Source organism: Verrucosispora sp. WMMA2044 (assembly GCF_027497155.1).
GTDB lineage: Bacteria > Actinomycetota > Actinomycetes > Mycobacteriales > Micromonosporaceae > Micromonospora > Micromonospora palythoicola.
Window position 1 is genome coordinate 685,062 of record NZ_CP114913.1, and the last position, 115,040, is coordinate 800,101.

A 115,040-nucleotide genomic window follows, 5' to 3' on the forward strand; every position below is an offset into this window, starting at 1 on the left:
GTCGGTGGGAGGCGGACGTCGACCACCGCCACCTCGGGCCGGTGGGTGACCAGGGCGGGTAGCAGGGCCGGGCCGTTGTCGACGGACGCGACGACGTCGAAGTCGAAGGCCTGCAGGATCCGGGTCAGTCCGTCGCGAAGGAGTGCGTGGTCCTCGGCGATGACAGCGCGCACGGCAGCTCCATGGTGACGACGGTGGGCCCGCCGGGCGGGCTCGACAGCGTCATCGTGCCATCGAAGGCGGCGAGGCGACGCTCGATACCGCGCAGGCCGGTGCCGGCGGCGCAGTCGGCACCGCCGGCACCGTCGTCGGTCACCACCATCGTCAGCCGCCCCTCGGCGTGGCGCAGCGACACCCACGCGTGCCGCGCGCGACTATGCCGGACCACGTTCGTCAGCGTCTCGGCCAGGGCGAAGTACGCCGCCGACTCGACCGGAGTGTCGAGCCGACCGGGAAGCTCGGCGTCGACCGTGATCGGCACGGGCAGGCTGAGCGCCAGCGCCCGCACCGCACCCTCCAGACCACGCTCCGCCAGTACGGGTGGGTGGATGCCGCGTACCAGGTGCCGCAGCTCGACAAGCGCCGTGCCGCTCGACTCGCGCGCCTCGGCGAGCAGCTCGTGCGCCGCGGCCGGATCCCGGTCGATCAGTTCGTCGGCGAGACCGATCATCATGCCCAGCGAGACGAGTCGGGCCTGGACGCCGTCGTGCAGGTCGCGTTCGATTCGGCGCAGCTCGGCGGCCTGAGCGTCCACCGTGTCGGCGCGGGTCACGGTCAGCTGGGTGACCCGCAGCCGGAGTTCGGCGGCCCTGGTCGGCGCGAGGAGGAGCCGGTCGAAGAAGGCGTCGACGCGCCGCAACCACGGCGCCGACCACAGGCCGACGGCCAGGATCGCCGCACCCTGCGGAACGCAGAGCAGCGCCTCGCCCAAGCTGTCGACCGACCAGACGGTGCCGTAGCCGTACCAGTCTTTGCCGAGCCAGATCCACACCGGCGTGAGCGTCAGCCCCGCCAGCCCGTACAACGGCACGGCCAGCGTGATCGCGCCGAGGATGATCCCGACGAGGGCGCCCGGCACCAGCCAGGCCAGATCCCGCCAGGTGGCCGGGTCGGTGACGACCCAGCGGAAGCGGCGCCACCCGCCGGGCACGCTCCGCTCCGGAGGCGGCTGGTACGGGCGCGCCACCGGCACGCCAGCCCGGGCGGCGAGCCGCCGCTCAAGATCGGTGCGTCTCCTGACCAACCTCGTCGTCCAGGGCACCAGCGCCATGCCGAGGAAGGGCACCGGCACCAGCACCAACGCGACAACCGACAGGACGAGCAGCGGGACGTTCGTGAGCGACAGACCGATCGCGGCCAACCCGGCACCCACCGACCGCAGCCCCCGGCGGACCCACGGGGCCATCCGTTCACCAGCTCCGGCCACGTCCACAGGTCACATTCTGCCCACGGCGGCCGCCGTTCGTCGGTGGTGCCAGCACCCCCACGACAGCGGGAGACAGCGCTCCTGACGGCGCGGACCGTGGATGGTTCGGTGGAGTCATGACGACCACGACGACCGGCAGCGACTTCGCCGCGCTCGCCCGCCGGATCACCGCAGCGGGACTGATGCGGCGCCGGCCCGCCTACTACCTCGTCCGCCTGGGCGCCGTCGCGCTCATGTACGTCGGCGGTTGGACGGCGTTCCTCGTCATCGGCTCCTCCTGGTGGCAGATGGTCACGGCGGTCTTCCTCGCCGTCACGTTCGCCCAGGTGGCCCTCGTGGCACACGACCTGGCACACCGTCAGGTCTTCCGCACCAGGCGACCCAGCGAACTCGCCGGGCTGCTCGCCGGGAACCTCGGCGTCGGCATGAGCTACGGCTGGTGGATGGACAAGCACACCCGCCACCACAACAACCCCAACCACGACGACCTCGACCCGGACGTGGCCCCCGAGGTGCTCGTCTGGGCCGCCGAGACGGCGGTCGGCCGGCGGGGCCTGAAAGGCTTCATCACCCGACACCAGGCCGCGCTGTTCTTCCCGCTGCTGACGTTGCTCGCGGTCAGCCTCAAGGTGTCAAGCGTCAAGGCCCTGCGCGACGGCACGGTGCGGCGCCGAGGCGTGGAGAGCGCCCTGCTGGTGCTGCACGCCGTCGGCTACCTCGCGACGCTGCTGGTGGTCCTCACGCCACTCCAGGCTGTCGCCTTCCTGCTGCTGCACCAGGCACTGTTCGGTGTCTACCTGGGCCTGACGTTTGCCCCCAACCACAAGGGCATGCCGCACCCGACCGGCACCGAGGACTTCCTGCGCAAGCAGGTTTTGACCTCCCGCAACGTGCGCGGCAGCTGGCTCACCGACGTGGCGCTCGGCGGCCTGAACTACCAGATCGAACACCACCTGTTCCCCGGCATGCCCACCCCCAACCTGCGCAGGGCCCAGCCCATCGTGCAGGCGTACTGCGCCGAGATCGGCGTCGCCTATGAACAGACCGTTCTCATCGACTCCTACCGTCAGGCCCTACGACACCTGCACGAGGTCGGTGCCCCCGCCCGCGCGGAACATGCGGCCCGCTGAGTACCGGCGGTGCGTGGGCATCGTGTCACCGACCTTGGTCGCAGCGCCGGCTCGGCTCCCGGTGACGGTGCCGGCTCTGCCGATGGTGTCGTCGCGGCTCTGCCGTAGTGGTCGTTGCGGCGCTGCCGTCGGTGTCGTTGCCGGAGGCTGTCACTCCGCCAGGTAGCCGGTGGCGGGGTCGATCTCGGCGAGGAACTCGCGGATCGCCGTCTCCATCTCGGCCAGGCTCATCACCGAGCCGTCGGACCGGGACAGCCCGAAACCGTACTCGTGCGGCCCGCTGAGCCAGCCGAAGTCGTACGTGCCGGGTGCGTCCGCCCGGGCCGACACCCGGAAGACCTGCCCGTCGACGGTCAGCAGGATCGGATCACCCTGCTCCTGGTCGGGCCGCAGCCACTCGGGCTGCAAACCCGGCTCCGGTTCGCCGGACATGGCCACTCCAGACGCTCGTGGACGGTGGGGATCAGCGACCGCGCGCCAACTGTTCGACCTGGGCGAAGCTGACCACGCGGTCACACTCATCATCGGTCAGCTTGTTTATCAGGGCCTTGCCGGCCTGCGCCTGCCTGGTGGTGGGCAGCGCACCGGCAACCAGGTCCGGCAGCATCAGCTCGTAGCCCACCCGGGCCCGGGCCGAATAACGATGACGGGTACGCGTCACCGCGCTCGCCACCCGCAGGGCGTGCTCGTTGCCGGGCGGAACGTGCCGACGGTCCACCTCCCGGGCACCGAAGCGCATCCGGTGATGGAACTCGCACGTCTCGCACGCGGCCGGCCCCTGGGCCAGCCGTGATCCGCACGCCGGACAGCTCAACAGGTCGAGCGCGCCGTCGACGGTCCGCCAGTCGTACGCCGCCGGATCATCGGCCACCAGCCAGGCCAACTCGACCGCCTCGGCGGAATCGGGTTCGACCTCAAGATCGAAGAGGAGACCTTCCCACGCCCGACGGATCTCCGCCTCGATCTCCGCGACCACGCGAGCCAGCAGCGCGCTACGCCAGACGCGGGAGTCTCCGGTCGGCCGGTCGCCAGTCACGGTGGCATTCGTGGCAGCACCACGCGCACGGGGGTGCCCATATTTCTCTGATCGCGGGACAGCGGCAGTACGCCGCGTCTGCCACGCTGACGGCTGATTGGTCCTTGCTGTTCCGGCTTGGTCGGACAGGCGCAACAGGGGGACAGGACATGGCGGAGCATTCGGCCCCACCACGGTCGGTGCCGGCCAAGTCGCGCCTGGCGAATCCACACCGCCTCGCGGTGGGGCAGATGGTCGTGGATGGCTCGTCGGCAGGCGATGACAGGCATGCTGTGGGAATGGCCGGCCTGTTCCTCGGCCCCAGGCCAGGCGAGGGTCGGAACTCCGAGCCCACTCGCCCCGCCCGGTACGATCGCGGGCTTGCACTCACTGCGGGGGGCTCATGAGATTCGCGTGCGGCCGCCCCCGGCAGTTCCGATGCTTGAGAGTAGGTCTCGTCAATGGCATGCCGAATCGGTGAAATCGTGCTCAAATGCCGCGACCCCGAGGTGCTGGCGCGGTTCTGGTGCGAAGTCCTCGACTTCGTCGAGCTCGATCGTGAGGAGGAGGTCTACATCGAGATAGGCCCGCGCGAAGGGTTCGGCGGCCCGCAGCCGACGATCTTCCTCATCCGCGACGACGAGCCGAAGAATGGGCATGCCCGGCTGCACATCGATGTGAACCCCACGGACCGCGATCAGGACGCCGAGCTCGAACGCCTCCTGGTCGCCGGGGCCGTACCCGTCGACATGGGTCAGCCCGCGGATGCGTCCTGGCACGTCCTCGCCGATCCGGAAGGCAACGAGTTCTGCCTGCTCAAGCGCCGCCTCGACCCACTCTGACGTCCCATCGCTCCGAAGTTGCCGATGCTGTGCAGGCGCGCCGGGAAGGCAAGCGGTAGCCATGAATATGGCCCAGGTCGGTACCGTGTCTGACCTGGGCCACTCGTGGAGCGGGCGACGGGAATCGAACCCGCACCGTCAGTTTGGAAGACTGAAGCTCTGCCATTGAGCTACGCCCGCGTACACCCGGAGGACCGGGTGCGCCCGACAGCCTACCCAATACCCACGGCGGCCGCGCGGCCGTATCCCCGCGCCGCCGGCCTTGATCGACGCAACATGCGGGATGTTGCGGTGTCACGAGGCCGGGAAACCGCAACATCCCGCAAACTGCGCCCAGCCGCCCAGCCGCCCAGCCGCCCAGCCGCCCAGCCGCCCAGCCGCCCAGCCGCCCAGCCGCCCAGCCGCCCAGCCGCCCAGCCGCCCAGCCGCCCAGCCGCCCAGCCGCCCTGAGCGCGGTGTCTGATTTGTCCTCATTCGGCGCGTTGGGTGACGCCCCGGCATCCGGTTGTCGGAGGGACGGCATAGACTGCTCGTCGCCACGGGGTGTGGCGCAGCTTGGTAGCGCACTCGCTTTGGGAGCGAGGGGCCGTGGGTTCAAATCCCGCCACCCCGACTGCCGTAAGCACCAGACGGCGGCACCTGGACGACCGGCGGGCCGGGGCAGGCCCGCCGCCGGCCCCGGGCGCTGCTGGTCCGGCGTGCCGGCTCGCCTACACTCGATGGGCCGAAAGTGCGCCCAGAATCAACCGAGATCCGTCAAGGAGTACGCCTGTGAAGAGCACCGTCGAGACTCTGAGCCCGACGCGCGTGCGGCTCGCCATCGAGGTGCCGTTCGTCGAGCTCGAGCCGAGCCTCAAGAAGGCGTACCGGGAGATCGGCCAGCAGATCCAGATCCCCGGCTTCCGCAAGGGGAAGGTGCCGCCGGCGATCATCGACCAGCGGGTCGGTCGGGGCGCCGTGCTCAACGAGGCGGTGCAGGAGGCGATCCCGCAGAACATCCTCGCCGCGGTCCGTGAGCACGACCTGAAGACTCTTGGCCGTCCCGAGGTCGACATCACCGAGTTCAACGACGGTGACTCGCTCAACTTCACCGCCGAGGTGGACGTCCGGCCGGAGATCACCGTGCCCGACCTGGCCTCGATCGAGGTCACCGTCGACGAGTTGCAGGTCGACGACAGCGAGATCGACGAGCAGGTGAACGGCCTGCGTGAGCGGTTCGCCACCCTGAAGACCGTCGAGCGTGCCGCGGCCGAGGGCGACTACGTCCAGATCGACCTGCGGGCCACCGTCGACGGCGAGGAGGTGCCCGGCGGCTCGGCCAGCAACATCTCGCACGAGGTGGGCAGCAAGCAGCTCCTGCCGGGCCTGGACGAGGCGGTCGTGGGCCTCTCCGCCGGCGAGGACACCACCTTCACCACCCAGCTCGTGGGCGGCGACTTCGCCGGTCGTGAGGCCGAGGTGCTGGTGACCGTGCGGACGGTCAAGGAGAAGGAGCTGCCGGAGCTGAACGACGAGTTCGCCCAGCTCGCCAGCGAGTTCGACACCATCGAGGAGCTGCGGGCGGATCTGCGCGAGCGGGTCACCCGGGGTAAGCGGGTCGAGCAGATCTACGCCGCCCGCGACAAGGCCCTGGAGCAGCTCGTCGAGGCCGCCGCCGTGCCGGCGCCGGAAGGCGTGATCCGCGACGAGGTGGAGAGCCGCAAGGAGGCGATGGCCGACCAGCTGGAGCGCATCGGCGCCTCGATGGAGGACTACCTCGCCGCCGAGGAGAAGACCGAGGAGCAGATCGACGCCGAGCTGACCGACGCCGCCACCCAGGGCGTCAAGGTCCAGCTGCTGCTGGACACCCTCGCCGACGCCGAGGACGTGCAGGTCTCCGACGACGAGTTCGGTCACGAGATCGTCCACCGGGCCCAGCGTGCCGGCATGGCCCCCCAGCAGTACTACGACCAGCTCGTCCGCTCCGGCACCGCCGGCGCGGTCTACGGCGACGTCCGGCGGGGCAAGGCGCTGGCCTCGGTGATGGAGCGCATCACGATCAAGGACTCGGCCGGCAACGTGGTGACCATGGACGCGCTGCGTGAGGCGAGCGAGCAGGAGCACTCGCACGAGCACTGATCGCCGGGTCGGGCCACCGTCCGCCGGTCGCGGTGGGTGGTGGCCCGATCCCTTTTCCGGGTACGCCTTCGGCTTGCTGCGCTGAGAGCGAACAGTGCCCGGACCGGGAGTCCGGCGACCGGCCAAGCGGTTAGTGTCGGACACGACGGTACGGAGAGCGAAGGGCTGCCATGACCGACATGCACATCCCAGCGAAGCCGCTACGGGCGATCGAGGCCCGCGGCGGTGACACCATTGGCAACCTCGACGACTCGGTCTACAACCGGTTGCTCAAGGAGCGGATCGTCTTCCTGGGCAGCGAGGTGACCGACCAGGTCGCCAACCGCATCTGCGCGCAGCTGCTGCTGCTCGCCGCGGAGGACCCGGACCGCGACATCAACCTCTGGATCAACTCGCCCGGTGGCTCGGTCTACTCCGGCATGGCCATCTACGACACGATGCAGTTCATCGACAACGATGTGTCGACCGTGGCGATGGGCATGGCCGCGTCCATGGGCCAGCTGCTGCTCTGTGCGGGCACGAAGGGCAAGCGTTACGCCCTCCCGCACGCCCGGATCATGATGCACCAGCCCTCTGGTGGGATGGGCGGCACCGCCGCCGACATCGCCATCCAGGCCGAGCAGATGCTGTACACCAAGCGGATGTTCCAGGAGCGCGTCGCCTTCCACACCGGTCAGCAGCCGGCGCAGATCGAGGCGGACTCGGACCGGGACCGCTGGTTCACCGCCCAGGAGGCCGTCGACTACGGCTTCATCGACAAGGTGATCACGGGAGCCGCCCAGGTTCCCGAGGGCGCCGGGACCCTGAGCTGATCGAGGAGCAGACGATGACCGACCTGAGCCTGCCGCCCCAGTTCGCGGCCGTGCACAACCGCTATGTTCTGCCGTCGTTCGTCGAGCGCACGTCGTACGGGGTCAAGGAGTCCAACCCGTACAACAAGCTCTTCGAGGACCGCATCATCTTCCTCGGCGTCCAGGTGGACGACGCGTCGGCCAACGACGTGATGGCCCAGCTGCTCACCCTGGAGGGGACGGATCCCGACCGGGACATCATCATGTACATCAACTCGCCGGGTGGCTCGTTCACCGCGATGACGGCGATCTACGACACCATGCAGTACGTCCGGCCGGACATCTCGACGGTCTGCCTCGGCCAGGCCGCCTCGGCCGCCGCGGTACTGCTCTCGGCCGGCACTCCGGGCAAGCGGATGGCCCTGCCGAACTCGCGCATCATCATCCACCAGCCGGCCACCGAGGGCGGCTACGGGCAGGGATCGGACATCGAGATCCAGGCCAAGGAGATTCTGCGGATGCGCACGCAGCTGGAGGAGATGCTCTCCAAGCACTGCAACCGCCCGGTCGACCTGGTCCGCAAGGACATCGACCGCGACAAGATCATGACGGCCGAGGAGGCCCGCGAGTACGGGCTGGTCGACACGATCCTCACCAGTCGTAAGAAGGGTCTGCTGGCCGCGAACGCGGCCAGCTGACCCGCACTGGGGCAGAGGTCGGCCGGGCTCGTTGCCGGCCGACCTCTGACACACCCGTTTTGGGGGTCGGAGAAACCTCCGCCAGCGGGTAACGTCGGGTCCGTACCGCTTCGCCGGGCGACCGACGGGGCGGGAGTAAGACGGGCGGAGCGTCAGCGTCCGCAGGTCGTGGCCGGAGCTCCGGCCGATGAGTGCAGGGAGAACGTAGGTGGCACGGATCGGTGACGGCGGCGACCTACTGAAATGCTCCTTCTGCGGGAAGTCGCAGAAGCAGGTCAAGAAGCTCATCGCGGGCCCCGGGGTCTACATCTGCGACGAGTGCATCGATCTCTGCAACGAGATCATCGAAGAGGAGTTGGCCGAGTCCGGCGAGGTGAAGTGGGAAGAGCTTCCCAAGCCGATGGAGATCTGCCAGTTCCTCGACAACTACGTCGTGGGGCAGGAGCAGGCCAAGAAGGCGCTCGCTGTCGCGGTCTACAACCACTACAAGCGGATCCAGGCCGAGGCGGCTGGCGCTCCGGGCTCCGGCACCGACGGGGTGGAGCTGGCCAAGTCGAACATCCTGCTGCTGGGTCCGACCGGTTGTGGCAAGACCCACCTGGCACAGACCCTGGCCCGGATGTTGAACGTGCCCTTCGCGATCGCCGACGCCACCGCCCTCACCGAGGCCGGCTACGTCGGCGAGGACGTGGAGAACATCCTCCTCAAGCTGATCCAGGCGGCGGACTACGACATCAAGCGGGCCGAGACCGGCATCATCTACATCGACGAGGTCGACAAGATCGCCCGCAAGTCGGAGAACCCGTCGATCACCCGGGACGTCTCCGGTGAGGGTGTCCAGCAGGCGCTGTTGAAGATGCTCGAGGGTACCGTCGCGAACGTGCCCCCACAGGGCGGTCGCAAGCACCCCCACCAGGAGTTCATCCAGATCGACACCACGAACGTGCTGTTCATCTGCGGTGGGGCCTTCGCCGGCCTGGATCAGATCATCGAGGCCCGGACGGGGCACGGAGGCACCGGCTTCGGCGCCCGGCTCCGCGCGGTCTCCGACCGGTCCACCGACGACATCTTCGGCCAGGTGATGCCGGAGGACATGCTCAAGTTCGGGTTGATCCCCGAGTTCATCGGCCGGCTGCCGGTGATCACGAGTGTCCGGAGCCTGGACCGCACCGCGCTGGTGCGGATCCTCACCGAGCCGCGCAACGCCCTGGTCCGGCAGTACCAGCGCCTGTTCGAGTTGGACGGCGTCGAGCTGGAGTTCGAGCGGCCGGCCCTCGAAGCAATCGCCGACCAGGCCATGCTGCGGGGCACCGGTGCCCGCGGGCTGCGCGCCATCATGGAAGAGGTCCTGCTCTCCGTGATGTACGAGGTGCCCAGCAACCCTGACGCCGCCCGGGTGCTCATCACCCGAGAGGCGGTACTGGAGAACGTCAACCCGACGATTGTCCCGCGCGAGTTCACGGGTCGCCGCGCCCGTCGCGAGCGCGAGGAGAAGTCCGCCTGATCCCGGCTGGCGCCACGACCGCAGGCTGTGCCCGGCCGCCCGCTCACCCGTACGCTGGCAGCCATGCGCGTCGCCGTCTGCCAGCTCAACTCCCGGCATGACCGAGAGGCGAATCTCGCCGCCGCGGAAAGCCTGATCGACCGTGCGGCCGAGGCCGGCGCGGACCTGGTGCTGCTGCCGGAGTACGTCGACTATCTCGGCCCCGGTGCCGGAATGCCGGCGCCGGAGTCCGTGGACGGCCGGGTGGGCAGCTTCTTCGCCGCCGCCGCGCGTCGGCGTGGGGTCTGGCTGATCGCCGGCTCCTTCCACGAGGCCGGCCCCGAGCCGGACCGTACCTGGAACACCACCCTGGTCTTCGACCGCTCCGGCACGCTCGCCGCGGCCTACCGCAAGATCCACTTGTACGACGTGGAGATACCTGGTCGTGTCTCCTACCGGGAGTCCGCGACGGTGGCCCCCGGGGACGAGCCGGTCGTGGTCGATGTCGAGGGGCTGCGGGTGGGTCTGTCCATCTGCTATGACCTGCGCTTCCCGGAGCTCTACCGACAACTGGCCACCGTCGGCGGGGCCCAACTGCTGGTGGTGCCGGCGGCCTTCATGATGCACACCGGCAGGGACCACTGGGAGGTGCTGCTGCGGGCCCGCGCGATCGAGAACCAGTGCTTCGTCGCGGCGGCCGGGCAGACCGGCGATCACGAGCCCGGCCGCACCTGCTACGGGCGGAGCATGGTGGTCGATCCGTGGGGGACGGTGTTGTCCCAGGTGCCCGACGGACCCGGGCTCGCGGTGACCGACATAGATCTGGAATGCCTTGACCGGATCCGTGCCGAGTTGCCGAGTCTGGCGAACCGTCGGCTCTGACGCCCTACCCCTGGAGCAACACACCGACGAGTGCGAAGCCGGCGATGGCGGCGGCGGTGATCAGGAGAGCGGTACTCATCCGGGACGGGCCGCGTCGGGCCAGGCGACCGATCGAGACGAGGACCGCGAAGAGTACGAACGCCCCGATGAGCAGCTGCCATATCGGTAACAGGAGGCCGAGCAGCGCGTCCTCGGCGAGGACCGGGCTCACGGGCCGGGACACGTCATCCATGCCAGACACTCTGGCACGTTGGAACCCGTAGTGGTCGTCGGCGCGAAGACACTCAGCGAGAACTTCGTCCCGTACTTGGCCAGCTCTCGGTCACCGTGCCGCAGGTCGGGCCGACCGCAGAGCACCTACGACCAGCGACACGCGTCGGACCGAACAGTGCATCGACGGAGGCTGATTTGCCTTCTACGGGGCGTCCGCGTAACTTTCTCTCTGCACGCGGGAGGCCGGGGCAAACCGGCCGAGAACGGGCGCCAGCTACGCAACGATCATGTCGATGTGAGGCTGAGACCGGGCGGTGCGGGGCGACTCTGCGAGATGGAGTTGCGATCGCGAAGCCGGCCGGGTAGTGTTCTGAGGCCGGCAGGAGCCGGGCGGGTCATCTTCGATGATCGGCCGGTCTGCGGTTCTCCACGACAGCTGTTACCGCCGGAAGGCGAGCGGTGGCGTGGGTCTGAGCTTAGTTCCGGAAACCTGATCTTTCAGGTTGACCTGGAAGCGCGGCTCGGATAGTTTGGAGCGGTTGCCCCAAACGCGGTTTCATCGGATGGAGCCGAGTTTGGTGTGTGGTTGTTCTTTGAGAACTCAACAGGGTGCTTGATAAGCCAGTGCCAAATGGTTTTATGTTCCGGGCTGGCCAGTTTTTCTGGTTGGTTCGGGTTCCTTTGGCAACAATTTTGTTTGTTGCTGGGATGGATTGTTCAACAGGTTTTTGTTGGAGAGTTTGATCCTGGCTCAGGACGAACGCTGGCGGCGTGCTTAACACATGCAAGTCGAGCGGAAAGGCCCTTCGGGGTACTCGAGCGGCGAACGGGTGAGTAACACGTGAGCAACCTGCCCTAGGCTTTGGGATAACCCCGGGAAACCGGGGCTAATACCGAATATTCACTTGCGGACGCATGTTTGTGGGTGGAAAGTTTTTCGGCTTGGGATGGGCTCGCGGCCTATCAGCTTGTTGGTGGGGTGATGGCCTACCAAGGCGACGACGGGTAGCCGGCCTGAGAGGGCGACCGGCCACACTGGGACTGAGACACGGCCCAGACTCCTACGGGAGGCAGCAGTGGGGAATATTGCACAATGGGCGGAAGCCTGATGCAGCGACGCCGCGTGAGGGATGACGGCCTTCGGGTTGTAAACCTCTTTCAGCAGGGACGAAGCGCGAGTGACGGTACCTGCAGAAGAAGCGCCGGCCAACTACGTGCCAGCAGCCGCGGTAAGACGTAGGGCGCGAGCGTTGTCCGGATTTATTGGGCGTAAAGAGCTCGTAGGCGGCTTGTCGCGTCGACTGTGAAAACCCGTGGCTCAACTGCGGGCCTGCAGTCGATACGGGCAGGCTAGAGTTCGGTAGGGGAGACTGGAATTCCTGGTGTAGCGGTGAAATGCGCAGATATCAGGAGGAACACCGGTGGCGAAGGCGGGTCTCTGGGCCGATACTGACGCTGAGGAGCGAAAGCGTGGGGAGCGAACAGGATTAGATACCCTGGTAGTCCACGCTGTAAACGTTGGGCGCTAGGTGTGGGGGGCCTCTCCGGTTCTCTGTGCCGCAGCTAACGCATTAAGCGCCCCGCCTGGGGAGTACGGCCGCAAGGCTAAAACTCAAAGGAATTGACGGGGGCCCGCACAAGCGGCGGAGCATGCGGATTAATTCGATGCAACGCGAAGAACCTTACCTGGGTTTGACATCGCCGGAAATCTCACAGAGATGTGGGGTCCTTCGGGGCCGGTGACAGGTGGTGCATGGCTGTCGTCAGCTCGTGTCGTGAGATGTTGGGTTAAGTCCCGCAACGAGCGCAACCCTCGTCCCATGTTGCCAGCAATTCGGTTGGGGACTCATGGGAGACTGCCGGGGTCAACTCGGAGGAAGGTGGGGATGACGTCAAGTCATCATGCCCCTTATGTCCAGGGCTTCACGCATGCTACAATGGCCGGTACAATGGGCTGCGATACCGTGAGGTGGAGCGAATCCCAAAAAGCCGGTCTCAGTTCGGATCGGGGTCTGCAACTCGACCCCGTGAAGTCGGAGTCGCTAGTAATCGCAGATCAGCAACGCTGCGGTGAATACGTTCCCGGGCCTTGTACACACCGCCCGTCACGTCACGAAAGTCGGCAACACCCGAAGCCGGTGGCCCAACCCTTGTGGAGGGAGCCGTCGAAGGTGGGGCTGGCGATTGGGACGAAGTCGTAACAAGGTAGCCGTACCGGAAGGTGCGGCTGGATCACCTCCTTTCTAAGGAGCACCATCCCGCGAAGGCGGGTATGGAGCCCGCACTGTCCGAGTGTGATGGTGGGGTGCTCGTTGGCGGAGACACTGGCGAGTCTTGTCCTGGCAACGGCCGGAGTTTTCTTAGTACAGCCACTGTGGTGGTGGGAACGGGGTTCCGGTGCGGCTGGGAGGGATGTAGGGCACCCTGTTGGGTCCTGAAGGAACAACCGATGGTGGTTGGTCTTTCGGAGCCTTGTGGCGAGCGGGAGCTTGTCGAGGCGCCAGGCATGGCCTGGTTTCTCATACCGCCGGCGGTGGCCGGGCTGGTGGGAGACGGTGGGTTGTGGGTTGGTTGTTTGTTGAGAATTGCACAGTGGACGCGAGCATCTTTGTGGTCAAGTTGTCAAGGGCGAACGGTGGATGCCTTGGCACCAGGAGCCGATGAAGGACGTGGGAGGCCGCGATAGGCCTGGGGGAGCTGTCAACCGAGCTGTGATCCCAGGGTGTCCGAATGGGGTAACCCGGCATCAGTCATGTGATGTCACCTGCACCTGAACTCATAGGGTGTGTGGAGGGAACGCGGGGAAGTGAAACATCTCAGTACCCGTAGGAAGAGAAAACAATAGTGATTCCGTGAGTAGTGGCGAGCGAAAGCGGATTGAGGCTAAACCGGTTGCGTGTGATACCTGTCAGGGGTTGCGTGGTCGGGGTTGTGGGACCTCATGTGGTGGGCTGACAACCACCAAAGGAGTTATAAAGCCAGTTGTTAGCTGAATGGTCTGGAAAGGCTGACCGTAGACGGTGATAGTCCGGTAGGTTAAAGCAGCTGGTCTTCTGTGGGTGTTCCCGAGTAGCGGCGGACTCCTGAAATCTGCCGTGAATCTGCCAGGACCACCTGGTAAGCCTAAATACTTCCTGGTGACCGATAGCGGACGAGTACCGTGAGGGAATGGTGAAAAGTACCCCGGGAGGGGAGTGAAATAGTACCTGAAACCGTTCGCCTACAATCCGTCGGAGCCTTGCGGGGTGACGGCGTGCCTTTTGAAGAATGAGCCTGCGAGTTAGTGGCATGTGGCGAGGTTAACCCGTGTGGGGGAGCCGTAGCGAAAGCGAGTCTGAAGAGGGCGTTTGAGTCGCATGTTCTAGACCCGAAGCGGAGTGATCTAGCCATGGGCAGGCTGAAGCGCGGGTAAGACCGTGTGGAGGGCCGAACCCACCAACGTTGAAAAGTTGGGGGATGACCTGTGGTTAGGGGTGAAAGGCCAATCAAACTCCGTGATAGCTGGTTCTCCCCGAAATGCATTTAGGTGCAGCGTCGTGTGTTTCTTGCCGGAGGTAGAGCACTGGATGGTCTAGGGGGCCTACAAGCTTACCGAAATCAGCCAAACTCCGAATGCCGGTAAGTGAGAGCGCGGCAGTGAGACTGCGGGGGATAAGCTTCGTAGTCGAGAGGGAAACAGCCCAGATCACCAGCTAAGGCCCCTAAGCGTGTGCTAAGTGGAAAAGGATGTGGGGTCGCATAGACAACCAGGAGGTTGGCTTAGAAGCAGCCACCCTTTAAAGAGTGCGTAATAGCTCACTGGTCAAGTGGTTCCGCGCCGACAATGTAGCGGGGCTCAAGCACACCGCCGAAGCTGTGGCACTCACACTATGACTTCGCATCACTCTTCGGGGTGGTGTGCAGGTGTGTGGGTGGGTAGGGGAGCGTCGTGCCGGGGGTGAAGCAGCAGGGTGACCTAGTTGTGGACGCGGCACGAGTGAGAATGCAGGCATGAGTAGCGAAAGAAGGGTGAGAAACCCTTCCGCCGGATGACCAAGGGTTCCAGGGCCAGGTTAATCCGCCCTGGGTGAGTCGGGACCTAAGGCGAGGCCGAGAGGCGTAGTCGATGGACAACGGGTTGATATTCCCGTACCCGCGAAGGAGCGTCCCTGACGAACCTCGTTGTGCTAACCACCCAAACCATCCAAGACCTTCGGGTTGAGGGTGGGGAGCGTGGGAACCTGGCGGGTAGTAGTCAAGCGATGGGGTGACGCAGGAAGGTAGCTGAGCCCGGCCGGTGGTTGTGCCGGGGTAAGCGTGTAGGCCGACGTGTAGGCAAATCCGCACGTCATGAGGCTGAGACGTGATGCCGAGCCGATTCAGGTGAAGTCAGTGATCCTATGCTGCCGAGAAAAGCCTCTAGCGAGTTTCGAGCGGCCCGTACCCCAAACCGACACAGGTGGTCAGGTAGAGAATACCGAGGCGATCGGGCGAACTGTGGTTAAGGAACTCGGCAAATTGCCCCCGTAACTTAGGGAGAAGGGGGGCCGGAGACGTGAAGCCCCGCGCGGGTGGAGCGTTGTATGGCCGCAGAGAGCAGGGGGAAGCGACTGTTTACTAAAAACACAGGTCCATGCGAAGAAGTAATTCGATGTATATGGACTGACGCCTGCCCGGTGCTGGAACGTTAAGGGGACCTGTTAGCTCTTCGGGGCGAAGCGGAGAACTTAAGCGCCAGTAAACGGCGGTGGTAACTATAACCATCCTAAGGTAGCGAAATTCCTTGTCGGGTAAGTTCCGACCTGCACGAATGGCGTAACGACTTCCCCACTGTCTCAACCACAGGCCCGGCGAAATTGCAGTACGAGTAAAGATGCTCGTTACGCGCGGCAGGACGGAAAGACCCCGGGACCTTTACTATAGCTTGACATTGGTATTTGAGTCGGCTTGTGTAGGATAGGTGGGAGCCGGTGAAGCTCATACGCCAGTATGGGTGGAGGCAATCTTGAAATACCACTCTGGTTGATTCGGGTATCTAACTTCGGACCGTTATCCGGTTCAGGGACAGTGTCTGGTGGGTAGTTTAACTGGGGCGGTTGCCTCCTAAAGGGTAACGGAGGCGCCCAAAGGTTCCCTCAGCCTGGTTGGCAATCAGGTGTTGAGTGCAAGTGCACAAGGGAGCTTGACTGTGAGACTGACGGGTCGAGCAGGGACGAAAGTCGGGACTAGTGATCCGGCACTTGCGTGTGGAAGCGGTGTCGCTCAACGGATAAAAGGTACCCCGGGGATAACAGGCTGATCTTCCCCAAGAGTCCATATCGACGGGATGGTTTGGCACCTCGATGTCGGCTCGTCGCATCCTGGGGCTGTAGCAGGTCCCAAGGGTTGGGCTGTTCGCCCATTAAAGCGGTACGCGAGCTGGGTTTAGAACGTCGTGAGACAGTTCGGTCCCTATCCGCCGTGCGCGTAGGATACTTGAGAAGGGCTGTCCCTAGTACGAGAGGACCGGGACGGACGAACCTCTGGTGTGCCAGTTGTCCCGCCAGGGGCACGGCTGGTTAGCTACGTTCGGAAGGGATAACCGCTGAAAGCATCTAAGCGGGAAGCCTGCTTCAAGATGAGGTATCCCACCACCTTCGGGTGGGTAAGGCCCCCAGCTAGACGACTGGGTTGATAGGCCGGAAATGTAAGCCCGGTAACGGGTTCAGTTGACCGGTACTAATAGGCCGAGGACTTGACTACAACGATCGCTCGCGTCCACTGTGTAACTCACAACAAACAAACAACACACCCCTGACACGATGGTGTCGGCGAACGGTGTTGTTTGACATGTTGATAAGGTTACGGCGGTCATGGCGGAGGGGAAACGCCCGGTCTCATTCCGAACCCGGAAGCTAAGCCCTCCAGCGCCGATGGTACTGCACCCGGGAGGGTGTGGGAGAGTAGGACACCGCCGGACATTCTTCCCGTTCAGGGCCACCCACAGGGTGGCCCTGAACGCATTTCAGCAGTTATTGCGGTGCCCGTCACGGCCCCGCGACGGATCGGCTCGCGACGGATCGGCTTCTGCGCTGGCCGACCGGCAGCGCCGCAACTCAATAGACGAGATCAGTCGCGGCTCTGCATGCTCTCCCGGAGCTGCCGGAGCAGGCCGGCGGATTCGTCGATCGAACGGCCGGGGAACATGGCCAACACCACGCTGCCGTGGTCGGCCCAGCCGCAGACCGCGAAATCGCCACCCTCGCCGCCGGTGCTGCCGCACTTCATCACGCCGCCCAGCCGACCCGGTGACACGCCGCGGAGCCCGGTCACGGCCGCGGTCTCGTCGGCCATCAGCTCGAACAGACTCTCCAGATCCCGCTCGGGCTGCCACAGCAGGGTCGTCCCCCCGAAGATCAGTACCGATCGCCGCGCGTCTGCCGGATCCTGGTAGACCGCACCGAAGCTGCTGTCCAGCTCGATGTCGGCGGCCAGCCCACTGCGCAGATAGTCGGCGGTGCTGGCGGCCCGGTCGCTGCTGTCCAGCCGAAGACCGGAGACCTGCTCGGGCAGGGCGAGCCGGGCGTCCTTCTGCTGAACGATCCGCCAGCCCCAGGAGCCGAGCGCACCGACACCGACCAGCGCGACGATCGCGAGCACCACCACCACGGCCAAGCGCCGCCGCCGGGACCGTACGTCGGGCCGGTCGGCGCCGGCCGGCGGCTCGCGGTCGCTCAGCTCGATCGGCTCGTCGGTCAAGTCGACCGGCGAATCGCCCTCGTCGAGTTGGCGGGCGCTGAGATGTGCGTCGGACATAGCCGACACCGTACGCGAACGACAGGTGGCGCACGTCGGGTCCGTCGAAGCGCTCCGTAGACTTTCAGGGTGACCGAGAGACTGGATGCCCGACGCCCCGACGCCCCGACCCTCGCCGGCCAGTACCAGCCGGGTGAGGTAGAGCAGCGACGGTACGAGCAGTGGGTAGCCGACGGTCGATTCCGGGCCTCCGCGGACAGTGACCGGGAGCCCTTCACCATCGTGATCCCGCCGCCGAACGTCACCGGTTCGCTGCACATGGGTCACGCGCTGGACCACACGGTGCAGGACGCCCTGGTGCGGCGCAAGCGGATGCAGGGCTACGAGGCGCTCTGGCTGCCGGGCATGGACCATGCCGGCATCGCCACCCAGAACGTGGTCGAGCGGCAGCTCGCCGCGCAGGGGCTCTCCCGCCACGACCTGGGTCGGGAGAAGTTCGTCGAGCGGGTGTGGGAGTGGAAGGCCTCCTCCGGCGGCGCGATCCTCGGCCAGATGCGCCGGCTCGGTGACTCGGTCGACTGGGACCGGGAACGCTTCACCATGGACGAGGGCCTGTCCCGCGCCGTCCAGACCATGTTCAAGAAGCTGTACGACGACGGCCTGATCTACCGGGCGAACCGGATCATCAACTGGTGCCCGCGCTGCCTGACCGCCCTGTCCGACATCGAGGTCGAGCACACCGACGACGACGGCGAGCTGGTGTCGATCCGCTACAGCGACGAGGTGGTGGTGGCCACCACCCGGGCGGAGACGATGCTGGGCGACACGGCGGTCGCCGTGCACCCGGACGACGAACGGTACCGCCACCTGATCGGCACCGAGGTCGAGCTGCCGTTGACCGGGCGGCGCATCCCGATCGTGGGCGACGCGCATGTCGACCCGTCGTTCGGCACCGGCATGGTGAAGGTGACCCCGGCGCACGACCCGAACGACTTCGAGATCGGGCAGCGGCACGACCTGCCCACCCTGACGATCATGGACGAGCGGGGGGTGATCACCGCGCCCGGTCCGTTCGAAGGGCTGGACCGGTTCGAGGCCCGCCCGGCGATCGTCGCCGCCCTGCGCGCCGAGGGACGCGTCGTGGCCGAGAAGCGGCCGTACGTGCACGCCGTCGGCCACTGCTCCCGGTGCCGCACCACCGTCGAGCCCCGGCTGTCGTTGCAGTGGTTCGTCAACACCTCGCCGCTGGCCAAGGCGGCCGGCGACGCGGTACGCGACGGTCGGGTGCGCATCGAGCCGGCGGAGCTGGCCAAGCGCTACTTCGCCTGGGTCGACAACATGCACGACTGGTGCATCTCCCGGCAGCTCTGGTGGGGCCACCGGATCCCGGTCTGGTACGGCCCAGCCGGCGAGGTGGTCTGCGTCGGGCCCGATGAAGAACCGCCTGCCGGCGAGGGTTGGCACCAGGACGAGGACGTGCTGGACACCTGGTTCTCCAGCGGCCTCTGGCCGTTCTCCACGCTGGGCTGGCCGGAGCAGACCCCGGAGCTGGCGAAGTTCTATCCGACGAGTGTGCTGGTCACCGGGTACGACATCCTGTTCTTCTGGGTTGCCCGGATGATGATGTTCGGCCTGTACGCGATGGACGGCCGGCAGCCGTTCGACGTGATCGCCCTGCACGGGATGGTCCGCGACGAGCACGGCAAGAAGATGTCCAAGTCGTTCGGCAACGTGGTCGACCCGCTGGACTGGATCGACCGGTACGGCGCCGACGCCACCCGGTTCACCCTGGCCCGGGGCGCCAACCCCGGCGGTGACGTGCCGGTCAGCGAGGAGTGGTGCCAGGGCTCGCGCAACTTCTGCAACAAACTCTGGAACGCCACCCGGTTCGCGTTGATCAACGGTGCCCACACCAACGGTCCGATGCCGGCCGCCGACACGTTGTCGACGATCGACAGGTGGATCCTGTCCCGGCTGGCCCACGTCACCGCCGAGGTCGACGAGCAGTTCGAGGCGTACGAGTTCGCCAAGGTCTGTGACCTGCTGTACCACTTCGCCTGGGACGACGTCTGCGACTGGTACGTGGAGCTGAGCAAGCCGGTGCTGGCCGGTGGCGGCGAACCGGCCGAGGTCAGCCGCCGTGTCCTCGGCCACGTGCTGGACCAACTGCTGCGGCTGCTGCACCCGGTGATCCCGTTCGTCACGGAGGAGCTGTGGACGGCACTCACCGGCGGCGGGACGGTGCTGACGGCGGCCTGGCCCACGGCCGACCGGGCACTTGTCGACGACGCGGCCGAGACGGAGGTGGCCACCCTTCAGCGGGTGGTGACCGAGGTCCGCCGGTTCCGCTCCGACCAGGGCCTGCGGCCGACCCAGCGGGTCGCGGCCCGACTGGACGGGCTGTCCGGTGCCGGTGTTTCGGCGCACGAGCCGCTGATCCGGTCGCTGGCCCGGCTGGACCCGGCCGGCGACGATTTCCAGGCCAGTGCGACGCTGGCCATGCCGGGCGAGGTCAGTGTCGCGTTGGACACCCGGGGCTCGATCGACGTCGCCGCCGAGCGGGCCCGGTTGACCAAGGACCGCGCGGCGGCGGAGAAGGAGGCGGGCCAGGCCCGGGCGAAGCTGGGCAACCCGGCGTTCGTCGGCAAGGCCCCCGAGCACGTCGTTTCCAAGATCCGCGAACGGTTGGCGGTCGCCGAGGCGGACCTGGCCCGCATCGACGCCGCCCTGGAGGCGCTTCCCTCGTGACCGACCGCACCGATGGCACCGATGGCACCGATCGCCTCCGTGACGAGCGGGGTGGCGCAGCAGCCGGCGAACGAACCGACCGCGCCCGTACCGGCGATCGGGCGGGCGGCGACCGGGGCGAACGGGCCAGCCGGGCCGACCGGGCCGCCTTCGCGCAGGTGGAGGCCGAACTGGCCGGGCGCGGCTTCACCCGGATGGTCTTCGAGCTGGACCGCATCACGTCCCTGCTGGACCTGCTGGGCAGCCCGCAGCGGGCCTACCCGTCGATCCACCTGACCGGGACCAACGGCAAGACCTCCACGGCCCGGATGATCGACTCGCTGCTGCGGGCCTTCGGGCTGCACACCGGGCGGTACACCAGCCCGCATCTGGAGACGGTGCGGGAGCGGATCAGCCTCGACGGCGAACCGGTGGACGAGGCTCGGTTCACCGCCGTGTACCAGGAGGTGAAGCCGCTCGCCGAACTGGTCGACGACCGTTCGGCCGAGCCGCTGACCTACTTCGACATGACCACGGCGCTGGCCTTCGCCACCTTCGCCGACGCCCCGGTGGACGTGGCCGTGGTCGAGGTGGGTCTCGGTGGGGCCGAGGACGCCACGAACGTCATCCAGGCGGGGGTGTGCGTCCTGACCCCGGTCGGGCTCGACCACACCGAGTGGCTCGGTGACACGCTCCAGGACATCGCGGTGGCCAAGGCCGGCATCATCCACCCGGGTGCCACGGTGATCTGCGCCGCCCAGGACGAGGAGGCCGCCCGGCCGATCCTGCAACGCTGCGCGGAGGTGGGCGCGACCGTGGCCCGGGAGGGCTCGGAGTTCGGCGTACTGCGCCGGGCTGTCGCCGTCGGCGGCCAGGTGCTCACCCTGCAAGGGCTGGGCGGGGTGTACGAGGAGGTCTTCGTCCCGCTGCACGGCGCCCACCAGGCGCAGAACGCGGCGGTGGCGCTGGCGGCCGTCGAGGCGTTCCTCGGTGCGGGCGCCCGCCGGCAGCTCGACGTGGAGGCGGTGCGGGAAGGCTTCGCCGCCGCCAGCTCCCCGGGACGGTTGGAGCGGGTGCGTTCCGCGCCGACGATCCTGCTCGACGGGGCACACAACCCGCAGGGCATGGCGGCCACGGTCACCGCGTTGCAGGAGGAGTTCGCGTTCAGCAAGCTGGTCGCCGTCGTGGGTACCCTCGCCGACAAGGACGCCGCCAGCATGTTGGAGCTGCTGGAGCCGGTGGTCGACCAACTGGTGGTGACGCGGAACAGTTCACCCCGGGCGCTGCCGGCCAAGGAGCTGGCGGCGCTGGCCGCGGAGGTGTTCGGCCCGGACCGGGTCGAGGTGGCCGAGGAGATGCCGGACGCCATCGAGGCGGCGGTTGCGCTGGCCGAGGAGGACGTGCCGGGCGAGCTGGCCGGCGTCGGGGTGCTCATCACCGGCTCCGTGGTGACCGTGGCCGACGCCCGACGGCTGCTGAAGCGATGACCGGCGACGGCGACGGCCAGCCCCGCCGATCGGGCCTGCGCAATCCGCAGCGGGCGGTACGCGGGCTCGGGGCGGCTGCGCTCGCCCTGGAGGCGTTGGTGCTGCTGCTGGCGATCCAGCCGATCCGGGCGGTCGGTGCTGATCTCGGTGGCGCGGCGATCGCGGTGGTCGTGACGCTGGCCGTGGTCGCCGCCGGGCTCGCCGGCATGATGCGCCGCCCGTGGGCCTGGCACGCCGGCACCGTGTTGCAGGGGCTGTTGCTGCTGTCCGGCCTGCTGCACTGGTCGCTGTTCGTGCTGGGCGTGATGTTCGCGCTGGTGTGGGCGTACGCGCTGCACGTGCGTCGGGTGATCCTGGGCTGAGGGCGACCGCGACGGGCGCGTCAGGTCAACGACGGCCCGGGGCCTCGGTCACGCCTCGGCGAGTTCCCGCCACTGGGTCAGCGCGATGCCGTGCCCGTCGGGATCGCGGAACGCCGCCGCCCACACCTCCAGCTTGCTGCCACGGTTGACCACCCGGGGCGGATAGGTGAACCGCACGCCGGACTCGCGCAGCCGCTGGTACGCCGACTGGATGTCGTCCACGTCCAGGTTGACGTGGACCAGCCGGCGACTGATCGGCTGGGCCCCGGTCACCTCGCGGAGCACCAGGCGGGTCGTCCCCGAGGAGAGCACCGCGTTGGCGGCACCCCGGTCGACCTCGGTGAACCCGAGCCGGTCCCGGTAGAACTCCAGGGAGCGGGACAACTCTGTCACCAGCAGGGTGATGCCCACCCCGCTGATCGGGGCCGCCAGGTCGGCGGCGTCCGGGTCGAAGCCGAAGATCGCCTCGTCCAGTTCCTCCGCGTCGACCGCGCCCGTCCGATCGGCAGCCGGCTGCGGCTGGTCGTCGACCGCCGGGCGGTCGCCTGCCGGCGGGCGATCGGCGGTGACCACCGGCCCCGGCTCCGGGTCGTCGAGCGGCAGGTCGAGCGGGTCGAGCGGATCCATCGGGTCGGTCAGGCCGGCGGCCGGGCCGGTCGACGGCTGCGTGACTCGCCCCGAGGCCACCGGATCGGCCACCTGGTCAGCAGGTTCGTCCCCGGCGGAGGTCGCCGAGGTGGTGAGTCGTTCCTCGGTCGGTCGTGGCTCGGTGAACCGTTCCTCGGCCGGTGTCCGTGGGGCGGGCGTGGCTCGGCGGGGCAGCCGATGCTCGTCGGAGCGTTCCACCACGGTCCCCTCCAGCACGACCGGCCGGCCCGGGCGCTGGCGTACCCGCACCGTCTCGTGGTGCTCCACGTGCTCGACGGTTTCGACGACGGCGTCGTGCGGCCGGCTGTCCGACGGACCGCCGAGTGGACCGTCAGGTGCCTCGCCCGAAGGTTCGTGGAAGTCCTCCTCCGGCATCCGGCCGGCCCAGGGCGGCGCCTCCTGCCCGATCAGCACCTCGTCCGGCGGCACCGTGGCGAACTCGGGGGGCAGGTCGGCGGTGCTGCCGGCCTCGGTGTGGGTGAGCACCTCGTCCCAGAGCACCCGGACGTGTCGCGGGTCGTCCAACGCCACCCGGATCGGCAGGGTCTGCCCCAGCGACGGCCACTTCGACACCGGAACCCGCGGCTCGATGATCTTCTTCGAGCGGGGTGGCAGCCCGGGAGCGTCGATCACCAGCTGGAGTTCGCAGCGACCGAACGCGTACTGGGTCGGTGGCTCGGAGGCGCTGTGCACGTGGCCGGCGCCGACGACCCAGGTGCGACCGCCGCCGCGCACGGTGGCCAGCGCGATCGCCAGGGCGAGCAGGGCGACACCGAGCGCGACGATCGCCCAGCTGGTCATGCCCAGGCCGAAGAGGATGACGAAGGTGGCCACGGTGCCGAGCACCGCGGCGATCAACTTGCGTACCGGTGCGATGGGTCGGTTGCCGCCACCATTCGCCACAGTGGACCTCCCGGGGGTCAGGGCCAGGCTAGGCCGGATCGGGGGCCGGGGGAAGGCCGGCCACCGCGCCGGCGCCGGGACCGGGTCGCTAGGCTGACCGTACCCAGCCTGACCGGCTTCCGCTCTGAGGAGGAACCCAGCGTGTCCAGCAGCAGCCCGGACGACCGCACGCTCGTCCTGATCAAGCCCGACGCGGTGCGCCGAGGACTGGTGGGCGAGATCATCTCCCGGTTCGAGCGCAAGGGGCTGCGGATCGACGCGATGGTGTCCCGGACGATGGACGCCGCGCTGGCCGACGAGCACTACGCCGAGCACGTCGACAAGGCGTTCTACCCGCCGCTGAAGGCGTTCATGACCGGTGGTCCGCTCGTCGCGCTGGTGCTCTCCGGCGACCAGGTCATCGAGGTGGTACGTGGCCTGATCGGGGCCACCGACGGGCGCAGGGCCGCCGCCGGCACCATCCGCGGTGACCTGTCCCTGTCCAACCGGGAGAACCTGGTGCACGCCTCCGACTCGGCCGACAGCGCCAAGCGCGAGCTGGCGCTCTGGTTCCCCGAGCTGGGCTGAGCCAGCAGGTCGGCTCAGGCCGCCCAGGGCAGCTTGTCCGGGTTGGCCACCAGGAAGATGTCGGTGATCCGGCCGGCGGCCGTGCCGAGGGTGACCGCGTACGCGACACCGGCCGCGGTGGTCACCACGGCGGCCGGCTGGCCGTTGAGCTCCGTGCGCCGCACCGCGAGCGGCCAGCCCTTCGCCCGGATGCCCAGCAGGAACCGGACCACCCGGTCGGCACCGGTGATCGGGTTTCGGGCGGCCCGTACCCGACCGCCGCCGTCGCTCCACGCGGTCGCGTCCGAGGCGACCAGGTCGGTGAGCGCGGCCAGGTCACCCTCGGTGGCGGCGGCGATGAACGCCTCCAGCAGCCGTTCCTGCTCGGCCCGGTCGGCGGTGAACCGGCGCTTGTCGCGCCCGATCCGCAGGCTCGCCCGGTGGTGCAACTGACGGCAGTCCTCGGCGGAGCGGTCCAGCAGCTCGGCGATCTCCGCGTAGGGCAGCTCGAAGGCGGTGTGCAGCACGTAGACGGCGCGCTCCGGCGGGGTGAGCCGTTCCAGCAGGTGCAGCAGCGCGGTGGAGAGCGAGTCGCGCAGTTCGGCACGCTCCAGCGGCCCGAACGGCGACGGCGCGGTCGGCACCGGCTCCGGCAACCACGACCCGACGTACGTCTCGCGGGCGGCCTGTCGGGCCCGTAGCCGGTCCATCGACAGGTGGGTCACCACCCGGGACAGGTAGCGACGCGGCTCGCTCACCTCGGCGCGGTCGACCCGTAACCAGCGCAGGTACGCCTCCTGGAGGACGTCCTCGGCGTCGTGGCGGCTACCCAGCAACCGGTAGGCCAGCCCGAGCAGCATCGGCCGGTGCGCGTCGAGCGCACCGGCCGCCTGCGCCGCGTCGACCGGACTCACACGTCCGTCGGCAACTCGTTGCGGAAGGTCACCGCGATCCGGTTCCACACGTTGATTGTGGCAATGGCCAGAACCAGGTCGGCGAGGGCCTTCTCCGACCAGACCTTCGACGCGGCGTCCCAGACGTCGTCGGGTACGCCGTGCTCGCCCAGCTTCGTGACCGCGTCGGTCAACGCGAGCGCGGCGCGTTCCCGCTCGTCGAAGAAGGGCGCCTCCCGCCAGGCGGCCACCGCGAACAGTCGCCGGCTCGACTCGCCGGCGCCGAGCGCCTCCCGGCTGTGCATGTCGACGCAGTACGTGCAGCCGTTCAGCATCGACGCGCGCAGTTTCACCAGTTCCAGCACGGTGTGCTCGACGTTGGCCCGGACGTACTTCTCCAGCCCCAGCACGGCGCCGAACGCCTCCGGCGCCACCTCGGCCACGTTGATCCGCTGCATTGACAACCTCCCGATGATTCGGTCCGACACCCCCTCGACGGATCGCCGGCCTTCCCGCGTGACCACTAGCCCATGTGACCCCGCTCATGCCCCCGTCCCCGCCGGCACCCCGGGACGATCATGAAGTTGTTGTCGCGACACGCCGAGGCGGGCCGACAACAACTTCATGATCGGCGGGAGGGGTGGGGGGGTTATTGGGGCGAGGGGTGGGAGGCGGGGTGGGTATCATGGGCGGGCAGGGCGATGATCCGGCTATCACCGGGGAGCTTCCGGAAGAACGGCCGGGTGACCGGCTCAGTAGAACCGGGCGGGTCCGGCCCGTCACAGCCGGCCAACGAGCGGGCGGTCGATCCTGACCGTCAAGCGGGGTGGTACCGCGGGCTTGGCCCGGCGCGCCGGTGACGGCGTACCCGGCAAGGCTCGTCCTCGCAGACCCACGACAGTGAGCGTCAGCGAGGAGAGCGACCGGCGATGGCCTATCCGTTGCACCACCCGACCGCCGGCGGCGTACCGGCGAGCCCGGACCTGCCCGCGGTCGAGCGCCGGGTCCTGGAGCACTGGACGGCCGACAAGACCTTCGAGGCGTCCGTGGACGCCCGCCCGGCCGGCGACGAGGGGAAGAACGAGTACGTCTTCTACGATGGCCCGCCGTTCGCCAACGGCCTGCCCCACTACGGGCACCTGTTCACCGGGTACGTCAAGGACGTGGTGCCGCGTTACCAGACCATGCGTGGAAGGCGGGTGGAGCGGCGCTTCGGCTGGGACTGCCACGGCCTGCCCGCCGAGGTGGTCGCCGAGAAGCAGCTCGGCATCACCAGCAAGGCGGAGATCCTCGATCTCGGCGTGGCCCGCTTCAACGACGCGTGCCGTTCCTCGGTGCTGGAGTTCACCCAGGACTGGGAACGCTACGTCACCCGCCAGGCCCGATGGGTCGACTTCACCAACGACTACAAGACCCTCGACCTGGACTACATGGAAAGCGTCATGTGGGCCTTCAAGACCCTGCACGACAAGGGGCTGGTCTACGAGGGTTTCCGGGTGCTGGCGTACTGCTGGCGGTGCGAGACGCCACTGTCGAACACCGAGACCCGGATGGACGACGTCTACCGCGACCGGCACGACCCGACGCTGTCGGTGTGGTTCGAACTGACCCCCGACGACTCGGCACCGGAACTGCTCCGGGGGCCGGTGCGGCTGGGTGTCTGGACCACCACCCCGTGGACGCTGCCGTCGAACCTGGCCCTCGCCGTCGGTCCGGACATCGAGTACGCGGTGCTGGAGCGCGACGGCGTCCGTCACCTGGTGGGCGCGGCTCGACTCGGCGCGTACGCCAAGGAACTCGACGGGTACCAGCAGGTCGGCACGGTGCGCGGCGCGGACCTGGTCGGTCGCCGGTATACCCCGCTGTTCGACTTCCTGGTCGCCCACGCCGGTGACAACGCGTACCAGGTGCTCGGCGCGGACTTCGTGACCACCGAGGACGGCACCGGGATCGTGCACCTGGCCCCCGCGTTCGGCGAGGACGACCAGAACGTGTGCAACGCGGCCGGCATCCCGACCATCGTCACGGTGGACGATCACACCCGATTCACCTCGCTGGTCCCGCCCTTCGAGGGTGAGCAGGTCTTCGACGTCAACAAGCCGGTGATCCGTCAGCTCAAGGAGCGGGGGGTGGTGCTCAAGCAGGACACCTACACCCACTCGTACCCGCACTGCTGGCGCTGCGACACCCCGCTCGTCTACAAGGCGGTGTCCTCGTGGTTCGTCGCGGTGACCACGTTCAAGGACCGGATGGTCGAGCTGAACCAGCAGATCAACTGGACGCCGGGGCACATCAAGGACGGCTCGTTCGGCAAGTGGCTGGCCAACGCCCGGGACTGGTCGATCAGCCGCAACCGGTTCTGGGGCTCGCCGATCCCGGTGTGGAAGTCCGACGACCCGAACCACCCCCGGGTCGACGTGTACGGGTCGCTGGCCGAGATCGAGCGCGACTTCGGCGTACGGCTGACGGACCTGCACCGGCCGGCGGTGGACGATCTGGTTCGCCCCAACCCGGACGACCCGACCGGGCGTTCGATGATGCGGCGGGTGCCGGAGGTGCTGGACTGCTGGTTCGAGTCCGGCTCGATGCCGTTCGCCCAGGTGCACTACCCGTTCGAGAACGCCGACTGGTTCGAGCACCACTACCCGGGTGACTTCATCGTGGAGTACATCGGGCAGACCCGGGGCTGGTTCTACACCATGCACGTGCTGGCCACCGCGCTGTTCGACCGGCCGGCGTTCCGTAACTGCATCAGCCACGGCATCCTGCTCGGCTCCGACGGGCGCAAGATGTCCAAGAGCCTGCGCAACTATCCGGACGTCTACCACGTCTTCGACTCGTACGGCTCGGACGCCATGCGCTGGATGCTGATGTCCTCACCGGTGCTGCGGGGCGGGGACATGCCGGTCACCGAGTCGAGCGTGCGTGACGCCGTGCGGCAGGTGCTGCTGCCGTTGTGGAACGTCTGGTACTTCTTCTCGCTCTACGCCAACGCCGACTCGTACCAGGCGAGGCGGAGGACCGACTCGACGCACCTGCTCGACCGGTACGTGCTGGCGAAGACGAACGAACTGGTGTCGACGGTCGGCGCGCAGATGGACGCGTACGACATCTCGGGGGCCTGCGCCACCGTCCGGTCCTACCTGGACGCGCTGACCAACTGGTACGTGCGTCGTTCCCGGGACCGGTTCTGGGCGGGCGACGCGGATGCCTTCGACACGCTGTGGACCGTGCTGGAGACGCTCTGCCGGGTGGTGGCGCCGCTGGCGCCGCTTACCGCCGAGGAGATCTGGCGGGGGCTGACCGGCGAGCGGTCGGTGCACCTGACCGACTGGCCGGTGGCCGAGGAGTTCCCGGCCGACCACGAGCTGGTCGCCGCGATGGACGCGGTGCGGGCGGTGGCCTCCGCGACGCTGTCGCTGCGCAAGACCAAGGGGCTGCGGGTACGGCTGCCGCTGGCGAAGCTCACCGTGGCCAGCCCGGCGGCCGGGCAGCTGCGGCCCTTCGCCGACCTGGTCGCCGACGAGGTCAACGTGAAGGAGGTCGACGTCACCGACGAGGTGTCGGCGTACTGCCAGCAGGTGTTGACGGTGGTGCCGCGGGCGCTCGGGCCCCGGGTCGGCAAGCAGGTGCAGCAGGTGATCAAGGCGGTCAAGGCGGGGGAGTGGGAGCTGGTCGACGGTGCCCCGGTGGCCGCCGGCGTCACCCTGGCCGAGGGCGAGTACGAGCTGCGCCTGGTCGCCGCCGACGCCGAGCACTCGGCGCCGCTGCCCGGCGGTGAGGGGGTGGTGGTGCTGGACACCACGGTCACCGCCGAACTCGCCGCCGAGGGGCTGGCCCGGGACTTCGTTCGGGTGGTGCAGCAGGCGCGCCGGGACGCCGACCTCGACGTGTCCGACCGGATCGTGGTGACGGCGTCGGGTTCCGACGAGGTCCGGGCGGCGGTGGCCGGGTACCGCGACTTCGTGGTCCGGGAGGTGTTGGCCGACAGCGTCGACTTCGCCGAGGGGATCGACGGCTTCGCCGGTGAGGTCGGCGAGGGCGTGCCCGTGACCGTGGTGGTCCGTCGGGTCTGAGTTGCCCGAAGGGGGCCCTTCCGGCCGGGAGGGGCCCCCGCACCCAGCCAGCGGACGGGCCCGACCTCACGCATGCCGTCGTGCGGCGGTCCGCTACGGTGACACCGCCTCTTACCTCACTCGATCCGCCGGAGGACCAGTGCCGCTGCTCTACACCATCGGCAAGCTCACCGTGGGGCCGGCGATGCGGCTGGCGTTCCGTCCGACGGTGGAGGGGCTGGAGCACATCCCGGACCAGGGCGGCGCGATCTTCGCCGGCAACCACCTGTCGGTGGCCGACGAGCTGTTCCTCGGCACGGTGGTGCCCCGGCACCTGGCGTTCTGGGCCAAGTCCGAGTACTTCACCGGCACCGGCGTCAAGGGCCGCTTCTCCAAGTTCGTCCTCACCGGTCTCGGCGCGATCCCGGTGGAGCGGGCCGGCGGCCGGGCCGCGCTTGCCGCGTTCGACGCCGCCATCCCGGCACTCAAGGGCGGTGACCTGGTGGTCGTGTACCCGGAGGGCACCCGTTCGCCGGACGGGCGACTGTACCGGGGACGTACCGGGGCGGTCCGGCTCGCCATCGCGGCCGGCGTGCCGATCATCCCGGTGGGCATGATCGGCACCGAGAAGGTACAGCCGATCGGTGCCCGGGTGCCGCGTCCCTTCACCGGGAAGATCACCATCAGGTTCGGCAAGCCGCTCGACTTCACCGGCCGGCCGGACGACCGGCTGTCGCTGCGACAGTTGACCGACGAGATGATGGGTGAGATCCAGAAGCTCACCGGCCAGGAGTACGTGCCTCGCTACGCCCCGCCGCGGGCCCACCCGCCGGTCAGCGGAGAGACCGACGCCGGCTGAGCCGACGGCGCCCGAGCCGCGTCCCGCCCGTTGACGCATGGCTGGGGCGGGTGGCCGGCGGCCCCGGTCAACCGTCGGTGGTGACGATCTGGTCCCGTAGGGTGCCCAGCAGCCGGGAGCTGTCGTCCACGGAGAGCCCGGTGAAGACACCCGTGGTGATGCTGCCGTGGTCGACCGAGGTGCACACCACCGCGCCGACCCCGTCGGTGCGGCCCACGGCGCAGCGCTCGTGACGGCCCCGGACACCGGTCTCCATGATCTGCTTCTCGCCGAGGGCGTACTGGTCTTTGAGGCGCTCGATCTCGGCATCGGCGTCCGCCGACGGGGTGAACCGGAAACCGGTGCCGCCGAAGACGGTCACCCGCTTGCCGTTGCTGGTGTGGTAGATCCCGGCGAAGGTGTCCTCGGCGAGCCAGTGTGACTGGCGCATCTGGGTCTCCAACTGCCGCGCGTCGCGGGTGCTGCGCGGGTCCTCGCGCAGCCGCAGGTCGGCCACCTGCTGGGGCAACGCGGCCTTGGCCGGGTACTGGCTGGCCATCGGCATGCCGTAGTAGGCCGGACAGCCGCAGCAGCAGGCCAGGGTCAGCAGCAGCAGCCAGGGCCAGCGGCGACGCTTGCGGACCGGCACCGGGACGTACCCCGCGGGCGGCTGCCAGCCGGGCGGCGGCGCCACAGGTGCGGCCTTCCGCTTGCCCCGCCGACCACGCGGCGGTGGTGACGCCGGTGGGCCGGCCGGGCCGGGCGGGTAGGGGCCGGGTGGTTGTGGCCGCTGCTGCGGCCCGACCCCGGGCAGGGGCTGGTGCTGCGGCGCGGGCTGGTGCTGCGGCGCGGGCGGGGGCGGCGGAATCGGCGAGACCGGTGCCGGGGGGCCGGAGTACGGCCGGGTCGGCGGTGGGCTCGGGTAGGACAGCGTCGGCGGCAGGGCGGGAAAATCGGTGGAGGGGAGATCCCAGCCGCTCGTGTCGACGCCGGCCCACGGATCGACAGGCGTCTGGTGCTCCGGCTGCGGCACCGGGGGTGCCGGCGGTGGGGTGGGTTCGGCCGACTCGCCCCAGCCCGGTCGGCGCGGTGTCGCCGGCGGTACCGGTGCCGAGCCGCTCCAGCGCGGTGTCGCCGTCTCGGGCGCGGACTCGGGCAGCACGCGGGTGCCCTGCGGGCCGACAGGCGGTGCCGGCGGGACGGCGGGCGGCCTGTCGTCCGGCTCGGCGTCGGCGGGTGGGTCAACCCGGGTGGGTGCCGCCACGTCGGCGGGCGGGCCCGCCTCGGTGGGTGCGACGTCGGCGGGCCCGGTGTCGGCCTGCTTGGTCTCGTCCGAGACGGCCGACCGACCGTCGCCCGCTGCGGGGTCGTTGGGCAGTTCGTGGGTGACCGCCGGCTCCCCGTCCCGGTGTTGATCCGGACGGCTCCCGTCGACCGGCCGGTCGGCTCCCGGCTGCGGCTCCGGCATCGCGGCAATCTCCTCTCGCGCCGGTCCGAGGTTAGTACCGGTGTGCCACCGGGACCGACCCGGGATGAGGGGACGGCAGATCCGAGCGGGTGCGCCGGCAGGTGTCGTTCGCCAACGGTGCTCGGATGGCTACCCTTAGTCTCGGTCTATGTCCGAATCGCAGGCGAAGCCCGGTACGTCACCGGTGAGCGATATCGGCCGGATGACTGGCTTCAGCGACGGGGTCTTCGCCATCGTGATCACCCTGCTGGTGATCGAACTCCAGGTTCCCGACCATGCGCCGGGAGAACTGCTCCACGCCCTGTTCGAACAGGCTGCTGCGTACCTGGCCTTCCTGCTCTCCTTCGGGTACGTCGGCGTGCTCTGGCTCAACCACCACACCCTGTTGCGCCTCATCCGCGGAACCACACTCGGCCTCAACTGGATCAACCTGTGGCTGTTGCTCGGCGTGGTGATCATCCCGTTCCCGGCCTCGGTGCTCGCCGAGGCCTTCGCCCACGCCGGCACCGACCGCGACCGCCGGGTCGCCGTGCTGTTCTATGCCCTCGTCGCCGCCGCGATGTCCGCACCCTGGCTCGCCTTCTTCGCCTACCTCCGTCGGCACCCGATGTTGCTCGGTGATGGGATCGGTCGGGCCTTCGTGTCCAGCCAGCGGATCCGGCCGGTGGTCGGCATGGCGCTCTATCTCATCGGTGGGGCGCTGGGCTGGTTCGTCAGCCCGGTCATCGGATTGGTCGGCATCGGCGTCATGATCTTCTTCCACGCGGTGACGAGCGAGGGTGTCCGGCGGGGGCGGTCACGTCTGCGTACGACAACCTGACCGGTTGCGCTCGCCCCGTCGGCGCGGCTGGCGGTGGAGCACCGCGTACCCTTGGGCATCATGAGCGTCCCGTCCACCACTTCGCGTCCCGTGGCGGCCAACTCCGTGTGGCCCCGCCTGGAGCCGCTGCTGCCCCAGGTGACCAAGCCCATCCAGTACGTCGGCGGCGAGCTGGGCGCGGTGGTCAAGGAGTGGGAGGCAGCGACCGTACGGTGGGCGCTGATGTACCCGGACGCGTACGAGGTGGGACTGCCCAACCAGGGTGTGCAGATCCTCTACGAGGTGCTCAACGAGCTGCCGGACACCCTCGCCGAGCGCACGTACGCGGTCTGGCCGGACCTGGAGAAGCTGATGCGCGCCCACGGCGTGCCGCAGTTCACCGTCGACGCCCACCGCCCGGTCCGCGACTTCGACCTGTTCGGCGTGTCGTTCGCCACCGAGCTGGGCTACACCAACCTGCTCGCCGCGATCGACCTGGCCGGCATCCCGCTGCTCGCCGCCGACCGCACCGACGCCGACCCGGTGATCGTGGCCGGCGGGCACGCCGCGTTCAACCCCGAGCCCATCGCCGACTTCGTCGACGCCGCCGTGCTCGGCGACGGCGAGGAGGCGGTCCTGGAGATCACCGGGATCGTCCGGGAGTGGAAGGCCGAGGGCTGTCCGGGCGGCCGGGACGAGTTGCTGCTGCGGCTGGCCCGCACCGAGAGCGTCTACGTGCCGCGCTTCTACGACGTGGACTACCTGCCGGACGGCCGGATCCAGCGGGTCGTGCCGAACCGGGCGGACGTGCCGTTCCGGGTGCACAAGCGCACCACGATGGACCTGGACGCCTGGCCATACCCGAAGAAGCCGCTCGTACCGTTGGCCGAGACGGTGCACGAGCGGTACGCGGTGGAGATCTTCCGGGGCTGCACCCGGGGTTGCCGGTTCTGTCAGGCCGGCATGATCACCCGTCCGGTGCGGGAACGCTCGATCACCACGGTCGGGCAGATGGTGCAGCAGGGGCTGGAGTTCTCCGGCTTCCACGAGGTGGGGCTGTTGTCGCTGTCGTCGGCCGACCACTCCGAGATCGGTGACATGTGCTCCGGCCTGGCCGAGCAGTACCAGGGCACCAATGTCTCGCTCTCGTTGCCGTCGACCCGGGTGGACGCCTTCAACATCGAGCTGGCCCAGGAGCTGTCCCGCAACGGCCGGCGGACCGGCCTGACCTTCGCCCCGGAGGGCGGGTCGGAGCGGATCCGCAAGGTGATCAACAAGATGGTGTCCAAGGACGACCTGATCCGTACGGTGGTCACCGCGTACACCAACGGTTGGCGTCAGGTGAAGCTCTACTTCATGTGCGGTCTGCCCACCGAGACGGACGCCGACGTCCTGGAGATCGCCGACATGGCGCACGAGGTGATCCGGGCCGGGCGCGCCGCCACCGGCTCCAAGGACATCCGGTGCACCGTCTCCATCGGCGGGTTCGTGCCCAAGCCGCACACCCCGTTCCAGTGGGCGGCCATGCAGCGACCCGAGGTCATCGATCACCGGCTCCGGCTGCTCAAGCAGGCCATCAACGCCGACCGTTCGCTCGGGCGGGCCATCGGGTACCGCTACCACGACGGTGAGCCGTCGCTGATCGAGGGCCTGCTGTCCCGGGGTGACCGTCGGGTCGGCGCGGTGATCCGTCGGGTCTGGGAGAACGGCGGACGGTTCGACGGCTGGAGCGAACACTTCTCGTACCAGCGCTGGGTCGACGCGGCGGCCGAGGTGCTGCCCGGTTTCGGGGTGGACCTCGACTGGTACACCACCCGGGAGCGCGACGAACTGGAGGTCCTGCCCTGGGACCACCTGGACTCGGGCCTGGACAAGGACTGGCTCTGGCAGGACTGGCAGGACGCGCTCGGCGAGTACGAGCAGGACGACTGCCGGTGGACGCCCTGCTTCGACTGCGGCGTCTGTCCGGCGATGGACACCGAGATCCAGATCGGCCCGACCGGCCGGAAGCTGCTTCCGTTGACCCCGGTCAACGGCTTGAAGCTGTCCGCCGGCGCCCAGCAGTAGTCCGGCGCACGGGTGGGGCCCGACACCGAGGAGCACGACGATCAGTAGGAAACCACAGCCCGAGGGCGGCCAGGCACCGGTCGTCCAGCGCGTCCGGATCCGGTACGCCAAGCGTGGCCCGCTGCGGTTCACCTCGCACCGGGACTTCGCCCGCGCCTTCGAGCGGGCACTGCGCCGGGCCGGCGTACCGGTCGCCTTCTCCCAGGGCTTCACCCCGCACCCGAAGATCTCGTACGCCAGCGCGGCACCGACCGGGGTGGCCAGCGAGGCGGAGTACCTGGAGATCGGCCTGCGTGAGCAGGTCGATCCTGAGCAGCTGCGGATGGCGCTGGACGCGGCGCTCTCGCCCGGCCTCGACGTGCTCGACGCCGTGGTGGCCAGCGGTGCGAGCCTGCCCGACCGGATCGAGGCGTCCCGCTGGCGGATCGAGCTACCGCAGGTGGATCCCGACGTGCTGGCCAAGGCCGTGGCCGTCTTCACCGCCGCCGACGAGGTGCTTGTCGAGCGGATGACCAAGCAGGGGCGGCGCACCTTCGACGCCCGCGCCGCAGTCGTCGACATCGATGTGATCGCCGCTTCGGCGACGCCTTCCGGGGACCCGGTCGTACCGTGTGCGATACTCGAACTGGTCGTGCGGCAGGTCACCCCGTCCGTGCGGCCCGATGACGTCCTTTCCGGCTTCCGCGTGGTGGCCGGCCTGGAGCCGCCGGTGGCCCCGAAGGTGATCCGGCTGGCTCAGGGCACGCTGACCGCGCAGGGCGCGATCGTGGACCCGCTCGACGCGGACCGCGACGGGGCAACCATCGGCGGGCGCTGACCGACGGTCGGCGTCCAGGCAGGCAGACTTCGCCGGCGCGCACTCCGTGCGCCCGGGGAAACACCTTTTGCGGCAACCCTGCGTGGCAGCGCTCACCCGCGCCCGGGGAAGCCAGAACTGGAGAACGTCCATGCTCGAGAACGAGCCCGAGGGCAGCGAACGGGCCGGCATCAACCCGGCCGACCAGACCGCCGAGGACAGCACCGCGGAGGTGACCGCCGCAACCCCGCCGCCGGACGCGACCGAGCCCGAACCGGTCGCCGACCCGCCGGAGGAGATCGCCGGTGCCGTGAGTGGCACCGCCGACCTGGGTGGCGTCGCCGACCTGGCTGGTGCGCCGAACGCCGAGCCGGCCCCTCGGCGCCGGACGACCCGCCGCCGGGCCACCTCGGTCAGCCGGCCCGAGCAGACCGACGCGCCGGTGGAGGCGACCGGAGCCGCGGCGGTGGGCAGCGGCGAAGCACCCCAGGCCGAGGTCTTCGCCCCGGTCTCCGGTGACCTCGACCCGGCCGCGAAGACGCCGCGCCGCCGACGCAAGGCGACCACCGGGCAGAAGTCCGTGGAGGAGCCGTTGGCCGCGGCCGAGGCGGAGGCCGCCGACAGTGACGTGGTGCCGCCGGTCAAGGTGACCCGTACCCGGCGTCGGAAGTCCACGACCGAGCCCGCCGAGGCCGTGACCGAGCCGCCCGCCCAGGCCGAGCCGACACAGCCGCCCGCCGACGCCGATCTCGCGCCGGCGGCCGGCACCGACTTCGGCTCCGCCGCGTTGCCCACCGAGGGGGCCGCCGATCCGGCACAGCCGGCCGAGACCACCGAACCGGTGGCTGCCGTCGAACCTGACGCCGCTGCCCAGACGACAGCGCCGGCCGAGCCGGAGGGCCGGTCCCGCCGTCGCAAGGCTGCCCTCACCGCGCCGACGGTGCTGTTCATGGCACCGGAAGAGGTGATCGCCGCCCGCGCTGCCGCCGCCCAGCCTGCCGAGGAGGAAGCCGCCGAGGAGCCGGCCGAGCCGTCGCGGCGGCGTCGCCGGGGCCGGCGGGAGGCCGAGCCGACGGTGGTGACCGAGCCCGAGGAGGAACCCGCCGCCGAGGCCGAGGAGGTCTCCGAGGAGGAGGACGACGAGGAGACCGCGAGCGGCCGGCGTCGCCGCCGACGCGGTCGCCGGGGCCGGGGCCGAGGCAAGGGTGGCGCCGAGGACGGCGAGGACGCCGAGGACGCCGAGGAGGGCGCGGCCGAGGAGACCGTCCAGGCCGAGACGGACGAGTCCGAGGAGGGCGACGAGGCCGAGGGCGACGGGATGACCCGTCGACGCCGTCGGCGGCGTCGGCGGGGGGCCGGCGACACCGACGGCGCCGACGACGACGGTGTGCCCACCGTGGTGAAGATCAGGGAGCCGCGCCGGACGGTCGACGAGGTGCAGGGTGTCTCCGGCTCGACCCGGTTGGAGGCCAAGCGGCAGCGCCGTCGGGACGGCCGAGAGCAGCGCCGGACCCGCCCGCCGATCCTCAGCGAGTCGGAGTTCCTGGCCCGCCGCGAGGCGGTCGACCGGGTCATGGCGGTGCGCCAGCGCGGCGACCGGACCCAGATCGCCGTGCTCGAGGACGGCGTCCTGGTCGAGCACTACGTCACCCGCAGTTCCGCCGGGACCATGGCCGGCAACGTCTACCTCGGCAAGGTGCAGAACGTGCTGCCGAGCATGGAGGCGGCGTTCGTCGACATCGGCCGAGGACGCAACGCGGTCCTGTACGCCGGCGAGGTCAACTGGGACTCCACCGGCCTGGAGGGGAGAGCCCGTTCGATCGAGCAGGCCCTCAGGTCCGGTGACTCGGTGCTGGTGCAGGTCACCAAGGATCCGATCGGGCACAAGGGGGCCCGGTTGACCAGCCACGTCGCGCTCTCCGGCCGGCACCTGGTCTACGTACCCGGTGGCAACGCCTCCGGGATCAGCCGCAAGCTGCCGGACACCGAGCGTAAGCGACTGCGTGACGTGCTGAAGAAGCTCGTGCCCGACGGTGCCGGTGTGATCGTCCGGACCGCGGCCGAGGGCGCCAGCGAGGATGAGTTGGCCCGGGACGTCAAGCGCCTCCAGGCGCAGTGGGAGGACATCCAGGCGAAGGCCGCCGAGGGCGGTGCGCCGGTGCTCCTCTACCAGGAGCCCGACCTCGTGATCCGGGTGGTCCGCGACCTGTTCAACGAGGACTTCCGCGAGCTGGTCATGGAGGGCGACGAGGCGTACGACATGGTCGAGTCGTACCTGTCGCACGTGTCGCCGGACCTGGTCGCGCGGTTGCGGCGGCACGTCGGCACCACGGACGTGTTCGCCGAGTACCGCATCGACGAGCAGATCCTCAAGGGCCTCGACCGCAAGGTCTTCCTGCCCTCCGGTGGCCACCTGGTGATCGACCGGACCGAGGCGATGACCGTGGTCGACGTGAACACCGGCAAGTACACAGGTGCCGGGGGCAACCTGGAGGAGACGGTCACCCGCAACAACCTGGAGGCGGCCGAGGAGATCGTCCGGCAGCTGCGGCTGCGGGACATCGGCGGAATCGTGGTGATCGACTTCATCGACATGGTGCTGGAGTCGAACCGGGAACTCGTGCTGCGTCGGCTGACCGAGTGCCTGGGCCGCGACCGTACCAAGCACCAGGTCACCGAGATCACGTCACTCGGTCTGGTGCAGATGACCCGTAAGCGGATCGGCGCCGGGCTGCTGGAGGCGTTCAGCGAGACCTGCGAGTGCTGCAAGGGCCGGGGCCTGGTCATCCACACCGAACCGGTGCCGGAGAAGACGCGCTCCGGCGGCGGGGACAAGGTCAAGGCGGTCGCCTCGGCGGGTGCCCCGGCGGCCGAGCAGACGACTGGTTCGTCCCGGCGCCGAGCGCGCAAGGGCGCCGCCTCGGCGGAGCGGACCGTGGTGGAGGTCACCGAGACCGACACGACGAGCACCGCCGACGCCGACTACCACGACACCATGGGTTACGACCTGTCGCGTTACGAGACGGAGACTCCGGCCGCGGTGGACGTCGCCGACAGCCAGCAGGGTGAGTCGGCACGGCTCGCCGCCCCGGACGACCCGGACGCGCTCGGCGAGAACGACGAGGACGACGGTGGCGAGAGTGGCACCGGCCGGCGTCGTTCCCGTCGTGGCGGCGCGCGTCGCCGTACCCGGCCCTGACGGTGGCCGGTAGGGCCAGCTTCGCCCGGTGACGGGCGCCTGACGGTCAACGAGCCCCGCCCGGTGGTGATGTCCGCCGGGTGGGGCCGTCGGCGTATCGTCGATGGGCGGCCGCCCGGCCGGTCCGGGCCTGGCTGGCCCGTCGGGTGCCCCGGGCGCCGGGCGGGTCGACCCGGCCGCCGAAGGAGGAGTCGATGCGCCGACCGCTCGCCGTCACCGTGGCCGCCGCCGCGCTGCTCGTCGGCACGGCCTGCTCGGCCGAGCGCGGCGACCCGGCCGAACCGACCGCCCCGACCTCGACTCGCGTCGAGGTCACCGCCGGCCCGGCGACGCCCACCCCGGAGCAGCCGGTGGCGACCCCCGGTCCGGGGGCGGCGGGCGGGAACGCCCCGGAGGTCTGCGCCGCCGCGCAACAGGCGAGCGGTGCGGCGGGCAAGAAGTACGTCGAGCACCTCGCCGCGATGGTCACGGCCACCGGCGCGGGTGACACCGCCGACGCGCAGGCCGCCGGCCGGCGGGCCGAGGCGGCCCTGTCCGACTGGGAGAAGGCGCTCAGAGCGCAGGCGACCCGCGCCGACGACCGGCAGCTCAAGGACCTGCTGACGGAGCTGTCGACCGAGGTCGGCCGGCTCGGCACCGACATCGAGGCGCTCGAGGGCGCTTCGCTCGACCGGTTGCAGCAGCGCCTCGACCAGCTCTGCGCCCGCTGACCGGCCCGGCCCGGTTTGGGTCCCGGCCCGAGGATGGCGTACGCTAGCCTGCGGCGCACTTTGGTGTGCCGAGTTCCCGCGTGCCCGCGCCGCCGTGCTTCTGCTGCCCGGCGAGCCGCCGTGGGGACGACCAGTCAGCAGCCTCAACGACAGGGAGTCCGCCTCCGATGTACGCGATCGTCAAGACCGGCGGCAAGCAGTACAAGGTCGCCGAGGGCGACGTGATCGAGGTCGAGAAGCTCACCGGTGCCCCCGGTGACGCGGTGAAGCTCGCCGCGGTGCTCCTCGTCGACGGTGACGACCTGGTGACCGACGCGGCGAAGCTCGCTCAGGTCGAGGTGTCCGGCGAGATCGCCGCGCACACCAAGGGCCCGAAGATCCGGATCCACAAGTTCAAGAACAAGACCGGCTACCACAAGCGCCAGGGTCACCGTCAGCCGCTGACCCAGGTCAAGGTGACCGGCATCTCCAGCGGGAAGTAGGTCGTCCTCCAATGGCTCACAAAAAGGGTGCGTCCAGCTCGCGTAACGGTCGTGACTCCGCGGCCCAGCGACTCGGCGTGAAGCGCTTCGGTGGTCAGGTCGTCAGCGCGGGTGAGATCCTCATCCGTCAGCGTGGCACCAAGTTCCACCCCGGTGACCTGGTCGGCCGCGGCGGAGACGACACGCTCTTCGCGCTGGCCGCCGGTGCGGTCCAGTTCGGCACCCGGCGCGGTCGCAAGACCGTGAGCATCGTGCCGCAGCAGTAGCTGTCCGGCGTAAGCGGGCCGTGGACCTGATGTCCCGGCCCGCTTCGCCTTTTCTCGCGCGGGGCCGGGCCCCGCTGGAAGGATGACGTCGTGACGACGTTCGTTGACCGGGTCGTCCTGCATCTGCAGGCCGGCGACGGCGGGCACGGCTGTGTCTCGATCCACCGGGAGAAGTTCAAGCCGTTCGGCGGCCCGGACGGAGGCAACGGCGGGCACGGCGGCAGCGTCTCCCTGGTGGTCGACCCGCAGGTGCACACGCTGCTGGACTTTCATTTCCGACCGCACGTCAAGGCGGAGAACGGCCGGGGCGGCGCGGGCTCGAACCGGGACGGCGGCAACGGTGCCGACCTGGTGCTCAAGGTGCCCGACGGCACGGTCGTGCAGACCAGCGACGGCACCGTGCTGGCCGACATGGTCGGCGCCGGCACCACCTTCGAGGTGGCCCGGGGCGGTCGGGGTGGCCGGGGCAACGCCTCGCTGGCCAACGCGCGCCGTAAGGCGCCCGGCTTCGCCGAGCTGGGTGAGCCGGGCGAGCAACTTGACGTGGTGCTGGAGCTGAAGAGCGTCGCCGACGTCGGGCTGGTGGGTTTCCCGTCGGCCGGGAAGTCGTCGCTCATCTCGGTCATCTCCGCCGCCAAACCCAAGATCGCCGACTACCCGTTCACCACGCTGGTGCCGAACCTGGGCGTCGTCCGGCTCGACAACCACACCTTCACCGTCGCCGACGTGCCCGGGCTGATCCCGGGCGCGGCCACCGGCAAGGGGTTGGGGCTGGAGTTCCTCCGGCACGTCGAGCGCTGTGCGGTCCTGGTGCACGTCATCGACACCGCCACCCTGGAGCCGGGGCGGGACCCGCTGGCCGACATCGACACCATCGAGGCGGAGTTGGCCGAGTACGGCGGGTTGGCCGACCGGCCCCGGCTGGTCGCGCTGAACAAGGTCGACGTGCCGGACGGCCGCGACCTCGCCGAGATCGTCCGACCCGACCTGGAAGCGCGTGGTCTGCGGGTCTTCGAGGTCTCCGCGGCCACCCGCGAGGGGCTCAAGGAACTCATGTACGCGATGGCGGAACTGGTCGAACAGTCGCGGGCGGCGGCACCACCGGCCGAGCCGACGCGGATCGTGATCCGACCGAAGGCGGTCGACGACGCAGGCTTCACCATCGAGGCCGAGGACGACGGCTCGTACACCGTGCGCGGTGTCCGTCCGCAGCGCTGGGTGCGCCAGACGAACTTCGACAACGACGAGGCGGTCGGCTACCTCGCCGACCGGCTGGCCCGACTCGGCGTCGAGGAGCAGTTGGCCAAGGCGGGCGCCCAACCCGGTGACCTGGTCCGGATCGGCGACCGGGAGTTCGACTGGCAACCCACCCTCTACGCCGGTGCCGAGTTCGTCCCGGGTGCCCGGGGCCGTGACGTCCGGCTGGAGGAGAAGCCGACCCGGGCCAATGCGGCCGAACGGCTGGCGGCCCGCAAGGCACGCCGGCAGCGACCGGCCGACGAGGTCGAGCCGGCACCCGCCGACGGGAATGACGCCGAATAGCTCGATGCGCTCCGAAATGGGGACGACTGCTGGAAACCTTCGCGAAATTTCGTCGCCCTAGCGTGGCCTGATGCTTATCGAGTCCCGCCCGCTGACGGATCCGGAGGTCGCCGCACTCGCTACGGCCGGGCAGCGCGAGCTGGGTGAGGCCGCCGGGCGCGACGTCGGGACGCGCGGGGACACCTGCTGGTTGACGGTCGTGATCGCCGGCCGTGCGGTGGCGTGCGGCGGGATGCGGGTGTGCGACGACGACACCGGTGAGCTGGAGCAGTTGTACGTGCGTCCGGCCTACCGACGCCGGGGCATCGCCCGCCAGCTGGTCGCCGCGCTGGAGGAGCTGGCGTACCAGCGGGGATACTCGATGGTGCGGGTGGAGGCCGGTCCGCACCATCCGGCGGCGGCGCTCTTCCGGGCCTGCGGTTACGAGCCGATCTCCGCTGCCGGTGCGCCCAGTGGCGGCGCGCCGTATCGGGAGTGCTTCGCCAAACGGCTCCCCGTGCCGGCCTGAGCCCGAGGCTCCCGGCCGGGTCCGAGGTGGCGGCGGCCTCGGCGTCGCGGCGTCAGGGACGGTCGAACGGGCGGTCGAGACGGCTGCCGCTGCCGCCGGCCCGCGCCGACAGCAGCAGCCCGAGCAGGAGCATCCCGAGGCCGAGCCCCAGGTGCAGCCAGTTGTCCGCGTCGTTGAGCGGGACGAAGTTCGCTGCGCTCTCCTCACCGACGGCCAGCCCGTAGATCCACAACCCGAGGTAGAGCGCACCGCCGGCGACGAGGTAGAGCCGGGCACCGGCCACGCCGCGGGCCAGCACCAGCCCGGCCACGGCGAAGCCGAGGTGCAACAGGTTGTGCAGGACCGAGACCTGGAAGAGACCGAGGAGCCGGGCACCGGAGTGGTGCCCCGCGAAGGTCATGTCGCCGTAATCGGTGGTGATACCGGGCACGAACCCGAGCACCCCGAGCAGCAGGAACACTCCCGCCACGACCAGGGCGGCGAGCTGTACCCGGGTACGTGAGGTGCGGCCACCCGCTGACCGACGCGCCATCGATGTCACCTCCGTGGATCCGCGAGAGCCCCGCAACGGTCTGGCAGGTCGACGCGACACTCCGTGAGGTGACGTGGTCCCGCCGATCCTTCATCTTGTTGCCCGCGCCGGGCGATCCGCAGGGAAATGCCCGATCGAGCATGGGTGGCCGATCGCAGGGTAGGTCAATCAGTGGCAGCGGCGACATCGGCCGCTGCAACCCCCAATACCCGCGACGATCCCGCAGCGGAAGGGACATCATGACCTACGATCTGTCATCGACCCCCAGGACCCACGAGCCCGATTCGCCGAACGGCGGCGGCGTCCGCGAGCAGGCCCACCAGATGGGCGCGGAGGCTGCGCACGCCGGTGGAGCGGTGGCCGAGACCGCCCGCGAACAGGGTCGCGAGGTTGGCCGGGAGGCCGCCCGCCAGGCCCGGGACCTGTACGGCGAGGCCCGGACGCAGCTCGCCGGCCAGGCTGGTGAGCAGCAGCGGCGCGCGGCCGGCGGGCTGCGCTCGCTGGCCGACGAGATGCGCTCGATGGCCGACAACGGTGGCCAGGCCGGCCCGGTGAGCGAACTCGCCCGTCAGGCCTCCGACCGGGTGCACGGTGTGGCCGGTTGGCTGGAGCAGCGCGAGCCCGGCGACCTGCTCACCGAGGTACGCGACTACGCGCGCCGCAACCCCGGCACCTTTCTGGTCGGTGCGGCCCTGCTCGGTGCGGTGGCCGGCCGGCTGACCCGCAACCTCTCCGCGAGCGGCGACGACCGCCCCGCCAACTCCGCCATGGAAGACCCGTACGGCGATCCCGACCGGACGGTGGCCTTGCCGACGCAGGCCCCGCCGGTCGGCTCGACGGGTGCGCCCGGTGGAGGAAACCGCGACCCTCGCACCCAGCCCGTCGACCTGCGGCCGATCGAGGAGGGGTACTCCGGCACGGGCACGCCGCTGCCCCCGGTGGAGCGGACCGATCCGCTGCCGGGCGTGCCGTCGAGCGGGACCACCCGGCCGTGAGGACCCGAGTCATCCGAAGGGAGGCGACGGAATGACGACGCCGACACAGAGTTCCGCAGCGGATGCCCGCAACCATCACCCGCCTTCGGCGGAGGAGGTCCGGGGTAGCTCCATCGGGGAGCTGATGCGCCAGGTCACCAGCGACCTGTCGACGCTGATGCGGCAGGAGGTGGAGCTGGCGAAGGCCGAGATCCGTCAGGAGGGGAAGAAGGCGGGCAAGGCCGCCGGCCTGTTCGGCGGTGCCGGCTTCGGCGCGTACATGGTCGCCCTGTTCCTCTCCCTCGCCCTCTGGGGCGGCCTGTCCAACGTGATGGACGCCGGTTGGGCAGGGCTGATCGTGGCCGTCCTATGGGCGGCGATCGCGGCGCTTCTCTACACGATGGGCCGACGGAACGCGGAGCGCATCCGCGGGCTCAAGCAGACCAACGACAGCGTGCAGCGCATCCCCGACGCGCTCAAGCCACACCCGGAGGGAGTGACCCGATGAGCACCGACCCCGTCCAGATCCGCCGGGAGATCGAAACCACCCGCGACAACCTGAGTTCCGATGTGGACGCCCTGGCGTACAAGGTCAGCCCGGGCCGCATCGTCGAAGATCGTAAGCAGCGGGTCCGTACCACGCTGCGGAATGTGAGGGACAGCGTAATGGGAACCGCATCCGATCTGGGCCATCAGACCAGCCATGGCGCCCACGCGGCCGGCGATCGTGCCGCCGCGACGGCCTCCGCGGTGGGCGACGCGGCGCACTCGGCCGCCTCGGCGGTCGGCGACGCGGCACACCGCGCCCCGCAGGTCATCAGGCGCAGGTCCGAGGGGAACCCGCTGGCCGCCGGCCTCATCGCCTTCGGCGTCGGCATGCTCGTCTCCTCCCTCGTTCCGCCCACCCAGCGTGAGCAGCAGCTGGCCACCCAGGCCCGGGAGAAGGCCGGTGAGCACGGCTCGGCGGTGACCGACAAGCTCAGCCGGGTGGCGAGCGAGATGAAGCAGGAGCTGCGTGAGCCGGCGCAGCAGGCCGCCGAGTCGGTCAAGGCCACCGCGCAGGACGCCGCACAGACGGTGACCGATGACACCCGGTCCGCAGCCCAGGATCTGAAGGGGCAGGCGCGGCACTCCCGGGACCAGGTGCGTCCCTGACCGGTCGACGAACCCAGCCGCTGCTGGCGGCAGTCCGTCCTACGCGTAGGCCGTGAGATGGGCGAGGGCTCCTCCTCGGGCGATCCGAGCGGAGGAGCCCTTGCCTTTTGCCCCGTTTCACGGTCTGCGTGCCGGGTAGCGGCCACTACGGCGGCCGGGCGCCGGACGTCCGGGCGGAGGAGGCGTGATGAGAAGCAACGCGACGAGACTGGCTCTGGTGGGCGCCGCGACCGTGACCGCGGTCGGCGTCGGCCGGGCGGTGACCCGCCGACGGCGTCGGCACCAGCCCCAGCGGGAGGATGGCTGGTACGTGGTCCGGCGTGCGGTCACGGTCGACCGGCCGGTAGCGGCGGTGATCAGCTTCTGGACCGAGCGGGAGCGGCTCGACCGGGCCCTGGCGGAGTGGGCGACCCTGGAGCAGATCGACGGGAACCGCTGGCGGTGCGTGTCGCGTGATCCCGACACCGGCGCCACCGAGTGGCGCGCCGAGATCACCGTCACCGGTCCCGGCCGGCTGCGCTGGCAGGTCACCGGCGGGCCGGAGCAACAGGGCACGGTCGAACTGGTGCCCGCACCACAGGGCCGGGGTACGGAGATCCGCGCGGAGCTGAGATACCGCTCCGGCCCACTGCGCCGCGCCCTGGGGCTGGCGGCCGGTGACGAGCCGGACCTACGGCTGCGCGACACGCTGCGCCGGGTCAAGTCCCTGATCGAGTGCGGTCAGCTCATCGACACCCGGCGGGACCCGTCCGGACGGAGTCCGGCACAGGAACGACGCACCGATGAGATTCGGCAGCGGTTGACGACGGGAGGACGGGCGTGAAGGCGCTGTGCTGGGAGGGGGTCGGCAAGCTCAAGGTACGCGACGTGCCGGAGCCGCGGGTGCGCGCCGCCGGCGACATCATCGTCCGGGTCCGCGCCAGCAGCGTCTGCGGTTCCGACCTGCATCTGATCAACGGCTTCATCCCGGCGATGCGGGAGGGTGACATCCTGGGCCACGAGTTCACCGGCGAGGTGGTCGAGGTCGGGCCCGGGGTACGGCGGTTGGCCGTCGGCGACCGGGTGGTGGTCGGCTCGGTGGTGGCCTGCGGCGGCTGCTGGTACTGCCGGACCGAGCAGTACTCGCTGTGCGACAACTCGAACCCGCAGCCGGTCTTCGCGGAGAAGCTGTGGGGGCACTCGCCGGCCGGCATCGTCGGCTACTCACACGCCGCCGGGGGCTACTCCGGCAGCCACGCCGAGTACGTACGGGTGCCGTTCGGCGACGTCGGGGCGTTCAAGGTGCCCGACGGGGTACCCGACGACGCGGTGGTCTTCGCCTCCGACGCCATGCCCACCGGCTGGATGGCGGCCGACTTCTGCGGCCTGACCGGCGGTGAGGTGGTCGCGGTGTGGGGTGCCGGTGGAGTGGGGCAGATGGCCGCCCGGGCGGCGCAGCTGCTCGGCGCGGAGCGGGTCATCATGGTCGACCGGCTGCCGGAGCGGCTGGCCGTGGCCGCCGACCGGCTGGGAGTGGAGACGGTCAACTACGCCGACACCGACGTGCTCGAGGCGCTGCGCGAGATGACCGCCGGTCGCGGACCGGACGCCTGTATCGACGCGGTCGGCATGGAGTCCCACGACGTCGGCCCGGGGTACGCGTACGACAAGGCGAAGCAGACCGCCCGCTTGCAGACCGACCGGCCGACGTGCGTCCGGCAGGCCATCATGGCGGCCCGCAAGGGTGGCACGGTCAGCATCGTTGGTATCTACGCCGGCCTGGTGGACAAGTTTCCGCTGGGCGCGGCGATGAACAAGGCCCTGGTGCTGCGGATGGGGCAGATGCACGCCCAGCGCTACATCCCGATGCTGCTCGACCGACTCGCCGCCGGCGAGATCGACCCCGGCTACCTGGCCACCCACCCGCTACCGCTGGACCAGGGTGCGCGCGGCTACGAGATCTTCGAGAAGAAGGAGGACGGCTGCCTGCGTACGGTGCTGCATCCGGCCTGATCAAGGCCGCGCCGTCGGCCTGGCCCGGCGGCGCGGCGCCAGGCCGGCGGCGCCCGGACGGGCCGGCTCAGCCGGTGCGCCGTACGGCGGTGACCACGAACCCGCTGGCCGGCAGCGCCGGCATCCGGCTCAGATCCACCGCAAGGTCCTGCGGCGGTACGTCGTAGCGGATGACCTCGGTCAGCAGCGTGACCGCCCGCTTCATCAGCTCGATCGTGATCCACTCTCCGGCGCAGCGGTGTCCGGCGACATGGTCTCCGCCGCCCTGCGGTACCAGCGTGAACGGGTCACCCGGCCAACCGGCGAAGCGCTCCGGCCGGAACCGCTCCGGCTCCGGCCACACCTCGGGATGATGATCGGTGCCGTAGAGATCCAGCAGCACCCGTCGGCCCTGCGGGAAGTGGTAGCCCTGCCAGTCGAAGTCCCGCCGGACCCGGGCCGCGGCCACCGGGAAGAACGGGTAGTAGCGGCGCACCTCCTGCACGAACTGCCCGGCCTCGGCGTCGTCGTCGCGTACCCGTTGCCGCCAGGCGGGATGGTCGTGCAGGGCCAGCGCGGCGAAGACCACGAACCGGGCCACCGCGACGGTCGGGCGGAGCACGTTGAGCAACTCCACCGCCGCGATGCGGCGGGGCAACCGGCGTCCCTCGCCGTCGCGGTGCTCCGCGATCACGCGCAGGGCAGTGCCCTCGGGCGGCGACAGCTTCCCGTGGCGTACCTGTTCGACGAGGTCAGCACCCCAGTGCTCACTGCGGTAGCGGCCCAGCCGACCGCGCCAGTGCCGGGGACCGATCGCCGCGGCACTGTCAATCATGGCTTGGAGGTCGGCGGTCCGCCGGTCCAACTCGCCGCCGCTCAGCGGCACCCCCGCCCAGGCGCACACCGCCCGGGTCAGCATCGACGCGACCTCGGTGTGCAGGGTCACCGTGCCGGACAGTTCCCAGGCGGGCAACCGGGCCTGCCACTCGTCGGCGAAGAGCTGCCCGAGTCGCCGGACCGCGGCCGGGCTCATGAGTGACATGAACATTGCCTTGCGGTCGTGGTGGGCGTCGCCGTCGAGCCCCTGGACGCCGCCTCGGCCGGTGAGCGTCCGCTGACCGCGAGCCGGCATGGCACCCTCGCGCATGAACCGGTCGGCGTCGTAGAAGAGTTCGGTGGCGGCCCGGCCGCGTAGGCAGATCGTCGGTTCCAGCAGCAGCCGGGTCTGGAATATGTCGGTGCCGTACCGGTCGCACCGCTGCCCGACGAACCGGTAGCCGGCCCGCAGGAAGGCCAGGGTGCTGTCCGGAGCGCGGTCCGTCGGAATGGTCGCCATCGGATTCCCTGTTGCCGGGGCGCGGCCGTCGCCGACCGGCCGTCCAATCGTCGCAGAGTGCGTACCTACCCAGGTCACGGGCGATGAACCGCGCAGCCGGGCGGCGGTGTCGACGGGCCGGTCGCTGGCCCCTCCCAGGGCCGGGAAATCCTGGTTTGCTGAGTTCGGCGTCGTCGTCGACCTGGCCGGTGGTCAACCGGCCGCCGGGCCGACCGGTCGACGCGTCGTCGGCCAGGCGGTTCGGCGTGCCACGGGGAGGACGGATGCGGGACAACCGTGCGGCGTACTGGCGTCGGTGGAAGGCCGGGAGGTTCGGCGGGGATCGGCCGCCGCTGGTGGCGCCGCCGCCCCGGCCCCCACGTCCCGACCGTCATTTCACCGTGCATCTCGGCTTCACCGCCGCCGACCTCGTCACCGCGCGCGAGGTGGCGGTCGGGTACGCCGAGGCGCTGAGCGTGCTCCGGCCCGAGCTGGCGATCGGTGCCTCCGCGCTGTCGCCGGCCGACGCCTGGCAGCGTGCCGAGCGGCTGTTCTGCGGGGCCCTCGGGCCGGACGCCGAACGGTGTGTCGATGTCGCCGGCCACGCCGGTTTCCATCACGCGCCCGGCCCCGGTGGCCTCGGTTGGGGCGATGGTGACCGTGGATAGCGCGGGGTCCAGGAACACCGGGCCGGACGAACATCCCTGGACCCCGCCCGCGCGCTCAGTCCAGGTCGAACTCGCCGTCCTGGGCGCCCGCGACGAAGGCGTCCCACTCGGCCTGGGTGAACACCAGCACCGGGCCGTCCGGCTCGGCGGAGTTGCGCATGCCGATCAGATCGTCGACGAAGGCGACCTCCACCGCGGCCTCCGAGGTGTCGCCCTCGGCCCGCTGCCAGACCGCCCGGGAGAGGTCGAAGTCACCCTTGGGGTGCGCTGTCATGGTCCCGTCCTCCAGTACCAGGGGAAATGGGGAAGCCGGTTCGTTCCCTCATCGGGCAGGATAAGCGGATGCCGAGCCTGAGCCGTGCAGAGGCGACCGCGCGTGGCGCGTCGATCACCGTCGAGTCCTACCAGGTGGACCTCGACCTGACCGGGGGCGGTGAGCGGTTCCGGTCCCACGTCACGATCAGGTTCCGGGCCACCGGCACCGACACGTTCGTCGAGGTCAAGCCGGCGCACCTGCGCGCCGTACGCCTCAACGACACCGACCTCGATCCCGCGACACTTGACGACAACCGGCTGCCGCTGACCGGCCTGGCGGCGCGGAACACGCTGGTCGTCGAGGCCGAGATGGCGTACACCAACACCGGCGAGGGAATGCACCGCTTCGTCGACCCCGCCGACGGCGAGACCTACCTCTACGTGATGTCGTTCCTGGACGACGTGCAGCGGGTCTTCGCCGCCTTCGACCAGCCGGACCTGAAGGCACCGGTCACGCTGTCGGTGACCGCGCCGGAGCACTGGACGGTGGCGGCCAACGCCGAACTGGCGGCCAACCCCGAGCCGGGTCGTTGGGAGTTCGCCCCCACCCTGCCGATCGCCACGTACTTCTTCACCCTGATCGCCGGTCCCTGGCACGTCCGCCGGGACACCCACGACGGAATTCCGCTCGGTGTGTACTGCCGGCGCTCACTCGCCGAGCATCTCGACGCCGACGCGGCGGAGATCCTCACCGTCACGAAGCAGTGTCTCGACCGGTTTCATCAGCTGTTCGACGAGCGCTATCCGTTCGGCAAGTACGACCAGGCGTTCGTGCCCGAGTTCAACGCGGGTGCCATGGAGAATCCGGGCCTGGTCACCTTCCGCGACGACTACGTGTTCCGCTCGGCGGTCACCGACAGCCAGCGCGAGCTGCGGGCCACCACGATCGCCCACGAGATGGCGCACATGTGGTTCGGTGACCTGGTCACCATGCGTTGGTGGGACGACCTGTGGTTGAACGAGTCGTTCGCGGAATACCTGGGCACCCGGGTCACGGCCGAGGCGACCCGGTTCGACCGGGCGTGGACGACGTTCGCGCTGCGCCGCAAGGCGTGGGGGTACGCCGCCGACCAGCGCCCCTCCACCCATCCGGTGGCACCCGAGCGGGTGATCGACGCCGCGGAGGGTCTGCTCAACTTCGACGGCATCTCGTACGCCAAGGGGGCCAGCGTGCTGCGGCAGCTGGTGGCGTGGCTCGGTGACGAGGCGTTCCTGGCCGGCCTCAACGACCACTTCGCCCGGCACCGCTTCGGCAACGCCACCCTCGCCGACCTGCTCGAGAGCCTGGCCGCCAGCAGCGGCCGGGAGCTGACCGACTGGGCGGAAGCCTGGCTGCGGACCGCGCAGGTGAACACGCTGCGGGCCGAGGTGGCGGTGGACGCCGACGGTCGGTACGACGAGGTCGTGATCGCGCAGACCGCGCCGCCGACGCATCCGGTGCTGCGCCCGCACCGCATCGGCGTGGGCCGGTACGCCGTGGACGGCACCGCCGAGCGGATCGAGGTCGACCTCGATCCGAAGACCGACGACGGTCGGACCCGGCTCGACGGGTTGGTCGGGGAACCGGCGGCGGCCGTTCTGCTGCCCAACGACGGCGACCTGACCTTCGCCAAGATCCGCCTCGACGCCGCCTCGGCCGACGCGGTGCCACTGCTGCTGCCCCGTCTGGCCGACCCGTTGGCCCGCGCCCTGCTCTGGGGTGAGGCGGTGGACGCCGCGACCGACGGGGAACGGCCGGTCGCCGGACTTGTCGATCTGATCGTCGCGGCGTTGCCCACCGAGACGGAAGTGATCATCGTCGAGGACGTGCTGGCGATGAGTCGCTCGCTCGTCGACCGCTATCTCGATCCGCTGGCGCGACAGTCCGCCCTGGCCCGCGTCGCCGAATCCTGCCGGCGGTTGCTGGACGACGCCGCGCCGGGGGAGTCGTTGCAACTGGCGGCCGCTCGGGGGCTGATCGCCGCGAGCACCGACGCGGAGTTGCTCTCCGGTTGGCTCGCCGGCCGGGCCGTACCCGCCGGGCTGGCCGTCGACGCCGAGCTGCGGTGGACGCTGCTGGGCCGGTTGGTGGTCCTCGGTGCCGCCGGTGCGGCCGAGATCGCGGCCGAGGCGGCGGCCGACCCGAGCGCCACCGGTGCCGAGCGGGCCGCCAGGTGCCGGGCCGCCCTGCCCGAACCCGGTGCCAAGCAGGCCGCGTGGGAAATCATCGTGTCGAACACGGAGTTGTCGAATCGGCTGGTCGAGGCGACGGCGGAGGGCTTCTGGCAGCCCGAGCAGCTGGAGCTGACAAGCGCCTACGTCGGCAGCTACTTCGCCGACATGCCGGCCGCCGCGCGGCTGCGTACGCCCTGGGTGGCCGACGAGGTTGCCAAGCTGGCCTTCCCCCGCCACGCGGTGTCCCAGCCGACCCGGGAGGCGGCGGCGGCGCTGCTGGCCCGCGACGACCTCACGCCGGGGCTGCGTCGGGTGGTCACCGACGCCGACGACGACCTGCGTCGCGCCCTGGTGGCGCGCACGGCGGTGGCCGCCACGACCGCGTGACCCCAGGAGCCGGGCCGGGCCGTAGAGCGCCGGCCCGGCCCGGCTCCGCTCGGGCACGCCCTAGGATCATGGGGTGGAGGAAGACATCCGGCGGATCGGGATCATGGGCGGGACGTTCGATCCGATCCATCACGGGCACCTCGTGGCCGCGAGCGAGGTGGCGGACCGGTTCGGCCTCGACGAAGTGATCTTCGTGCCCACCGGGCAGCCGTGGCAGAAGGCCGACGTGCCGGTCAGCTCGGCCGAGGACCGCTACCTGATGACCGTGATCGCCACCGCGTCCAACCCCCGGTTCCAGGTCAGCCGGGTCGACATCGACCGGGGCGGGCCCACCTACACCGTCGACACCCTGCGTGACCTGCGCTCCCAGTACGGGACCAAGGCGCAGCTGTTCTTCATCACCGGCGCGGACGCCCTGGAGCGCATCCTGAGCTGGAAGAACCTCGACGAGATCTTCGAGCTGGCCCACTTCATCGGGGTCACCCGGCCGGGCTTCCAACTGACCGCCGCGCACCTGCCCGCCGACACGGTCAGTCTGGTGCAGGTCCCGGCCATGGCCATCTCCTCCACCGACTGCCGGGCGCGGGTCGCCCGGGGCGAACCAGTGTGGTATCTGGTGCCCGACGGTGTGGTGCAGTACATCGCGAAACGACGCCTGTACCGGTAGTGGTTTGACCGTTTCGTGCCTCTTTCCGGCTGAAACTGGTGAGTCGGGAATCCGGGCCGTGTGAGAGGCTGGAGGCATCGCACGGTTGATCGAAGGAGAACGGTGACAGTTTCCGAACGCGCTCACCAGCTGGCGATCGTCGCCGCCCAAGCCGCGGCCGACAAGAAGGCGCAGGACATCGTCATCATCGACGTGGGTGACCAACTCGCCATCACCGACGCGTTCCTGCTCGCCGCCGCCCCGAACGAACGCCAGGTGCTGGCCATCGTCGACGCCATCGAGGAAGCCCTGCTCGACCTGCCGGAGAAGGCGAAGCCGGTGCGGCGGGAGGGCGAACGCGGCGGCCGTTGGGTGCTGCTCGACTACGTCGACGTCGTGGTGCACGTGCAGCACACCGAGGAACGCGAGTTCTACGCCCTCGACCGGCTCTGGAAGGACTGCCCGACCATCCCGTTCGTGGACCGGGACCTCGCCAGCGCGGAGGCCGGCGCCGGATCGGGCGAGTGACCAGGCTGATCATCTGGCGGCACGGCAACACCGACTGGAACGCCGCCAGCAGGGTCCAGGGACAGACCGACGTACCGCTGAACGATCGCGGTCGGGAACAGGCGCGCACGGCGGCCCCGCTGCTGGCCGCGCTGCGTCCGGACGCCTTGGTCGCCAGCGACCTGAGTCGCGCCGCGGAGACCGCCGCCGCGCTGTCCGCGCTGACCGGCCTGCCGGTACGCTCCGACGCCCGACTGCGGGAGCGGCACTTCGGCCGCTGGCAGGGACTGTTGCTGACCGAGGTGGCGGAGCGGTTCCCGGCGGAGTACACCCGCTGGCGGGCCGGGGACCCCGACCCGGGGGCGGACGTCGAACCACTGGACGAGCTGGGCAAACGCATCGGCACCGCGTTGCAGGAGGCCGCCGACCAACTGCCTGGGGGCACCGTGGTGATCGCCACCCACGGCGGCGCCGCCCGCCAGGGCTGCGGCCAGCTGCTCGGCTGGGAGCACGCCGTGCTGCGTACCGTCGGCTCCCTGCGCAACTGCCACTGGACGGAGCTGCGCCACGACGTCGAGCGTGGCTGGCACCTGCGCGCCCACAACGTCGGCCCGATGGACGTGCCCGCCCCGGGGACCGGCACCGGCGCGGCGGCCGTCCCGGTCTCCGCCGAACCGATCTGAGCGGACGCGGTCAGGCCGTCGCCCAGCTTGATCCGCTACGGTGCCCGCATGCCAGTCGCGGTCGTCACCGACTCCACCGCTTACCTGCCACCCGAGCTGGTGCGGGAGCACCGGCTGACCGTGGTGCCGCTGACCGTGGTGTTGGCCGGCGTCGAAGGGCTGGAGGGCGTCGAGACCCTTCCGGCTGACGCCACCCGGGCGCTTCGCGCTCGGCGGGTGTCGGTGAGCACGTCACGGCCGTCGCCGGAGCAGTTCGGGCGGATCTACCGCGAACTGCTCGACGCCGGGGCGGAGGGCGTCGTCTCGGTGCACCTGTCGGCCGGGCTCTCCGGCACGGTCGAGGCCGCCGAACTGGCCGCCGCCGACCTGGGCGACCGGGTCAGCGTGGTCGACAGCCGCTCCTGCGGGATGGGTCTCGGCTTCCCGGCGATCGCCGCGGCCCGGGCCGCCGCGCGCGGCGCCGACCTGGCCGGCGTACGCGCCGCGGCAGACTCCGCGATCGGCCGCACCAGCATCCACTTCTACGTCGACACGCTGGAGTTCCTCCGTCGTGGCGGACGGATCAACGCGGCCGAGGCGTTGCTCGGCACCGCACTGTCGGTCAAGCCCATCCTGCACATGCCCGAGGGACGCATCGTGCTGCGGGACAAGGTCCGCACCGCCAGTCGGGGCATGGCGCGGCTGGTGGACCTCGCCGTCGAGGCGGCCGGCGACGGGCCGGTGGACCTGGCCGTACACCACCTCGACGCGCCGCAGCGGGCCGAGCAGCTCGTCGACACGCTCACCGCCCGGCTCGGTGACCGGCTGCGCGACAGCTACGTCTCCGAGGCCGGTGCCGCCGTCGCGGTGCATGTCGGTCCCGGTCTCGCCTGCGTGGTGATCCATCGTGTGTCGGACCTTCCTGGACGTCAGGGGCACTGACCGCCAAGCCGTCGAGCGGGCCTCCGGCGCTCGTCGCCGGCGGGCGAATCGGCGCGGCCCGGTGACGGCGACCCGCTTCGCCGCCGGTGGCTTCGGTGGGCGAGGATCGACCGTGGGCCCGGGTTGGGGAGGTGGGACGGATGTCCTGTGTGGTGACCGGTGGGGGGCGCGGGGTCGGGCGGGGCATCGTGGAGAGCCTGCTCGCCCACGGCTGGACGGTCGTTGTGTGCGACCGCGATCCGGGGCACTGTCCTGGGTGGAGGGGCACGCACGGGCCGACCGCCTCGCGGCGGTGGTCGGTGACGCCGGTGACGAGGGCGTCGCCGGGCGGGCCGCCGACCTGGCGGAGCGCTTCGACCCGCTGACCGGTTGGGTGAACAACGCGGCCGTGTTCCGCGACGCCTCGGTGCACGACGCGCCGGTCGGTGAGGTCGTCGATCTGATCACCCGCAACCTGCGTCCCGCCGTGGTCGGTGCCGCCACCGCGGTCCGCCGCTTCCTCGCCGCCGGCACCGCTGGTGCCGTGGTCAACGTCTCGTCCCACCAGGCGAGCCGGCCGGTGCCGGGCTGCCTGCCGTACGCCACGGCCAAGGCGGCGGTGGAGGGGCTGACCCGGGCGCTCGCCGTCGAGTACGGCCGGTACGGCATCCGAGCCAACGCGGTAGCGCTCGGCTCGGTGGCCACCGAACGACACGAGGCGTTCCTCGCCGAGTCCGAGCCGGACCAGGCGCGGCGGATCGAGGCGGAGCTGGCCCGGCTGCACCCGGTGGGTCGGATCGGGCAGCCGCAGGACGTGGCGGCGGCGGTCGCGTACCTGCTCTCGCCGGCGGCGGGCTTCGTCAACGGGGTGACCCTGCCGGTCGACGGCGGGCGCGCCGTCCTCGGTCTGGACCCGCAGGCGCGCACGGACTGACCCGAGCGCGTCGGGACCGGCCACGCGCCTGGCGGTCCGCCCTGGTGGCGGCCGGGAGGGTGCGGATGTCGGCGACGCGGACCGAGGGGTCGACAAGGCGGAGGTCTTAGCAGATCCGATGCATGATCAGGGCACTGTCCACAGAGCCTCGCGCTGTCCACAGGCCGACCGGCTCGGTGCGCCTGGCGGTGCCTCGTCGCCCTAGCCTCGCGCCGTGTCGAAGGACGAGGACGAGGAGATGGCGGTTCGGCGGCGACTGTGGCACCTGATGCCCGGCGCGCTGGACCGGCCGGCGGACGACGCGGCACCGCCGTGGCCGGGTGACGACCGGACGCCAGCCTTCGCCGGGTGGTCTCCGTCCGTAGGGCTCCCTCCGCCTGTTGACCTGCCTCCGCCCGTCGGGTGGCCTCCGCCTGTTGATCTGCCTCCGTCCGTGCGGCCACCGCTCGCCGGGGCTGCCGGCGAGGTGCCGCCGCCGGTGACGCAGTGGCCGACCGTGCTGCTGCCGGTCCAGGCCGCCGCAGACCGGGCCGGTGACACTGGTTCGGCTCGCGACGGTGGTCCGGTTCGGGCCGGTGGTCCGGTTCGGGCCAGTGACGATTCACCGGTCGACGTCGGACGAGGACGGCGGGTCGACGAGGCGCCGCCGAGCCTTCTTCCGGGGCCGAGTGCCTTCGATCCGGGGCGGCGGGGAGTGCGGGCGCTGGCGGCCGTCGCCGTGCTCGTGGTGCTGGTCGCGGGCGTCTGGGCCTGGCGGTCCCGTCCTCAGGTGGAGCCGGTGGTCGCCGAGACCGGCACCGCCGGGACACCGGATCCCTCCGTCGAGGCCGGCCACGAGCCGGGCAGGCCGGCGACGGAGTCGACCGGTGAGCTGGTGGTCGCCGTCGCCGGAAAGGTCCGCCGGCCCGGGTTGGTGCGGTTGGCGGCCGGCGCGCGGGTGGCCGACGCCCTCGACGCCGCCGGAGGCGCGTTGCCGGGAGTGGACGTGGCGCTGCTGAATCCGGCCCGCCGGGTCAGCGACGGCGAGCTGATCCTGGTCGGCGTACCGGCGCCCTCGGGCGCGGCAGGTCCGGGGGCCGGCACGCTTCCGGGTGGTGGACCCGGCACGGGTGGGCGGGTCAACCTGAACACCGCGACCTCGGCGCAGCTCGAAACGCTGCCCGGCGTGGGTCCGGTGCTCGCCCAGCGGATCATCGAGTACCGCGATCAGCACGGCGGCTTCCGGTCCGTCGGCGACCTGCGTCAGGTGACCGGGATCGGCGACGCCCGGTACGAGCAACTCAAGGACCTGGTGACGGTGTGAAGGCGTCGCCCGCCCCGGTCGCCATGTCGGCCGGAACCTCCGGAGTCGTGACCGGTGGGGGAGCACCCGACCTCCGCACGGCGGGGCTGGCGGTGGCGGCCTGGCTCACCGCGTTGGCGGGGCTGCATCTCGATGCCCGACGGACGCTGCTGCTTGCCGTCGTCGCGGCAGGTCTCGCCGGGGTGGCGACCCTGCACCTGCTCGGTTTCGCCGGGCGACCCGGCCCGACCGTGCGTCGCCACGGCTGGGTGGTGGTGGCGATCCTGATCGGCGTGGTCTGTGGCGGCGCGGCCACCTCGGCGCGACTGACCGTACGGGACGCGGGTCCGCTGCTTGCCCTGGTCGACGAACGGGCCCGGGTCACCGCTGAACTGGTCGTCCGGGACGATCCCCGGCCGGTGCGCGGCGGCATCGTGGGTCGTCCACCGACCCTGCTGGTGCCGGCCAGGCTGGTGACCCTGACCGGGCCGCAGGGCCAGCGGATCGCCGTACCGGCGCGGCTACTGGTGCTCGCCGACGATCCGGCGTGGCGCGGGCTGTTGCCCGGGCAACGGCTCACCGCCGACGGGCGGCTGGCCGAGCCGCGCGGCGGCGACCTCACCGGTGCGGTCCTGATGGCCGTGGGCGCACCGGTTCGGCTGGGTGCTCCCTCGGCGCTGCAACGCGCGGCCGGTCGGCTCCGCGCCGGCCTCCAGCAGGCGTGCGCACCGCTGCCGGACGAGCCGGGCGGCCTGTTGCCCGGCCTTGTCGTCGGGGACACCAGCCGGCTGCCCGATGCGGTGGAGGAGGACTTCCGCGCCACCGGGATGACTCACCTGAACGCCGTGTCCGGATCGAATGTCGCCATCGTCGTGGGGGCGGTGCTGTTGCTGGCCCGCTGGGCCCGAGCCGGTCCGGTGCTGGCCGTCGGTCTTTGCGGGCTGGCCCTGGTGGGCTTCGTCATCCTGGTCCGGCCGTCGCCGAGCGTGGTACGCGCCGCCACCATGGGCGCGATCGGGCTCGCCGCGCTGGCGGCCGGTCGCCCTCGGGCGGCGGTGCCCGCGTTGGCCGCCGCCGTGGCGGTGCTGGTGCTGGTGGATCCGGATCTGGCCGGTGATCCCGGTTTCGCGTTGTCCGTTCTGGCCACCGGCGGTCTGCTGCTGCTCGCGCCGGGTTGGCGGGACGGTCTGCGTCGGCGGGGCGTACCGCCGGGGGTGGCCGAGGCGCTCGCGGTGCCGGCCGCCGCACAACTCGCCTGTGCGCCGGTGGTCGCCGGTCTGACAGGCACGGTCAGTCTGGTCGCCGTGCCGGCGAACCTTCTCGCGGTGCCGGCGATCGCGCCCGCGACGGTGCTTGGCGTGGCGGCGGCGACGCTCTCGCCGATCTGGCCCGGCGGGGCGGAGTTGCTCGCCTGGCTGGCGCACTGGCCGGCGTGGTGGCTGGTGCTGGTCGCCCGGTACGGTGCCCGGCTGCCGGCGGGCAACCTGCCCTGGCCGGGCGGGGTGTCCGGGGCGCTGCTGCTGGCGGTGCTGACCGTGGCGTTGGTGGTCGCGGCCCGGCGCCCGGTGGTGCGCCGCCTGGTGGCGGTCTGCGCCGTCGCGGTCGTGCTGGGCGCGCTGCCGGTGCGGGTGGTCGCGCCCGGGTGGCCGCCGGACGGTTGGGTCGTCACGGCCTGTGCGGTGGGTCAGGGCGACACGGTACTGCTGCCGGTGGCGGCCGGGCGGGCGGTCGTGGTCGACGCCGGTCCGGATCCGGCGGCGGCGGACGCCTGCCTGCGTCGGCTCGGTGTGCGTCGGGTGCCGCTGTTGGTGGTCAGCCACTTCCACGTGGACCACACCGGCGGGGTGGCCGGGATCTTCCGGGACAGGCGGGTGGACACGGTGCTGGTTCCGCAGTGGTCGGAGCCGGTGGCCGGCCGGGATCTGGTGCGCGGCACCGCCGCGACTCATGGCACGCCGGTGGTCGCCGCACCGCAGGGATGGCGTTACCGGGCCGGGGCGGTCGACCTGACCGTGCTCGGCCCGCCGTATCCGATGCGCGGCACCCGTTCGGATCCGAACAACAACTCGCTGGTGCTGATCGCCACCGTCGACCGGGTGCGGATCCTGCTGACCGGTGACGCCGAGGTGGAGGAACAGCGGGCGCTGCGGGAACGGCTGCCGCCGGATGGGCTGCGGGCCGATGTGCTGAAGGTCGCCCACCATGGCAGCGCGTACCAGGATCCGGCCTTTCTGGACGTGGTGCGGCCGGCGGTGGCGTTGGTGCCGGTCGGCGCGGGAAACAGCTACGGCCACCCCAACGAGGCGGTGCTGGCCCGGCTGGCCCGGGGTGGGGCGCGGGTGCTGCGTACCGACGTCGGCGGTGACGTGGCGGTGGTGCGGTCGCCCCGAGGGCTGGCGGTGGTCAGCGCCGGCGTCGACCGGATCCGCCCACCATGAATCGACAGCAATTCACGGCATAAAGCCGGAGATAAGTTCTATGTCTGGATTTGCGCTGAGTGCGGGGTCTACCGGCAGAGTCTGGACGAGCAGACTGGACCGACCGGCCGAGCGTGCGAATATGGGCGGCGTGACCGCCGCCAGTGCCGCTCCTATTGTGCTCGTCCTCGGCGACGAGGAGCTGCTCGCCACGCGCGCGGTGTCCGAAACGGTAGCCGCCGCCCGGGCCGCCGACTCCGGCGTCGACGTGCGCGAGTACCAGGCTGGTCAGCTCACCGTCGGTGAGATCGACGAGATGCTCAGCCCGTCGCTGTTCGGCGGGCGTCGGGTGCTGGTGCTGCGGTCCGGTCAGGACGCTCGCAAGGACCTGGTCGCCGCCCTGCTGGCGTACGCCAAGAATCCCGACCCCGAGGTACAGCTCGTGGTGACGCATCTCGGTGGCGCGAAGGGCAAGGCGTTCGCCGACGGTCTGAAGTCGGCCGGTGCCCGCGTCGTGCCCGCCGCGAAGCTGAAGGGCCACCGCGATCGGGTGGCCTTCGTCCGCGACGAGTTCCGCCGGGACGGCGGGCGCTGCACCGACGACGCCGCTGAGGCGCTGCTCGCCGCGGTCGGCAACGACCTGCGCGAACTTGCGGCGGCCTGCTCCCAGCTGATCGCCGACACCGACGGCCGGATCGGCGCCGACACGGTGGCGCGTTACTACCGGGGACGGGTGGAGGTGAGCGGCTTCACGGTGGCGGACGCCACGATGGTCGGTGACCTGCCGGGTGCCCTGGAGGCGCTGCGCTGGGCGTTGCACGTGGGGGTGGATCCGGTGCCGATCGCCGATGCCCTCGCCGACGGCATCCGTACGGTCGCCCGGGTCGCCTCGGCCGGCCGGGGCAGCCCGTACCAACTCGCCAGCAGCCTGGGCATGCCGCCCTGGAAGGTGGAACGGGCCCAACGGCAGGCCCGTGGCTGGACCCCCGACGGTCTGGTCCTGGCCATGCGGGCGGCGGCGGAGTGCAACGCGGCGGTCAAGGGCGGCTCCGACGACCGGGCGTACGCGCTGGAGAAGGCGGTCTTCTCGGTGGCGGCCGCTCGGCGGGGCGGCGCCAGGTGAGCGGAGCCCTCCGTGGCTCGTGGGCCACGATCCCGGCCGAGGAGGAGCGGTACCGGCCGTTCTACGCGCGGGCGCTCGGCCTGCGGTTCGTCAACCCGGGCGGGGTGCTCTGCTTCATCTTCTTCGAGGGGGCGATCGCGCTGGCGGCGCTGCTCGCGCTCGCGGAACTGGTGACCTGGTGGGCGGTGCTCGTGCTACCCGCCACGGTGGCCGTGATGGTCAAGCTCAACGATCTGGTGGCCGCCGCGGTGGTGCGCTCCGCCGCGGCCGTACCCGAGCAGGAACGCGACCGGTTCCGTCAGCAGATGGAGCCGGTGGTCGGGCGTGCCCGGGTTGACTGGCTGCGGCACAGCGTGCCCGGGGTCGTGGTGCGGCCAGAGTCGGCGGAGGTGGCGCACCCCGGTGCGGCGCGGCAGCGTCCGCCTGCTCTCGGCAGTGGGCCCGACCGGTCCATGGACGGCGCGGGTGGGGCCGCGCGCGGCGGGGGCCACGGTGCCGAGGCGGCGGACCGAGGTGGGCCGCCAGCGAATCGGGATGACGCCGGGTCTCGACCGGGCACCACCGAGCCCGGGTCCTGATCGGGCGATCGCCTGACGAAGGACGGAGCACGACCCGTGGACGGACGTGCGGAAGCCCCGAGGCATCGCCTCGGGGCTTCCGTCAGGACTGGGCGCTAACTCAGGAGGCGAGCGACGCGACGCGCTTAGCGATCGCGGACTTGCGGTTCGCGGCCTGGTTGCCGTGGATGACGCCCTTGCTGGCAGCCTTGTCCAGCTTGCGCGAGGCATCCTGCATGAGGGCGGTGGCCTTCTCGACGTCACCGGCCTCAGCAGCCTCGTTGAACTTACGGATGGCGGTCTTCAGCGACGACTTGACCGACTTGTTACGCAGCCGGCGCTTCTCGTTCTGCCGGTTGCGCTTGATCTGGGACTTGATGTTCGCCACGCGACAGCCTCGTCTTGATAGCTCGGGTTGGTCAGCTTGTGCGCGCGACGAGCATGCGTCATCGCTGCGCGAAGAGCCAGGTTACCAGGTCGGCTCGAACGGGCCAAAACAGCCTCTCGCCAACCGGGGCGGGTGCGGGCGGCGGGTGCGGTCAGGTCCAGGCTTGGCGGTGCGAGAGCCAGGCGAGGGCCTGCTCGCCGGTCCACCGTTGGTGCGCGGGCAGGTGAGCCGACGCCGTGGGTGGCGCCGATGTCGCGGCGGTGAGGTGGTAGCCGGCCAGGGCGGCAAGCGTGACGTCCAGCGCGTCGCCGGGCGCACCGGCGGCGGCCGGATGAGCGGCGAACAGCGAGTCGACGTCCAGCCCGCCGGCGTACCCGGTGATCAGCAGGGTGACCAGGTCGAACCAGGCCGGCCCGTGGCACAGCCACGACCAGTCGCAGAACCAGGCCGCACCGGTGGTGTCGACAAGTACGTTGTCGACCCGCAGGTCGCCGTGGGTCAGCCCGGTCGCGGCGGCGGCGTACCCGGGCAGGCGCGACTCCAGCGCCACCAGCTCGGCCAGCCGTCCCCGGGCCGGTGCGGGCAGCGGCGGTACCGGTTCCCGGCCGGCGGCGACCTCGCCCCACCAGAGGATGTCCTCGCGCGCCAGGTCGGCGAGGTGGGGCAGGCCGAGGGCGGTCAACTCGTCCGGAGGGTCGGCGAGCGCCTCGGTGACGTCGGTGAACGCGGTGAGGGTGGCGGTCAGTTCGACCTGGTTCCAGGGCAGCCGTGGGGTGTGACCGTCGACGGCGTCGAGGCACAGGACGAACCAGCCCGCCTCCCACAGCGTCCAGCGGGGGCGGGGCACCGGCAGCCCGGCCGGCAGCCGGGTCAGGATCGCGGCCTCCCGGGCGTACCAGTCGACCAGCTGCGGCTGCTCAACGTGGGGCGCGGCCTTGACGAAGGCGCGGTGCCCGTCGGCGGTGCGCAGCAGCGCGGCGAAGCCACGGGTGAAGCCGGCGCCTGCGGTCCGGGCCTGGACCACCGGGGCGCCCAGCCGGGTGGCCACCGCGGCCCGCACCCGCTGCGGCAGGTCCGACCAGGCGGGTCGCTGGGCGGTGGCGTGGTACGGCACGGCGGGCGGAGACGGAACGCTCACCCGACCATGCTGCCCGGTGGCCGGCCGGGCGGCGACCTCCGGCGCGGATCCGGGCACCCGGGGTGGTGTCTGCCAGACTGGCGGGCCATGAGGACCGACGACTTCTGGCAGTTGATCGAGCGCGCCCGCACCGGCGGGGGAGATCCGGACGCCGTCGCCGCCCGGGCCGTCGCGTTGCTCGCCGCCCGTGATCCCGAGGAGATCGTCGGATACGCCCACCACCAGCAACGGGTCCTCGCCGCGTCCTACCGGGTCGATCTCTGGGGCGCCGCGTACCTGATCAACGGTGGTGCCTCCGACGACGGCTTCGAGTACTTCCGGGGTTGGCTGATGACCCAGGGACGGGAGGTGTTCGCCCGGGCGGTCGCCGATCCGGACTCGCTGGCCGAGCTGCCGCAGATCCGGTCCGCCTCGCTCAGCGGCGAGGAGTTCGAGTGCGAGGACATGCTCGCGGTGCCGTGGGACGCGTACCGCAAGGCGACCGCGACCGACCTGCCGGGGGAGCGTGCGGCGATCCGGCAGCCCGACCTGAACGACTTCTGGGACTTCGACGACGAGGACGAGGCCCGCCGTCGACTGCCCCGGCTCGCCGCCCTCTTCGTCGAGCCGCCGCAGGAGTGACGGACGCCCGGCCGATGTCCGCCGGGGACATGGGAGCATAGAGGGGGCCGGCGCGTGCCGGCCCGCTCACGTCAGCCGACCAGAACGGACCGCTGTGCCACCGACGCTCGATCCCGGCGCGAACGCTCCTGGTGCCACCGACCCGGCGCGGATCAGGAACTTCTGCATCATCGCTCACATCGACCACGGAAAGTCGACCCTGGCTGACCGGATGTTGCAGCTCACCGGTGTGGTCGATCCGCGGCTGATGCGCGCGCAGTACCTCGACCGGATGGACATCGAGCGCGAGCGTGGCATCACCATCAAGAGCCAGGCCGTTCGCATGCCGTGGACCATCCGGGAGGGCGAGCGGGCCGGCGAGCAGGCCGTGCTCAACATGATCGACACGCCAGGTCACGTCGACTTCACCTACGAGGTGTCCCGGTCGCTGGCGGCCTGCGAGGGCGCGATCCTGCTTGTCGACGCCGCCCAGGGCATCGAGGCGCAGACGCTGGCGAACCTCTACCTCGCGCTCGAGAACGACCTGCACATCATCCCGGTACTGAACAAGATCGACCTGCCGGCCGCCCAGCCGGAGAAGTACGCCGAGGAACTGGCCCACCTGATCGGCGGCGACCCGGCGGACTGCATCAGGGTCTCCGGCAAGACCGGCGAGGGCGTGCCGTACCTGCTCGACGAGATCGTCCGGCAGTTCACCCCGCCGGTCGGTGACGCCGACGCCCCGGCCCGTGCCATGATCTTCGACTCGGTGTACGACGTCTACCGGGGCGTGGTCACCTACGTGCGGGTGATCGACGGGCGGATCAGCGCCCGGGACCGGATCAAGATGATGTCCACCGGGGCGGTGCACGAGCTGCTGGAGATCGGGGTCATCTCGCCGGAGATGGTGAAGGCCGAGGCGCTCGGCGTCGGCGAGGTCGGCTACCTGATCACCGGGGTGAAGGATGTCCGTCAGTCCCGGGTCGGTGACACCGTCACCATCAACAACCGGCCGGCGACCGAAGCTCTCGGCGGCTACAAGGACCCGAAGCCGATGGTGTACTCGGGTCTCTACCCGATCGACGGGTCGGACTACCCGGCGCTACGCGACGCGCTGGACAAGCTCAAGCTCAACGACGCGGCGCTCACCTACGAGCCGGAGACCTCGGGTGCCCTCGGCTTCGGGTTCCGCTGCGGTTTCCTCGGCCTGCTGCACCTGGAGATCATTCGGGAGCGGCTGGAGCGGGAGTTCAACCTCGACCTGATCTCGACCGCGCCGAACGTGGTCTACCGGGCCATCCAGGAGGACGGCGACGAGGTCGTGGTCACCAACCCCAGTGAGTACCCGACCGGCAAGATCGCCGAGGTGTACGAGCCGACGGTGCGGGCCACGGTGCTCACCCCCAACGACTACGTCGGCGCGGTGATGGAGCTGTGTCAGGGCCGGCGCGGCAGCCTGCTGGGCATGGACTACCTCTCCGCCGACCGGGTGGAACTGCGCTACACGCTGCCCCTCGCCGAGATCATCTTCGACTTCTTCGACCAGTTGAAGAGCCGTACCAAGGGCTACGCGTCGCTGGACTACGAGCCCTCCGGCGAGCAGGCGTCCGACCTGGTCAAGGTCGACATCCTGCTGCACGGCGAGCCGGTGGACGCGTTCAGCGCGATCGTGCACAAGGAGAAGGCGTACACCTACGGCACCACCATCGCGGCGAAGCTGCGCAACCTCATCCCGCGCCAGCAGTTCGAGGTGCCGATCCAGGCGGCCATCGGCAGTCGGGTGATCGCCCGGGAGACGATCCGCGCGATCCGCAAGGACGTGCTCGCCAAGTGTTACGGCGGCGACATCAGCCGGAAGCGCAAGCTGCTGGAGAAGCAGAAGGAGGGCAAGAAGCGGATGAAGATGGTGGGCAGGGTGGAGGTCCCGCAGGAGGCGTTCATCGCCGCGCTCTCCTCCGACTCCGACGGCAAGGGCAGCGCAAAGAAGTGATCGCGCGGCGGCGCGCGTAGGGCGCCGCCGTCCCGACGGGCGCCCGGCCACCTCGGCCGGGCGCCCGTCCGCGTTGGGCCGGGTGGCGCGATCTTTCGGGGTGGGTCGCGACCTCTCGGCCAGAAAAGCCGGTTTGGGATCTTCGTGGGTCGGGCATTAGGCGGTCACGACAGGAACACCACAAACGTTGAACGTCTTTCGTGAAGGAGAGCGATCATGGAGCTCACCGTCTGGGGCATCATCACCGCCCTGATCGTTGGTCTGATCGTCGGTGCGCTTGGCCGACTGGTGGTGCCGGGCCGTCAGAACATGCCGATCTGGCTGCACATGCTCATCGGTGTCGGTGCCGCGCTGCTCGGCACCGTGATCGCCCGCGCGTCCGGCTTCGCCGAGACCGCCGGTATCGACTGGCGGGAGCTGCTGCTCCAGGTGCTGCTGGCCGCCGTCGCCGTCGCGCTGGTCGCCGGTGTGGGCCGCAACCGCCGGGGTGTCACCCACCGGTAACCGCTGAACCTGTCGAAAGGCGCCCGACCGTCGAGGTCGGGCGCCTTTCGCATGCGTACGCCCGGAGGCGGATCGACCTGAGGCGTCCGCCGGTGGGCGAGGGCGGCGCGCCGGGGCCGTTCCCCGTAGAATGTGATCATGACGGGCAGGGTGGCATCGGTGAACGTCGGGATCGTGACCGAGGCGGCGTGGGCCGGTGCGGCGAGCGGGCGCAGCGGCATCGACAAGCGACCCGCCGATGCGCCGGTGCTCCTGCGCTTCGACGGCGTGGCCGGCGACTTCATCGGCGAACGGGCCCACCACGGTGGCCCGGACCAGGCCGTCTACGCGTACGCGGGGGAGGACGCGGCCTGGTGGGAGGCCGACCTCGGGCGAACCATCCGCCCCGGCGGCTTCGGCGAGAACCTCACCACGTACGCGGTCGACGTGACCGGTGCCGTGATCGGCGAGCAGTGGGCCGTCGGCGAGGCGCTGCTCCAGGTGACCATGCCGCGTACGCCGTGCCGGACCTTCGCCGGCTTCTGGGGCGTACCGGATCTGATCAAACGGTTCACCGCGCGGGCCACCCCCGGTGCGTACCTGCGGGTGCTCCGCGAGGGCGCGGTGGGAGCCGGCGACCCGATCGAGATCGTGCACCGGCCGGCGCACGGGGTGACCCTCGGCGAGGTGTTCCGCGCGCTCAGCCTGGAGCCGTCGTTGCTGCCCGGGCTGCTGGCGGCCGACGAGCTGCCCGAGCCGATCCGGGAGAAGGTGCGTCGCCGTGTCGGCGAGCCGGCCGGCTGACGGACCGGCAGGTCCGTCCGGAGATGACACGACAGGCCCCGCGGCCACGTCCAGGCGTGGCCACGGGGCCTGTCGTCACTCCTCCGGTCAGCGGAGCCAGGGGATGTTGCGGTTGAGCAGACCGCGCTGCTTGAGTTCCTTGCGCAGCGGGATCTCGTCGTCGATGTAGCCGTCCCAGTTGATGCCCCAGTAGTTGGCCGTGTGGGTGCCCTCACCGAGCAGCTGACGCTGCACCGGCGTGCGGTTGCGGTACCACTCGCCGTCCTTGTCGGGGTGCAGCTCGTCGAGCGGGCGGATCCACCGGTAGGTGTAGCCGACGAACAGCATCTTGCGGGTGATGTTCGACAGGTTCGTCGACCGGGAGTGCCACTGGCGGCGGTCGAAGATGAAGGCGTCGCCCGGGTTGGCGGTGATCTCGACGGTGCCCTCCGGGTCCGGGTTGTGCACGCTCAGGTCCGTCGGGCGGGGCAGCGAGTTCCACAGGTGGCTGCCGGGGATCACCTTCGTCGCGCCCCGGCCCTTCTCCGACAGGTCGGAGAGCACGTAGGCGACCTTCAGCGAGAACATCGGCCGCGGCAGGTTCGGGTCCATCGTCTCCGGGTCGGAGTTCTGCCGGTACCCGTCCTGGTGCCAACCCCAGTACGGCTTCTCGGGCTCCAACGCCGGCGGCGTCACGTCGAGGTGGTTGTGGTGGGTGTAGATGTTCCAGCCCGCCAGGCCCCACATGTAGGGAAACGCGATCGGGTGGGTGAGCAGCTCGCCGAAGAGCTCGTCACGCTCGAGGAAACCCAGCAGGTGCAGGGTTCCGTCCTTGGTGGTGTTGCCCTTGGCCTTCTCCTCCTCGTACACCCGGTCGACCGCGGCCTCGAGAGCGGCTCGGTGATCCTCGGTCAGGACGTTTCGCAGCAGGAGAAAGCCCTGCTCGTGGAACTCCTTGCGGTCGACGTCACTGATCGGTTCGTAGCCGGTCCGGTCGCCGTAGTCGAACGCCACGTCGTACCCCTCCCCAAGAGGTGAAACCATTTCTGGCACAGGCCGCCGATCGTAACGCGCGTCCGGACGGCCCGTGGGGCACCCCGTGACCTTTCCACGGGCATGGCGACTGATGGCGGTTGCTCGACTACCGCACGTCACCCAACGTGGCGAGACGGGGCCTTACGTGGGTAATTGCCGGTTTTTGCGGTGACTGCGGGTAAGGAGATCGGGGTCGGTCAGACGTCGGCGTGGACCTCGGCGAGAACCTCGGTGTCACCTCGGTCGCTGTCCGGCAACCGCTTCCAGTCGCCGCGCTTGGCGGTCCACTCCCGGCCGTCGAAGACGACCCGCTTCACCCCGTGCTCCTTCGCGTGGGAGACCAGCCAGTGCGTGTACCGCCAGCCGGCCCGCACGCCCTCGGCGGACGTCGTCAGGCTGCCGGCGGGGCTCCGCTCGAAGTCGTTGATCCCCACCTTCAACAGGGTCGGGTTGCCGTAGCTGTCGACGGCGGAGCTGAGGTAACCCCGGCCCGCCCGCCGGTCGCCGTCGGAGGTGAGGGCCACCAGGCCCCAGTCGAGCGACAGCCCCTCGGTCAGGGCGGCGATGGCGGCGGCACCGCGCATCACCGGATCACCGCCCACCGAGCAGGTGACCGCCGTGGTGGCGTGCCCGAGCAGCGCCCGGGTGAGCACCTGCGACTCGTCGGCCCACTTCTCGTACGCCTCCGGGAAGGCCGAGCGCTGCACCTTCTGCGCCGCGTCGGTGACCCGCATGTCCTGCCAGCCGCGTACCTTCTTCAACGCCGCGTAGAACTTCCCCGCCGCGTACCGGGGGTCGCGGATCTGGGTCGCTGTGCCCCACCCCTGGCTCGGCCGCTGCTGGAACAGCCCCACGGAGTCGCGGTCGCCGCCGGTCAGGTTGCGCAGCCCGGACTCCTGGTACGCGGTGGCGAGCGCCACCACCACCGCCCGCTCGGGCATCTCGCGCTGCACGCCGATCGCCGCGATGGTCGCCGCGTTCGCCATCTGCTGCGAGTCGAGCGTCACCTGGCCGTCGGCCTGCACCGTGCAGGCCCGGCCGGCCAGCGGGAGCCGTAGCCCGTCACCGGCCTGCCTGAGCACCACGATGATCCCGATCGCGGCGATCAGGACGAGGACCACGAAGCCCGTCGCGGCAGCCCGAGTTCGCACCCGCACCTCCTGTGTCAAGGTCCGCCAAGCGTACGTCCCGCATCGACCCGTACGTGTCGTCCGACCGGTTCCGTCCTCGCGCGGCACCCACGCGCAACCCGAGGTTCCCCGTCCCGGCCGTACCTCACCTACCGAGTTCCGCCACCCAGCGTGGTGCCCGCTTCTCCCGGAATGCGGTGACCCCCTCGACCCCGTCGGCCGACAGGAAGTAAGCGGTGGACAGCTCGGCCAGTTCGGCAAGTTCGGCGCGCAGGTCGACGGCGGGCGGACGGCGCAGCAGTCGCTTCGCGCCGGCCAACGCCGCCGGGGCGCCACGCACCAACGAGTCGCAGTACCGCCGCACCGCGGCGTCCAGTTCCTCGGCCGGCACCGCGGCGGTGACCAGGCCGATCTCGGCCGCCCGCCGGCCGTCGAAGGTGTCGCCGGTCAGGTACAGCTCGGCTGCCGCCCGGGTCGTCAGGTGGGGCAGCACCGTCGCGGAGATCACCGCCGGGATCACCCCGATCCGCACCTCGGTGAAGGCGAACGTGGCCTCGGCCGCGCAGACCGCCAGGTCGGCCGCCGCGATCAGGCCCAGACCGCCGGCCCGAGCCGGGCCGGCGACCCTGGCCAGCACCGGCTTCGGGCACTCCCGGACCGCCGCGAGCACGTCACCCAGCATCCCGGCGGGCACCGTGCCGCTGGCGTACGCCGCCGCGGTCTCCTTCAGGTCGGCTCCGGAGCAGAAGACCGGCCCGGTGTGGTCGAGCACGATCACCCGGACCGCGTCGTCGGCGACCGCGGCGGCCAGCCCCGCCAGCAGTTCGGTCATCAGCGGCGTGGAGAGCGCGTTGCGGTTGTGCGGACTGTCCAGGGTGAGCGTGGTCACCCCGTGGGCCGTGGCGACCCGCACGAGCGCGTCGGGAGAGGTCATGCCAGGGCACACTAGTGGCCATGCCCGGCGTCCTTCCAGCAGGCGAGCCCGTCCCGGCCGACGGGTCGCTGCCCGCGTCCGCCCGCGCGTCCGTGGGCGCCCGGGGTTTCGGGGTGTACGTGCACGTGCCCTTCTGCGCGAGCCGGTGCGGCTACTGCGACTTCAACACGTACACCGCCGACGAGCTGGGCGGTGGCACGAGCCGGGAGGGCTACACCGACACCGTGCTGGCGGAGCTGGCACTCGCCGCCCGGGTGCTGGCGGACGCACCGCCGCCCCGGGTGGAGACGGTCTTCGTCGGCGGCGGCACCCCCACCCTGCTGCCCGCCGACGACCTGGCCCGCATCCTCGACGCGATCGACCGGACCTGGGGGCTGGCCGCCGACGCGGAGGTGACCACCGAGGCGAACCCGGAGTCGGTGACGCCCACCTCACTGAAGGAGCTGCGCGCGGCCGGGTTCACCCGGATCTCGCTGGGCATGCAGTCGGCCGCGCCCGGGGTGCTCGCCGTGCTGGACCGCCGGCACAGCGCCGGCCGGGCCACCGCCGCCGCCCTGGAGGCCCGCGACGCCGGCTTCGACCACGTCAATCTCGACCTGATCTACGGCACGCCGGGGGAGCGGGCCGAGGACTTCGCCGCCTCACTGGACCAGGTGGTGACCGCGGGCGTGGACCACGTCAGCGCGTACGCCCTGATCGTCGAGGACGGCACCCGACTGGCCGCCCGGATGCGCCGGGGCGAGCTGCCGTACCCGGACGAGGACGTGGCCGCGGACCGTTACCTGGCCGCCGAGTCGGCCCTCGGCGCGGCCGGCTTCTCCTGGTACGAGGTCTCCAACTGGGCCCGCACGCCGCAGGCGCGCTGCCGGCACAACCTGCTCTACTGGACCGGCGGTGACTGGTGGGGCCTCGGGCCGGGGGCGCACAGCCACGTCGGCGGAGTGCGCTGGTGGAACGTCAAACATCCCGCCGCGTACGCCCAACGCCTCGCCGCCGGGGAGTCGCCCGGGCAGGCCCGGGAGGTGCTCACCGGCGACGAGGCGCACATGGAGGACGTCATGCTCCGCTTGCGACTGGCCGCCGGCCTGCCGCTCGACGTGCTGACCGACGCTGGGCGGGCGGGCGCGGCCCGGGCACTGGCCGAGGGCCTGCTCGACCAGCCCGCCCACGCCGCCGGCCGCGCCGTGCTCACCCTGCGCGGCCGATTGCTCGCCGACGCCGTGGTCCGCGACCTGCTGCCCTGATCCCCGTCATCAGACCGGCCGGCGCGGTCAGCGCTTCACGAACGAGTAGCTCATCGGGTAGCGGTACAGCGTCCCGTCGTTGGCCTTGACCCCGCCGATGATGCCGAAGATCACCGGCACGATCCAGACGAGCATCGGGATGAAGAACAGGACGCCGCAGGTGATCGCGGTGAGCACCCAGCTCAGCACGCCGACGATGGCCCAGGTGAGCTGGAAGTTCAGCGCGGCCACCGAGTGCGCCCGGGCGATCGGCGACTGCTGGCCACGGGTCATCATCGCGATCAGCGGCGCGACCCAGCCGAAGAGCCCGCCACCGACGACCACGCCGAGCGGGCCGCCGAAGTGCGCGATCAGCACCCAGGTCTTGTCCTCGTTGTTGGCGTAGCCACCGCCGGGAGCGCCGTAGCCGCCGGTCGGGTAGCCGACACCGGGTGATCCCGGCGGCGGATAGCCGCCGGGTGGGGGGTAGCCGGCCGGTGGCGGCTGGTCGCCGGTGGGGGGTGGATAGCCGCCGGGCGGAGGATAGCCGCCCTGGCCAGGCGAACCGGACAGTGGTGTCGTGGGTTCGTCGCCGGAGTCCGGGGGACGAGGTGGTTCAGTCATGGAGGCCACGGTAGGTGCCAGCGGCAACGGCGCACCAGAGCGACACCGGCGAGTGTCAACCCGCCGATCGGCTCGATGACGCCGGTGCTGACTTGATCATCGCGTGGACGGGGGCGCCGACGTAGACTGGCACTCGCTACAGTCGAGTGCCAGAGTGTTCCTCTGGCGGCCGTGACGCCGCGAGCTGACCTGCGACAGGAGGTGGCAAGGATGGGTCTTGACGACCGGAAGCTCGCCGTGCTCCGGGCGATCGTCGAGGACTACGTCGCCACCCAGGAGCCGGTCGGCAGCAAGTCGCTCGTCGAGCGGCACCAGCTCGGCGTCTCGCCGGCCACCGTGCGCAACGACATGGCCGTGCTGGAGGAGGAGGGCTACATCCGCCAGCCGCACACCAGCGCGGGGCGGGTGCCCACCGACCGTGGCTACCGACTCTTCGTCGACCGGTTGAGCCGGGTCAAGCCGCTCAGCCCGGCCGAACGCCGGGCGATCGAGCGCTTCCTGGCCGGCGCCGTGGATCTCGACGACGTGGTGCACCGCACGGTGCGGCTGCTGGCGCAACTGACCCGGCAGGTCGCCGTCGTGCAGTACCCGAGCCTGGCCCGGTCCCGGGTGCGTCACCTGGAACTGGTGCCGATCTCCACCACCCGGCTGATGCTTGTGATGATCGCCGACACCGGCCGGGTCGAGCAGCGACTGGTCGAGCTGCCCGCACCGGTCCCCGCCGACGACGTGCTGGACCTGCGCCGGCTGGTGAACGAGAAACTGGTGGGTGTCCGCCTGTCGGAGACCCCGCCGCTGGTGCAGACCCTCATCGACGACTGCGCGCCGCACCTGCGCCCGGCGATGACCACCCTGTCCACGGTGCTGCTGGAGACACTCGTCGAACGGCACGAGGAACGGCTCGCCCTCGCCGGCACCGCCAACCTCGCCCGGGGCGGCCTGCTCGACTTCCAGGGCTCGTTGCGGCCGATCCTCGAAGCGCTTGAGGAGGAGGTCGTGCTGCTCAAGCTCATCGGCGAGGTGGAGCCGAGCACACTGCGGGTGCGCATCGGCGACGAGAACGAGTACGACAACCTGCGGGCGGCTTCCGTGGTCAGCACCGGGTACGGCCCGGGCGCGATCATCGTCGGGGGGATGGGCGTGCTCGGACCGACCCGGATGGACTACCCCGGAACCATCGCCACGGTGAGGGCCGTGGCACGCTACGTGGGCGAGCTGCTGGCCCAGAACTGACAAGTCAGGGCCGACGGCAGGCTGCCGCCGCCGAACGGCGTAACTCGAGACGAACACGAGGACACGGAACGCAGTGGCCAGGGACTACTACGGCATTCTCGGCGTGAGCAAGGGTGCCTCCGATGACGAGATCAAGCGCGCCTACCGCAAGCTGGCGCGCCAGTTCCATCCGGACGTGAATCCGGACCCGGAGGCACAGGAGAAGTTCAAGGACATCAACGCCGCGTACGAGGTCCTCTCGGACGATCGGAAACGGCAGATTGTCGACCTGGGCGGGGATCCGCTGGCACCCGGTGGGGGCGGGCCCGGCGGTCCGGGTGGCCCCGGCGGGGCCGGCCCGTTCGTCGGTTTCCAGGACATCATGGACGCCTTCTTCGGCGGTGCCACCGGTGCCGGGCGCGGTCCGCGTCCGCGTACCCGCCCCGGTGCCGACGCGATCCTGCGACTGGAGCTGGACCTCCAGGAGACGGCCTTCGGCGTCGAGGCGCCGATCACCGTCGACACGGCCGTGCTCTGCACCACCTGCTCCGGTGCCGGCACCGCCGCCGGCACCCACCTGGCCACCTGCGAGGCGTGCGGCGGGCGGGGCGAGGTGCAGTCGGTGCAGCGCACCTTCCTCGGCCAGGTGGTCTCCGCCCGGCCCTGCACCGTCTGCCAGGGCTACGGCACCACCATCCCGAGCCCCTGCCCGACCTGCGCCGGTGACGGCCGGGTCCGCACCCGCCGGTCGCTGACCGTCAAGATCCCCGCCGGGGTGGAGGACGGCATGCGGATCCGCCTGGCCCAGCAGGGCGAGGTCGGCCCGGGCGGCGGCACCGCCGGGGACCTCTACGTGGAGATCCACGAACGGCCGCACGACGTCTTCTCCCGCAAGGGCGACGACCTGCACTGCCGGGTCACCGTGCCGATGACCGCCGCCGCGCTCGGCACCCGGCTGACCATCAAGACGCTCGACAGCGAGGAACCGGTCGACGTCAAGCCGGGCACCCAGCCGGGCAGCACCCTGCGGCTGCGGGCCCGGGGCGTACCGCACCTGCGCGGCACCGGGCGGGGCGACCTCTACGTCCACCTGGACGTGCGTACCCCCACCAAGCTCGACGCCGATCAGGAGCGGATGCTGCGCGAGTTCGCCAAGACCCGCGGCGAGGAGGTCGCCGAGCTGACCAAGCAGGGTGGCTTCTTCTCCCGGATGCGCGACGCCTTCAACGGCCACGCCTGACGTGTCCGCCCCGCTGTTCCTGGTCGAGTCGCTGCCCACCGCCGCCTCGCTGGTGCTCGACGGCCCGGAGGGCCACCACGCCGCCACCGTGCAACGGCTGCGCGTCGGCGAGCAGGTGCTGCTCGGCGACGGCCGGGGCGGCACGGCCACCGCCGTGGTCACCGCCGTCGGCCGGGGCACCCTCGACCTCGACGTCACCGACCGGGGGTACGTCGACGCGGCGAACCCCCGGCTGGTGGTGGTCCAGGGCATCGCCAAGGGCGACCGGGGTGAGCTGGCCGTGCAGGCGATGACCGAGGCGGGCGTGGACGAGATAGTCCCCTGGGCGGCGGGCCGCTCGGTGGTGCAGTGGCGCGGCGACCGGGGCGTACGGGCCCGGGACAGGTGGCTCGCCACCACCCGGGAGGCGACGAAGCAAGCCCGGCGGGCGTGGCTGCCGGTGGTGGCGGGCGCGCCGGACGAGAGCACCGCGTCGGTGACGCGCCGGATCGCCGGGGCGGCGGCCGGGTACGTGCTGCACGAGGAGGCGACCGACCGACTCACCACCGTCGAGCTGCCCGACCACGGCGAGATCGTGCTGGTGGTGGGCCCGGAGGGCGGCATCACCCCGACCGAGCTGTCGGCCTTCCAGGAAGCCGGTGCCCGCCCGGTGCGGCTCGGCCCGGCGGTGCTGCGCACCTCCACCGCGGGCGTGGCCGCCCTGGCGGTCCTCGCCACCCGCCTGCTCCGTTGGTGAGCGGCGCACCGACGGCGCCGAGGATTTCTTCCTTACACTGCCCGGATGGGAAGCGACTGCCTGTTCTGCCGCATCGTCGCCGGTGAGATTCCGGCCACCGTCGTCCGCGAGACGCCCACCACGCTCGCCTTCCGCGACATCGACCCGAAGGCACCGGTGCACGTGCTCGTCGTGCCGAAGGAGCACTACGCGGACGTGGCCACCCTCGGCCAGGGTGACCCGGCGCTGGCCGGCGAGGTGCTGGCCACGGCCGCCGCGGTGGCCGAGGACGAGGGCCTGCTCGGCGACGGTTTCCGGCTGATGTTCAACACCGGGGCGTACGGCGGTCAGGAGGTCTTCCACGTGCACGCGCACGTGCTCGGCGGCGCCCCACTCGGCCCGATGCTGGCCCGGAGCCTCGGATGACCTCCGCCGCCGGCGACACCTCCGCCGCCGGTCGGCTGGAGCGGATGGTGCGGCAGGTCCAGGCGCAGGCCCGGGTGCCGGCGGTCTCGGCGGCCGTGCACCGCGCCGACCGGCCGCTGTGGACATGCACCGCCGGCGGCACCGGAAACGACACGGCGCTGGACGAGCAGACCCGGTTCCGGATCGGCTCGGTGACCAAGACCTTCACCGCCGTGCTGGTCATGCAGTGCCGCGACGACGGGCTGCTCGACCTCGACGACCCGCTGCGGCGGCACCTCGACCTGCCGGCGCACGGCGAGTTGACCGTGCGCCGGCTGCTGTCGCACACCGCCGGCCTGCAACGGGAACCGTACGGCGACGTCTGGGACACGCTGCGCGCACCGGACGCCGACCAACTGATCACCGAGCTGGCCCGGGCCGAGCGGGTGCTGCCGACCGGACGCCGTTACCACTACTCGAACCTCGGCATGGCGCTGCTCGGCCACCTGGTCGGACAGCTACGCGGCGGCAGCTGGGCGGAGGTGCTGACCGAGCGGGTGCTGACCCCGCTCGGGCTCACCGCCACCACGGCCGCTCCGGGGCCACGCGCCGCGACCGGGTTCCTGGTCGACGCGTACTCCGACGAGGCGCATCCGGAGCCGCCCACCGACTTCGGCGCGGTGGGTCCGGCCGCGCAGCTGTGGAGCACGGCAACCGACATGGCCCGCTGGGCCGCCTTCCTGGCCGACCCGGCGGCGTTGGACGCGGCGGGTCGGGTGCTCGCTCCCGCCACGCTCGACGAGATGCGCTGGCCGGTGACGGTCACCGACGAGGCGGTGTGGGCCGGCGGGTTCGGTCTCGGCCTGATCCTGGTGCCGCAGGGGGAGCGGGTGGTGCACGTCGGGCACGACGGGGCGATGCCCGGCTTCCTCGCCGGAGCGTACGGCCGCCGGGGCGGCGAGGGCACGCCCGGGGCGTTCGGCGCCGCCGTGCTGGGCTCCTCCGGCACCGCCGTCGAGCTGCTGGAGCTGCCGCACCGGCTGCTCGCCGCCGCGGTCGAGCACGATCCGGCCGACATCGACCCGTGGCGTCCGGGTGATCCGGCACCGCCCGACGTGCGCGGGCTGCTCGGCCGCTGGTGGGGCGAGGGCTTCGAGTACGTCTTCTCGTGGCACGAAGGGGCCCTGCGGGCCCGTGGTGCCGGTGACCCGCCGGGGAAGCCGCCAGCGGTGTTCGCCCCGGTGCCGGACCAGCCGGACGTGCTGCGTACCGTCTCCGGCCGGGAGAACGGCGAGCTGCTCCGGCTCACCCGGGACGCGGCTGGTGTGGTGGTCCGGATGCACTGGGCAACCTACCGGTTCACCCGCCGCCAGGAGACCTTCGACGGTTTCGACTTCCGCGGCTGACCGGGCGGTTCGCCGGGGTGTAATGCCCTGTTTCACCCGTTCCGCCGGGGCGTCGAAGCGGTGGAAATGGGCAGCGTGTCCGCGCCGTTGACCCGATACGATGGTGGCAACGTCCGCACGCCGTGCCAGGGGCCCGGCATCGAGATCGAGAGCAGGTGGCGCAGGGCCCGCGGGCCCGACCTATGACCGGCACCCCACCTCCCGGCCCGCCCCGGGAGCAGACCAGGATCACGGTCCCCGACTCGAAGATCATGGTCAACCTGCTCGGCGCGGGTGACGAGATCCTGCGACTGGTCGAGCGCTCGGTGAACAGTGACGTGCACGTGCGTGGCAACGAGATCACCATCACCGGCGCTCCCGCCGACAACGCCCTCGCCGAGCGGCTCTTCAGTGAGCTGCTCGAACTCATCGAGAAAGGCGAGACCCTGACCACCGATGCCGTCCGGCGTACCGTCGGCATGCTCGAACAGGGTGGCACGGAGCGGCCCGCCGAGGTCCTGACCCTCAACATCCTGTCCCGGCGGGGGCGCACCATCCGCCCCAAGACGCTGGGGCAGAAGCGCTACGTCGACGCGATCGACGGGCACACCATCGTCTTCGGCATCGGCCCGGCGGGTACCGGCAAGACCTACCTCGCCATGGCCAAGGCGGTGCAGTCGTTGCAGGCCAAGCAGATCAACCGGATCATCCTGACCCGGCCGGCGGTCGAAGCGGGGGAGCGACTCGGGTTCCTGCCCGGCACGCTCAACGAGAAGATCGACCCCTACCTGCGCCCGCTCTACGACGCCCTGCACGACATGCTCGACCCGGAGACCATCCCGAAGCTGATGGCCGCCGGCACGATCGAGGTCGCCCCCCTGGCGTACATGAGGGGTCGGGCGCAGCCGTACGACGCCCGCGTGCTGACGCCGGAGGGCTTCAAGCGGTTCGGCTCCCTACAGGTCGGTGACCTGGTGATCGGCTCGAACGGCATGCCGACCCCGGTGATCGGGATCTACCCGCAGGGGCCCAAGCAGGTCTACCGGGTGACCACGCAGGACGGGGCCTCCACCCTGTGCTGCGGTGAGCACCTCTGGACGGTCGCCACGCCCGAGGACAAGCGGCGCGGTCGGCGACGCACGCTGGAGACCCAGGAGATGATCGGGCAGGAGCGGCGGGGTCACCTCCGCCGTTACGAACTGCCGGTGGTGGCTCCGGTCCAGCTGGAACCGCAGGACGTTCCGCTCGATCCGTACGTCCTCGGTCTGCTGCTCGGTGACGGGTCGATCTCGTGCCGGGCGACGCCGGGCTTCACCACGGCGGACCCTGAGCTCGCCCGGGCGATCGAGGACAACCTCGTCGACATCGAGCTGCACCGCAAGAGCGAATACGACTACGTACTCCGGCACACCAAGGGTCACCGAGGCGGGGTGATCGTCGCGAACCCGGTGACTGTCGCGCTCCGCGAGCTGGGTCTGGCCGGAACGAAGTCGGGCACCAAGTTCGTGCCGTCCGTATACCTCCAGAACAGCGTCGATGTCCGACTGGCCGTCCTGCAAGGGCTGCTGGACACCGACGGCGGGCCGGTCGTCCAGGCGGGACGTACCTGCCGGGTGCAGTACTCGACCACCTCTCCCCGGCTGCGTGACGACGTCGTCCACCTGGTTCAGTCACTCGGTGGCGTGGCGACGTGGCGCATTCGAGTGGCCGAGGGCCGCAAGCCTGGCCTGGCCAACGGTCGACCGGTCGGCTACCGGTCGGACGCATATGTCGTGGAGATCCGCTTGCCGGAGGGCGTAGCGCCGTTCCGGCTCTCTCGTAAGCGCCAGCGGTACGAGGAGTGCGGCGGCGGCCGGCCGATGCGTTTCATCGACTCGATCGTCCCCGCCGGTGTCCAGGAGACGATGTGCATCCAGGTGGCGGCGGAGGACTCGCTGTATGTCACCGATGACTTCCTGGTCACGCACAACACGCTCAATGACGCGTTCATCATTCTCGACGAGGCGCAGAACACCACGCCCGAGCAGATGAAGATGTTCCTCACCCGGCTCGGCTTCGGCTCCAAGATCGTGGTGACCGGCGACGTCACCCAGGTCGACCTGCCCGGCGGGACGACAAGCGGGCTGCGGGTCGTCCGGGACATCCTGGCCGGGGTCGAGGACGTGCACTTCGCGCAGTTGTCCAGCGCCGACGTGGTACGTCACCGGTTGGTCGGCGAGATCGTCGACGCGTACGCGCGGTGGGACGCCGAGAACCAGCAGGCACAGGGCGTGCACGCGGTGGCCGGGCGGAGCGCCCAGGGCAACCGCGGCGGCCGGCGCCGCTAGACCGAGGGAAGACAGTTGTCCATCGAGATCGCCAACGAGTCCGGTGCCGAGGTCGACACCGACGCGGTGCTCGCCGTCGCCCGGCACGCGCTCGACGAGATGGGGGTCAACCCGCTCGCCGAGCTGTCCGTGTTGCTTGTCGACGTCGACTACATGACCGAGCTGAACCATCGCTGGATGGGCGGCGACGGTCCGACCGACGTGCTGGCCTTCCCCATGGACGAGGGCAGCGTCGACCACGGGCCGGGTGAGAGCGCCGCCGCCGGTGGTGAGCCGGCGCTGCTCGGCGACATCGTGCTCTGCCCGGAGGTGGCCGCGAAGCAGGCCGCGACCGCCGGGCACCGCACTGCCGACGAGTTGCACCTGCTCACCGTGCACGGTGTGCTGCACCTGCTCGGCTACGACCACGCGGAACCGGAGGAGGAGCGGGAGATGTTCGGGCTCCAGGCCCGGTTGTTGGCGAGCTGGCGGTCGGCCCGCTCCCGGTGATGGACACTGTGCTGGCCGCGTCCGCCACCGGCCTACCCGACCTGCAACTGCTCGTGTTCGCTGCCGGGCTGGTGGTGCTCGCCGGCCTGATCGCGATGACCGAGGCCGCCCTGGCCGCGGTCTCACCGGCCCGGGCGGCCGAGCTGGCCCGCGAGGGGATCCGGGGTGCGCGCACCCTCCAGACGGTCGCCGGTGACGTGGTCCGGCACCTCAATCTGCTGCTGTTGCTCCGGCTGCTCGCCGAACTGACCGCCACCACGCTCGTGGCGCTGGTGGCGGTGGACACCTTCGGTGCGGGCTGGCGGGCGGCACTGGTCACCGCCGGGGCGATGACCGTGGTCAGCTTCGTCGTGGTCGGCGTCGGTCCGCGCACCCTCGGCCGGCAGCACGCGTACGCGGTGGGCCGCTCGGCGGCACCGTTGGTGCGCTGGCTGGGCCGGGTGCTCAACCCGCTGGCGTCCCTGCTGATCCTGATCGGTAACGCGGTCACCCCGGGCCGGGGCTTCCGGGAGGGACCGTTCGCCACCCAGGTCGAGCTGCGGGAGCTGGTCGACCTGGCCGAGCAGCGGGGCGTGGTGGAGCACGGTGAGCGGCAGATGATCCATTCGGTCTTCGCCCTCGGTGACACCATCGCCCGCGAGGTCATGGTGCCGCGTACCGAGATGGTGTGGATCGAGTCGGGCAAGAATCTGTCCCAGGCGCTCGCGCTGTTCCTGCGCTCCGGCTTCTCCCGGATTCCGGTGATCGGCGAGAGCGTCGACGACGTGCTCGGCATCCTCTACCTCAAGGACCTGATCCGGCGTACCCAGGGCGGGGCCGCCGAGGACCATCAGCTGCCGGTGGCCGAGCTGATGCGGCCGGCGACCTTCGTGCCGGAGTCCAAGCCCGTCGACGACCTGCTGTCGGAGATGCAGGCCGCCCGCAACCACCTGGTCATCGTGGTCGACGAGTACGGCGGCACCGGCGGCCTGGTCACCATCGAGGACATCCTCGAGGAGATCGTCGGGGAGATCACCGACGAGTACGACGTCGAGCGCCCGCCGGTCGAGCAGTTGCCCGACGGTGCGGTGCGGGTCACCGCCCGGCTGCCGGTCGAGGATCTCGGCGAGCTGTTCGACACCGAGCTGCCGCACGACGAGGTGGAAACCGTGGGTGGGCTGCTCGCCCAGGCCCTGGGGCGGGTGCCGATTCCGGGGGCGCAGGTCGAGGTGGCCGGTCTGCGACTGGTCGCCGAGGGCACCACCGGTCGCCGTAACCGGATCGACACCGTGCTGGTGCGCCGGGTGGAGCCGACCGACACGCAGAACGATCCGGGCGGGACGCCGACCGCGTCCCGTGCCGACACCGACCGATCCGAGGAGAGGCAGCCCGCCGATGCCTGAGTCACCCGCCGTACCAGCCGTCCGGTCAAGTGACACCGAACTGAGCGCCGAGGACGGCAAGCTGGTCGTCCTCGCCCGGGGGGCCCGAGGACGGGTGGGCGCGGTGGAGGGCGCCGCGGTCCGGGACCAGGACGGCCGGACGTACGCGGCGGCCAGCGTGTCGCTGCCCTCGCTGACCATCACCGCGCTGCAACTGGCGGTCGCCTCGGCGGCTGCGGCGGGTGCCACCCGGCTGGAGGCCGCGGTGGTGGTGACCGAGGCGTCCACGCTGGACGGTGCCGGCTACGCGGCGGTGCGTGACCTGGCCGCCGACGCCCCGGTGCACCTGGCCGGGCCGGACGGCACGGTGCTCGGCACGGTGACCGAGTGAGCGAACGGGGCGAACGCTCCTATCGGGCGGGTTTCGCGTGTTTCGTCGGCCGGCCGAACGCCGGCAAGTCCACGTTGACCAACGCCATCGTCGGGCAGAAGATCGCGATCACGTCGAACAAGCCGCAGACCACCCGGCACGTGATCCGGGCGGTGCTGCACCGGCCCGATTCGCAGCTCGTGCTGGTCGACACCCCGGGGCTGCACCGTCCCCGCACATTGCTGGGCGAGCGGCTCAACGATCTGGTGCGGCAGACCTGGAGCGAGGTCGACGTGATCGGCCTCTGCATCCCGGCCGATGAACCGATCGGTCGGGGGGACCGGTTCATCACCGGCGAGTTGGCGGAGCTGAAGGCGACCGTGCTGGCGGTGGTCACCAAGACCGACCTGGTCGATCGCAAGCGGCTGGCCGAGCAGTTGCTGGCCGTCAGTGAGCTGGGGGATTTCGCGGAGGTCGTGCCGGTCAGCGCGGTGTCCGGGCACCAGGTGGACACCCTGGTGGAGGTGATGACCCGCTATCTGCCCGAGTCGCCGCAGCTGTACCCGGACGACATGCTCACCGACGATCCGGAGCAGGTGCTGGTGGCGGAGTTGATCCGGGAGGCCGCGCTGGAGGGCGTCCGGGACGAGTTGCCGCACTCGATCGCCGTGGTGGTGGAGGAGATGCTTCCGGAGGGTCGGCTGACGAAGATCTACGCCGACCTGTACGTGGAGCGGCCGAGTCAGAAGGCGATCGTCATCGGGCATCGGGGTGCGCGGCTCAAGGGGGTCGGCACCGCCGCGCGACGGCAGATCGAGGAGCTCCTGGGTACGAAGGTCTACCTCGATCTGCACGTACGCGTGGCCAAGGATTGGCAGCGTGACCCGAAGCAGTTGCGCAAGCTCGGGTTCTGAGCCGATCCGGCGGTACCGCGGAATCGGGCGAACGGCCTTGGATCGTGTGATCGGCATCGGTCAGGCATATGTGGATTTTCACGATCCCGGTGGGTCTCTGGCTGTTTCGTCGGCGGGCGACGGAGGGTAGGTAGCAACCGCCTCCGCGCCCCCGACACAGATGCAGGCTGATGCGAAACAGATACCTGGACCTGCTGCGCGCTCTGGCCATCGTGCGGGTGGTCGTCTACCACGTCACCGGCTGGGGATCGCTGACGCTGGTGTTCCCGGCGATGTCGGTGATGTTCGCGCTCGCCGGTTCGTTGATGGCCGCGTCCCTTGTGGGGTCCGGACCGGCGGCGGTCGGCCGGCGACTGCGACGGTTGCTGCCGTCGCTGTGGGTGGTCGCGGTGATCTTCGTGCCGGCGATGCTGCTCACCGGGCTGCCGCTCACCCCGGCGGTGCTGCTGTGGTTGTTCCCGGTGGCCGACCCGCCGGCGAACTACTGGGGCGCGCTGGCGCTGAGCCCGATCTGGTACCTGCGTGACTACCTGTGGTTCGTGCTCGCCTCCCCGGTCGCGCTGTGGCTGTTCCGCCGGTTCCCGTTACCCACCCTGCTCGCCCCGTACTGCCTGCTGCTGGTCATCGAGCTGGGCATCTATCAGAACCCGCCGGTCGTGCTGCGCCATTTCGGGCTCTACTTCGGGGCGTGGCTGCTGGGTTTCGCCCACCAGAGCGGGATGCTGCGCCGCCTGAGCGCCTGGATTCTGGTGCCGACCGCGCTGACGCTGGCGGCGGTGGGTGGCGCGTGGATCCTGACCCACCAGGGTCCGCGCGGCTACGACCTCAACGACATCCCGCTCGGCAACGCGCTCTGGTCGGCCGCGTTCATTCTGGTGGCCATGGGCCGGGCACCGGCGACCGCCGCCTGGGTGGACCGAAGCGCACTGATCGGCCGGGCGGTCACCGTGCTGAACCGGCGGGCGTTGACGGTCTACCTGTGGCACATGGCGTTCGTGGTCGCACTCACCCCGCTGGTCGACGTGGTGGGCTGGTCGCATCAGGATCTGCTGGGCCTGGCGGTCCGGGTGGCCCTGGTCTTCCTGCTGGTGGGCCTGGTGACGGCGCTCGTGGGCTGGGTCGAGGACGTCGCGGCGAGGCGTCGGCCGGAGCTGCTTCCCGGTGGCCGTCGCCCGGCGTCGCGCCCCGTCCGCCGGCACGCGGAGTCCCGCGCCGGGGAGGATCACGAGCCGAGCGCCGGGCCGGCGGCACCGGTCCCGCGACAGCGGGGCCGGGACGGGGACGTCATCGCACGGTGACGGTGATGTTGCCGCTGCCGGTGCGCAGGTCGAGCACCGATGCGGCGGACGGGTCGTGCGTCACACCCAGGTCGGTCCGGCCGGAGCCGACCCTCGATCGGACCTGGTACCCGCCCTTCGGCACGGCCAGCTCGACGTTGCCGCTCGACGCGTGCGCCCGCACGGAGGCGGGCTTGTCCAGTTCGAGGGTGACGTTGCCGGACTTGGCCTCCGCGTCCACGCTGCCGCCGAGCCGGCTTGCCGTCACATTTCCGGAGGAGGCCCGCATCACGACGGGGGCGCTCACGTCGTACACCTCGACGTTGCCCGAGCCGGTCTCCACCCGTACCGCGTCGGTCGCCGCGGCCACCCGCACGTCGCCGGAGCCGACCTTGAGATCCACCTGGCCGACCCGGCTCAGGTCGACGTTTCCGGAGCCGGTCTCACCTCGTACGCTCACCCCCTCGCCGACCGTCACCTCGTAGGAGACGCTGCACCGGGGGCCGCAGGAGGCGTCCAGCACCAGCTCGGCGCCCCTGATCTCGTACGTCGCGTCCGGCTGGGCACCCTGGTAGCGCACCACGCGCTTGACGCGTGCCCCGTCCACCCCGCCTTCGGCCCGGACCACCACGTCGCCGGCACCGGGCAGCACCTGGATCGCGGTGATCGGGGCGGACTCGGTGGTGTCGAAGTCCAGCCGTCGGTACGACAGATTGTCGCACCCGACCAGGACGATGAGGGCAGTGGTCGCGGCGACCGCGACGGCGCTCCGGCGTCCGGTGCGCCCGCGCCGCGCGGTGGATCGCCGCGTCGCGGTGGGCCGATCGGCGGCGGTGGGTCTGGAGACGGCGCTGGTCCGGTGCGAAGCCATGCCGAGCACGCTACGACCGGTGTGACCGGCCGCGCATCCGGGTTCGCCGGCGCGGCGACCCGGAGCGGACCCTGAATTCCGACCCGGGGTCGGACCTGACTTCCGGCCGGAGGGGAGAATGGCGCGATGGCCGGGTACCGCCGACAGCTCTACCGCGACGACGCGGTGGTGCTGCGTGTGCAGAAGCTCGGCGAGTCCGACCGGATCATCACCCTGCTCACCCGGCGGCACGGCCGGCTCCGCGCGGTCGCCCGCGGGGTGCGCCGGACCACGTCGAAGTTCGGCGCCCGGCTGGAGCCCTTCGGGCACGTCGACCTGCAACTGGCCGGTGACCCCAAGGGGGAGCTGGGCAGTTCGCTGCACACCGTCAGCCAGGTCGAGGGGATCGACCTGTACGGCAAACGGTTCCTGGGCGACTATCCCCGCTACACCGCGGCCAGCGCGATCGCCGAGACCGCCGAGCGCCTCACCCCGGTCGAGCGGGAACCGTCGTTGCGCCTGTTCCAGCTCACCCTGGGCGCGCTGCGCGCCCTCGCCGACGGCGAGCACGCCACCACGCTGGTGCTCGACGCGTACCTGCTGCGCGGGATGGCGCTGGCGGGCTGGGCACCGGCGTTGACCGCCTGTGCGGTCTGCGGCACCCCCGGCCGGCACCGGGCGTTCTCGGTGCCGGCCGGGGGAGCGGTCTGCCCGGACTGCCGACCACCGGGAGCCGCCCATCCGGCCCCGGCCACCATCGACCTGATGTCGGCGCTCACCGTCGGTGACTGGCGGATCGCCGATGCCACCGAGAACGGGGTACGCCGGGAGTGCAGCGGCCTGGTCGCGGCGCACCTGCAGTGGCACCTGGAACGCGCGCTACGCTCGCTGCCGCTGGTGGACCGGGGTGGGCTGCCGGCGGCACCCGGCGCGCGGCGACCGACCGGCGACGTCGACACGGTCGCCCCCGCCGGTGCACTGCTGCCGCCCGACCGGGCGTCACAGGACGTGAGCAGGGAGAAGACCGAGTGATCCGATCGTCGAGGGCCGGGCGGCGCGAGCCGGTGCCGCCGACACCGCACCCGTCGGGAGCCCGACCGCCGGCGCTGCCAGCCGAGGCGGTGCCCCGCCACGTCGCCGTGGTGATGGACGGCAACGGTCGGTGGGCCAAGGAGCGCGGCCTGCCCCGCACCAAGGGCCACGAGGCGGGGGAGTTCTCCCTCTTCGACACCGTCGAGGGCGCCATCGAGCTGGGTGTTCCGTACCTGTCGGCGTACGCCTTCTCGACGGAGAACTGGCGCCGTTCGCCGGATGAGGTGCGGTTCCTGATGGGCTTCAACCGGGACGTCATCCGCCGCCGCCGGGATCAACTGGTCGACCTCGGGGTGCGGGTGGTGTGGTCCGGTCGGGCCGGACGGCTGTGGAAGAGCGTCATCAGCGAGTTGCAGACCGCCGAGGAGATGTCGCGCGGCAACTCGACGCTGACCCTGCAGTTCTGCGTGAACTACGGCGGGCAGGCGGAGATCGCCGACGCGGCCGCCGCGATCGCCCGGGACGTGGCCGCCGGCCGGCTCGATCCGGCCAAGGTCACCGAGAAGACGGTCGGGCGGTACCTCTACCACCCCGAGGTGCCCGAGGTGGACCTGTTCCTGCGACCCTCCGGCGAGCAGCGGACCTCGAACTTCCTGCTCTGGCAGAGCGCCTACGCCGAGTTGATCTTCCTGGACACGCTCTGGCCCGACTTCGACCGCCGTCACCTGTGGTACGCCTGCGAGCTGTACGCCCAGCGTGACCGCCGGTTCGGCGGCGCGCTGCCCAATCCCGTGGCCCCGGCCACCTGAGGTCCGTGGCGCCGACCACTTCAGCGGCGGGTGGTTCCGGCCACCCGGGCGCATAGCGGGCGGCCACGCTGGGTATGACCGCTGGCAGCAGCCACTGACGGAGGTGAACCCATATGATCCGCAAGCGCATCGGGCAGTGGGCGGTGATGGCCATCGCGGTACCGGTCGCCGCCGCCGGAGCCCGGAAACTGAGCCACACGCTGGAGTCTCGACGTGGCCCCAACCGGGCCACCCGACTGCTCAACAAGGGCGCCGACCTGATCCGCCCCAAGCAGGCCAAGCGCCGCCGCTTCTTCTGACGCGACCGGCGCGACCGGTAGCCCCGTGATACGGCATCTCGCGGTATCCCTCGACGGGATACCGCGAGATGCGGTGTATCGGGAGGTGCCGGCGTCGAGGTCAGGCCTCGACCTCGGCGCGGTCGGGGGTGGCCCACAGGGTGTGGAACGAGCCGTCCCGGTCGACCCGGCGGTAGGTGTGCGCGCCGAAGTTGTCGCGCAGCCCCTGGATCAGGGCGGCCGGCAGCCGGTCCGCCCGCAGCGCGTCGAAGTACGCGAGCGACGAGGCGAACGCGGGCGCCGGCACACCCGCCCGGGCGGCCTCGGCCACCACCCGTCGCCAGCTCGGCACACCGTCGCGCACGGTGTCGGCGAACCATGGTGCCACCAGCAGGGTCGGCAGCTCCGGCTGCTCGTCGTACGCCTGCCTGATCCGGTCCAGGAAGCGGGCCCGGATGATGCAACCACCACGCCAGATCGTCGCCGTGCCACCCAGGTCGATGCCCCAGTCGTACTCGGCGCTGCCGGCGCGGATCTGGTCGAAGCCCTGGGCGTACGCGACGATCTTCGAGGCCAGCAGCGCCCGGCGTACGTCCTCGATGAACGCCTCGCGGTCGCTGACCTGCCACTTCTCGCCGGCCTCGGGGAAGGCCCGCTGCGCGGCCTCGCGCTGACCGACGTGTCCGGACAGCGACCGGGCGAAGGTGGCCTCGGCGATGCCGGTGATCGGAATGCCCAGATCGAGGGCGATCTGGACGGTCCAGCGGCCGGTGCCCTTCTGCTCGGCCCGATCCTGTACCACGTCCACGAACGCCTGCCCGGTGGCGGCGTCGGTGTGCGCCAGCACGTCGGCGGTGATCTCGATCAGGAACGACTCCAGCTCACCGGAGTTCCACTCCCGGAAGATCTGCGCGATCTCCGCCGGCTCCGCCCCCAAGCCGGCCCGCAGCAGGTCGTACGCCTCGGCGATGAGCTGCATGTCGGCGTACTCGATGCCGTTGTGGACCATCTTGACGAAGTGCCCGGCGCCGTCCGGCCCGACGTGCTGGCAGCAGGGTACGCCCTCGACCTGCGCGGCGATCTTCTCGAAGATCGGGCCGAGTTTGCGGTACGACTCGGCCGAACCGCCCGGCATGATGCTCGGCCCCCACAGCGCGCCCTCCTCGCCACCGGAGACACCGGTGCCGACGAAGTGCAGGCCATGCGCCCGCAGCGCCTCCTCGCGGCGGCGGGTGTCGGCGAAGTGCGCGTTGCCGCAGTCGATGATGATGTCGCCCGCCTCCAGCAACGGCACCAACTCGTCGATCACCGCGTCGGTGGGACCACCCGCCTTGACCATGATGATCACCGCGCGGGGCCGCTCCAGCGCGGCGACGAAGTCCGCCAGGGACTCCGTCGGCACGAAGGTGCCCTCGTCGCCGTGCTCCGCCACCAGCGACCGGGTCCGTTCCGGCGAGCGGTTGTGCAACGCCACGGTGAACCCGTTGCGGGCCAGGTTGCGGGCCAGGTTGCGGCCCATCACCGCCAGCCCGGTCACACCGATCTGCGCCGTAGCCCGATCCGCCATCCTCGTCGCCACCTTCCGCCGTCTGCCTGTAGTGCTGCGACGGTATCGCGGCCCCCGGACGCCGTGCGCCGTCCCCCCACCGCTGGTCATCAGGTGGTCGCGTAGCGCACCACGACCCCCGCGTGCAGCGGTGGCGTTAATTCGGCTGCGCTCACCTCGCCTGGGCGATAACGTGCGGGCATGCGCTACTGACGCCCTCTTTCCCGAGCCGGGTTCGCCGCTGTCGTGCCGCGACCCGTGCGCTCCCGGGCGTCCGCGTGTGTCCATCCGCCATCGGCGATGGCGTCCTTCGTGGCCGGTCCCGGGCAGCAGTCCGAACCGTCCCCGACCGCCCAGGTGGCGGTCCTCATGTGGTCGGCCGACCGCCCGCGGGTCGCCGGCCGAGCGAGGAGGCACAGATGCCCGCCAAGCGCAGCTCCCGGAAATCCCGTCCCGACCGCCAATCGGCGGAACTCGCCGCCGTCACGCCGGCGAACCTGGACGACGTCGCGATCACGCCGGTGCCCACCCTGCCGACCGGGCGGCCCGCCGCCCCCAAGGCGGGGCCACCGGCCACCGGTACCTCCGGTGTCGGACGCGGCCAGCGGACCGGCCAGGTCCGCCGCTACGCCTTCCGGCGTAGCTGACGGGCCGGCGCGGGGGCCGGGTGCGCGTCGCTGAGCGCACCCGGCCGGTCGCCCTCCCGCGTCGCGGCGGTTCAGGTCGGCCGGCGGCAGGTCGCCGTCGGGAACGGACAGTCGAACGCCGGGGTACGTCGGTGCCGGCGGCGCGTCGATCGGGTCGGGGCGGCGGTGGCGCGTCAGCCGATCAGCGGGCGGAAGGTGCCGAGCAGCACGCTCACGGCCAGTGCGGCCCCGGCGGTCGCCGTCGCGCCGGCGACCAGCAGCCAGTCGGCCGCGACGAACCGCTGGCGGCGGGCGAAGGTGCGCGGCACGCCGCTGTCGAAGCCCCGGGCGTCCATCGCCACGGCGAGCCGGGTACCCCGCCGGATCGCCCCGACCAGCAGCGTGAACGCCGTCGAGACGAACAGCCGCAGCCGGGCCACCGGGTTGCGGCCCGCCTCGACTCCGCGCGCCCGGCGCGCGACAGTGATCATCTGCCATTCCTGACCGAGCAGCGGCACCAACCGGAACGCCGCCAGCGCCCCGATGGCGAACCGGGCCGGCACCCTGGCGTTCTGCACAAGTGCGTCGGCCAGGTCGGTCGGGTCGGTGGTGGCGAAGACGATCACGCCGGGCAGTGCCACCGCGAACAGCCGCAGCACCAGACCGAGTGCGGTGACCAGCACCCCCGAGGTCACCACGATCGGCCCCGCGTCGAGCAGTACTTGGCCCGACCGGTCGGCGGCGAAGAGCACGAGCGTGACCAGGATGCCGCCGGCGGCGGCCAGCAGTGGCCAGGCACGTCGGGCCAGCAGCCCGGGGTGCACCCCGAACAGCGGCAGCACCGCCAGCTCCACGGCGATCGCGATGGCCGGGGTGACCGGGTCCAGCGTGGTCATCAGCGGAAACGCGAAGAGCATCGCCGCCGCCAGCTTGGCCACCGGATTGCGCCGGGCCAGCGGCGCGCCCGGCCGGGCGATCGGCTCCAGGGTGATCATCGCGGCACCGGGTCGGCGTCGGGTGGCGTGAGGGTCAGCGTGCGGTCGGCCAGCGCGGCCACGAACTCGGCGTCGTGGGTGACGGCGACCAGGCCGTGGCCGGCGTCGCGCAGGTCGGCGAGGAGTTCCACGAGTTCCCGCCAGGTGCGCCGGTCCTGGCCGAAGGTGGGTTCGTCGCAGATCAGCAGGCGGGGCGCGGTGGCCAGGGCGGTCGCCACACTCAGCCGCCGCGCCTCGCCGCCGGAGAGGGTGTACGGGTTGGCGGCGGCGAGTCGGTCCAGCCGTAACCGATCCAGCAACTGCGCCACCCGGTCGTGGACCGTCGATCCGGGCACCCCGGTCCGCCTCGGCCCCAGGGCCAGTTCGTCGAAGACCGTGCCGGTGACGAACTGGTGCTCGGGATTCTGGAACACCGAGCCGATCCGGCGGGTCAGCGCCGTTGCCCGCCACCGGTGCGGTGCGGTCCGCGCGTCGGCTCCGGCCAGTTCCGCGCTCGCCGTCAGTCGCCCGGTGCCCGGTCGGAGGAGCCCGCCGAGCAGCAGCGCCAGGGTGGACTTCCCGGCACCATTGCGACCGAGCACGGCGAGCGCCTCACCGGCGCGTACGGTCAGGTTGGTGGGGGACAGCCGGGGCGGCTGGCCGAGTCGTTCGGCGGTGAGCAGCACCTCGCCGCCCGGACCGGCGGCCCGGCGCGGTGGGATCGTGCGGCCGGGTACCCAGACCCCCTCGGCGGCGAGGGCGTCGCCGTGCGCGGCGAAGACCGCCTCCGGCGGGCCGTCGGCGCGGATCCCGCCGCCGGGTTCGAGCACCACCACCCGGTCGACCAGGGGCAGCGCCTCGGCGACCCGGTGTTCGACCAGGATCAGGGTGGTGTCGGCGTCCACCGCCCGGGGGAGCGCGGCGCGGACCAGGGCGGCACCGGTCGGGTCGAGGTTGGCGGTGGGTTCGTCCAGCAGCAGCAGACCGGGACGCAGCGCCAGCACACCGGCCAGGGCGAGGCGCTGCTGTTCGCCGCCGGACAGCGCCGCGGTGGGCCGGTCCCGGTGGTACGGGAAGCCGACCCGGCGCAGTGCCTCGTCGACCCGGTGCCAGATCTGTCCGGTCGGCACGCCCCGGTTCTCCAGCCCGAACGCCACGTCGTCACCGCTGCGGGCCATGACCAGCTGGGACTGCGGATCCTGGAAGACGATGCCGACCCCGTCGCGGGCCTCGGAGGCCGGCCGGCCGTCGATCTCGATGGTGCCCTCGTGCTCCCCGGAGTCCTCGGGCAGCAGCCCGGCCAACGCCGCCAGCAACGTGCTCTTACCTGCGCCGGACGCCCCCAGCAGCAGCACCTTCTCCCCGCACTCCACCCGCAGATCCACCCCGCGCACCGCCCAGCCACGCCGTCCGGCATGCCGCCACCCGAACCCCCGCACCCGAACCCCCGCACCCACCCCGCTCTCCCTCCTTCCCCGCTTCTCGTTGATCATGAGGTTGCCGGTTGATCTGGAGATCGAAAATGCCGCTGACCTCATGGTCAACGCGATGGGTCGGGGGTCAGATGAGGGTGCGTTCGCGGGCGGCGGGGAAGCGGTCGAGGACGCCGGTGCGGGTGAGGGCGCGGGTGAGGGCGAGGGCGCCGGCACCGGCGATCACGGTGGCGCTGACGATGGTGAGCGCGGCGTAGGGCAGGCGGTAGGTGGCGATGTCGCGTTCGGCGTTCCAGTAGACGAAGTCGAAGATCGCCGCGCTCAGGCCGGTCAGCGCGCCGGCCAGCAGGGCGGCCGGCAGCCGGTACGAGCGGTACCGGAAGGCGGCGAAGGCCAACTCGGCACCGAGACCCTGCATCAGCCCCTGCAACAGGACGATGGTGCCCCACTGGCTGCCCAGCAGGGCCGAGATGATCGCCGCCAGCAGCTCGCAGTACAGCGAGGCGCCGGGCTTGCGGATGACCAGGCCGCCGAGGACGGCCGGCACCAGCCAGACCCCGTAGATGAGCGTCTGTGCCGGCGGGAAGAAGCTGAAGGCGCCCTCGGTGGCGCTCCACACCACGCCCCAGGCCCAGAAGATGACGCCGAAGGCGACCGCGATGACCGACGCCACCACGATGTCGATGGTGCGCCAGCGGTTGCTGTCAGTTGTCTGCACGATGTTTGCTCCCAGTCCAGATGCGAACCAGGCAAGACGCACGCCCCGCCCGGCGGCGCCGGACGGTGGCGGGCTGGAGGTGGACCGAACTCCCTGCGCTGGCATTACCCAGATCAGGTACGGAGGGTCTGCGGGCGGATCCGCACTCTCAGCGCTGTGCGCTCCCCTGTCGGAGGTGTTGTCTGTCCCGCCGACGCTAACACCACGGAAGATCCACCGGCAATGTGATCCACCCAGGTCACGACGGGTGTTCGCGTTCGGCTGGTCCGGTCGGCCGGGGACGCGGGTGAGGCTGGCCAAATCTGTGACATCCATCGACGTCATCCGCGCCGGACGGTAATCTCAGTCCGCCGATCCGCCACGGCCGAAGGGTGACGGGTGACCACAGACACTGACCGGGCCGTCCCGGGCGAACCGGAGCCCCGATCCTCGGCCGGGGGCGTCGACACCGAAACCCGCCCACCGGAGCCTGCCGGCGACGAGCCGCCCCGGCGCTGGCTCGGCGACCGGATCGGCTCGGTGGAGATCCTGGCGGCGCTGCTGATCATCTTGATCATCTTTCGGGAGCCGATCGCCGCCGCCTTGGACGACCCCCGCATCCAGACCTGGACCACCGTCTTCGTCTCGATCATGGTGCAGGCGGTGCCGTTCCTGGCCTTCGGCGTACTGCTCTCTGCCGTGATCGCGGTCTTCGTACCCCGGTCCTTCTGGGCGAGGGCGTTGCCCCGGCACCCGGCACTGGCGGTGCCGGCGGCCAGCGCGGCCGGGGTGGTGCTGCCGGGCTGCGAGTGCGGCTCGGTGCCGATCGCCGGGTCGTTGATCCGGCGGGGTGTCACGCCGGCCGCCGCGCTGGCGTTCCTGCTCGCCGCCCCGGCGGTCAACCCGATCGTGCTCACCGCCACCGCGGTCGCCTTCCCGAACAATCCCGAGATGGTGCTCGCCCGGGGCGTCGCCAGCCTGATCGTCGCCATGATCATGGGTTGGCTCTGGTTGCGGCTCGGGCGTACCGAATGGATCAGGATGCCGCGTCGTCCGGAACTGGACGACGCGTCCCGGGGCCGGGCCTTCTGGGCCGCGGTCCGTCACGACGTGACGCACGCCGGTGGTTTCCTGGTGCTCGGCGCGATGGCGGCCGCCAGCATCAACGTGCTGGTGCCGGAGCGGTGGTTGCAGACCCTGGCCGACAACGCATGGTTGTCGGTCCTGGCGCTGGCGTTGCTCGCCGTGCTGCTCTCGCTCTGCTCGGAGGCCGACGCCTTCGTCGCGGCCTCGCTGTCCCAGTTCTCGCTCACGTCCCGACTGGTCTTCCTGGTGGTGGGGCCGATGGTCGATCTCAAGCTGATCTCGATGCAGGCCGGTGTGTTCGGTCGACGCTTCGCCTTCCGGTTCGCACCGACCACCTTCGTGGTGGCCCTGCTGGTCGCCGCCGGCGCCGGGGCGGTGCTGCTGTGAACCGGCAGGCGCAGGCGGTGATCCTGCTGCTGCTCGGCGGCGCGGTGATCCGGGCCAGCGTCACCGACCTCTACCTGCGCTACGTCAAGGAAGGGCTGCGCCCCTTCCTGATCGCCGCCGGTCTGCTGCTGGTCGCCGCCGCGATCATGACGCTCTGGTACGAACTGCGCCCCCCGGCCCCCCGCGCGCTGGCCCCGACCGGCGATCCCGGCGGCGCTCCCGCCGGTGGCGACGGTGCCGCTGACGACGGCAGCGTCCCGGTCGGCGGCAGTGTCCCGGCCGGCGGCAGTGTCGACGTCCCGGACGTCGGCCCTGGCGACCCGGCGAACGGACCCGACACCGGGCACGACGGGCACGGGCATGCCCATCACGAGCCTCGGGTCGGTTGGCTGTTGATCCTGCCCGTGCTCGGCCTGCTGCTGGTCGCCCCGCCGGCCCTCGGCTCGTACGCGGCGGGTCAGGCCGGCACCGCGCTGAGCAGCCAGCAGCAGTCGGACTACCCGCCGTTGCCCGAGGGTGACCCGGTGCAGGTCAGCGTCCTGGACTATGCCTCCCGGGCGCTGTTCGACCGGGGCACGTCGATCGGCGACCGGCGGGTGCAGCTCACCGGCTTCATCGCCACCGGCCCCGACGGCCAGCCGATCCTGGCCCGGATGGTGTTGTCCTGCTGCGCCGCCGACGGCCGCCCGGTCAAGCTCGGGTTGACCGGTGACGTACCGGCCGGGCTGCCCGACGACAGCTGGGTGGAGGTGATCGGCCGCTACAGCGACCGGCTCGGCCGGGACCCGGTCAACGACGCCGAGATCCCCTACCTGGAGGTCGAGTCCTGGCGGCAGGTGCCCGCCCCCAAGCGCCCGTACGACTGACCCGCGCGGCCGTGCTCGACGCCCTGCGGCGTCGGCCGTGTGCGGTGGCCGGCGCCGGTCGTCTGGCGCACCCGTCCGGCGCGGTGCAGGGCGCTCGGTAGGCTGCCGGCATGCGTATCGAGGCCCGGGGTCTGCGGTTCGACGTCGCCACCGGCGGTCCGGAGCAGGGCGAACCGGTGCTGCTGCTGCACGGTTTCCCGCAGCACTCGGGCGAGTGGGACGGGGTCCTGCCGACCCTGCACGACGCGGGTCTACGCAGTTACGCGCTCGACCAGCGGGGCTACTCGCCGCAGGCCCGGCCCGCCGAGGTCGAGGCGTACCGGCTGGGGGAACTTGTCGCCGACGCGGTGGCGGTGCTGGACGCCCTCGGGGTGCCCGCCGTGCACGTGGTCGGGCACGACTGGGGTGCGGTCGTCGCGTGGGCGCTGGCGGCCACCCATCCGGACCGGGTGCGCACGCTGACCGCGGTCTCCGTGCCGCATCCGGCCGCCATGGCTTACGCGCTGGCGAACGACCCGCAACAGAAGGCACGCTCGGCGTACATGCTGCTGTTCCGGCAGCCGGGGGTGGCCGAGAAGACGTTGTTGTCGCTCGGTGCGGTCGGGTTGCGCCGGCTGCTGCGCGGCGTCGGCGACGCGGAACGGGTGGCGGCGTACGCCGATCCGATGCGCGAGCCGGGCGCGTTGACCGCCGCCCTGAACTGGTACCGGGCGATGTCGAAGGCGGATCTGGCAGCGACCGGCCCGGTGTCGGTGCCCACCACGTTCGTCTGGAGCGACGGTGACGTGGCCATCGGACGGGTGGCCGCGCAGGCGTGCGCCGCGCACGTGACCGGGGAGTTCCGATTCGTCGAACTGGCCGGGGTCACCCACTGGATCCCGGACGAGGCACCGACGCCGTTGGCCGAGGCGATCCTGGCCCGGGTGCGCCCGGCGGTTTGAGTGGGCGGAGAGCGGGCACGGGGATCCTGAACGGGTTTCGGTTCGCACCCGGTGGGGCATCAGCGTGACCGCCGGCGGCGAGGGCCGGCGGAGCCCCCGGAGGTCCGCAGTGTCAAAGGAAACCGAGAAGCAGCGGTGGCAGCGCAACTTTGCCGACCTGTTGCAGGAATTGCGGGTCGCGCAGACCGGCGTGCAGATTCTGTTCGCCTTCCTGCTGACCCTGCCGTTCAGCGCCGGCTTCGACGACACCACCCAGTTCCAGCGGGACGTCTACATCGTCGCGCTGCTGGCCGCCGCCGGCGCCACCGCGATGATCATCTCTCCGGTGGCCTTCCACCGGGCGCTGTTTCGGCAGGGACGCAAGCCGGAACTGGTGCGCTTCGCCCACCGGATGGCCAGCGGGGGCCTCGCGTTCATGCTGATCGCGATGGTGAGTTCGGTGCTGTTGATCACCGACTTCGTGCTCGCTCGACCGATCGCCTTCGTGCTCAGTGCCGTCGCCGGCCTGTGGTTCCTGACCCTGTGGATGATCCTGCCGTTCGCCCGTCGCAACTGGGGTGAGGACGACATCGACGACGACGACGACCCGAGCGGCCTGAACCAGGGCTGAGCCGGCCACTGCTGCGGATATCCGTGGCTACCATTGGGTAACGAACACGGGTAGCCTGCTGAGCAGGCGGAACAGTCCGACTGTCCGGATCGAGCCCGGGGGTTTGCCGTGGCCATCGCCGAGAATCACCGTCCGTCAGCCACCGACAGCCGTAACGCCGACCCGTCGCCGCCGACCGCGCGCCGGGCGTCCACTCCGGACGCGGCGGGCCAGGTGTCCGAGAAGGAGGCGCGTCAGGTTGCCGAGGCGGCCCGGCAGACCACCTGGGACCGGCCCAGCTTCGGCAAGGAACTCTTCCTGGGGCGGCTGCGGCTCGACCTGATCGATCCGTGGCCGCGACCGGATCCGGACGAACAGGCCCGCGGCGAGGAGTTCCTCGGCCGGCTGCGGGACTACGTCGCCGCCGAGGTGGACGGCGCGGCGATCGAACGCGACGCGCGGATCCCCGACGAGGTGTTCCAGGGGCTGGCCCGGCTGGGTGCCTTCGGTATGAAGATCGGTCGGGAGTACGGCGGGCTGGGCCTGAGCAACCTGCACTACTGCCGGGCGTTGATGCTGGCCGGCTCGGTCAGCCCGGCGATCGGCGCGCTGCTGTCGGCGCACCAGTCGATCGGTGTGCCACAGCCGTTGAAGATGTTCGGCAGCGAGGAGCAGAAGCGTCGCTTCCTGCCCCGGCTGGCCGCCGGCGAGGTCTCCGCGTTCCTGCTCACCGAGCCGGACGTGGGCTCCGACCCGGCCCGCCTGGCGACCACCGCCGAACCGACGCCGGACGGCGCCGGCTACCGGATCAACGGCGTGAAACTGTGGGCCACGAACGGCACCGTGGCCACCCAGCTCGTGGTGATGGCCCGGGTGCCGAAGGCCGAGGGGCGTCGTGGCGGCATCACCGCCTTCGTGGTCGACGGTGACGCCGAGGGCATCACCGTCGAGCGGCGCAACGCCTTCCTCGGCCTGCGCGGACTGGAGAACAGCCTCACCCGCTTCCACGACGTCTTCGTACCGAAGGAGAACGTCATCGGTGGCGAGGGCAAGGGGTTACGGATCGCCCTGAGCACGCTGACCACGGGCCGGTTGTCGCTGCCGGCGATGTGCGTCGGTGCCGGCAAGTGGGCGTTGAACGTGGCCCGGGAGTGGTCGGCGGAGCGGGTCCAGTGGGGCCGGCCGGTGGGTGAGCACGAGGCGGTCGCCCAGAAGCTCTCCTTCATCGCCACGACCACGTACGGCATGGAGACCATGCTCGACCTCTGCTGCCTGCTCGCCGACGACGACCGCAACGACATCCGGATCGAGGCGGCGCTGGTCAAGCTGTACGCCAGCGAGATGGCGTGGCGGATCGCCGACGAGCTGGTCCAGATCCGCGGCGGCCGGGGATACGAGACGGCCGACTCGCTCACCGCCCGGGGCGAACGCCCGGCCGCGGTCGAGCAGATGCTGCGCGACCTGCGGATCAACCGGATCTTCGAAGGCTCCACGGAGATCATGCACCTGCTCATCGCGCGCGAGGCGGTGGACGCGCACCTGTCGGTTGCGGGCGACATCATCGATCCCGACGCCGGGCTCGCCCGTAAGGCGAAGGCCGGAGCCCGGGCGGGTGCGTTCTACGCGCGGTGGCTGCCGACCCTCGCGGTCGGCAAGGGGCAGCAGCCCAGCGGTTACGGCGAGTTCGGCCCGCTCGCCGGCCACCTGCGTCACGTGGAACGCGCCAGCCGGAAGCTGGCCCGGTCCACCTTCTACGCGATGTCCCGCTGGCAGGGAAAGATGGAGCGCAAGCAGGCGTTCCTCGGCCGGGTGGTGGACATCGGCGCGGAACTGTTCGCGATGAGCGCGGTCTGCGTACGCGCCCGCGCCGAGCGCGACACCCGGCCGGAGAACGTGGAACTGGCCGACCTGTTCTGCCGGCAGGCCAAGGTCCGGGTCGACGCCCTGTTCACCGCCCTGTGGGAGAACACCGACTCGATCGACGTGACGGCCGCCAAGCGCATCCTGGCCGGCCGCTACGCGGCGCTGGAGGACGGCGTCGTCACCCCACCCACCGACCTGCCCTGGGTGGCCCCCTGGACCCCCGGCCCCTCCACCGCCCCCTCCGACGCCCGCCGCCGCCTCCCCCCACCCCCCAACCCCACCCCCTAACAGAGGCGCCCGCCCTGTTGATCAAGTAGTTTTGGTCCGCATCCGCGAGATTCACGACCCAAACTTCTTGATCAACGGCGGAGGGGAGGCGGTCAGGGTTGGTGGGGGTCGCGGAGGCCGAGGCGGCGGAGTTCGAGGGCGGCCAGGGCGTTGACCGTGGTGTCGTCGCCGCGTCGCCACGCCTCGGCGACGTCGGGGGCGATCCGGGTTAGTTTGCGCAGCGGCTGGCCGGCCAGCGCGCGCAGGGCCAGCAGATCCCGGCCGGCGGGCGCGGCGGCCAGCGTCGCCGCCGACCCGGCCCGGCGCATCCAACGCACCCGCAGCGGCAGCCAGCCGAACACCACGAGTCCGAGCGGCACGATCAGCAGGCCGACGGCCAGCGCCAGCGCCAACTGGTCGACCAGTTCCTGCTGGTCGCGGCCGGCCTCGGCCAGCGAACGGGCGGCACCGGCCGCCCGCTCGAAGGGTGCGGTCAGCTCGTCGCCGACCAGCGGCACCCGGCCGACCTTGCCGCCGGCCTCGGCGAGATTGTCGGCGAGGCCGCCGCCCGCACCCTCCAGCTTCTGCCCGGGTACGGCAAGTCTCTGCACCAGGTCGTGCAGCCACAGTGCGCCCCGGATCGTCGCGTACACCCAGGCGACGACGAGCAGGTCGGTGAGCAGCTGTCGCAGCGCGGTCGGGAAACGATCAGCGTAGATCTTCACGCCGGACAGCCTGCCACGCGCCCCGCCCTCGGGCACCCCGAAAACCGCCCGGCAAAACTCGCCGATCTTGCAGTTGTGGTCGCCGATATGCCCGCTCTGGCAGCATCCGTCCCGACCAGAAGTGCAAGATCGGCGGGCGGCGGGCGGCGGGCGGCGGGCGGCGGGCGGCGGGCGGCGGACGGTGGGTGGGGTGGGGTTGGTTAGCGGGCGCAGGCGGGGCAGGTGCCGAAGATCTCCAGGGTGTGGCTGACGTCGGTGAAACCGTGCTGTGCGGCGACGCGATCGGCCCAGGCCTCCACGGTCGGGCCGGCGACCTCGACGGTACGCCCACAGGCTCGACAGACCAGGTGATGGTGGTGCCCCTCGCTGCACCGGCGGTACAGGTGCTCACCGCCCGGTGGGCGCATCACGTCGATCTCGCCCGCGTCGGCCAGCCCCTGCAACGTCCGGTAGACCGTGGTCAACCCGACCCGCTCGCCACGATCGCGCAGCATCGCGTGCAGCTCCTGGGCGCTGTGGAAGCCCTCCGTCTCGGCGAGCAGGGCACTCACCGCCGAACGCTGACGAGTGTTGCGAACCGCCGTACCACTGTCGCTCATGACGTCACTCCGCTCCGCTGCGTGCCGTCATGAGGCACACCCGCACTGAGCCTGATGATTCGCTCGCTACGCTCGCTCATGATCCCTCCCCGGCGTGGCTGACCGCGTCCGCCACGATGTGCGCGACGTGCTCGTCGACCAGGGTGTAGGCGATCTCCCGCCCCCGCCGGGAACCCCGGACCACGCCCGCCCCACGAAGCACCCGCAGGTGCTGGGAAACCAGCGGCTGAGCCACCCCGAGCTTGTCCACCAGCTCGTGCACGCAGCGCTCACCGCCGGCCAGCTCGCTGACGATCGCCAGCCGGATCGGTGCCGAGAGGGCCCGCAGCAACTCGCTGGCACCCTCGTACGCGTCATAGCCGGATCCGCTGGTCACCCTGCAACGGTAACCAATACCGGTGCACCGCTCAGGATCAGGACCCGCCGAGCACCACCTCGTGGGGCTCCGGAGCCGGCGCGGGCTGGGGTCGGGTCCGCCGGAGCCGGCGCCAACCGGCGGCCAGCAGGGTGACCGTCACGAACGAGGCGATCGCGAGCACCACCACCGAGGCGCCGGGCGCGGTGTCGGCGAGCGCCGCCATCCAGATGCCCGCCCCGCCGGCGAACAGTCCCAGCGCCATCGCCGCCGCCATGGTGCTGCGGAACCCCCGGGTGACCTGCTGCGCGGTGGCCACCGGGACGACCATCAGCGCGCTGATGAGCAGTACGCCGACCGCGCGCATGGCGATCGTCACCGTGATCGCCGTGGTGATCGCGAGCAGCAGGTTGAGCGTGCGTACCGGCAGGCCGGAGACGCGGGCGTACTCCTCGTCGTGACAGACGGCGAACAGCGCCGGCCGCAGCCCGATCATCGCGATCAGCACCGCCGCACCGAGCACCGCGATGGTGGCGACGTCCGCCCGGGACGCCGTGCTCAATGCCCCGAACAGGTACGCGTTCAGGTTGGCGCTGGTGCTGTCGGAGAGCCCGACCAGCACCACCCCGCCGGCGATGCCGCCGTAGAACAGCAGCGCGAGGGCCAGGTCGCCGGAGGTCCGGCCGCGTTCGCGGATCAGTTCGATGACGACCGCGCCGAGGGTGGCCGCGATCACCGCCATGATCACGGGGGAGGTCTGGAAGAGCAGACCGGCACCGACCCCGGTCAGCGCGACGTGCCCGATGCCGTCGCCGATCAGCGCCAGCCGCCGCTGCACCAGGTAGATGCCGAGCGCGGGCGCGGTCAGCCCGATGATCAGAGCGCTGACCAGCGCGAGCTGCATGTACTCGTACTGGAAGAGGCTCATCGTGCGCTCCACAGCCCGGCGGGCTCCTCGGGACCGTGCGGATGCACGTGGTCGTGGTCGGGCGCCGCGTGGTGCCCGGCCGGCTCCGGCACGGCGCCGTCGTGCGCCACGAACCCCTGGTGCACGACGATCGCCCGGCCGATCACCGGACGCAGCGGACCCAGCTCGTGGGCGACGAGCAGGACGGTCCCCCCGCCGAGGGTGAAGTCGCGCAGCGCACCGGCGAACGCCTCCTGGCTGACGGCGTCCACACCGGCCGTCGGCTCGTCGAGGATCAGCAGTTCGGGCCGCCCGGCCAGGGCTCGGGCGATGAGCGTGCGCTGCTGCTGCCCGCCGGAGAGGGTACTGACCGGGTCCTTCGCCCGGTCGGCCAGGCCGACGGCGCGCAGCGCCTCGGCGACGGCCTCCCGGTCGGCCCGCCCGGGTGGGCGCAGGATTCCCCGGCGGGCCAGCCGCCCGGCGGCGACCACCTCGGCGACGGTGGCCGGCACGCCGCTGCCGGCACCGAGGCGCTGGGGGACGTACCCGACCCGGTGCCACTGGCGGAACCGGCGGACCGGTCGGCCGAAGAGGGTCACCGTGCCGGCGCTGAGCGGGACGAGCCCGAGGATGGCGCGGATCAGGGTGGACTTGCCGGAGCCGTTGGCGCCGAGGAGCGCGACCACCTCACCGGCGGTCACGGTGAGCGAAACGTCACGAAGCACGGGGCGGCCGTCGTAGCCGACCACCCCGTGCGTGACGGTGATGACGTCAGGTGTCACGAGCAGCTCAACGCCGTCCTCAGGGTTTGCAGGTTGGTACGCATCACCGAAAGGTAGTCCCCGCCGCCCTCGGCTGACAGGCCCTCGATCGGATCCAGCACGGCGGTCTGGGCGCCGACCTCGCGGGCGATGGTCTCGGCCACCTTCGGGCTGACCAGCGTCTCGAAGAAGATGGTGGTGGCCTGGTGCTCCCGGGCCTCCTCGGTGACCTCGGCCAGTCGCTGCGGGGACGGCTCGTTCTCCGGGGTGAGTCCGGTGATGCCGATCTGCTCCAGCTGGTACTTCTGCGCCAGGTAGCCGAACGCGGTGTGGCTGACCACGATCTCCCGACGCTGGCAGGTCTTCAACCCCTCGGCGAACTCCGTGTCCAGCTTCTCCAGCTCGGTACGCAGAGTGGCCGCCCGCGCGGTGTAGTCACCGGCCCGGTCCGGGTCGACCGTGCCGAGCCGCTCGGCGAGCTTGTCGCCGATGGTGGCCAGTCGGGTCGGGTCGAGCCAGACGTGCGGGTCCTTGGCCCCCTCGGACGCCTCCTCGGCGTGCTCCTCCTCGGCGTGCTCCTCGCCCTCGTGGTCGTGGTCGTGGCCACCGGCGGTGGCGTCCAGCAGGGGCTCCACGGTCGCCACGTCGAAGGCGCGGTCACCGGCCTGCTGCTCGACCGCCTCGTCCACGGCGGGCTGGAAGCCGTGCAGGAACAGGACCAGCTCCGCCTCGCTGATCTGGCCGACCTGGCCCGGGTTCAGCTCCAGGTCGTGCGGCTCCGCACCGGGGCGGGCCAGGCTGGTCACGGCCACGGCGTCGCCGCCGATCCGCTCGGCGAGGAACTGCAACGGGTAGAAACCGGCCACCACGTCGACCCGCTGCGGGTCGGCGCCGGCCGGGCTGTCGTCGTTCGAACAGGCGGTGACGCCGGTCAGGGCGAGCAGGGCGGCCGTGGCGGTGGCCAGGGCGCGCGGGGCGGAGCGGAAGGTCATGTCCTCGACTTTCCGCGACAACGACAATGATTGTCAAAAACGCATGATTGCATGTCAGAGCAGCTTCACCAGGCCGGCGGTGATCAGCAGGGTCAGCACGATCAGCCGGATCGCCCGGGTCTGCGGCGTCTGTACCGACCAGGTGGTCACCAGCAGGGTCGCCAGCGCGCCGGCCAGCAGCAGCGTCACCAGCCCGCCGATCACGCCCGGGGCGAAGAACGCGACGAGCGCGAGGGCGAGGGTGACCAGGAACACCGTCGTCGGGTTGGTCCGGGCCAGTCGGGCGGCGATCCCAGGCTGCGTACGCTGCATTCCACAGACTCTACGAGGAGGAGGAGCCGGTGCTGGTGACCAACCGGTTCGTGGTCGACGAAGACGTCGCCGAGGCGTTCGCCGCCCGGGCCCACGCGGCCCTCGCGGCGCTGGCCGCCAGGCCCGGCTACCAGCGCGGACAGCTGGTCCGGGCACTGGACGACCCCCGTCACTGGTGCCTGGTCACCGAATGGGAGTCGGTGGGCACCTACCGCCGCGCCCTCGGCGGATTTGACGTGAAGATCACAGCGGTGCCGCTGCTCGCCGAGAGTCTCGACGAGCCGTCCGCGTACGAGCCGTTGGCGACCGCCGTACCGGGCGGGGACGTGGTCACGGTGGCCAGCGACCGGGCTGCGGGTCCTTACCGCTGAGTCGCCGGGCACTACGCTGGCTCCTATGACCGCTCCCGGACCGGCAGCCCCACCGCCAGACCCCTCGCTGCCCGGCCAGCAGGGACCTCAGGCGGCGGGCGAAAGCGGCCCGCCGGCCGCCTCCGGCCTGCCGTCCACTGACGGCACCGGTGCCAGGCCCGCCGCCGAGACCGCCGGGTCGCCGCCCACCGGCCCGACCACGCCACCCGGCACCGACCCGGCGCCGGACGCCAACCGACAGCCGCCGGGCCAAATGCTGCCCACCTCGCCGTCCGCTGGTCAGGTGCCGTCCGTCCCGTCGTCCGATCCGATGCCGTCCGGTCCGCAACAGGGTGCGCCGGTGCCGCCGCCCGGGCCCGGGGTGGCACCGCCGTTCGCGGCACCGCCGACCGAGGGAGGTCGGTCCCGGCTCTGGCTCGGTCTCGGCGCGGGAGCGCTGGCCCTGCTGCTCTGTTGCGGCGGTGGCGGCACCGCGGTCGTGGGCCTGCTGGTCAGCGGGGTGCAGGCGATCGAGGAGCAGGGCCGCACGGTCTCCGGCGACTACTACCGGGCCCTCTCCGACGGTGACTACGGGCGGGCGTACGACCAGCTCTGCGAGGACGCCCGGCGGCGCGAGTCCCGGCAGGAGTTCGAACGCCGCTCCGCCGCCGAACCGCAGATCTCCTCCTACCGGGTCGGCGAGGTGGACACCACCACGCTCACCGTGCCGGTGGAGGTGACCTACCGTGGCGGCGGCCAGGAACGCCAGCAGGTCGTGCTCGCCCAGGATCCGCAGACCGGCGGCATGGAGGTCTGCGGAGTCAACTGACCGGCCGCAGGTAATGTGCTGGGTTCGGGACCGCACCGGTCGTACCGTGGTCCCGAACCGTCCCCGCCGACCGTGACGTCCCCGCCGACCGCCAGTCGGCGTAGGAGGAAAAATGCCAGCCGACCGTATCGACGCCGTCGTCAGCCTCGCCAAGCGCCGAGGCTTCGTCTTCCCCTCCAGCGAGATCTACGGAGGCACCCGGTCGGCCTGGGACTACGGTCCGCTCGGCGTGGAGCTCAAGGAGAACGTGCGCCGGCAGTGGTGGAAGACCATGGTCCAGCAGCGCGACGACGTGGTCGGTCTGGACTCCGCGGTGATCCTCGCCCGGGACGTGTGGGCCGCCTCGGGGCACCTGGAGGCCTTCGTCGACCCGCTGACCGAGTGCCAGTCCTGCCACAAGCGGTTCCGCGCCGACCATCTTGAGGAGGCGTACGAGGCCAAGCACGGCCGTCCGCCGACCTCGCTGGCCGAGCTGAACTGCCCCAACTGCGGTAACAAGGGCACCTTCACCGAGCCCCGGATGTTCAACGGCCTGATGAAGACCTACCTCGGCCCGGTGGAGAGCGACGAGGGTCTGCACTACCTGCGGCCGGAGACCGCCCAGGGCATCTTCGTCAACTACCGCAACGTGGAGACGGTCGCCCGCAAGAAGCCGCCGTTCGGCATCGCGCAGACCGGTAAGTCGTTCCGCAACGAGATCACCCCGGGCAACTTCATCTTCCGTACCCGCGAGTTCGAGCAGATGGAGATGGAGTTCTTCGTCGAGCCGGGCAGCGACGAGCAGTGGCACGAGTACTGGCTCGCCGAGCGCTGGAACTGGTATCTCGACCTCGGTCTGTCGGAGAACAACCTGCGCTTCTACGAGCACCCCAAGGAGAAGCTCTCGCACTACTCGAAGCGCACCGTCGACATCGAGTACCGGTTCCAGTTCGGCGGCACCGAGTTCGCCGAGTTGGAGGGCATCGCCAACCGCACCGACTTCGACCTGTCCACGCACAGCAAGCACTCCGGCGTCGACCTGTCGTACTTCGACCAGTCCAAGGGCGAGCGGTGGATCCCGTACGTGATCGAACCGGCCGCCGGCCTCACCCGCGCGGTGCTGGCCTTCCTGCTCGAGGCGTACGACGAGGACGAGGCGCCGAACACCAAGGGCGGCGTCGACAAGCGCACCGTGATGCGTTTCGACCCGCGACTGGCCCCGGTCAAGGTGGCGGTGCTGCCGCTGTCGCGTAACGAGGCGCTTTCGCCGAAGGCGAAGCAACTCGCCGCGGACCTGCGCAAGCGCTGGGTGGTCGAGTTCGACGACTCGCAGGCCATCGGTCGCCGCTACCGCCGGCAGGACGAGATCGGCACCCCGTTCTGCGTCACCGTCGACTTCGACACGCTCGACGACAACGCGGTGACCGTGCGCAACCGGGACACCATGACCCAGGAACGGATCGGCCTGGACCAGGTCGAGCGCTACCTGCTCGACCGTCTTCCCGGCTGCTGATTTCCGCCCCGCCCGGGCCCGCCGGCCGATCCGGCGGCCCGGGACGGGCGCGACGGTCGAGCCGACTGACATCCATGGCCAATGATGTCTTCAGGCGGACGTATCCGCACGGAGACGACGAAGGGCCGACGACGTGGAGCCGGAAGCACGCGAGGAGATCTTCGAGCGGGCGCGGGAGCTCTCCACCCGGCCGGCGGGCTGGCGGCAGGCGGACGCGCTCTGGCTGCGGGTCATCGAGGCGTACCGGCAGGCGGTCGCGGGTGGCCGGGCCGACCGGCACGATCAACGCCAGCTGGCCCGGGCCCTGTGGCGGCACGGCATGGTGTTGGCCGGCATGGGCCGCCACGAACGGGCGAAGGAGGCGGGCCACGAGGCCATCGTGCTGTTCGCGGAGGTCCATCAGGCGGTGAAGGCGGAGCATCCGGATCCGACCCAGCCGCGACGGGACGAGGCGCTGGCCGAGCTGATCACCGCGTTTGTGGACTCCGGCGAGTCGGCGTTCGTGGCCGGCAGCCCCGGTGTCCGGCTGCAGTTGCTGGAGAAGGCGATCGAGATCGGTCTGTACACCGCCGGTCCGGCACCCGGTGCGGGGCCGCGCACCCGCGCGGCGATGGCCACCGCCTACCACAACTACGCGAACGCTCTGCTGCACCGCCATCAGGAGCAGGGTGCGGCGTCCGATGTCCAGGAGGCGGTGCTTGCTGGTTCCCGGGCGACGGAGCTGCGCCTGAAGGCGCTCGACCCGCATCAGCCGATCACCATCTGGGAGCTGGCCAACACGTACTCGATCTACGCGCCGGCGCTGCTGATGATCGGCGACGTCGAGCGTGCCCGGTTGGTGGTCGATCAGGGCCTCCAGCTGACCGATCTGCTCGGTATGGCCGGGCTGGAGATCCGGCAGAAGCTGGCGGGGACGGCGGAGCTGATGCGCGGAGCCTCGGGGCCCGATCGCGGAGGTAGCCGGTGGCCGTGGCAACGGCGCTGACCACGGCCCCCGTACCCTTGAGCGGTGGAAACCGCCCTCCCTCCCGCCGCCGACCGGCCGTCGTTGAGCATCGGGCCGCACCAGGTGTGGCCGCCGGTGGTGCTCGCCCCGATGGCCGGCATCACAAACGTCGGCTTTCGCCAGCTCTGCCGGGAGCAGGGCGGCGGCATCTACGTCTGCGAGATGATCACGACGGTCGCCCTGGTCGAGCGGAACCCGAAGACGCTGCGGATGATCGCGTTCGGGGCGGACGAGCGCCCGCGCAGCCTCCAGCTCTACGGCACCGACCCGGAAACCACCGCCGCCGCCGTGCGGATCGTGGTCGAACGGGACCTCGCCGATCACATCGACCTGAACTTCGGCTGCCCGGTGCCGAAGGTGACCCGTCGCGGTGGCGGCGCGGCACTGCCCTGGCGGCGGCGGCTCTTCGCCCGCCTGGTGCGCGCCGCGGTGGACGCCGCGTCACCCGCCGGGGTGCCGGTCACGGTCAAGATGCGCAAGGGCATCGACGACGACCACCTGACGTACGTCGAGGCGGGGCTGGCCGCCCAGGAGGCTGGCGTCGCCGCGGTCGCCCTGCACGGTCGTACGGCCGCGCAGCGCTACTCGGGCACCGCCGACTGGGATGCCATCGCGACCCTGAAGCAGGCGCTCGACGTGCCGGTGCTCGGCAACGGCGACATCTGGGAGGCCGACGACGCGCTGCGGATGGTGGCGCACACCGGGGTCGACGGCGTGGTCATCGGTCGCGGCTGCCTCGGCCGCCCGTGGCTCTTCGCCGACCTGGAGGCGGCGTTCAACGGCTCGCCGCAGCGCCGGCTGCCCACCCTCGGCGAGGTCGCGGTGACCATGCGCCGGCACGCCGAGCTGCTGGTCGAGCAGTTCACCGCCGGCGCCCGCAATCCCGCCCGGGGTGAGCGGGACGGCTGCACCGACTTCCGTAAGCACGTGGCCTGGTACCTCAAGGGTTTCCCGGTCGGCAGCGAGCTGCGCCGCTCCCTGGCGATGATCGACAGCCTGGCCCAGCTCGACGACCTGCTCGGCAAGCTGGACCCGGCCGTGCCGTTCCCGGTGGAGACGTTGGGTCAGCCGCGCGGTCGCACCAACTCACCGGGCAAGGTCTTCCTGCCCGACGGCTGGCTGGCCAGCCGCGACGACGACACCGTTCCCGAGGGCGCCGAGCTGGACGACTCCGGCGGCTGACCCCGCCAACGCCGGGTTCTCGCAGCCACCAACCCGTCACCGCGGCGTCCGGTCGCCGCCTGCCTTGCGGCGTCCACCGCCTGTCGCCGTGGCCTGCGCCGCCCGCCGCCCGCTGCCCGCTGCCTGCTGACGGTGAGCCAGCAACATCGGGGATGTTGCTGGCTGGCCGTGGCGTGACACAGCAACATCCCCGATGTTGTCGTCTTCCCGGGGCCGGGGCCGGGGCGGGGCGGGGCGGGGGTGGTCGGGGTGGAGGTGGGGACGACGAAGGGCCGGCCCCGGGTGGGGTCGGCCCTTCGTGGTGTTGGGGTTGTCAGGAGGTGGCGCTGTAGCCGCGGGTGGCGATCCAGTCGGCCAGGGCGTCGATGTTCATCCGGTAGGAGGCCTGGGTGGGGTCGGCGGAGTCGGCGATGGTGACGGTGTCGCCGCCGTCGCGGTAGCCGACGATGCTGATGTAGTGGCCGCCTTCGAAGCTGTGGGTGGTGCCGTCGGTGTCGGTGGCGGTGCCGGCGATGTTGGCGACCACGGCGTGGCCGTTGTCGACGGTGCGGACGATGTCGTCGCGCAGCTTGTCGGTCTGCTTGTCGTCGGCCTTGGGGTCGGTGATCTCGACCGAGCGGTAGACGTCCTTGCCGGTCTCCTTGTTGAGTACCGGGGTGATGTCGTTGATGGAGTTGGTGCCGGCCTCGGTGGTGCGCATTTCCTTGGCCATGGTGTCGACGTCGATGTTCTTGCCCTGCACGCTCAGGGCGTTGCGGGCGGCGGCGGGGCCGCAGTAGTAGAAGTTGGGCTGGGCTTCGTAGCGGACGCCGAGTTCGCGTTCGCCGCCGGGCTTGCGGTCGGCCTGGATGGCGGCGGGCTTGGTGGCCGGTGCGGCGTGGGCGGCGACGGCGGGGCCGGCGATGCCACCGGCGGTGGCGGCGGCTGCGGCGATGGTCAGGGCGGTCTTGCGCAGGATGGTGGTAGCCATGATGATCTGCACCTTTCGGTCGGGGGTGCGCGCGGCGGTACCCGCGTGGGGGGTGCGGGTGGGCCGTGCGTTGAAAGGGGAAGACGTGCTACGCGTTGTCCGGCGGGTCGGTGCCCGGGACGTGGTGTAACGCCGGGTGGGCCGGGCTCATTCCCGTAGGCTCGCGGGCCGGGGATGTAACGCCGGGTGGGCCGGGGGCATTCCGGGGGTCTCGCCGGGGGAGGCGGCTGACCTGGTTCCGGGGGGTGTAACGCCGCGGCGGCGGGGGGTCATTCCGACCCGGGCCGGGGACGGCGCTCGGAGGCGCTCGTGGTTACGTCATGTACAACCACCGGACCGGGCCCCCGATTCCGCCGGTGCGGTGACCGACGCCACCACAAAGAGGCCGAAACCGGATATCCGGTGCAGGTGGCAACCGAACTGGTTACCCGTCAGCTCATCGCCTGCCGGTGAAGCCGGCGGTGCTGAGTGATCCGGGCGCTGGGGTGCTTTTGGGGTGATTGTCGTGGTCTGGTGGGTGGCTGGCGGAGCGGTGGTGGAGCGCGTCACTCCTGGCCGGGCGCTGTTCCTGGGCGGACTGGCGGGTCGCTCGAAGGGCTGACCGGCGGGTGCTCGAGGGGGTCGCCGCTTGGCGACGGCCTCCGCGGGGCGGGCACCGGCATTGCCGGAGCCGACCAGGGCAGCTCGGGAGAGCGGTGGTACGCGATGCCCGCGGTGGCCCAACGTGGGCCGTGCCCCGCGAGTCGCCGCCGGAACGCGTCCCAGTCGTGCGTCGAGCGGGGAGACCAGCCCAGCTCGGCGATGGCGGGCAGCCGGGGGAGCAGCATGTACTCGAGTTCGGCGAGGGTGGTCACCGACTCGGTCCACAGCGGCGCCTCGACGCCGAGCACCGCCTCGGCCGGTACGCCCACCAGGTGGGTGGCCGGATCCCAGTCGTACGCCCGGCGTACGTCGATCAGCCCGGCCCAGTCGTGTCCGATCGGGGTGTCCGGGGCGTACTTCATGTCGAGATACGCGTGGTTGCCGGGGGAGAGGATCAGTCGAGCGCCCCGGCGTACCGCCTCGGCGGTCACCGGGTCGTCGCCGGTCGTGCCCCACCACTGCAGGATCCGCCCGTCGCAGTGGGTGGCCGGGGCGATCTGGTGCCAGCCGATCACGTCCCGGCCCAGCCCGGCCACGATGCGTTGCGTCCGGTCGACGAAGCCGGCGTACACCTCGGCGGGCACCTTGAACGCCTCGTCGCCGCCGATGTGCAGCCACCTCCCGGGAGTGAGCGCGGCGATCTCGCCGAGCACGTCGGCGACGAAGTCGTAGGTGCGCTCGCTGGCTGGGTCGACGTAGCTGAAGCCGACCTCGGTGCCGGTGTACGGCGGCGGCGCGACCCGGTCGGGGGCCAGCTCGCCGTACGCGGTCAACGCGGCGTTCGTGTGACCGGGCAGGTCGATCTCGGGGATCACGGTGATGTGCCGGTCGGCGGCGTACGCCACGATCCGTCGGTAGTCGGCCCGGGTGTAGTACCCGCCGGGGGCGTCGCCGACCGCACCGGCCCCGCCGACGGTGGCCAGCCGGGGCCAGGAGTCGATCGCGATCCGCCAACCCTGGTCGTCGGTGAGGTGCAGGTGCAGCCGGTTGAGCTTGTACCGGGCCAGGTGGTCGATCACCCGCAGCACGTCGGTGACGCCGAAGAAGTGCCGGGCCACGTCGAGCATCGCGCCCCGGTGCGGATAGCGGGGACGGTCGAGGATCGACCCGCCGGGCAGCACCCAGCGTTCGGTGACCGGGGTGGCGCTCTCGACGGCGGCCGGCAGCAGCTGTCGCAGTGTCTGCACCCCGTGGAAGAGGCCGGCGGCGGTGCCGGCGGCGATGCGTACGCCGTCGGTGCCGATGTCGAGCCGGTAGCCCTCCGCGCCCAGGGCCACCTCGTCGGTCAGCACGAGGGCGATGCCGCCGGCCGGGACGGGCGCGGTGGTGTCGGCCACCGGCAGCGGGTATCCGGTGGCCGGACGCAGCAGCGCGGCGAGCTGCCCGGCGACGGCCACAGCGGCCGGATCGGCGCTGACCCGGATCACCGCGTCGACCGAGAGCAGGTAGTCGCCCGAGGCGTCCGGCTCGACCCGTTCCGGCGCGGGCACCACGTCGCCCAGCCGGGCCGGTGCCGGCGGTGCGAGCAGCGCCGCCGCCTTGCGCTCCGCCGCCCGGGCCAACTCCTCGGCGGTACGCCCGGAAGCCTGAGCCGCGTCGTCGGCACCCGCGGCGGTCTCGGCCTCGGCGTTCGTCCGGGCGGCGAGCCCGCCACCAGCGCCGCTCCGGTCCGCTGCGGCGGTCTCCCGCTGCGGGGCGGGCGCTGCCTCGGCGGGGGCGGTGACGGCGGCGGGTCGGGTCGGGTCGAGTGGTTCCGGTGCGGTGCTGGACGGGGTGGACACGAGAACTCCCGAGGGGGTGTATTCGCGGCGGTTGTGGCAATGGTGCGAGGTGGTCACAGAGCGTGCCGTCTAGCGTACGGGGAGGCCGGCAATTGCGTGAATGTGCGCGTGGAACCGTTCCCAAAAACTGTCACGAACGCGAAGAGTCGTGATTGCTGTGCCTATTGTCACCGAATGCTCCCGGGCCGCGCGTTGTTCGCTTAGCCTTCGCCCACCGATCGGCACGACTCCCCGGATTACCAGCCAGTGGATTCGGGGTATCAGAAAACTGAACCTTCGTTAAGTGTCAGTCCGGGCGCGTGGGAGGCTCTGGTGGCAGCGCAAGAGACGGTTGAGCACAAGTACGTCTACGACTTCGCCGAGGGCAACAAGGACCTCAAGGACCTCCTGGGCGGCAAGGGGGCGAACCTGGCCGAGATGACGAATCTCGGCCTGCCGGTGCCGCCCGGCTTCACCATCACCACCGAGGCGTGCAAGGCGTACCTCGGCACGGGTACGGAACCGGCCGGACTCGCCGACCAGATCACCGCGCACCTGACGGCGCTGGAACGCGAGATGGGCCGGCGGCTGGGCGACCCGGACGACCCGCTGCTGGTCTCGGTACGCTCCGGGGCCAAGTTCTCGATGCCGGGGATGATGGAGACCGTACTCAACGTCGGTCTCAACGACCGCAGCGTCGAGGGGCTGGCCCGGCAGGCCGGCGGCTCGACCGGCCAGCCCGCCTCCGGCGGCGCGGACCGGTTCGCCTGGGACTCCTACCGGCGGCTGATCCAGATGTTCGGCAAGACCGTCTGCGACGTGCCGGGTGAGGAGTTCGAGCACGCGCTCGACGAGGCCAAGCGCGCCAAGGGCACCGACCTGGACCTGGACCTGGACGCGGACGACCTGCGCGGGCTGGTCGACGCGTACAAGAAGATCTTCACGAAGCACACCGGGCGGGAGTTCCCGCAGGAGCCGCGCGAACAGCTGGACCTGGCGGTACGCGCGGTGTTCGACTCGTGGAACGCCGAGCGGGCGGTGGTCTACCGCCGGCAGGAGCGCATCCCGGCGGACCTCGGCACCGCCGTCAACGTGGTGGCGATGGTCTTCGGCAACCTCGGTCCCGACTCCGGCACCGGCGTCGCCTTCACCCGCGACCCGGCCAGCGGTGCCCAGGGCATCTACGGCGACTACCTGGCCAACGCGCAGGGCGAGGACGTCGTCGCCGGCATCCGCAACACCGTGCCGTTGCAGGAGCTGGAGCGGATCGACAAGGACTCCTACGACGAGCTGCTCGACTACATGGCCCGGCTGGAGCGGCACTACCGCGACCTGTGCGACATCGAGTTCACCATCGAGCGCGGCAAGCTGTGGATGCTCCAGACCCGGGTCGGCAAGCGCACCGCCGCCGCCGCGTTCGTCATCGCCGGCCAACTCGTCGACGAGGGCCTGATCGACCTCGACGAGGCGCTGCACCGGGTCAACGGCGCGCAGCTGGCCCAGTTGATGTTCCCGCGCTTCCAGCTCGACCACGACTTCCAGCCGGTCGCCGCCGGGATCGGCGCGTCACCGGGCGCGGCGGTCGGCAAGGTGGTCTTCACCTCGGCCCGCGCGGTCGAGCTGGCCGCCGAGGGCGAGGCCGTCATCCTGGTCCGCCGGGAGACCAACCCGGACGACCTGAACGGCATGATCGCCGCCCGGGGCATCCTCACCTCGCGGGGTGGCAAGACCAGCCACGCCGCCGTGGTGGCCCGGGGGATGGGCAAGACCTGCGTCTCCGGCGCGGACGAACTGGACATCGACGTGCCGAAGCGGCGGTTCGTCGTGGCCGGGCACACGGTCACCGAGGGCGATGTCGTCTCCATCGACGGCACCACCGGCAAGGTGTACCTCGGTGAGGTGCCGGTCAGCCCGTCGGAGGTGGTGCGCTACTTCGAGGGCGAACTCGACCCGGCAAGCACGGACGACGCCCTGGTCAAGGCGGTGCACCGGATCATGTCGCACGCCGACGCCAGCCGGCGCCTGGCGGTGCGTACCAACGCCGACACCGCCGCCGACGCGGCCCGGGCCCGGCGCTTCGGCGCCGAGGGCATCGGGCTGTGCCGCACCGAGCACATGTTCCTCGGCGACCGTCGCGAGCTGGTGGAACGACTGATCCTGGCCCGCGACCCGGCCGAACGGGAGGAGGCGCTCGCCGCGCTGTTGCCGTTGCAGCGGGCCGACTTCGTGGAGATCTTCCGGGAGATGAACGGTCTGCCGGTCACCGTCCGGCTGATCGACCCGCCGCTGCACGAGTTCCTGCCGCCGCTGGAACAGCTCGCCGTCAACGTGGCGGTCGCCCAGGAACGCGGCGAGGACGTCGCCAAGGAGGAGGCGCTGCTCGCGGCGGTACGCCGGATGCACGAGGAGAACCCGATGCTCGGGCTGCGCGGCGTACGCCTGGGCCTGGTCATCCCCGGCCTGTTCGCGATGCAGGTCCGGGCGATCACCGAGGCGGCCGTGGAGTGCACCCGCCAGGGCGTCCCCGCCTGCCCGGAGATCATGGTCCCGCTGGTCGGCGCGGTGCAGGAGTTGGAGACGGTACGCGCCGAGGCCGAGCGGATCATCGCCGAGGTGGTCGGCGGCAGTGACGTCGACGTGCTGATCGGCACGATGATCGAGGTGCCCCGGGCGGCGTTGACCGCCGGGCAGATCGCCGAGGCGGCCGAGTTCTTCTCCTTCGGCACCAACGACCTGACCCAGATGGGTTGGGGCTTTTCCCGCGACGACGTCGAGGGGGCGTTCTTCTGGCGCTACCTGGAGCTGGGCATCTTCGGCATCTCACCGTTCGAGTCCATCGACGCCGACGGCATCGGCCGGCTGGTCCGCATCGCCGCCGAGGAGGGGCGGGCGGCCCGCCCGGGGCTCAAGATCGGCGTCTGCGGTGAGCACGGCGGAGACCCCGACTCGGTGCACTTCTTCCACTCCGTCGGATTGGACTACGTCTCCTGTTCGCCGTTCCGGGTGCCGGTGGCGCGGCTGGAGGCCGGCCGAGCCGCGATCGTCACCACCGGCTCCGACAGCCGCTGACCGCCCGCCCCGCCAGGTCGGGAGGCAGCAACATCGGGGATTTTGCTGTGTCGAGCCGCCTCGAGGCAGCACCATCCCCGATGTTGTCGCCTGTCGCGGGTGTCCGGGGTGGTCGGGGGTGGCGGTCAGATCGGGGGGCGGCGCCAGGTGATGGACTGCGCGCGGCGGGGGCGCTGGTTCGGCAACGTGGCCATCGGGGTGCGCACCGCCAGCGGGGCGTGCGGATCCGCCTGGTGGGGCAGCAACGTCGGCTGGCGGCAGGCGGCCAGGGCCGGGCCGGTACGCCGGACCACCGCACGGGCCTCCTCGCGCAGCGCCGCCAGATCCGCCCCCGGTGCGGTGACCAGGGTCAGCAGGGCGTCCCGCCCGGCCGGGTAGGTGACCACGCAACCGGCCGCGGTGTGCACCACGGACTCGTGGAACTCGCCCTGCCGTACGGTGGCCGCCATCCGGTGCCCGAGACCGAAGCTGGCCGCGGCCAGCGCCGCCAGGTGAGTGGCGTCGGTCGTGGGCAGGTCGCTGGAGATGAGCAGGCCGTCCGTGCCGGCGAGAACCGTGCCGGAGACCTCGGGACGGCGTCGACGCAGCCCGCGCAGCTCGGTGCCCATCATCGTTTCCGCGTTCACGATCGTGTCTCTCCCACCGGTCGTGTCTCGCCGCAACAGGTGACGTTCCGCAGTGGCGACGCTACCCGTGCACGTCGATGAGTGCGATCCCGTCACCGTCGGCAATCGGACGACAACTCTCGTCTGATCGGAGGATGTGGACCCGCCGGGGGCACGTCGTCGGCGCGCCGAACCGAGCCCCCGGGCGTAACCTGACTTCGCCCGTGGACCGTCGTTTCGCGAAGGGGTGGCCGGATGGGATCCCGTACCGAGTTGTCAGAGGCTGTCGGTGTCGCGGCGGCGGTGTCCGCATGACCGCCGTGTGGGAGAGCCTGACCGTCGACGCCCGTGATCCGGGCCGGCTGGCCCGCTGGTGGGCCGAGGCGCTCGGGTACCAGGTGGTCGAGGAGCGGCCGGACGAGGTGGAGATCCGGCAGAGCGCGGATCGGCTGCCGGGCATCGTCTTCGTACCCGTGACCGGGGCCAAGGCCGGCAAGAATCGGCTGCACCTCGACCTGCGGCCGACCGACCGGGAGGCCGAGGTGGAGCGGCTCGTCGACATGGGGGCCCGGCACGTCGACATCGGCCAGGACGGCGACGACTGGACGGTGCTGGCCGACCCGGAGGGCAACGAGTTCTGCGTGCTGCGGCAGCGTGGGGATTGACTGCCGCGTCCGGTGAGCCGGACGCGGCGCGTCGGGTCGCGGAGCCGGTCAAGGATCCGGAGCACGGCCGGTCCCCGTACGAGCGGGATCGGGCCCGGGTGCTGCACTCGGCGGCGTTCCGCCGGCTGGCCGCGAAGACCCAGGTGCACACGGCCGGCACCGACGACTTCCTGCGTACCCGGCTGACCCACTCGCTGGAGGTGGCCCAGATCGCCCGGGAGATGGGCGCCCGGCTGGGCTGTGATCCGGACGTGGTGGACACCGCCGGGCTGGCCCACGACCTCGGGCACCCGCCGTTCGGGCACAACGGCGAGGGCGCGCTGGACGAGTTGGCCGCCGACTGCGGTGGGTTCGAGGGCAACGCCCAGACGCTGCGGGTGCTGACCCGGCTGGAGGCCAAGGTGTACGCCCCGGACGGCACGTCCGCCGGGCTGAACCTGACCCGTGCCTCGCTGGACGCGGTCGGCAAGTACCCGTGGGCCCGGCAGCCTGGCCGGCGCAAGTTCGGGGTGTACGCCGACGACCTGCCCGCCTTCGCCTGGCTGCGGCAGGGTGCCCCGGCCGGCGAGCGGCGGTGCCTGGAGGCGCAGGTGATGGACTGGGCCGACGACGTGGCGTACTCGGTGCACGACGTCGAGGACGGCATCCACGGCGGTTACCTCACGCTGGAGCCGTTGCTCGCCGACCCGGACGAGCGGGCGGCGCTCTGCGTCGACGTCGCGGCCGTCTACTCGACCGAGTCGCCTGACTACCTCGACGAGACGCTGACCGGACTGCTCGCCGACCCGGTGCTCGCCCCGTTGGCCGGCTACGACGGCAGCCATCGGGCCCAGGCCGCGCTCAAGGCCACCACCAGCGTGCTGACCGGTCGGTTCGTGGCGACCGCCGTCGCCGCCACCACCGAACGCTTCGGCCCGGGACCACACCGACGGTACGCGGCCGACCTGGTCGTACCCCGGCCGTTGCGGGCCCGGTGCGCGCTGCTCAAGGGCATCGCCCTGCGCTACGTGATGCGTCGGCCCGGTGCCCAGGGCCGCTACCGGCGGCAGCGGGAGATCATCGCCGAGCTGGTGGCGACCCTGACCGCGCGGGCACCGGAAGCGCTCGATCCGGTTTTCGCCCCGCTGTGGCGGGACGCACCCGACGACGGCGCGCGACTGCGGGTGGTGATCGACCAGGTGGCCTCGCTGACCGACCCTGCCGCCCTGGCCTGGCACGACCGTCTGATCGGAAGCTGACATCGTGGCCCGGGGCTGAACGGCGCGCGCGAGTGAGGTTAGCCTAACCGAATGACGGATCGCCCGAAGAAGGTCACCTCCGCCCTGGTACTGCGCACCTGGCGGCCCACCCCGCACGTGGTCCGGCTGGTGCTCGGCGGAGAGGAACTGGCCGGCCTGCCGGTCGGCGAGTTCACCGACCACTAC

Annotated in this window: 105 protein-coding genes, 2 tRNA genes, 3 rRNA genes, 3 pseudogenes and 1 riboswitch (2 of these 114 cut by a window edge); of the genes and pseudogenes, 78 read left to right on the forward strand and 35 right to left on the reverse strand. The window is 71.1% G+C overall.

The genetic code is table 11. From position 1 onward, the window contains the following. Window positions 1-173, reverse strand: partial view of a response regulator transcription factor gene (locus O3597_RS03200; RefSeq protein WP_164447428.1) — the start only. The gene continues 463 nt to the left of window position 1, outside the view; the window shows 173 of its 636 coding nt (coding positions 1-173); its start codon is at window positions 171-173; its stop codon lies beyond the left edge, outside the window. After that, window positions 125-1,405, reverse strand: coding sequence for a sensor domain-containing protein (locus O3597_RS03205; protein WP_281603214.1), 1,281 nt, complete (start codon window positions 1,403-1,405; stop codon window positions 125-127). Before O3597_RS03205 ends, O3597_RS03200 begins: the two co-directional genes overlap by 49 nt. A gap of 137 nt (window positions 1,406-1,542) precedes the next feature. Here O3597_RS03205 and O3597_RS03210 point away from each other — a divergent pair, with 137 nt between their 5' ends. Next, on the forward strand, window positions 1,543-2,556 hold the full coding sequence (locus O3597_RS03210; protein ID WP_281603215.1) for an acyl-CoA desaturase: 1,014 nt from the start codon (window positions 1,543-1,545) through the stop codon (window positions 2,554-2,556). Window positions 2,557-2,706: 150 nt separating this feature from the next. Here the strand turns inward: O3597_RS03210 and O3597_RS03215 are convergent, their stop codons facing one another. After that, on the reverse strand, window positions 2,707-2,988 hold the full coding sequence (locus O3597_RS03215; protein WP_281603216.1) for a hypothetical protein: 282 nt from the start codon (window positions 2,986-2,988) through the stop codon (window positions 2,707-2,709). A 31-nt stretch (window positions 2,989-3,019) separates the two neighbouring features. Further along, on the reverse strand, window positions 3,020-3,592 hold the full coding sequence (locus O3597_RS03220) for a hypothetical protein (protein ID WP_281603217.1): 573 nt from the start codon (window positions 3,590-3,592) through the stop codon (window positions 3,020-3,022). Between the two features lie 440 nt (window positions 3,593-4,032). Between O3597_RS03220 and O3597_RS03225 the strand changes: the two genes are divergently transcribed. Beyond that, window positions 4,033-4,413 (forward strand): VOC family protein, encoded by a 381-nt coding sequence (locus O3597_RS03225; RefSeq protein ID WP_281603218.1) that lies wholly within the window; start codon window positions 4,033-4,035, stop codon window positions 4,411-4,413. Between the two features lie 106 nt (window positions 4,414-4,519). On the opposite strand, the gene O3597_RS03230 is transcribed toward O3597_RS03225, so the two are convergent. Beyond that, window positions 4,520-4,593, reverse strand: a tRNA-Gly gene (locus tag O3597_RS03230). A gap of 359 nt (window positions 4,594-4,952) precedes the next feature. Between O3597_RS03230 and O3597_RS03235 the strand changes: the two genes are divergently transcribed. From O3597_RS03235 to O3597_RS03260, 6 genes are all read left to right on the forward strand, one after another. Beyond that, window positions 4,953-5,026, forward strand: a tRNA-Pro gene (locus tag O3597_RS03235). A 158-nt stretch (window positions 5,027-5,184) separates the two neighbouring features. Then, window positions 5,185-6,531: a trigger factor gene (gene tig / locus O3597_RS03240; protein ID WP_281603219.1), complete on the forward strand. Its 1,347-nt coding sequence runs from the start codon at window positions 5,185-5,187 to the stop codon at window positions 6,529-6,531. A gap of 170 nt (window positions 6,532-6,701) precedes the next feature. Next, window positions 6,702-7,343, forward strand: a complete 642-nt coding sequence (locus tag O3597_RS03245; protein WP_099850373.1) for an ATP-dependent Clp protease proteolytic subunit — start codon at window positions 6,702-6,704, stop codon at window positions 7,341-7,343. A gap of 14 nt (window positions 7,344-7,357) precedes the next feature. After that, complete coding sequence (locus O3597_RS03250) at window positions 7,358-8,020, forward strand: ATP-dependent Clp protease proteolytic subunit (RefSeq protein WP_164447422.1); 663 nt, start codon at window positions 7,358-7,360, stop codon at window positions 8,018-8,020. 208 nt (window positions 8,021-8,228) lie between these two features. Further along, complete coding sequence (gene clpX / locus O3597_RS03255) at window positions 8,229-9,524, forward strand: ATP-dependent Clp protease ATP-binding subunit ClpX (RefSeq protein WP_164447421.1); 1,296 nt, start codon at window positions 8,229-8,231, stop codon at window positions 9,522-9,524. Window positions 9,525-9,587: 63 nt separating this feature from the next. Next, on the forward strand, window positions 9,588-10,385 hold the full coding sequence (locus O3597_RS03260) for a carbon-nitrogen hydrolase family protein (RefSeq protein WP_281603220.1): 798 nt from the start codon (window positions 9,588-9,590) through the stop codon (window positions 10,383-10,385). Window positions 10,386-10,389: 4 nt separating this feature from the next. On the opposite strand, the gene O3597_RS03265 is transcribed toward O3597_RS03260, so the two are convergent. Further along, window positions 10,390-10,617 carry a hypothetical protein gene (locus tag O3597_RS03265; RefSeq protein ID WP_093411487.1) on the reverse strand — a complete coding sequence of 76 codons (228 nt, stop codon included), beginning with the start codon at window positions 10,615-10,617 and terminating at the stop codon, window positions 10,390-10,392. 709 nt (window positions 10,618-11,326) lie between these two features. Between O3597_RS03265 and O3597_RS03270 the strand changes: the two genes are divergently transcribed. From O3597_RS03270 to rrf, 3 genes are all read left to right on the forward strand, one after another. Continuing rightward, a 16S ribosomal RNA gene (locus tag O3597_RS03270) occupies window positions 11,327-12,841 on the forward strand. Window positions 12,842-13,210: 369 nt separating this feature from the next. Beyond that, a 23S ribosomal RNA gene (locus O3597_RS03275) occupies window positions 13,211-16,319 on the forward strand. A 100-nt stretch (window positions 16,320-16,419) separates the two neighbouring features. Continuing rightward, window positions 16,420-16,536: ribosomal RNA gene (gene rrf / locus O3597_RS03280) — 5S ribosomal RNA — on the forward strand. Together the 16S, 23S and 5S rRNA genes form the textbook arrangement of a ribosomal RNA operon. Window positions 16,537-16,685: 149 nt before the next feature. Here rrf and O3597_RS03285 read toward each other — a convergent pair. Next, window positions 16,686-17,372 carry a hypothetical protein gene (locus O3597_RS03285; protein ID WP_281603221.1) on the reverse strand — a complete coding sequence of 229 codons (687 nt, stop codon included), beginning with the start codon at window positions 17,370-17,372 and terminating at the stop codon, window positions 16,686-16,688. 69 nt (window positions 17,373-17,441) lie between these two features. Between O3597_RS03285 and O3597_RS03290 the strand changes: the two genes are divergently transcribed. From O3597_RS03290 to O3597_RS03300, 3 genes are all read left to right on the forward strand, one after another. Next, window positions 17,442-20,060, forward strand: a complete 2,619-nt coding sequence (locus O3597_RS03290; RefSeq protein ID WP_281603222.1) for a valine--tRNA ligase — start codon at window positions 17,442-17,444, stop codon at window positions 20,058-20,060. 194 nt (window positions 20,061-20,254) lie between these two features. Continuing rightward, on the forward strand, window positions 20,255-21,526 hold the full coding sequence (locus O3597_RS03295; RefSeq protein ID WP_281604460.1) for a folylpolyglutamate synthase/dihydrofolate synthase family protein: 1,272 nt from the start codon (window positions 20,255-20,257) through the stop codon (window positions 21,524-21,526). Next, window positions 21,523-21,888: a DUF4233 domain-containing protein gene (locus O3597_RS03300; RefSeq protein ID WP_164449377.1), complete on the forward strand. Its 366-nt coding sequence runs from the start codon at window positions 21,523-21,525 to the stop codon at window positions 21,886-21,888. Before O3597_RS03295 ends, O3597_RS03300 begins: the two co-directional genes overlap by 4 nt. A gap of 48 nt (window positions 21,889-21,936) precedes the next feature. Here the strand turns inward: O3597_RS03300 and O3597_RS03305 are convergent, their stop codons facing one another. Then, a complete protein-coding gene (locus O3597_RS03305; RefSeq protein WP_281603223.1) occupies window positions 21,937-23,439 on the reverse strand; it encodes a VOC family protein in 1,503 nt (500 codons plus the stop codon). Window positions 23,440-23,580: 141 nt separating this feature from the next. Here O3597_RS03305 and ndk point away from each other — a divergent pair, with 141 nt between their 5' ends. Next, window positions 23,581-24,006 carry a nucleoside-diphosphate kinase gene (ndk, locus tag O3597_RS03310; protein ID WP_164449379.1) on the forward strand — a complete coding sequence of 142 codons (426 nt, stop codon included), beginning with the start codon at window positions 23,581-23,583 and terminating at the stop codon, window positions 24,004-24,006. A 14-nt stretch (window positions 24,007-24,020) separates the two neighbouring features. Here the strand turns inward: ndk and sigJ are convergent, their stop codons facing one another. Both sigJ and O3597_RS03320 read right to left on the reverse strand, forming a co-directional pair. Beyond that, window positions 24,021-24,899 carry an RNA polymerase sigma factor SigJ gene (gene sigJ / locus O3597_RS03315; protein ID WP_164449380.1) on the reverse strand — a complete coding sequence of 293 codons (879 nt, stop codon included), beginning with the start codon at window positions 24,897-24,899 and terminating at the stop codon, window positions 24,021-24,023. Next, window positions 24,896-25,336: a carboxymuconolactone decarboxylase family protein gene (locus tag O3597_RS03320; RefSeq protein ID WP_164449381.1), complete on the reverse strand. Its 441-nt coding sequence runs from the start codon at window positions 25,334-25,336 to the stop codon at window positions 24,896-24,898. The genes sigJ and O3597_RS03320 overlap by 4 nt, the downstream gene beginning before the upstream one ends. 471 nt (window positions 25,337-25,807) lie before the next feature. Between O3597_RS03320 and ileS the strand changes: the two genes are divergently transcribed. Both ileS and O3597_RS03330 read left to right on the forward strand, forming a co-directional pair. Next, a complete protein-coding gene (gene ileS, locus O3597_RS03325) occupies window positions 25,808-28,954 on the forward strand; it encodes an isoleucine--tRNA ligase (protein ID WP_281603224.1) in 3,147 nt (1,048 codons plus the stop codon). Window positions 28,955-29,093: 139 nt separating this feature from the next. Next, window positions 29,094-29,792, forward strand: a complete 699-nt coding sequence (locus O3597_RS03330) for a lysophospholipid acyltransferase family protein (RefSeq protein WP_164449383.1) — start codon at window positions 29,094-29,096, stop codon at window positions 29,790-29,792. A 67-nt stretch (window positions 29,793-29,859) separates the two neighbouring features. On the opposite strand, the gene O3597_RS03335 is transcribed toward O3597_RS03330, so the two are convergent. After that, the gene (locus tag O3597_RS03335) at window positions 29,860-31,239 is read right to left on the reverse strand and encodes a hypothetical protein (protein ID WP_281603225.1); all 1,380 of its coding nucleotides are present in this window, start codon (window positions 31,237-31,239) and stop codon (window positions 29,860-29,862) included. Window positions 31,240-31,387: 148 nt separating this feature from the next. Here O3597_RS03335 and O3597_RS03340 point away from each other — a divergent pair, with 148 nt between their 5' ends. The 9 genes from O3597_RS03340 (at window position 31,388) to O3597_RS03380 (ending at window position 41,608) form a co-directional block, all read left to right on the forward strand. Continuing rightward, window positions 31,388-32,059, forward strand: a complete 672-nt coding sequence (locus O3597_RS03340; RefSeq protein WP_281603226.1) for a TMEM175 family protein — start codon at window positions 31,388-31,390, stop codon at window positions 32,057-32,059. Between the two features lie 60 nt (window positions 32,060-32,119). Further along, the gene (locus O3597_RS03345; protein ID WP_281603227.1) at window positions 32,120-34,105 is read left to right on the forward strand and encodes a TIGR03960 family B12-binding radical SAM protein; all 1,986 of its coding nucleotides are present in this window, start codon (window positions 32,120-32,122) and stop codon (window positions 34,103-34,105) included. Between the two features lie 97 nt (window positions 34,106-34,202). Further along, a complete protein-coding gene (locus tag O3597_RS03350) occupies window positions 34,203-34,922 on the forward strand; it encodes a TIGR03936 family radical SAM-associated protein (protein ID WP_164449543.1) in 720 nt (239 codons plus the stop codon). A 130-nt stretch (window positions 34,923-35,052) separates the two neighbouring features. After that, window positions 35,053-38,100: an Rne/Rng family ribonuclease gene (locus tag O3597_RS03355; RefSeq protein ID WP_281603228.1), complete on the forward strand. Its 3,048-nt coding sequence runs from the start codon at window positions 35,053-35,055 to the stop codon at window positions 38,098-38,100. A 194-nt stretch (window positions 38,101-38,294) separates the two neighbouring features. Further along, window positions 38,295-38,810, forward strand: coding sequence for a hypothetical protein (locus O3597_RS03360; RefSeq protein WP_281603229.1), 516 nt, complete (start codon window positions 38,295-38,297; stop codon window positions 38,808-38,810). 167 nt (window positions 38,811-38,977) lie between these two features. Continuing rightward, window positions 38,978-39,292 (forward strand): 50S ribosomal protein L21, encoded by a 315-nt coding sequence (gene rplU, locus O3597_RS03365; RefSeq protein ID WP_093407572.1) that lies wholly within the window; start codon window positions 38,978-38,980, stop codon window positions 39,290-39,292. Window positions 39,293-39,303: 11 nt separating this feature from the next. Beyond that, complete coding sequence (gene rpmA, locus O3597_RS03370) at window positions 39,304-39,558, forward strand: 50S ribosomal protein L27 (RefSeq protein ID WP_091197044.1); 255 nt, start codon at window positions 39,304-39,306, stop codon at window positions 39,556-39,558. Window positions 39,559-39,648: 90 nt separating this feature from the next. After that, window positions 39,649-41,100: a GTPase ObgE gene (obgE, locus tag O3597_RS03375; protein WP_164449387.1), complete on the forward strand. Its 1,452-nt coding sequence runs from the start codon at window positions 39,649-39,651 to the stop codon at window positions 41,098-41,100. Between the two features lie 70 nt (window positions 41,101-41,170). After that, the gene (locus O3597_RS03380; protein ID WP_281603230.1) at window positions 41,171-41,608 is read left to right on the forward strand and encodes a GNAT family N-acetyltransferase; all 438 of its coding nucleotides are present in this window, start codon (window positions 41,171-41,173) and stop codon (window positions 41,606-41,608) included. 52 nt (window positions 41,609-41,660) lie between these two features. Here O3597_RS03380 and O3597_RS03385 read toward each other — a convergent pair whose 3' ends face one another. Then, window positions 41,661-42,140 (reverse strand): DUF4383 domain-containing protein, encoded by a 480-nt coding sequence (locus O3597_RS03385; RefSeq protein ID WP_281603231.1) that lies wholly within the window; start codon window positions 42,138-42,140, stop codon window positions 41,661-41,663. 239 nt (window positions 42,141-42,379) lie between these two features. On the opposite strand from O3597_RS03385, the gene O3597_RS03390 reads away from it, so the two are divergent. From O3597_RS03390 to O3597_RS03410, 5 genes are all read left to right on the forward strand, one after another. Further along, entirely contained in the window at window positions 42,380-43,135 is a 756-nt protein-coding gene (locus O3597_RS03390) for a hypothetical protein (RefSeq protein WP_281603232.1), read from the forward strand. A gap of 31 nt (window positions 43,136-43,166) precedes the next feature. After that, window positions 43,167-43,622, forward strand: a complete 456-nt coding sequence (locus tag O3597_RS03395) for a phage holin family protein (RefSeq protein ID WP_164449391.1) — start codon at window positions 43,167-43,169, stop codon at window positions 43,620-43,622. Further along, on the forward strand, window positions 43,619-44,269 hold the full coding sequence (locus O3597_RS03400; RefSeq protein WP_164449392.1) for a DUF3618 domain-containing protein: 651 nt from the start codon (window positions 43,619-43,621) through the stop codon (window positions 44,267-44,269). Before O3597_RS03395 ends, O3597_RS03400 begins: the two co-directional genes overlap by 4 nt. Before the next feature lie 187 nt (window positions 44,270-44,456). Continuing rightward, on the forward strand, window positions 44,457-45,092 hold the full coding sequence (locus O3597_RS03405) for a cyclase (protein ID WP_164449393.1): 636 nt from the start codon (window positions 44,457-44,459) through the stop codon (window positions 45,090-45,092). Next, a complete protein-coding gene (locus O3597_RS03410) occupies window positions 45,089-46,261 on the forward strand; it encodes a zinc-dependent alcohol dehydrogenase (protein ID WP_281603233.1) in 1,173 nt (390 codons plus the stop codon). Before O3597_RS03405 ends, O3597_RS03410 begins: the two co-directional genes overlap by 4 nt. Window positions 46,262-46,328: 67 nt before the next feature. On the opposite strand, the gene O3597_RS03415 is transcribed toward O3597_RS03410, so the two are convergent. After that, entirely contained in the window at window positions 46,329-47,576 is a 1,248-nt protein-coding gene (locus O3597_RS03415; protein ID WP_281603234.1) for a cytochrome P450, read from the reverse strand. Between the two features lie 263 nt (window positions 47,577-47,839). Between O3597_RS03415 and O3597_RS03420 the strand changes: the two genes are divergently transcribed. Further along, window positions 47,840-48,223, forward strand: coding sequence for a hypothetical protein (locus O3597_RS03420; RefSeq protein WP_164449396.1), 384 nt, complete (start codon window positions 47,840-47,842; stop codon window positions 48,221-48,223). A 55-nt stretch (window positions 48,224-48,278) separates the two neighbouring features. Here the strand turns inward: O3597_RS03420 and O3597_RS03425 are convergent, their stop codons facing one another. After that, entirely contained in the window at window positions 48,279-48,497 is a 219-nt protein-coding gene (locus tag O3597_RS03425; RefSeq protein ID WP_093407559.1) for a DUF397 domain-containing protein, read from the reverse strand. Window positions 48,498-48,565: 68 nt separating this feature from the next. On the opposite strand from O3597_RS03425, the gene pepN reads away from it, so the two are divergent. The 10 genes from pepN (at window position 48,566) to O3597_RS03475 (ending at window position 60,149) form a co-directional block, all read left to right on the forward strand. Further along, window positions 48,566-51,079 carry an aminopeptidase N gene (gene pepN, locus O3597_RS03430; RefSeq protein WP_164449397.1) on the forward strand — a complete coding sequence of 838 codons (2,514 nt, stop codon included), beginning with the start codon at window positions 48,566-48,568 and terminating at the stop codon, window positions 51,077-51,079. Between the two features lie 73 nt (window positions 51,080-51,152). After that, window positions 51,153-51,746 carry a nicotinate-nucleotide adenylyltransferase gene (gene nadD / locus O3597_RS03435; RefSeq protein WP_164449398.1) on the forward strand — a complete coding sequence of 198 codons (594 nt, stop codon included), beginning with the start codon at window positions 51,153-51,155 and terminating at the stop codon, window positions 51,744-51,746. Between the two features lie 102 nt (window positions 51,747-51,848). Next, window positions 51,849-52,253: a ribosome silencing factor gene (gene rsfS, locus O3597_RS03440; protein WP_164449399.1), complete on the forward strand. Its 405-nt coding sequence runs from the start codon at window positions 51,849-51,851 to the stop codon at window positions 52,251-52,253. Further along, entirely contained in the window at window positions 52,250-52,915 is a 666-nt protein-coding gene (locus O3597_RS03445; RefSeq protein ID WP_281603235.1) for a histidine phosphatase family protein, read from the forward strand. The genes rsfS and O3597_RS03445 overlap by 4 nt, the downstream gene beginning before the upstream one ends. 48 nt (window positions 52,916-52,963) lie before the next feature. Then, complete coding sequence (locus O3597_RS03450) at window positions 52,964-53,836, forward strand: DegV family protein (RefSeq protein WP_281603236.1); 873 nt, start codon at window positions 52,964-52,966, stop codon at window positions 53,834-53,836. Between the two features lie 226 nt (window positions 53,837-54,062). Beyond that, window positions 54,063-54,749, forward strand: a complete 687-nt coding sequence (locus tag O3597_RS03455; protein WP_281603237.1) for an SDR family oxidoreductase — start codon at window positions 54,063-54,065, stop codon at window positions 54,747-54,749. A 478-nt stretch (window positions 54,750-55,227) separates the two neighbouring features. Further along, window positions 55,228-56,052 (forward strand): ComEA family DNA-binding protein, encoded by an 825-nt coding sequence (locus O3597_RS03460; RefSeq protein WP_281603238.1) that lies wholly within the window; start codon window positions 55,228-55,230, stop codon window positions 56,050-56,052. A 47-nt stretch (window positions 56,053-56,099) separates the two neighbouring features. Next, on the forward strand, window positions 56,100-58,469 hold the full coding sequence (locus O3597_RS03465; protein WP_348650327.1) for a ComEC/Rec2 family competence protein: 2,370 nt from the start codon (window positions 56,100-56,102) through the stop codon (window positions 58,467-58,469). 121 nt (window positions 58,470-58,590) lie between these two features. Continuing rightward, complete coding sequence (holA, locus tag O3597_RS03470) at window positions 58,591-59,571, forward strand: DNA polymerase III subunit delta (protein WP_164449403.1); 981 nt, start codon at window positions 58,591-58,593, stop codon at window positions 59,569-59,571. Then, window positions 59,568-60,149, forward strand: a complete 582-nt coding sequence (locus O3597_RS03475) for a hypothetical protein (RefSeq protein ID WP_281603239.1) — start codon at window positions 59,568-59,570, stop codon at window positions 60,147-60,149. The genes holA and O3597_RS03475 overlap by 4 nt, the downstream gene beginning before the upstream one ends. Before the next feature lie 100 nt (window positions 60,150-60,249). On the opposite strand, the gene rpsT is transcribed toward O3597_RS03475, so the two are convergent. Then, the gene (gene rpsT, locus O3597_RS03480; RefSeq protein ID WP_164449404.1) at window positions 60,250-60,516 is read right to left on the reverse strand and encodes a 30S ribosomal protein S20; all 267 of its coding nucleotides are present in this window, start codon (window positions 60,514-60,516) and stop codon (window positions 60,250-60,252) included. A 151-nt stretch (window positions 60,517-60,667) separates the two neighbouring features. Further along, window positions 60,668-61,654, reverse strand: coding sequence for an aminoglycoside phosphotransferase family protein (locus O3597_RS03485; RefSeq protein ID WP_281603240.1), 987 nt, complete (start codon window positions 61,652-61,654; stop codon window positions 60,668-60,670). An 87-nt stretch (window positions 61,655-61,741) separates the two neighbouring features. Here O3597_RS03485 and O3597_RS03490 point away from each other — a divergent pair, with 87 nt between their 5' ends. The 4 genes from O3597_RS03490 (at window position 61,742) to O3597_RS03505 (ending at window position 65,531) form a co-directional block, all read left to right on the forward strand. Then, window positions 61,742-62,275: a DUF4240 domain-containing protein gene (locus O3597_RS03490; protein ID WP_164449405.1), complete on the forward strand. Its 534-nt coding sequence runs from the start codon at window positions 61,742-61,744 to the stop codon at window positions 62,273-62,275. 94 nt (window positions 62,276-62,369) lie between these two features. Next, window positions 62,370-64,244 (forward strand): translation elongation factor 4, encoded by a 1,875-nt coding sequence (gene lepA, locus O3597_RS03495; RefSeq protein ID WP_164449406.1) that lies wholly within the window; start codon window positions 62,370-62,372, stop codon window positions 64,242-64,244. A gap of 216 nt (window positions 64,245-64,460) precedes the next feature. Beyond that, the gene (locus O3597_RS03500) at window positions 64,461-64,748 is read left to right on the forward strand and encodes a GlsB/YeaQ/YmgE family stress response membrane protein (protein ID WP_164449407.1); all 288 of its coding nucleotides are present in this window, start codon (window positions 64,461-64,463) and stop codon (window positions 64,746-64,748) included. A gap of 138 nt (window positions 64,749-64,886) precedes the next feature. Beyond that, entirely contained in the window at window positions 64,887-65,531 is a 645-nt protein-coding gene (locus tag O3597_RS03505) for an MOSC domain-containing protein (protein ID WP_164449408.1), read from the forward strand. 87 nt (window positions 65,532-65,618) lie between these two features. Here the strand turns inward: O3597_RS03505 and O3597_RS03510 are convergent, their stop codons facing one another. The 3 genes from O3597_RS03510 to O3597_RS03520 all read right to left on the reverse strand — a co-directional run bounded on the left by O3597_RS03510 (window position 65,619) and on the right by O3597_RS03520 (window position 68,609). Beyond that, on the reverse strand, window positions 65,619-66,524 hold the full coding sequence (locus O3597_RS03510; RefSeq protein ID WP_281582053.1) for a phytanoyl-CoA dioxygenase family protein: 906 nt from the start codon (window positions 66,522-66,524) through the stop codon (window positions 65,619-65,621). Between the two features lie 218 nt (window positions 66,525-66,742). Beyond that, window positions 66,743-67,702: a hypothetical protein gene (locus O3597_RS03515; RefSeq protein WP_164449547.1), complete on the reverse strand. Its 960-nt coding sequence runs from the start codon at window positions 67,700-67,702 to the stop codon at window positions 66,743-66,745. A gap of 118 nt (window positions 67,703-67,820) precedes the next feature. Continuing rightward, window positions 67,821-68,609, reverse strand: a complete 789-nt coding sequence (locus tag O3597_RS03520) for an enoyl-CoA hydratase-related protein (RefSeq protein WP_281603241.1) — start codon at window positions 68,607-68,609, stop codon at window positions 67,821-67,823. 20 nt (window positions 68,610-68,629) lie between these two features. Between O3597_RS03520 and hemW the strand changes: the two genes are divergently transcribed. Further along, window positions 68,630-69,853 (forward strand): radical SAM family heme chaperone HemW, encoded by a 1,224-nt coding sequence (gene hemW / locus O3597_RS03525; RefSeq protein ID WP_164449410.1) that lies wholly within the window; start codon window positions 68,630-68,632, stop codon window positions 69,851-69,853. Between the two features lie 27 nt (window positions 69,854-69,880). Here hemW and O3597_RS03530 read toward each other — a convergent pair whose 3' ends face one another. After that, a complete protein-coding gene (locus O3597_RS03530) occupies window positions 69,881-70,456 on the reverse strand; it encodes a DUF4870 domain-containing protein (protein WP_164449411.1) in 576 nt (191 codons plus the stop codon). A gap of 210 nt (window positions 70,457-70,666) precedes the next feature. Here O3597_RS03530 and hrcA point away from each other — a divergent pair, with 210 nt between their 5' ends. The 13 genes and pseudogenes from hrcA to O3597_RS03595 all read left to right on the forward strand — a co-directional run bounded on the left by hrcA (window position 70,667) and on the right by O3597_RS03595 (window position 82,172). Then, on the forward strand, window positions 70,667-71,689 hold the full coding sequence (hrcA, locus tag O3597_RS03535) for a heat-inducible transcriptional repressor HrcA (protein ID WP_164449412.1): 1,023 nt from the start codon (window positions 70,667-70,669) through the stop codon (window positions 71,687-71,689). Between the two features lie 73 nt (window positions 71,690-71,762). Then, complete coding sequence (gene dnaJ, locus O3597_RS03540; protein WP_164449413.1) at window positions 71,763-72,908, forward strand: molecular chaperone DnaJ; 1,146 nt, start codon at window positions 71,763-71,765, stop codon at window positions 72,906-72,908. A gap of 1 nt (window position 72,909) precedes the next feature. Next, window positions 72,910-73,644 carry a 16S rRNA (uracil(1498)-N(3))-methyltransferase gene (locus O3597_RS03545; protein ID WP_164449414.1) on the forward strand — a complete coding sequence of 245 codons (735 nt, stop codon included), beginning with the start codon at window positions 72,910-72,912 and terminating at the stop codon, window positions 73,642-73,644. Window positions 73,645-73,689: 45 nt separating this feature from the next. Next, entirely contained in the window at window positions 73,690-74,049 is a 360-nt protein-coding gene (locus O3597_RS03550) for a histidine triad nucleotide-binding protein (RefSeq protein ID WP_164449415.1), read from the forward strand. Next, window positions 74,046-75,434, forward strand: coding sequence for a serine hydrolase domain-containing protein (locus O3597_RS03555; RefSeq protein ID WP_164449416.1), 1,389 nt, complete (start codon window positions 74,046-74,048; stop codon window positions 75,432-75,434). Before O3597_RS03550 ends, O3597_RS03555 begins: the two co-directional genes overlap by 4 nt. A 182-nt stretch (window positions 75,435-75,616) precedes the next feature. Further along, a pseudogene (locus tag O3597_RS03560) lies at window positions 75,617-76,312 on the forward strand (PhoH family protein); the annotation flags it as partial. 258 nt (window positions 76,313-76,570) lie between these two features. Further along, window positions 76,571-77,122: pseudogene (locus O3597_RS03565) on the forward strand (LAGLIDADG family homing endonuclease); the annotation flags it as partial. Between the two features lie 261 nt (window positions 77,123-77,383). Further along, window positions 77,384-77,740: pseudogene (locus O3597_RS03570) on the forward strand (PhoH family protein); the annotation flags it as partial. 15 nt (window positions 77,741-77,755) lie between these two features. Beyond that, the gene (ybeY, locus tag O3597_RS03575) at window positions 77,756-78,229 is read left to right on the forward strand and encodes an rRNA maturation RNase YbeY (RefSeq protein WP_203996152.1); all 474 of its coding nucleotides are present in this window, start codon (window positions 77,756-77,758) and stop codon (window positions 78,227-78,229) included. Continuing rightward, window positions 78,205-79,611 carry a hemolysin family protein gene (locus tag O3597_RS03580; RefSeq protein ID WP_281604462.1) on the forward strand — a complete coding sequence of 469 codons (1,407 nt, stop codon included), beginning with the start codon at window positions 78,205-78,207 and terminating at the stop codon, window positions 79,609-79,611. Before ybeY ends, O3597_RS03580 begins: the two co-directional genes overlap by 25 nt. Then, a complete protein-coding gene (locus O3597_RS03585; protein ID WP_164449420.1) occupies window positions 79,604-79,981 on the forward strand; it encodes a cytidine deaminase in 378 nt (125 codons plus the stop codon). The genes O3597_RS03580 and O3597_RS03585 overlap by 8 nt, the downstream gene beginning before the upstream one ends. After that, window positions 79,978-80,874 (forward strand): GTPase Era, encoded by an 897-nt coding sequence (gene era / locus O3597_RS03590; protein WP_164449421.1) that lies wholly within the window; start codon window positions 79,978-79,980, stop codon window positions 80,872-80,874. The genes O3597_RS03585 and era overlap by 4 nt, the downstream gene beginning before the upstream one ends. Window positions 80,875-81,044: 170 nt before the next feature. Further along, window positions 81,045-82,172: an acyltransferase gene (locus O3597_RS03595; RefSeq protein WP_281603242.1), complete on the forward strand. Its 1,128-nt coding sequence runs from the start codon at window positions 81,045-81,047 to the stop codon at window positions 82,170-82,172. On the opposite strand, the gene O3597_RS03600 is transcribed toward O3597_RS03595, so the two are convergent. After that, a complete protein-coding gene (locus O3597_RS03600; protein ID WP_281603243.1) occupies window positions 82,159-83,022 on the reverse strand; it encodes a DUF4097 family beta strand repeat-containing protein in 864 nt (287 codons plus the stop codon). The two genes, O3597_RS03595 and O3597_RS03600, sit on opposite strands and share 14 nt — an antisense overlap. A gap of 126 nt (window positions 83,023-83,148) precedes the next feature. Between O3597_RS03600 and recO the strand changes: the two genes are divergently transcribed. From recO to O3597_RS03615, 3 genes are all read left to right on the forward strand, one after another. Beyond that, window positions 83,149-84,033 (forward strand): DNA repair protein RecO, encoded by an 885-nt coding sequence (recO, locus tag O3597_RS03605; protein WP_281603244.1) that lies wholly within the window; start codon window positions 83,149-83,151, stop codon window positions 84,031-84,033. Window positions 84,034-84,065: 32 nt separating this feature from the next. Then, on the forward strand, window positions 84,066-84,842 hold the full coding sequence (locus O3597_RS03610; protein ID WP_281604463.1) for an isoprenyl transferase: 777 nt from the start codon (window positions 84,066-84,068) through the stop codon (window positions 84,840-84,842). Window positions 84,843-84,955: 113 nt separating this feature from the next. Further along, the gene (locus O3597_RS03615; protein WP_164449425.1) at window positions 84,956-85,141 is read left to right on the forward strand and encodes a hypothetical protein; all 186 of its coding nucleotides are present in this window, start codon (window positions 84,956-84,958) and stop codon (window positions 85,139-85,141) included. A gap of 100 nt (window positions 85,142-85,241) precedes the next feature. On the opposite strand, the gene gndA is transcribed toward O3597_RS03615, so the two are convergent. Continuing rightward, complete coding sequence (gene gndA / locus O3597_RS03620) at window positions 85,242-86,687, reverse strand: NADP-dependent phosphogluconate dehydrogenase (protein WP_281603245.1); 1,446 nt, start codon at window positions 86,685-86,687, stop codon at window positions 85,242-85,244. A 398-nt stretch (window positions 86,688-87,085) separates the two neighbouring features. On the opposite strand from gndA, the gene O3597_RS03625 reads away from it, so the two are divergent. Beyond that, complete coding sequence (locus O3597_RS03625) at window positions 87,086-87,313, forward strand: hypothetical protein (RefSeq protein ID WP_164449427.1); 228 nt, start codon at window positions 87,086-87,088, stop codon at window positions 87,311-87,313. 173 nt (window positions 87,314-87,486) lie between these two features. Here the strand turns inward: O3597_RS03625 and O3597_RS03630 are convergent, their stop codons facing one another. From O3597_RS03630 to O3597_RS03640, 3 genes are all read right to left on the reverse strand, one after another. Next, entirely contained in the window at window positions 87,487-88,287 is an 801-nt protein-coding gene (locus O3597_RS03630; protein ID WP_216592932.1) for an energy-coupling factor transporter transmembrane component T, read from the reverse strand. After that, the gene (locus tag O3597_RS03635) at window positions 88,284-89,759 is read right to left on the reverse strand and encodes an ABC transporter ATP-binding protein (protein ID WP_281603246.1); all 1,476 of its coding nucleotides are present in this window, start codon (window positions 89,757-89,759) and stop codon (window positions 88,284-88,286) included. The genes O3597_RS03630 and O3597_RS03635 overlap by 4 nt, the downstream gene beginning before the upstream one ends. Window positions 89,760-89,826: 67 nt before the next feature. Beyond that, window positions 89,827-90,417, reverse strand: a complete 591-nt coding sequence (locus tag O3597_RS03640; RefSeq protein ID WP_281603247.1) for an ECF transporter S component — start codon at window positions 90,415-90,417, stop codon at window positions 89,827-89,829. A gap of 72 nt (window positions 90,418-90,489) precedes the next feature. Continuing rightward, window positions 90,490-90,595, reverse strand: a riboswitch (TPP riboswitch). A gap of 332 nt (window positions 90,596-90,927) precedes the next feature. Here O3597_RS03640 and O3597_RS03645 point away from each other — a divergent pair. The 5 genes from O3597_RS03645 to O3597_RS03665 all read left to right on the forward strand — a co-directional run bounded on the left by O3597_RS03645 (window position 90,928) and on the right by O3597_RS03665 (window position 96,416). Then, complete coding sequence (locus tag O3597_RS03645) at window positions 90,928-91,869, forward strand: permease (RefSeq protein WP_281604464.1); 942 nt, start codon at window positions 90,928-90,930, stop codon at window positions 91,867-91,869. Beyond that, complete coding sequence (locus O3597_RS03650; RefSeq protein ID WP_281603248.1) at window positions 91,866-92,735, forward strand: TIGR03943 family protein; 870 nt, start codon at window positions 91,866-91,868, stop codon at window positions 92,733-92,735. Before O3597_RS03645 ends, O3597_RS03650 begins: the two co-directional genes overlap by 4 nt. Before the next feature lie 110 nt (window positions 92,736-92,845). Next, entirely contained in the window at window positions 92,846-93,676 is an 831-nt protein-coding gene (locus O3597_RS03655; protein ID WP_281603249.1) for an alpha/beta fold hydrolase, read from the forward strand. Window positions 93,677-93,785: 109 nt separating this feature from the next. Then, a complete protein-coding gene (locus O3597_RS03660; RefSeq protein WP_164449433.1) occupies window positions 93,786-94,286 on the forward strand; it encodes a DUF6328 family protein in 501 nt (166 codons plus the stop codon). Between the two features lie 213 nt (window positions 94,287-94,499). Beyond that, the gene (locus O3597_RS03665) at window positions 94,500-96,416 is read left to right on the forward strand and encodes an acyl-CoA dehydrogenase family protein (protein WP_281604465.1); all 1,917 of its coding nucleotides are present in this window, start codon (window positions 94,500-94,502) and stop codon (window positions 96,414-96,416) included. Between the two features lie 92 nt (window positions 96,417-96,508). Here O3597_RS03665 and O3597_RS03670 read toward each other — a convergent pair whose 3' ends face one another. The 7 genes from O3597_RS03670 to O3597_RS03700 form a co-directional block, all read right to left on the reverse strand. Continuing rightward, entirely contained in the window at window positions 96,509-97,120 is a 612-nt protein-coding gene (locus O3597_RS03670; protein ID WP_281603250.1) for a hypothetical protein, read from the reverse strand. Window positions 97,121-97,320: 200 nt separating this feature from the next. Further along, window positions 97,321-97,719: a transcriptional repressor gene (locus O3597_RS03675; protein WP_164449435.1), complete on the reverse strand. Its 399-nt coding sequence runs from the start codon at window positions 97,717-97,719 to the stop codon at window positions 97,321-97,323. A 76-nt stretch (window positions 97,720-97,795) separates the two neighbouring features. Next, the gene (locus O3597_RS03680; RefSeq protein WP_093407467.1) at window positions 97,796-98,095 is read right to left on the reverse strand and encodes a metalloregulator ArsR/SmtB family transcription factor; all 300 of its coding nucleotides are present in this window, start codon (window positions 98,093-98,095) and stop codon (window positions 97,796-97,798) included. A gap of 37 nt (window positions 98,096-98,132) precedes the next feature. Then, entirely contained in the window at window positions 98,133-99,002 is an 870-nt protein-coding gene (locus O3597_RS03685; protein ID WP_164449436.1) for a metal ABC transporter permease, read from the reverse strand. After that, the gene (locus O3597_RS03690) at window positions 98,999-99,763 is read right to left on the reverse strand and encodes an ABC transporter ATP-binding protein (RefSeq protein ID WP_164449437.1); all 765 of its coding nucleotides are present in this window, start codon (window positions 99,761-99,763) and stop codon (window positions 98,999-99,001) included. Before O3597_RS03690 ends, O3597_RS03685 begins: the two co-directional genes overlap by 4 nt. Further along, a complete protein-coding gene (locus tag O3597_RS03695; protein WP_281603251.1) occupies window positions 99,760-100,734 on the reverse strand; it encodes a metal ABC transporter substrate-binding protein in 975 nt (324 codons plus the stop codon). Before O3597_RS03695 ends, O3597_RS03690 begins: the two co-directional genes overlap by 4 nt. A gap of 54 nt (window positions 100,735-100,788) precedes the next feature. Further along, window positions 100,789-101,046, reverse strand: coding sequence for a hypothetical protein (locus O3597_RS03700; RefSeq protein WP_281603252.1), 258 nt, complete (start codon window positions 101,044-101,046; stop codon window positions 100,789-100,791). A 29-nt stretch (window positions 101,047-101,075) separates the two neighbouring features. Between O3597_RS03700 and O3597_RS03705 the strand changes: the two genes are divergently transcribed. The 5 genes from O3597_RS03705 to dusB all read left to right on the forward strand — a co-directional run bounded on the left by O3597_RS03705 (window position 101,076) and on the right by dusB (window position 105,905). Beyond that, complete coding sequence (locus tag O3597_RS03705; protein ID WP_164449440.1) at window positions 101,076-101,417, forward strand: antibiotic biosynthesis monooxygenase; 342 nt, start codon at window positions 101,076-101,078, stop codon at window positions 101,415-101,417. Between the two features lie 310 nt (window positions 101,418-101,727). Continuing rightward, the gene (locus O3597_RS03710; RefSeq protein ID WP_164449550.1) at window positions 101,728-102,225 is read left to right on the forward strand and encodes a hypothetical protein; all 498 of its coding nucleotides are present in this window, start codon (window positions 101,728-101,730) and stop codon (window positions 102,223-102,225) included. Window positions 102,226-102,337: 112 nt separating this feature from the next. After that, window positions 102,338-103,717: a glycine--tRNA ligase gene (locus O3597_RS03715; protein WP_164449441.1), complete on the forward strand. Its 1,380-nt coding sequence runs from the start codon at window positions 102,338-102,340 to the stop codon at window positions 103,715-103,717. A 133-nt stretch (window positions 103,718-103,850) separates the two neighbouring features. Further along, window positions 103,851-104,702, forward strand: coding sequence for a hypothetical protein (locus O3597_RS03720; RefSeq protein ID WP_281603253.1), 852 nt, complete (start codon window positions 103,851-103,853; stop codon window positions 104,700-104,702). Between the two features lie 24 nt (window positions 104,703-104,726). Further along, window positions 104,727-105,905, forward strand: a complete 1,179-nt coding sequence (gene dusB, locus O3597_RS03725; RefSeq protein WP_281603254.1) for a tRNA dihydrouridine synthase DusB — start codon at window positions 104,727-104,729, stop codon at window positions 105,903-105,905. 313 nt (window positions 105,906-106,218) lie between these two features. Here the strand turns inward: dusB and O3597_RS03730 are convergent, their stop codons facing one another. After that, window positions 106,219-106,875: a C39 family peptidase gene (locus O3597_RS03730; protein ID WP_281603255.1), complete on the reverse strand. Its 657-nt coding sequence runs from the start codon at window positions 106,873-106,875 to the stop codon at window positions 106,219-106,221. A 545-nt stretch (window positions 106,876-107,420) separates the two neighbouring features. Then, entirely contained in the window at window positions 107,421-109,298 is a 1,878-nt protein-coding gene (locus O3597_RS03735) for a beta-N-acetylhexosaminidase (protein WP_281603256.1), read from the reverse strand. Between the two features lie 312 nt (window positions 109,299-109,610). Between O3597_RS03735 and ppdK the strand changes: the two genes are divergently transcribed. Further along, window positions 109,611-112,346, forward strand: a complete 2,736-nt coding sequence (gene ppdK, locus O3597_RS03740; protein ID WP_164449445.1) for a pyruvate, phosphate dikinase — start codon at window positions 109,611-109,613, stop codon at window positions 112,344-112,346. A gap of 125 nt (window positions 112,347-112,471) precedes the next feature. Here ppdK and O3597_RS03745 read toward each other — a convergent pair whose 3' ends face one another. After that, a complete protein-coding gene (locus O3597_RS03745) occupies window positions 112,472-112,972 on the reverse strand; it encodes a roadblock/LC7 domain-containing protein (RefSeq protein WP_281603257.1) in 501 nt (166 codons plus the stop codon). Window positions 112,973-113,262: 290 nt separating this feature from the next. Here O3597_RS03745 and O3597_RS03750 point away from each other — a divergent pair, with 290 nt between their 5' ends. The 3 genes in view from O3597_RS03750 to O3597_RS03760 are tightly spaced (at most 51 nt apart) and all read left to right on the forward strand, a layout consistent with a single transcriptional unit that may run on beyond the window. Next, on the forward strand, window positions 113,263-113,616 hold the full coding sequence (locus tag O3597_RS03750; RefSeq protein WP_164449447.1) for a VOC family protein: 354 nt from the start codon (window positions 113,263-113,265) through the stop codon (window positions 113,614-113,616). Then, window positions 113,613-114,854, forward strand: a complete 1,242-nt coding sequence (locus O3597_RS03755) for a deoxyguanosinetriphosphate triphosphohydrolase (RefSeq protein WP_164449448.1) — start codon at window positions 113,613-113,615, stop codon at window positions 114,852-114,854. The genes O3597_RS03750 and O3597_RS03755 overlap by 4 nt, the downstream gene beginning before the upstream one ends. A gap of 51 nt (window positions 114,855-114,905) precedes the next feature. Continuing rightward, window positions 114,906-115,040: the 5' end (the start) of a siderophore-interacting protein gene (locus O3597_RS03760; RefSeq protein WP_281603258.1), read on the forward strand. The gene runs 711 nt beyond the window's last position; 135 of the gene's 846 nt are visible here — the first part of the coding sequence; the start codon lies at window positions 114,906-114,908; its stop codon lies beyond the right edge, outside the window.

Coding starts and splice junctions, on each gene's coding strand:
- O3597_RS03205 (WP_281603214.1), bottom strand. CDS start 1,405: ATGGCCCCGTGGGTCCGCCGGGGGCTGCGGTCGGTGGGTGCCGGGTTG.
- O3597_RS03210 (WP_281603215.1), top strand. CDS start 1,543: ATGACGACCACGACGACCGGCAGCGACTTCGCCGCGCTCGCCCGCCGG.
- O3597_RS03215 (WP_281603216.1), bottom strand. CDS start 2,988: ATGTCCGGCGAACCGGAGCCGGGTTTGCAGCCCGAGTGGCTGCGGCCC.
- O3597_RS03225 (WP_281603218.1), top strand. CDS start 4,033: ATGGCATGCCGAATCGGTGAAATCGTGCTCAAATGCCGCGACCCCGAG.
- O3597_RS03245 (WP_099850373.1), top strand. CDS start 6,702: ATGACCGACATGCACATCCCAGCGAAGCCGCTACGGGCGATCGAGGCC.
- O3597_RS03250 (WP_164447422.1), top strand. CDS start 7,358: ATGACCGACCTGAGCCTGCCGCCCCAGTTCGCGGCCGTGCACAACCGC.
- O3597_RS03260 (WP_281603220.1), top strand. CDS start 9,588: ATGCGCGTCGCCGTCTGCCAGCTCAACTCCCGGCATGACCGAGAGGCG.
- O3597_RS03265 (WP_093411487.1), bottom strand. CDS start 10,617: ATGGATGACGTGTCCCGGCCCGTGAGCCCGGTCCTCGCCGAGGACGCG.
- O3597_RS03285 (WP_281603221.1), bottom strand. CDS start 17,372: ATGTCCGACGCACATCTCAGCGCCCGCCAACTCGACGAGGGCGATTCG.
- O3597_RS03295 (WP_281604460.1), top strand. CDS start 20,255: ATGGTCTTCGAGCTGGACCGCATCACGTCCCTGCTGGACCTGCTGGGC.
- O3597_RS03300 (WP_164449377.1), top strand. CDS start 21,523: ATGACCGGCGACGGCGACGGCCAGCCCCGCCGATCGGGCCTGCGCAAT.
- O3597_RS03320 (WP_164449381.1), bottom strand. CDS start 25,336: ATGCAGCGGATCAACGTGGCCGAGGTGGCGCCGGAGGCGTTCGGCGCC.
- ileS (WP_281603224.1), top strand. CDS start 25,808: ATGGCCTATCCGTTGCACCACCCGACCGCCGGCGGCGTACCGGCGAGC.
- O3597_RS03335 (WP_281603225.1), bottom strand. CDS start 31,239: ATGCCGGAGCCGCAGCCGGGAGCCGACCGGCCGGTCGACGGGAGCCGT.
- O3597_RS03340 (WP_281603226.1), top strand. CDS start 31,388: ATGTCCGAATCGCAGGCGAAGCCCGGTACGTCACCGGTGAGCGATATC.
- O3597_RS03345 (WP_281603227.1), top strand. CDS start 32,120: ATGAGCGTCCCGTCCACCACTTCGCGTCCCGTGGCGGCCAACTCCGTG.
- O3597_RS03355 (WP_281603228.1), top strand. CDS start 35,053: ATGCTCGAGAACGAGCCCGAGGGCAGCGAACGGGCCGGCATCAACCCG.
- O3597_RS03360 (WP_281603229.1), top strand. CDS start 38,295: ATGCGCCGACCGCTCGCCGTCACCGTGGCCGCCGCCGCGCTGCTCGTC.
- rplU (WP_093407572.1), top strand. CDS start 38,978: ATGTACGCGATCGTCAAGACCGGCGGCAAGCAGTACAAGGTCGCCGAG.
- rpmA (WP_091197044.1), top strand. CDS start 39,304: ATGGCTCACAAAAAGGGTGCGTCCAGCTCGCGTAACGGTCGTGACTCC.
- O3597_RS03380 (WP_281603230.1), top strand. CDS start 41,171: ATGCTTATCGAGTCCCGCCCGCTGACGGATCCGGAGGTCGCCGCACTC.
- O3597_RS03385 (WP_281603231.1), bottom strand. CDS start 42,140: ATGGCGCGTCGGTCAGCGGGTGGCCGCACCTCACGTACCCGGGTACAG.
- O3597_RS03390 (WP_281603232.1), top strand. CDS start 42,380: ATGACCTACGATCTGTCATCGACCCCCAGGACCCACGAGCCCGATTCG.
- O3597_RS03395 (WP_164449391.1), top strand. CDS start 43,167: ATGACGACGCCGACACAGAGTTCCGCAGCGGATGCCCGCAACCATCAC.
- O3597_RS03400 (WP_164449392.1), top strand. CDS start 43,619: ATGAGCACCGACCCCGTCCAGATCCGCCGGGAGATCGAAACCACCCGC.
- O3597_RS03405 (WP_164449393.1), top strand. CDS start 44,457: ATGAGAAGCAACGCGACGAGACTGGCTCTGGTGGGCGCCGCGACCGTG.
- O3597_RS03415 (WP_281603234.1), bottom strand. CDS start 47,576: ATGGCGACCATTCCGACGGACCGCGCTCCGGACAGCACCCTGGCCTTC.
- O3597_RS03420 (WP_164449396.1), top strand. CDS start 47,840: ATGCGGGACAACCGTGCGGCGTACTGGCGTCGGTGGAAGGCCGGGAGG.
- O3597_RS03425 (WP_093407559.1), bottom strand. CDS start 48,497: ATGACAGCGCACCCCAAGGGTGACTTCGACCTCTCCCGGGCGGTCTGG.
- pepN (WP_164449397.1), top strand. CDS start 48,566: ATGCCGAGCCTGAGCCGTGCAGAGGCGACCGCGCGTGGCGCGTCGATC.
- O3597_RS03450 (WP_281603236.1), top strand. CDS start 52,964: ATGCCAGTCGCGGTCGTCACCGACTCCACCGCTTACCTGCCACCCGAG.
- holA (WP_164449403.1), top strand. CDS start 58,591: ATGGGCGGCGTGACCGCCGCCAGTGCCGCTCCTATTGTGCTCGTCCTC.
- O3597_RS03490 (WP_164449405.1), top strand. CDS start 61,742: ATGAGGACCGACGACTTCTGGCAGTTGATCGAGCGCGCCCGCACCGGC.
- O3597_RS03500 (WP_164449407.1), top strand. CDS start 64,461: ATGGAGCTCACCGTCTGGGGCATCATCACCGCCCTGATCGTTGGTCTG.
- O3597_RS03505 (WP_164449408.1), top strand. CDS start 64,887: ATGACGGGCAGGGTGGCATCGGTGAACGTCGGGATCGTGACCGAGGCG.
- O3597_RS03520 (WP_281603241.1), bottom strand. CDS start 68,609: ATGACCTCTCCCGACGCGCTCGTGCGGGTCGCCACGGCCCACGGGGTG.
- hemW (WP_164449410.1), top strand. CDS start 68,630: ATGCCCGGCGTCCTTCCAGCAGGCGAGCCCGTCCCGGCCGACGGGTCG.
- O3597_RS03530 (WP_164449411.1), bottom strand. CDS start 70,456: ATGACTGAACCACCTCGTCCCCCGGACTCCGGCGACGAACCCACGACA.
- hrcA (WP_164449412.1), top strand. CDS start 70,667: ATGGGTCTTGACGACCGGAAGCTCGCCGTGCTCCGGGCGATCGTCGAG.
- O3597_RS03550 (WP_164449415.1), top strand. CDS start 73,690: ATGGGAAGCGACTGCCTGTTCTGCCGCATCGTCGCCGGTGAGATTCCG.
- O3597_RS03555 (WP_164449416.1), top strand. CDS start 74,046: ATGACCTCCGCCGCCGGCGACACCTCCGCCGCCGGTCGGCTGGAGCGG.
- O3597_RS03585 (WP_164449420.1), top strand. CDS start 79,604: ATGCCTGAGTCACCCGCCGTACCAGCCGTCCGGTCAAGTGACACCGAA.
- O3597_RS03595 (WP_281603242.1), top strand. CDS start 81,045: ATGCGAAACAGATACCTGGACCTGCTGCGCGCTCTGGCCATCGTGCGG.
- O3597_RS03600 (WP_281603243.1), bottom strand. CDS start 83,022: ATGGCTTCGCACCGGACCAGCGCCGTCTCCAGACCCACCGCCGCCGAT.
- recO (WP_281603244.1), top strand. CDS start 83,149: ATGGCCGGGTACCGCCGACAGCTCTACCGCGACGACGCGGTGGTGCTG.
- O3597_RS03615 (WP_164449425.1), top strand. CDS start 84,956: ATGATCCGCAAGCGCATCGGGCAGTGGGCGGTGATGGCCATCGCGGTA.
- gndA (WP_281603245.1), bottom strand. CDS start 86,687: ATGGCGGATCGGGCTACGGCGCAGATCGGTGTGACCGGGCTGGCGGTG.
- O3597_RS03625 (WP_164449427.1), top strand. CDS start 87,086: ATGCCCGCCAAGCGCAGCTCCCGGAAATCCCGTCCCGACCGCCAATCG.
- O3597_RS03630 (WP_216592932.1), bottom strand. CDS start 88,287: ATGATCACCCTGGAGCCGATCGCCCGGCCGGGCGCGCCGCTGGCCCGG.
- O3597_RS03635 (WP_281603246.1), bottom strand. CDS start 89,759: ATGATCAACGAGAAGCGGGGAAGGAGGGAGAGCGGGGTGGGTGCGGGG.
- O3597_RS03655 (WP_281603249.1), top strand. CDS start 92,846: ATGCGTATCGAGGCCCGGGGTCTGCGGTTCGACGTCGCCACCGGCGGT.
- O3597_RS03675 (WP_164449435.1), bottom strand. CDS start 97,719: ATGAGCGACAGTGGTACGGCGGTTCGCAACACTCGTCAGCGTTCGGCG.
- O3597_RS03685 (WP_164449436.1), bottom strand. CDS start 99,002: ATGAGCCTCTTCCAGTACGAGTACATGCAGCTCGCGCTGGTCAGCGCT.
- O3597_RS03695 (WP_281603251.1), bottom strand. CDS start 100,734: ATGACCTTCCGCTCCGCCCCGCGCGCCCTGGCCACCGCCACGGCCGCC.
- O3597_RS03700 (WP_281603252.1), bottom strand. CDS start 101,046: ATGCAGCGTACGCAGCCTGGGATCGCCGCCCGACTGGCCCGGACCAAC.
- O3597_RS03710 (WP_164449550.1), top strand. CDS start 101,728: ATGCCGTCCGGTCCGCAACAGGGTGCGCCGGTGCCGCCGCCCGGGCCC.
- O3597_RS03715 (WP_164449441.1), top strand. CDS start 102,338: ATGCCAGCCGACCGTATCGACGCCGTCGTCAGCCTCGCCAAGCGCCGA.
- O3597_RS03730 (WP_281603255.1), bottom strand. CDS start 106,875: ATGGCTACCACCATCCTGCGCAAGACCGCCCTGACCATCGCCGCAGCC.
- O3597_RS03750 (WP_164449447.1), top strand. CDS start 113,263: ATGACCGCCGTGTGGGAGAGCCTGACCGTCGACGCCCGTGATCCGGGC.